Annotated in this window: 77 protein-coding genes, 2 tRNA genes and 1 riboswitch; of the genes, 42 read left to right on the forward strand and 37 right to left on the reverse strand. The window is 62.7% G+C overall.

The features are described from left to right. Positions 1–283 (forward strand): hypothetical protein (locus N1058_RS04820; RefSeq protein WP_265516375.1); only part of this gene is annotated, 283 nt, incomplete at its 5' end. Further along, positions 238–2,481, forward strand: coding sequence for a glycoside hydrolase (locus tag N1058_RS04825; protein ID WP_265516376.1), 2,244 nt, complete (start codon positions 238–240; stop codon positions 2,479–2,481). The genes N1058_RS04820 and N1058_RS04825, both read left to right, overlap by 46 nt. Here the strand turns inward: N1058_RS04825 and N1058_RS04830 are convergent. Next, a complete protein-coding gene (locus N1058_RS04830) occupies positions 2,478–2,948 on the reverse strand; it encodes an SRPBCC family protein (RefSeq protein ID WP_265516377.1) in 471 nt (156 codons plus the stop codon). The two genes, N1058_RS04825 and N1058_RS04830, sit on opposite strands and share 4 nt — an antisense overlap. Positions 2,949–3,023: 75 nt before the next feature. Then, the gene (gene pdxR, locus N1058_RS04835) at positions 3,024–4,517 is read right to left on the reverse strand and encodes a MocR-like pyridoxine biosynthesis transcription factor PdxR (RefSeq protein WP_265516378.1); all 1,494 of its coding nucleotides are present in this window, start codon (positions 4,515–4,517) and stop codon (positions 3,024–3,026) included. 170 nt (positions 4,518–4,687) lie between these two features. Between pdxR and pgi the strand changes: the two genes are divergently transcribed. Next, positions 4,688–6,322, forward strand: coding sequence for a glucose-6-phosphate isomerase (gene pgi / locus N1058_RS04840; protein WP_265516379.1), 1,635 nt, complete (start codon positions 4,688–4,690; stop codon positions 6,320–6,322). A gap of 19 nt (positions 6,323–6,341) precedes the next feature. Here the strand turns inward: pgi and N1058_RS04845 are convergent, their stop codons facing one another. From N1058_RS04845 to N1058_RS04865, 5 genes are all read right to left on the reverse strand, one after another. Next, positions 6,342–7,169 carry an ABC transporter ATP-binding protein gene (locus N1058_RS04845; RefSeq protein WP_265516380.1) on the reverse strand — a complete coding sequence of 276 codons (828 nt, stop codon included), beginning with the start codon at positions 7,167–7,169 and terminating at the stop codon, positions 6,342–6,344. After that, complete coding sequence (locus N1058_RS04850) at positions 7,166–8,020, reverse strand: ABC transporter ATP-binding protein (RefSeq protein ID WP_265516381.1); 855 nt, start codon at positions 8,018–8,020, stop codon at positions 7,166–7,168. Before N1058_RS04850 ends, N1058_RS04845 begins: the two co-directional genes overlap by 4 nt. 2 nt (positions 8,021–8,022) lie before the next feature. Continuing rightward, complete coding sequence (locus N1058_RS04855) at positions 8,023–8,958, reverse strand: ABC transporter permease subunit (RefSeq protein WP_265516382.1); 936 nt, start codon at positions 8,956–8,958, stop codon at positions 8,023–8,025. 2 nt (positions 8,959–8,960) lie between these two features. Then, entirely contained in the window at positions 8,961–9,965 is a 1,005-nt protein-coding gene (locus N1058_RS04860) for an ABC transporter permease subunit (protein WP_265516383.1), read from the reverse strand. Positions 9,966–10,026: 61 nt separating this feature from the next. Beyond that, positions 10,027–11,619 carry an ABC transporter substrate-binding protein gene (locus tag N1058_RS04865; protein ID WP_265516384.1) on the reverse strand — a complete coding sequence of 531 codons (1,593 nt, stop codon included), beginning with the start codon at positions 11,617–11,619 and terminating at the stop codon, positions 10,027–10,029. A gap of 258 nt (positions 11,620–11,877) precedes the next feature. Between N1058_RS04865 and N1058_RS04870 the strand changes: the two genes are divergently transcribed. Continuing rightward, a complete protein-coding gene (locus tag N1058_RS04870; protein ID WP_265516385.1) occupies positions 11,878–12,429 on the forward strand; it encodes a DUF924 family protein in 552 nt (183 codons plus the stop codon). Positions 12,430–12,610: 181 nt separating this feature from the next. Beyond that, positions 12,611–14,617, forward strand: coding sequence for a long-chain-fatty-acid--CoA ligase (locus tag N1058_RS04875; RefSeq protein ID WP_274709160.1), 2,007 nt, complete (start codon positions 12,611–12,613; stop codon positions 14,615–14,617). Between the two features lie 112 nt (positions 14,618–14,729). Here the strand turns inward: N1058_RS04875 and N1058_RS04880 are convergent, their stop codons facing one another. The 9 genes from N1058_RS04880 to N1058_RS04920 all read right to left on the reverse strand — a co-directional run bounded on the left by N1058_RS04880 (position 14,730) and on the right by N1058_RS04920 (position 24,847). Next, positions 14,730–15,167, reverse strand: coding sequence for a universal stress protein (locus N1058_RS04880; protein ID WP_265516386.1), 438 nt, complete (start codon positions 15,165–15,167; stop codon positions 14,730–14,732). A 12-nt stretch (positions 15,168–15,179) separates the two neighbouring features. Beyond that, the gene (locus tag N1058_RS04885; protein ID WP_265516387.1) at positions 15,180–16,463 is read right to left on the reverse strand and encodes a TRAP transporter large permease; all 1,284 of its coding nucleotides are present in this window, start codon (positions 16,461–16,463) and stop codon (positions 15,180–15,182) included. Positions 16,464–16,472: 9 nt separating this feature from the next. Continuing rightward, entirely contained in the window at positions 16,473–17,102 is a 630-nt protein-coding gene (locus N1058_RS04890; RefSeq protein ID WP_265516388.1) for a TRAP transporter small permease, read from the reverse strand. Positions 17,103–17,164: 62 nt separating this feature from the next. Next, positions 17,165–18,184, reverse strand: coding sequence for a TRAP transporter substrate-binding protein (locus N1058_RS04895; RefSeq protein WP_265516389.1), 1,020 nt, complete (start codon positions 18,182–18,184; stop codon positions 17,165–17,167). Between the two features lie 543 nt (positions 18,185–18,727). Next, positions 18,728–20,365, reverse strand: coding sequence for an ABC transporter ATP-binding protein (locus N1058_RS04900; RefSeq protein ID WP_265516390.1), 1,638 nt, complete (start codon positions 20,363–20,365; stop codon positions 18,728–18,730). 1 nt (position 20,366) lies between these two features. Continuing rightward, complete coding sequence (locus N1058_RS04905) at positions 20,367–21,506, reverse strand: ABC transporter permease (RefSeq protein ID WP_265516391.1); 1,140 nt, start codon at positions 21,504–21,506, stop codon at positions 20,367–20,369. After that, positions 21,499–22,422: an oligopeptide ABC transporter permease OppB gene (oppB, locus tag N1058_RS04910; RefSeq protein WP_265516392.1), complete on the reverse strand. Its 924-nt coding sequence runs from the start codon at positions 22,420–22,422 to the stop codon at positions 21,499–21,501. The genes N1058_RS04905 and oppB overlap by 8 nt, the downstream gene beginning before the upstream one ends. A 195-nt stretch (positions 22,423–22,617) precedes the next feature. Next, the gene (locus N1058_RS04915) at positions 22,618–24,204 is read right to left on the reverse strand and encodes a peptide ABC transporter substrate-binding protein (protein ID WP_265516446.1); all 1,587 of its coding nucleotides are present in this window, start codon (positions 24,202–24,204) and stop codon (positions 22,618–22,620) included. A gap of 567 nt (positions 24,205–24,771) precedes the next feature. Further along, positions 24,772–24,847, reverse strand: a tRNA-Thr gene (locus tag N1058_RS04920). Positions 24,848–25,069: 222 nt separating this feature from the next. On the opposite strand from N1058_RS04920, the gene N1058_RS04925 reads away from it, so the two are divergent. From N1058_RS04925 to N1058_RS04935, 3 genes are all read left to right on the forward strand, one after another. Continuing rightward, positions 25,070–25,555, forward strand: coding sequence for a (2Fe-2S)-binding protein (locus N1058_RS04925; protein ID WP_265516393.1), 486 nt, complete (start codon positions 25,070–25,072; stop codon positions 25,553–25,555). 141 nt (positions 25,556–25,696) lie between these two features. Next, entirely contained in the window at positions 25,697–28,036 is a 2,340-nt protein-coding gene (locus tag N1058_RS04930; RefSeq protein ID WP_265516394.1) for a xanthine dehydrogenase family protein molybdopterin-binding subunit, read from the forward strand. Between the two features lie 11 nt (positions 28,037–28,047). Then, the gene (locus N1058_RS04935; protein WP_265516395.1) at positions 28,048–28,848 is read left to right on the forward strand and encodes an FAD binding domain-containing protein; all 801 of its coding nucleotides are present in this window, start codon (positions 28,048–28,050) and stop codon (positions 28,846–28,848) included. 6 nt (positions 28,849–28,854) lie between these two features. Here N1058_RS04935 and dgcN read toward each other — a convergent pair whose 3' ends face one another. After that, positions 28,855–29,853 (reverse strand): N-acetyltransferase DgcN, encoded by a 999-nt coding sequence (gene dgcN, locus N1058_RS04940; RefSeq protein ID WP_265516396.1) that lies wholly within the window; start codon positions 29,851–29,853, stop codon positions 28,855–28,857. A 171-nt stretch (positions 29,854–30,024) separates the two neighbouring features. On the opposite strand from dgcN, the gene N1058_RS04945 reads away from it, so the two are divergent. Then, a complete protein-coding gene (locus N1058_RS04945) occupies positions 30,025–31,062 on the forward strand; it encodes a hypothetical protein (protein ID WP_265516397.1) in 1,038 nt (345 codons plus the stop codon). On the opposite strand, the gene N1058_RS04950 is transcribed toward N1058_RS04945, so the two are convergent. Then, on the reverse strand, positions 31,040–32,659 hold the full coding sequence (locus N1058_RS04950; protein ID WP_265516398.1) for a cisplatin damage response ATP-dependent DNA ligase: 1,620 nt from the start codon (positions 32,657–32,659) through the stop codon (positions 31,040–31,042). The genes N1058_RS04945 and N1058_RS04950 overlap by 23 nt on opposite strands. Further along, a complete protein-coding gene (locus N1058_RS04955) occupies positions 32,659–33,669 on the reverse strand; it encodes a ligase-associated DNA damage response exonuclease (RefSeq protein WP_265516447.1) in 1,011 nt (336 codons plus the stop codon). Before N1058_RS04955 ends, N1058_RS04950 begins: the two co-directional genes overlap by 1 nt. 203 nt (positions 33,670–33,872) lie before the next feature. Between N1058_RS04955 and N1058_RS04960 the strand changes: the two genes are divergently transcribed. The 3 genes from N1058_RS04960 to pdeM all read left to right on the forward strand — a co-directional run bounded on the left by N1058_RS04960 (position 33,873) and on the right by pdeM (position 38,183). Beyond that, the gene (locus N1058_RS04960) at positions 33,873–34,853 is read left to right on the forward strand and encodes a class I SAM-dependent methyltransferase (protein WP_265516399.1); all 981 of its coding nucleotides are present in this window, start codon (positions 33,873–33,875) and stop codon (positions 34,851–34,853) included. Between the two features lie 82 nt (positions 34,854–34,935). Then, positions 34,936–37,476 carry a ligase-associated DNA damage response DEXH box helicase gene (locus N1058_RS04965; protein WP_265516400.1) on the forward strand — a complete coding sequence of 847 codons (2,541 nt, stop codon included), beginning with the start codon at positions 34,936–34,938 and terminating at the stop codon, positions 37,474–37,476. Continuing rightward, positions 37,473–38,183 (forward strand): ligase-associated DNA damage response endonuclease PdeM, encoded by a 711-nt coding sequence (gene pdeM, locus N1058_RS04970; protein WP_420847945.1) that lies wholly within the window; start codon positions 37,473–37,475, stop codon positions 38,181–38,183. Before N1058_RS04965 ends, pdeM begins: the two co-directional genes overlap by 4 nt. A 27-nt stretch (positions 38,184–38,210) precedes the next feature. On the opposite strand, the gene N1058_RS04975 is transcribed toward pdeM, so the two are convergent. From N1058_RS04975 to N1058_RS04985, 3 genes are all read right to left on the reverse strand, one after another. After that, the gene (locus tag N1058_RS04975) at positions 38,211–38,996 is read right to left on the reverse strand and encodes a TIGR02186 family protein (protein WP_265516401.1); all 786 of its coding nucleotides are present in this window, start codon (positions 38,994–38,996) and stop codon (positions 38,211–38,213) included. Continuing rightward, positions 38,993–39,913, reverse strand: a complete 921-nt coding sequence (locus N1058_RS04980) for a sulfite exporter TauE/SafE family protein (protein WP_265516402.1) — start codon at positions 39,911–39,913, stop codon at positions 38,993–38,995. The genes N1058_RS04975 and N1058_RS04980 overlap by 4 nt, the downstream gene beginning before the upstream one ends. A 177-nt stretch (positions 39,914–40,090) precedes the next feature. Then, positions 40,091–43,765, reverse strand: a complete 3,675-nt coding sequence (locus N1058_RS04985; RefSeq protein ID WP_265516403.1) for a peptidoglycan-binding protein — start codon at positions 43,763–43,765, stop codon at positions 40,091–40,093. Between the two features lie 260 nt (positions 43,766–44,025). Here N1058_RS04985 and N1058_RS04990 point away from each other — a divergent pair, with 260 nt between their 5' ends. From N1058_RS04990 to N1058_RS05025, 8 genes are all read left to right on the forward strand, one after another. Beyond that, the gene (locus tag N1058_RS04990) at positions 44,026–44,667 is read left to right on the forward strand and encodes a MerR family transcriptional regulator (protein ID WP_265516404.1); all 642 of its coding nucleotides are present in this window, start codon (positions 44,026–44,028) and stop codon (positions 44,665–44,667) included. A 179-nt stretch (positions 44,668–44,846) separates the two neighbouring features. Then, a complete protein-coding gene (locus N1058_RS04995; RefSeq protein ID WP_265516405.1) occupies positions 44,847–46,640 on the forward strand; it encodes an acyl-CoA dehydrogenase C-terminal domain-containing protein in 1,794 nt (597 codons plus the stop codon). Between the two features lie 156 nt (positions 46,641–46,796). Next, the gene (locus tag N1058_RS05000; RefSeq protein ID WP_265516406.1) at positions 46,797–48,005 is read left to right on the forward strand and encodes an acetyl-CoA C-acetyltransferase; all 1,209 of its coding nucleotides are present in this window, start codon (positions 46,797–46,799) and stop codon (positions 48,003–48,005) included. Between the two features lie 21 nt (positions 48,006–48,026). Next, positions 48,027–50,252 (forward strand): 3-hydroxyacyl-CoA dehydrogenase NAD-binding domain-containing protein, encoded by a 2,226-nt coding sequence (locus N1058_RS05005; protein WP_265516407.1) that lies wholly within the window; start codon positions 48,027–48,029, stop codon positions 50,250–50,252. Positions 50,253–50,426: 174 nt separating this feature from the next. Then, positions 50,427–50,972, forward strand: coding sequence for a thioesterase family protein (locus N1058_RS05010; RefSeq protein ID WP_265516408.1), 546 nt, complete (start codon positions 50,427–50,429; stop codon positions 50,970–50,972). A gap of 182 nt (positions 50,973–51,154) precedes the next feature. Next, positions 51,155–51,772 (forward strand): 2-hydroxychromene-2-carboxylate isomerase, encoded by a 618-nt coding sequence (locus N1058_RS05015; RefSeq protein ID WP_265516409.1) that lies wholly within the window; start codon positions 51,155–51,157, stop codon positions 51,770–51,772. A gap of 96 nt (positions 51,773–51,868) precedes the next feature. Then, complete coding sequence (locus tag N1058_RS05020) at positions 51,869–52,516, forward strand: S24 family peptidase (RefSeq protein ID WP_265516410.1); 648 nt, start codon at positions 51,869–51,871, stop codon at positions 52,514–52,516. An 11-nt stretch (positions 52,517–52,527) separates the two neighbouring features. Beyond that, complete coding sequence (locus N1058_RS05025) at positions 52,528–53,103, forward strand: thermonuclease family protein (RefSeq protein WP_265516411.1); 576 nt, start codon at positions 52,528–52,530, stop codon at positions 53,101–53,103. A gap of 104 nt (positions 53,104–53,207) precedes the next feature. Here the strand turns inward: N1058_RS05025 and N1058_RS05030 are convergent, their stop codons facing one another. After that, positions 53,208–54,854 carry a lysine--tRNA ligase gene (locus N1058_RS05030; RefSeq protein ID WP_265516412.1) on the reverse strand — a complete coding sequence of 549 codons (1,647 nt, stop codon included), beginning with the start codon at positions 54,852–54,854 and terminating at the stop codon, positions 53,208–53,210. A 167-nt stretch (positions 54,855–55,021) separates the two neighbouring features. Between N1058_RS05030 and N1058_RS05035 the strand changes: the two genes are divergently transcribed. Further along, positions 55,022–55,441, forward strand: a complete 420-nt coding sequence (locus tag N1058_RS05035) for a tellurite resistance TerB family protein (RefSeq protein ID WP_265516413.1) — start codon at positions 55,022–55,024, stop codon at positions 55,439–55,441. Between the two features lie 58 nt (positions 55,442–55,499). After that, positions 55,500–56,363: a sterol desaturase family protein gene (locus N1058_RS05040; protein ID WP_265516414.1), complete on the forward strand. Its 864-nt coding sequence runs from the start codon at positions 55,500–55,502 to the stop codon at positions 56,361–56,363. Here the strand turns inward: N1058_RS05040 and N1058_RS05045 are convergent. Next, positions 56,334–57,170: a transporter substrate-binding domain-containing protein gene (locus N1058_RS05045; protein ID WP_265516449.1), complete on the reverse strand. Its 837-nt coding sequence runs from the start codon at positions 57,168–57,170 to the stop codon at positions 56,334–56,336. The genes N1058_RS05040 and N1058_RS05045 overlap by 30 nt on opposite strands. Before the next feature lie 189 nt (positions 57,171–57,359). Between N1058_RS05045 and N1058_RS05050 the strand changes: the two genes are divergently transcribed. Together N1058_RS05050 and N1058_RS05055 are read left to right on the forward strand one after the other, a co-directional pair. After that, on the forward strand, positions 57,360–58,895 hold the full coding sequence (locus N1058_RS05050; RefSeq protein ID WP_265516415.1) for a glycosyltransferase: 1,536 nt from the start codon (positions 57,360–57,362) through the stop codon (positions 58,893–58,895). 122 nt (positions 58,896–59,017) lie between these two features. Continuing rightward, positions 59,018–59,545 (forward strand): hypothetical protein, encoded by a 528-nt coding sequence (locus N1058_RS05055; protein WP_265516416.1) that lies wholly within the window; start codon positions 59,018–59,020, stop codon positions 59,543–59,545. On the opposite strand, the gene ppk2 is transcribed toward N1058_RS05055, so the two are convergent. Continuing rightward, positions 59,467–60,354, reverse strand: a complete 888-nt coding sequence (gene ppk2, locus N1058_RS05060; protein WP_265516417.1) for a polyphosphate kinase 2 — start codon at positions 60,352–60,354, stop codon at positions 59,467–59,469. The two genes, N1058_RS05055 and ppk2, sit on opposite strands and share 79 nt — an antisense overlap. A gap of 141 nt (positions 60,355–60,495) precedes the next feature. Between ppk2 and N1058_RS05065 the strand changes: the two genes are divergently transcribed. Together N1058_RS05065 and phoU are read left to right on the forward strand one after the other, a co-directional pair. Beyond that, positions 60,496–61,758 carry an ATP-binding protein gene (locus N1058_RS05065; RefSeq protein ID WP_265516418.1) on the forward strand — a complete coding sequence of 421 codons (1,263 nt, stop codon included), beginning with the start codon at positions 60,496–60,498 and terminating at the stop codon, positions 61,756–61,758. A 235-nt stretch (positions 61,759–61,993) separates the two neighbouring features. After that, positions 61,994–62,722, forward strand: a complete 729-nt coding sequence (gene phoU, locus N1058_RS05070) for a phosphate signaling complex protein PhoU (RefSeq protein ID WP_265516419.1) — start codon at positions 61,994–61,996, stop codon at positions 62,720–62,722. 58 nt (positions 62,723–62,780) lie between these two features. Here phoU and N1058_RS05075 read toward each other — a convergent pair whose 3' ends face one another. Further along, entirely contained in the window at positions 62,781–63,305 is a 525-nt protein-coding gene (locus tag N1058_RS05075) for a GcrA family cell cycle regulator (protein ID WP_265516420.1), read from the reverse strand. A gap of 384 nt (positions 63,306–63,689) precedes the next feature. On the opposite strand from N1058_RS05075, the gene N1058_RS05080 reads away from it, so the two are divergent. From N1058_RS05080 to N1058_RS05090, 3 genes are read left to right on the forward strand one after another with little or no spacing between them, the layout of a single operon-like run. After that, entirely contained in the window at positions 63,690–64,883 is a 1,194-nt protein-coding gene (locus tag N1058_RS05080; protein WP_265516421.1) for an aspartate aminotransferase family protein, read from the forward strand. 18 nt (positions 64,884–64,901) lie between these two features. Continuing rightward, the gene (argF, locus tag N1058_RS05085; protein WP_265516422.1) at positions 64,902–65,816 is read left to right on the forward strand and encodes an ornithine carbamoyltransferase; all 915 of its coding nucleotides are present in this window, start codon (positions 64,902–64,904) and stop codon (positions 65,814–65,816) included. Then, a complete protein-coding gene (locus tag N1058_RS05090) occupies positions 65,813–66,799 on the forward strand; it encodes an Hsp33 family molecular chaperone (RefSeq protein ID WP_265516423.1) in 987 nt (328 codons plus the stop codon). The genes argF and N1058_RS05090 overlap by 4 nt, the downstream gene beginning before the upstream one ends. Before the next feature lie 22 nt (positions 66,800–66,821). Here the strand turns inward: N1058_RS05090 and apaG are convergent, their stop codons facing one another. Continuing rightward, positions 66,822–67,214: a Co2+/Mg2+ efflux protein ApaG gene (gene apaG, locus N1058_RS05095; RefSeq protein ID WP_265516424.1), complete on the reverse strand. Its 393-nt coding sequence runs from the start codon at positions 67,212–67,214 to the stop codon at positions 66,822–66,824. Between the two features lie 87 nt (positions 67,215–67,301). On the opposite strand from apaG, the gene N1058_RS05100 reads away from it, so the two are divergent. After that, positions 67,302–67,907, forward strand: coding sequence for a CDP-alcohol phosphatidyltransferase family protein (locus N1058_RS05100; protein ID WP_265516425.1), 606 nt, complete (start codon positions 67,302–67,304; stop codon positions 67,905–67,907). A gap of 10 nt (positions 67,908–67,917) precedes the next feature. Here the strand turns inward: N1058_RS05100 and N1058_RS05105 are convergent, their stop codons facing one another. Continuing rightward, entirely contained in the window at positions 67,918–69,108 is a 1,191-nt protein-coding gene (locus tag N1058_RS05105) for an O-succinylhomoserine sulfhydrylase (RefSeq protein WP_265516426.1), read from the reverse strand. A gap of 64 nt (positions 69,109–69,172) precedes the next feature. Then, positions 69,173–69,250, reverse strand: a riboswitch (SAM riboswitch). A 76-nt stretch (positions 69,251–69,326) separates the two neighbouring features. Between N1058_RS05105 and N1058_RS05110 the strand changes: the two genes are divergently transcribed. Beyond that, on the forward strand, positions 69,327–70,415 hold the full coding sequence (locus N1058_RS05110; RefSeq protein WP_265516427.1) for a 2'-deoxycytidine 5'-triphosphate deaminase: 1,089 nt from the start codon (positions 69,327–69,329) through the stop codon (positions 70,413–70,415). 2 nt (positions 70,416–70,417) lie between these two features. Here the strand turns inward: N1058_RS05110 and N1058_RS05115 are convergent, their stop codons facing one another. Beyond that, positions 70,418–71,206, reverse strand: coding sequence for an ion transporter (locus N1058_RS05115; RefSeq protein WP_265516428.1), 789 nt, complete (start codon positions 71,204–71,206; stop codon positions 70,418–70,420). A 168-nt stretch (positions 71,207–71,374) separates the two neighbouring features. Here N1058_RS05115 and N1058_RS05120 point away from each other — a divergent pair. Beyond that, a tRNA-Gly gene (locus tag N1058_RS05120) sits at positions 71,375–71,449 on the forward strand. Between the two features lie 80 nt (positions 71,450–71,529). Here the strand turns inward: N1058_RS05120 and N1058_RS05125 are convergent. Together N1058_RS05125 and N1058_RS05130 are read right to left on the reverse strand one after the other, a co-directional pair. Continuing rightward, positions 71,530–73,878 (reverse strand): putative bifunctional diguanylate cyclase/phosphodiesterase, encoded by a 2,349-nt coding sequence (locus tag N1058_RS05125; protein WP_265516429.1) that lies wholly within the window; start codon positions 73,876–73,878, stop codon positions 71,530–71,532. A 48-nt stretch (positions 73,879–73,926) separates the two neighbouring features. Then, the gene (locus N1058_RS05130) at positions 73,927–74,412 is read right to left on the reverse strand and encodes a putative pterin-binding protein (protein ID WP_420847947.1); all 486 of its coding nucleotides are present in this window, start codon (positions 74,410–74,412) and stop codon (positions 73,927–73,929) included. 256 nt (positions 74,413–74,668) lie between these two features. Here N1058_RS05130 and N1058_RS05135 point away from each other — a divergent pair, with 256 nt between their 5' ends. Next, on the forward strand, positions 74,669–75,025 hold the full coding sequence (locus tag N1058_RS05135; RefSeq protein WP_265516430.1) for a 6-pyruvoyl trahydropterin synthase family protein: 357 nt from the start codon (positions 74,669–74,671) through the stop codon (positions 75,023–75,025). Between the two features lie 84 nt (positions 75,026–75,109). Continuing rightward, a complete protein-coding gene (locus N1058_RS05140; RefSeq protein ID WP_265516431.1) occupies positions 75,110–75,373 on the forward strand; it encodes a DUF6460 domain-containing protein in 264 nt (87 codons plus the stop codon). A 6-nt stretch (positions 75,374–75,379) separates the two neighbouring features. Here the strand turns inward: N1058_RS05140 and N1058_RS05145 are convergent, their stop codons facing one another. Continuing rightward, a complete protein-coding gene (locus tag N1058_RS05145) occupies positions 75,380–76,276 on the reverse strand; it encodes a histone deacetylase family protein (RefSeq protein ID WP_265516432.1) in 897 nt (298 codons plus the stop codon). A gap of 141 nt (positions 76,277–76,417) precedes the next feature. On the opposite strand from N1058_RS05145, the gene N1058_RS05150 reads away from it, so the two are divergent. Continuing rightward, positions 76,418–77,758 (forward strand): MATE family efflux transporter, encoded by a 1,341-nt coding sequence (locus tag N1058_RS05150; RefSeq protein ID WP_420847946.1) that lies wholly within the window; start codon positions 76,418–76,420, stop codon positions 77,756–77,758. A 23-nt stretch (positions 77,759–77,781) separates the two neighbouring features. Here the strand turns inward: N1058_RS05150 and N1058_RS05155 are convergent, their stop codons facing one another. Then, complete coding sequence (locus N1058_RS05155; RefSeq protein ID WP_265516433.1) at positions 77,782–78,876, reverse strand: quinone-dependent dihydroorotate dehydrogenase; 1,095 nt, start codon at positions 78,874–78,876, stop codon at positions 77,782–77,784. Next, positions 78,873–79,217, reverse strand: a complete 345-nt coding sequence (locus N1058_RS05160) for a DUF952 domain-containing protein (protein ID WP_265516434.1) — start codon at positions 79,215–79,217, stop codon at positions 78,873–78,875. The genes N1058_RS05155 and N1058_RS05160 overlap by 4 nt, the downstream gene beginning before the upstream one ends. A 123-nt stretch (positions 79,218–79,340) precedes the next feature. Between N1058_RS05160 and N1058_RS05165 the strand changes: the two genes are divergently transcribed. Next, positions 79,341–79,778 (forward strand): hypothetical protein, encoded by a 438-nt coding sequence (locus N1058_RS05165; RefSeq protein ID WP_265516435.1) that lies wholly within the window; start codon positions 79,341–79,343, stop codon positions 79,776–79,778. 53 nt (positions 79,779–79,831) lie between these two features. On the opposite strand, the gene N1058_RS05170 is transcribed toward N1058_RS05165, so the two are convergent. Further along, positions 79,832–80,209, reverse strand: coding sequence for a hypothetical protein (locus tag N1058_RS05170; RefSeq protein WP_265516436.1), 378 nt, complete (start codon positions 80,207–80,209; stop codon positions 79,832–79,834). A gap of 189 nt (positions 80,210–80,398) precedes the next feature. Here N1058_RS05170 and N1058_RS05175 point away from each other — a divergent pair, with 189 nt between their 5' ends. Further along, on the forward strand, positions 80,399–81,058 hold the full coding sequence (locus N1058_RS05175; protein ID WP_265516437.1) for a response regulator: 660 nt from the start codon (positions 80,399–80,401) through the stop codon (positions 81,056–81,058). A 5-nt stretch (positions 81,059–81,063) separates the two neighbouring features. Here N1058_RS05175 and N1058_RS05180 read toward each other — a convergent pair whose 3' ends face one another. Further along, positions 81,064–84,552, reverse strand: coding sequence for a hybrid sensor histidine kinase/response regulator (locus tag N1058_RS05180; RefSeq protein WP_265516438.1), 3,489 nt, complete (start codon positions 84,550–84,552; stop codon positions 81,064–81,066). A gap of 279 nt (positions 84,553–84,831) precedes the next feature. On the opposite strand from N1058_RS05180, the gene mscL reads away from it, so the two are divergent. Both mscL and N1058_RS05190 read left to right on the forward strand, forming a co-directional pair. Continuing rightward, positions 84,832–85,251, forward strand: coding sequence for a large conductance mechanosensitive channel protein MscL (gene mscL, locus N1058_RS05185; RefSeq protein ID WP_265516439.1), 420 nt, complete (start codon positions 84,832–84,834; stop codon positions 85,249–85,251). Positions 85,252–85,272: 21 nt separating this feature from the next. Continuing rightward, on the forward strand, positions 85,273–86,472 hold the full coding sequence (locus N1058_RS05190; RefSeq protein WP_265516440.1) for a pyridoxal phosphate-dependent aminotransferase: 1,200 nt from the start codon (positions 85,273–85,275) through the stop codon (positions 86,470–86,472). A gap of 69 nt (positions 86,473–86,541) precedes the next feature. Here N1058_RS05190 and hemA read toward each other — a convergent pair whose 3' ends face one another. Further along, a complete protein-coding gene (hemA, locus tag N1058_RS05195) occupies positions 86,542–87,819 on the reverse strand; it encodes a 5-aminolevulinate synthase (protein WP_265516441.1) in 1,278 nt (425 codons plus the stop codon). A 254-nt stretch (positions 87,820–88,073) separates the two neighbouring features. Between hemA and N1058_RS05200 the strand changes: the two genes are divergently transcribed. Genes N1058_RS05200 through N1058_RS05210 form a run of 3 tightly spaced genes read left to right on the forward strand, consistent with a single transcriptional unit; the run spans position 88,074 to position 92,840 of the window. Beyond that, complete coding sequence (locus N1058_RS05200) at positions 88,074–89,849, forward strand: N-acetylglutaminylglutamine amidotransferase (protein ID WP_265516442.1); 1,776 nt, start codon at positions 88,074–88,076, stop codon at positions 89,847–89,849. 3 nt (positions 89,850–89,852) lie between these two features. Beyond that, on the forward strand, positions 89,853–91,664 hold the full coding sequence (gene ngg / locus N1058_RS05205) for an N-acetylglutaminylglutamine synthetase (RefSeq protein WP_265516443.1): 1,812 nt from the start codon (positions 89,853–89,855) through the stop codon (positions 91,662–91,664). A gap of 3 nt (positions 91,665–91,667) precedes the next feature. Continuing rightward, entirely contained in the window at positions 91,668–92,840 is a 1,173-nt protein-coding gene (locus tag N1058_RS05210) for an osmoprotectant NAGGN system M42 family peptidase (RefSeq protein ID WP_265516444.1), read from the forward strand. The last annotated feature ends 83 nt before the right edge of the window (positions 92,841–92,923 follow it).

The raw sequence follows: 92,923 nt of genomic DNA on the forward strand, positions 1-92,923 counted from the left end.
CGACATAGGCTGCAAAACGCGATTCACTCGTTTCGATTCCATCCTGGCGATCCATAGCTCCCTCCATTTGAAGCGCGAATCGCCATTGTCGCAATCAATCGTTAACGAAACTTATGACACAGTAAGACTAGAAACCTGTCTCTTATCCGACCTTGCTGCCGGCAGGCACGACTGTTTTCGCCTGCACGGCTTCGTTTCATCCCATGCGGCCAAGGCCGCCCGGTCGGAGTTTTCCCGATGCGTACAGCACCCGCGCTTTATGCGCTTTTTGCATTTGCCTTGATGACTGTCCCTAGCCTGGCCGAAGTCAGGCTTCAAAATGAAGTGTGGTCCGTGGAGATGGAGCTTGAGACGCTGGGCATCATCGTCACGCCCGCCGGGAGCGAGCGCCTCACCGTTTCGTCCGGTGTTGAGGCCCGGGCTGTAAGCGCGGTTGAAAGCGATGGCGCACGCGCGGCGTGGTCGTGGGACGAAGGAGCCTACAGGATTGAGATGTCGCTGGATGGCCGCGACCTTTCCGTGTCCATCGCCGCGCGAGACGCCGGAACGCTCACTTTCGTCAGTCAGCCCGCCGATGCGATGGGGCAGGGCTTCATTCTGCCGCGCGCCGAGGGTTATTACGTTCCCCAGGGGGATGCCGTGTGGCGCGACTTCATTCTCGATCGTTTCAGCCCCGTCAACACCAGTCAGGACATGAGCCTGCCGCTGCTGGGCATGGATCGGGGCGCCTATACGCTGAGCTGGATATGGAAGACGCCATTCAACAATACCGTCACCTTCGTGGGTGATGGCGACGGACTCTCCGCCCAGTTCGCGCATGAATTCACCACGTTGGAACCCACCAAAACTCTGCAGATGATCCTGCATCTGGGCGACGGCGATCCCTTGGCGGGCGCGCGGCGTTACAAGCGGCTTTTGATAGAGGAAGGCCGGTACGAGAGCCTTGCCGAAAAGGTCGGACAGCCGGATATGCAGGGAAAGGTTTTGGGCGCCACCCAAATCTATCTTTGGAGCAACGGCCCCCTGGGCATGGAAGATGTCCGCGATTGGTCGCGCTTCGTCTCCATCCTGCAAAGCGGCGAAGGCATTGCCGCCGACATCACGTCACGCTTCCAGAAGGAAACGCTCGCTGAAATGAAGCGGATTGGAAACCGGCCCAACCGCTATCAGCAGCGGGTGATCCTGGGCGACTTCAATACCGCGCTGAACGAGATAGCGCGGCAGGCCTGGCAAATCGACGAGCCGGATTGGGACGCTATACCGGATATCTACAGAAATTTGCGACGCGCAGTCGCCGGAACCTTCGGCCCGGCGCTCGGCGAAGATATGGAGCGCTGGGGCGGGGCGCTCTCCAAGGCGGCATTCGAGGAATTGCGCGCCAGCGGACTGGAAAAGGCCTGGATCGGCCTTGGGGCAGGCTGGGAGGGCGGCTTGTGGAATCCGAAAGCAGTCCAGGCGGGTGTCGATGCCGGCTTTCTGATAGCGCCCTACGATTCCTATCAAACCTCTCTGCCAAGCGGGGCCAGACCCGATTGGGGCACAACAACGCTGGGCGAGTATGTCTTCCGCAACTGCGGCATCGTCAAAGCCGATGGAACAATGAAAAGCGGGTTCCAGCAGAATGGCGTCTACACCGATCCGACATGCGTGCGGCAGACGATGGAGAGCCGAATTACGTCGATCCGGGCTGCCGTCCCTTTCAATAGCTGGTTCCTCGACGGCAATGCCACCGGCATCGTGTTCGACAATTACCGCGACGGAAAAACGCTTACGCAAGAGCAATACGCCCGCGCCAATGAAGACGCCGTGCGCTGGATCACCAGGACATTCGGCATACCGGTCGGCTCCGAGGACGGGAACGCCGCTTCTTCAGGGGGAACCGTTTTCGGCCATGGCATGCAGGTTCCCGTCCTGGGCTGGGGCGACCCGGATATGCAGAAGAACAGGAAGTCGCCGTTCTACCTCGGCGCGTGGTATCCCGATCAGGAACCCGCCGTCTTTTTCAAGTCCGTTCCGCTGAAGGAGCCCTACCGGACCGTCTATTTCGATCCCCGCACGCGGCTGCCACTCTACCAGTCGGTTTTCCACGGATCGGTGGTCACGAGCAATCACTGGCTGTTCGACGCACTGAAATTCACCAATGTCCGCATTGAGATGGAGCTGACACAACTTCTCTACAACGTGCCGCCGATGTTTCATCTGAGCGAGAATACGCTGTCGGAGAGATTGCCCATCATGGCCCGGCAGGCTGCGTTCTTCCAGCCGCTGCACGAGCGCCTTGGCACGCAGGAAATGACCGCCTTCCGCTATCGTCCCAACGACCGGTTGCTCCAGGAGACCGAGTTCGAGGACGGCACACGGCTTGTCGCCAATTTCTCAAGCGAGGCAAAGGTGGTGGATGGCATCGTGCTGGATGCCTATACGATCGTCGCCATAGCCGACGGTACGGAGGTTTCCAGATACCAGGCTCGCGCGGACTAAGACGTCTCGGGCTCGGCCGTGCCGGTGATGCGGGTATTGAAATCCGAGAAGAACTGGGCGGCGAGCTTCTTTGACGTGGACTGGATGAGGCGGCTGCCGAGCTGGGCCATCTTGCCGCCGACATCGGCCTTTGCCTGGTAGGAGAGGATGGTTGCGTTTGGGCCATCCTCCTTCAGCGTCACGTCGGCCCCGCCCTTTGCAAAGCCGGCGACACCGCCCTTGCCTTCCCCCGAAATCGTATAGGAATAGGGCGGGTTGAGGTTCTGCAGTTCGACCTCGCCGTTGAATTTCGCCTTGATCGGGCCGATCTTGAGCGAGACGACCGCCGCGAATTCCGTGGCGGACTTCTTTTCGAGCTCCTGGCAGCCTGGGATGCAGTCTTTCAGCACCTCGGGGTCGTTCAACCCCTGCCAAACCGCCTGCACGGGCGCCTCGATCCGTTCCTCGCCCTCGATCAGCATAGCCATCGCCATTCCCTCCGCATTGCTTTCCAAGGGCTAAACCAGCCCGCGATCCATGTCCATAAGCCTTCGGGTCAGGACCTAAGCCGCCGCGGATCGCCTTCCCGCCACCGATGCGAGTTCGCGGATGCCCGGCTCGATGTGCTGCAGGGCGATGGACGAGATGCCCAGGCGCATGAAAGGCGACGGCCTCTCCGGCCCATCGAAGAAGCGCAGGCCGGGCTCGATCAGCACCCCGCGCTGCACCGCCGCTCGGGCAAGCTGGGTCGTGTCGGTGCCCGCAGGGCCGCGCAGCCAGAGCGAGGTGCCACCCGGTACATCGGCCGCCTGCCAATCGGGCATATAGTCCCGGATCGCTCCGACGAGGCGTTCGCGGCGTTCCTCGAACGCGGAGGAGAGCCGGCGCACGAGTGCGTCGTGATGACCGAGTGACAGGAACAGGGCGACGGCGCGCTGGTTGTTCGCCGGCGGGTGACGCAGCATGAAGCGGCGCAGCGCCCGTAACTCGGCCACGAGTTCGGCGGGGGCGACGATATAGCCGAGCCGCAGGCCCGGCGCGAGCGTCTTCGACATGGAGCCGACATAGATGACGCGGCCAGTATGATCGAGACCCTTGAGCGCTTCCTGCGGGGTCTCGTCGGCAAGCTGGCTGTCATAATCGTCTTCGATCACGATCCAGTCATTGGCTTCCGCCTTTTGCAGCAACGCATCGCGCCGAGCACGGCTGAGCGGCATCATCGTGGGGCAATGATGGCTCGGCGTGGTGAACACGAAATCGGCATTGTGCGGGATGCGGTCGAGGTCGATCCCGTCATTGTCGACCGGAACGGGCAGTGTTTCGGCGCCGGCAAGCCGGAAGATCGAGCGGGCGTCCGGATAGCCGGGATTCTCCATCGCCACGCGCGCCCCGCGCTGCATAAGCAGCGTCGACAGCATGTAGAGCGCGTGCTGTGCCCCCAGCGTGACGATGATCTCGTCGGGATTGGCGAAGATGCCGCGCCGTGGCAGGAGCCGGGCCTGAATCTGCTCGATCAAAAGCGGATCGTCCTTGTCGACCATGTCGGCCGCCCAGTTGCGGATCTCCAGGACCGCCAGCGCCATGCGGTTGCACTCGCGCCACTCGGCGGTGGGAAAGAGCGTCGGGTCGAACTGGCCGTAGACGAAGGGGTAGGACGACTGCATCCAGTTCTCGTTCTTGGGCGCATCCGGCATTTCGCTGGCGAACACCTGGCGCCGCGCTTTCCAGTCGATCTGGTTGGTGCTGCGCGCGCCCTTGCGGGGCGGGCGGGGCGGGGCCGCCAGGACCTCCGGATTGACGAAGTGGCCGCGCCTTTCCCTGGCGATCAGAAACCCCTGGTCGACCAGTTGCTGGAAGGCCAGCACGACCGTCCCGCGCGCCACGCCCAGTTTGTCGGCAAGGATGCGGCAGGACGGCAGCGGCATCGACGGAGCGATCTGCCGGTCGAGAATGGCCGATACGATCGCCTGGCGAATCTGCGCCTGGAGCGTCTGGCCCGAATCAGGGGAAATCTTGAAAAGGCCCGCCCAAAGGGCGGTATCGTTGCGTATTGGCATAGGCTTTCCTCTCGCGGCGCGGAGCCTAACGCCACGGAACTTGAACCGCAAGTCTGGCACAAGCCATTGCGCCAAACTCCTTTTCCGGCGCGCCTTTTCTTTTCACGAAGCACGCCCTAGTTTTGCGCGGCTACCGGTATTAGGTCTTTCGCCAATATGAGGTCTTTCGAATGAGCGCATTCACAACCGCGCTGGACGCATTGCGCAGGCATCGCGAGGAACACCGGGATTTCGACCTGCGGGAGGCGTTCCGGGACGAGCCCGCGCGGTTCGAGCGGTTTTCGGCACGCTTCGACGACATGCTGCTCGACTATTCCAAATGCGCGGTGACCGAAGAGACCTTCCTGCTTCTTGAGAACCTGGCCACGGCAGCAGGGCTGGAGGAGCGGCGCGATGCCATGTTCGAGGGCCGCCGGATCAATGTCACGGAAGACCGCGCGGTTCTGCACACGGCGCTGCGCTCTGCCTCCGGCGCTTCGATCCGCCTGGATGGCCATGAGATCTCGCAGGACGTGGAAGCCGTGCTGGCGGCGATGGCCCGCTTCGCCGAAGGCGTGCGCGACGGCGCCTTGAAAGGGGCGACCGGCAAGGCTTTCACCGATGTCGTCAATATTGGCATCGGCGGATCGGACCTTGGCCCGGCGATGGCGACGCTGGCGCTCGCGCCCTATCACGACGGGCCCCGGCTGCATTATGTCTCCAATATCGACGGCGCGCATATTGCCGACACGCTCAAGGGACTGGCGCCGGAGACGACGCTGTTCATCGTCGCCTCGAAGACCTTCACCACAATCGAGACCATGACCAATGCCGAGACGGCGCGGAGGTGGGTAAAGGAGGCGCTGGGCGCGGAGGCGGTCGGCACCCATTTCGCCGCCGTTTCGACGGCGCTCGACAAGGTTGCCGCCTTCGGCATCGACATCGATCGCGTCTTCGGCTTCTGGGACTGGGTGGGAGGGCGCTATTCCCTCTGGTCCGCCATCGGCCTGCCGATCATGATCGCCATAGGGTCCGAGGACTTCCGCCGTTTCCTGCAGGGGGCGGAGGCGGTCGACAACCATTTCCGGGTCGAGCCGCCGCGCCAGAACCTGCCGGTTCTGCTCGGCCTCATCGGCTATTGGCACCGCGTTGCCTGCGCCTATCCCGCCCGCGCTGTCATTCCCTACGACCAGCGGCTTGCCCGCCTGCCGGCCTATCTGCAGCAGCTTGACATGGAATCGAACGGCAAGCGGGTAACCCTCGACGGCGCGCCGGTGGAGACGGCCACCGGTCCGCTGGTATGGGGCGAGCCCGGCACCAACGGCCAGCACGCCTTCTTCCAGCTTCTGCATCAGGGCACCGACGTCATCCCGGTGGAGTTCATCCTGGCGGCCAACGGGCACGAGCCGGCGCTGAAGCACCATCACGACCTCCTTGTCGCCAACTGTCTGGCGCAATCGGAAGCCCTGATGCGGGGGCGTACGCTGGAGGAGGCGACGGCGCAGCTCATCGCCCGCGGCATGGACAAGGCGAGGGCGGCCGAACTCGCACCGCACCGCGTCTTCCCCGGCAACCGCCCGAGCGTCACCATCGTCTACGACAAGCTCGACCCCTTCACGCTCGGCCGCCTGATCGCGCTCTACGAGCACCGCGTGTTCGTGGAAGCCACGCTCTACGGCATCAACGCTTTCGACCAGTGGGGTGTCGAGCTCGGCAAGGAACTGGCGACGGAGCTATTGCCGGTGGTGCAGGGCGACAGGGACGCCTCCGGCCGCGACGCATCGACGGCGGGGTTGGTGGCGCATGTCGCGGGGCTGCGGGAGTAGACCTCGCGGCGTCTCCCGCTCAAGCCGCCTTCGCCGCCAGCCGTTTCCTGATGCTCTCGACATCGGCGCGCGGGGTCGCTGCGAACAGCGTTTTCGTATAGTCGTGCTGCGGGTTCTGGAACACCTCGTCCCGCGTGCCGTATTCCACCGCCTCGCCGAAATACATCACCATCACCTCGTCGGCGATGTAGCGAACCACCGAAAGGTCATGGCTGATGAAGACGAAGGTGAGGCCGAACTCGTCCTGCAGGTCCGCCAGAAGGTTCAGTACTTGCGCCTGTACCGACAGGTCGAGCGCTGAGACGGGCTCGTCGAGCACCAGCAGGCGCGGGTTGAGCATGAGGGCGCGGGCGATGGCGATGCGCTGGCGCTGCCCGCCGGAGAACATGTGCGGATAGCGGTTGAAGTGCTCGGGCTGCAGGCCGACCTTGGTCAGCATCGCCATGGCGCGTTCGCGCCGCTCGGCCTCCGGCACGTTCTCGTTGATGATCAGCGGCTCCATCAGCACATCGCCGATCTTCTGGCGCGGGTTGAGCGAGCCGTAGGGGTTCTGGAAGACTATCTGCACCTTGCGGCGCATCTCGCTATCGAGCCGCTTCTTCGTTATGTCGACCTTGGCACCGTCGATCAGCAGTTCGCCCGATGTCGGTGCGTCAATCATGGTGATGATGCGCGCCAGCGTGGACTTGCCGCAGCCTGATTCGCCGACGATGGCCAACGTCTTGCCCTTCTCCAGCGTCAGGTCGATGCCCTTGAGCGCATTGATAGTGCGGCCAGCGCCGAACAGGCCGCCGCCGATATGATAGTCGCGGGTGATCCCGCGGGTTTCCAGGACGATCTCGCTCATGGCCGTGCTCCCGTGTAGGGGGCGTCGTCGAGGGAGAAATCGACCATCGTGGGCAGACGGTCGCCTGTGGCATTTTCAGGCAGGGCCGCAAGCAGCGCCCTGGTGTAGGCGCTCTTGGGGTTCTCGAAGAGCGAAAGCACGTCGGCCTCCTCCATCTTCCTGCCCTTATACTGCACGACCACCCGGTCGGCGGTCTCGGCCACCACGCCCATGTCGTGGGTGATCATGATCATGCCCATGCCTTTTTCTGCCTGGATCGAGACCAGGAGGTCGAGGATCTGCCGCTGGATCGTCACGTCGAGCGCCGTGGTCGGCTCGTCGGCGATCAGGAGTTTTGGGTTGCAGGCGATGGCCATGGCTATCATCACGCGCTGGCACTGGCCGCCCGACATCTGGTGCGGGAAGGCGCCCAGCCGGTCCGACGCGTTGGGCAGACCCACCGCCTCGAACAGCTCCACGGTGCGGTCGCGGCGCTGGCGGTTGTTGAGGTCCGTGTGCATCTTCAGCGTTTCGTCGATCTGGAAGCCGACGGTGAAGCACGGATTGAGGCTGGCCACCGGCTCCTGAAAGATCATCGCCATGTCCTTGCCGACGATGCGCCTGCGCTCCGCCGGGGGCAGGTTGAGAATGTCCCTTCCCAGAAAGGTGATTGAGTCGGCCGTCACCTTGGCGGTCCATGGCAGCAGCCCCATCACCGCCAGCATGGAGACCGACTTGCCCGAGCCCGATTCGCCGACGATGGCGAGCACTTCACGCTCGGTCACCGAGAGCGATACACCGTCGACCGCCCGCAGCGTTCCGCCAGCGGTATCGAATTCCACGGTAAGGTTCTTGATGTCCAATAGGGCCATGGTCACGACCTCTTCAGCTTGGGATCGAGCGCATCGCGCAGTCCGTCGCCCATCAGATTGATGGCCAGAACGGTGATCAGGATGGCAAGACCCGGGAAGGTGACGACCCACCAGGCGCGCAGGATGAACTCGCGCGCTTCGGCCAGCATGGTGCCCCATTCCGGTGTCGGTGGCTGCGCACCCATGCCCAGAAAGCCGAGCGCCGCCGCATCGAGGATGGCGGTGGAGAAGGAGAGCGCGGCCTGAACGATGAGCGGCGCGGTGCAATTGGGCAGGATGGTCTTGAACATCAGCCGGAGATTGCTCGCGCCCGCCACACGCGCAGCAGTGACATATTCCCGGCCCTTTTCGCCCATCACGGCGGCGCGTGTGAGGCGCACATAGTGCGGTTGCTGCACCAGCGCGATGGCGATCATCGCGTTGACGAGACCCGGCCCCAGGATGGCGACGAGAACCAACGCCAGGAGCAGCGATGGAAACGCCAGGATGATGTCCATCATGCGCATGATCACCGTGTCGATGGCGCCGCGGAAATATCCCGCCACCAGGCCGACGATGATGCCGACGGAGACGGCCACCGACACGACGACGACGCCGATGAACAGCGAGAAGCGTGCGCCATAGATGAGACGCGAAAGGAGATCCCGTCCGACGGCATCCGTGCCGAGGATGAAGGACCAGCTTCCGGCGGTCTCCCATGCGGGCGGCAACAGGAAGGCCCCCCGGTTCTGCACGCTCGGACTGTGTGGCGCGATGAGCGGCGCGAGCACGGCGATGACGACGATCGCGGCAAAAATGTAAAGCCCGATGACAGCGCCGCGGTTCTGGCTGAAATAGTACCAGAACTCCGCAAGCCGGGCCCGCCTCGTGACGGCGATGACCGTGCCGCCTTCGAGACCGACGGCGGCATTCGGATCTTTGGTGTTCGTGGTGGCCATGGCTAATGCCTGATTCTTGGATTGATCAGACCGTAGAGCAGGTCCACGATCAGGTTCACGATCATTATGATGGCGGCGATCAACAACAGCCCGCCCTGCACCACCGCGTAATCGCGCTTGAAAACGCTGTCGACCATCCATTTGCCGATACCCGGCCATGAGAAGATCGTCTCGGTGAGGATCGCGCCGGCCAGGAGAACGCCGACCTGAAGGCCGATGGTCGTGACCACCGGGATCAGTGCGTTGCGCAGGGCATGGAGCCCGATAACGCGCAGCGGCGGCAGGCCCTTGGAGCGCGCGGTGCGCACATAGTCTTCACCCAGGACCTCCAGCATGGCCGAGCGCGTCTGCCGCGCAATGACGGCGAGCGGGATAGTGGCAAGCACCACCGTGGGCAGGACGAGATGCGAGACGGCTGATCTGAAGGCGCCGTCCTGGCCGGAAAGCAGGCTGTCGATGAGCATGAAGCCGGTGGTGGACGGGAAATAGTAGAGGAGCGAAATGCGGCCGGAAACCGGAGTCCACTGCAGGATGCCGGAGAACAGGATGATCAGCAGGAGGCCCCACCAGAAGATCGGCATGGAATAGCCTACCAGCGCCGTGCCCATGACGGACTGATCGAGCCACGAGCCGCGCCGGACGGCGGCGATGATGCCGACCGGGACGCCGACGATGATGGCCAGAAGGATGGCGCAGAGCGACAGTTCCAGCGTTGCCGGGAAAAGCGTCAGGAACTCCTGAAGGACAGGGCGCTTGGTCACGATCGACGTGCCGAAATCGCCCTGCAGCAGGTCAGTCAGATAGGTGAAATACTGCATGACCAGCGGCTGGTCGAAACCGTAGAGCGCCCGCAATTGCTGGTAACGCTCCTCGGTCATGCCTCGCTCGCCGGCAAGCAGCATGATGGGATCGCCCGGCAAAAGGCGGATGAACGAGAAGGCGACGATGGAGACCCCGATGAAGGTCGGGATCAGCAGCGCCAGCCGCGACAGAAAGAAACGGAACATGTAATAACGATCACCGGCGACAGCTTTCGCTGTCGCCGGTTCCTATTCTGATCGGACGCGCCTATTCGGCGATGTCGACGCCTTCGAAGGCGTGACCGCCGAGCGGGTCCATCTTGTAGCCTGTGACCTCCTTGCGCATGGGCATATGCACGATGGAGTGGGCGATGGTCGCCCACGGCGCCTCACGCTTGAACACGACCTGAGCCTCCTTGTAGAGCTCGGCCCGCTCTTCCTGCGTGGAAAGCGTCTTGGCCTTCTGGATCAGCGCATCGAACTCCTCGTTGCACCATTGCGCGCGGTTGGCGCCGCCCACGGCGTCGCAGCCGAGCAGCACGGCGAGGAAGTTGTCCGGATCGCCATTGTCGCCGGTCCAGCCCAGAAGCACCGCGCCGTCGCGGTCTTCCGCCTTGGAACGCTCGAGATACTCACCCCATTCATAGGAGACGATCTCGACGTCGACGCCGACCTTGGAGAAGTCTTCCTGAATGAGCTCGGCCATGCGGCGCGCGTTCGGGTTGTACGGACGCTGCACGGGCATCGCCCATACCTTCATGGAAAGGTCGGTGACACCGGCTTCCTCGAGCATGGCCTTGGCTGCTTCCGGATCGTACGGATCGTGCTCGATCTCGTCGTTATACGACCACATGGTCGGCGGGATCGGGTTCTTCGCCGCCTGGCCCGCGCCCTGGAACACGGCGTCGAGAATGGCTTGCTTGTTGATCGCCATGTTCAACGCCTTGCGCACCTCGGTCTGATCGAAGGGCGCCTGCTTGGTGTTGTAGGCGAGATAGCCGACATTCAGGCCTTCCTGTTCGTCCACCTTGAGCGCGTCATTCGCCTTCAGGCTCTCGATATCGGCCGGGTTCGGGTATGGCATGATGTGGCATTCGCCGGCGAGCAGCTTTTGCTGGCGAACCGAATTCTCGGTCGTGATGGCGAAAACCAGATCGTCGATCGGCTGCTTGCCAGCCCAGTAGTCCGGATGCGCCTTGTAACGGATCACGGCATCGGGCTGATAGGCCACGAACTGGAAGGGGCCGGTGCCGATCGGCTTCTGGTTGAGGTCCGACTGGTTGCCGCTCTCGGCGAGTTGATCGGCGTATTCCTTGGAGAAGATGGAAGCAAAATCCATCGCCAGATTGGCGATCATCGGCGCTTCAGGCCGGTTCAAAACGAATTTGACCGTCAGATTGTCGACCTTCTCGATCGACTTGATCAGGTCCGGCATCGACATGCCGTTGAAGTATTCCCAACTCGCGCCCTCCACATAGGCGTGATAGGGGTGATCTTCCTTGAGCTGGCGCTCGAAGGAGAACAGCACGTCATCGGCATTGAAATCGCGCGTAGGCGTGAAGAAGTCGGTCGTGTGGAACTTGACGCCTTCGCGCAGCTTGAACGTGATCTCCAGGCCGTCGTCGGAAATCTCCCAGCTTTCGGCGAGACCTGGAACCGTGTTGGTCGTGCCCGGCTCGAACTGGACGAGGCGGTTGTAGACCGGCTTGGACGAGGCATCGAAAGTGGTGCCGGCAGTATAGAGCGCCGGATCGAAACCTTCCGGGCTTCCTTCCGAGCAATAGACCAGCGTCTTTGCGCTCGCCGCGCCACTCAACATTGTGGCGGCGAGCAACGCTGCCGCGAACGTTTTGGTTTTCATCGGATTATCTCCCTGGTTCTATATCGGGCCATTCCCAAAGGCCCGTTGAGCCCTCATATAAGCAAAGTTCTCTTGGAGAGGGAACTCCCCCTGGTGGATTCGGAGCAATAAAATTTCGCTCCGGCCGAATATTGTTTCGCTCAATCAGGGGCGAAGCGCGCCCAAAGGGCGCAACTAAAGGTAGATTTTATACAAGGGCACCCCCACACTGCCGGCGATTCGGACGTGCGGAGGCACCCTCGGAGACAGGAGGAAGAGATGCACAATAGCTGGGTCGACGAGGTCCTTGCCTTCTGGTTTCGGGAACTGGAGCCGAAGGATTGGTTCCAGGGTAGCGATGCGCTGGACAAAACCATACGGACGCGCTTCGGAGCGTTGCATGAACGGCTTTCCGGACATGCGCCCGCCGAGGCGATGGAGGATCCGCGCACCGCGCTCGCCACGGTCATCGTGCTCGATCAGTTCTCCCGGAACATGTACCGGGGCAGCGCCAAGGCCTTCGCCGCCGACGACATGGCCCTTCGCATCGCCCGCAACGCCGTCGACGAACGGTTCGACGATGGCATGACGCCGGAGGAAAGGCAGTTTCTCTATATGCCGTTCCAGCATTCGGAGATCTCGGCCGATCAGGAACATTCCGTGATGCTCTTCAAAAGCCTTGGGGGCGAGGAGGGCGTGAGATATGCCGTGGAACACCGCGATATCATCGAAAAGTTCGGGCGCTTTCCTCATCGGAATCGGGTGCTGGGACGGGTCAGCACGCAGGAGGAAACCGCTTTTCTTGAGGGCCACGACGGCTTTGGCCAATAGCGCTGCATGCTTCTTGAGCCCCGGGCCGATTACCCTTGCTAGAGTGCGCACGCTGGAAATACACTGCCGTGAAAGTTGCGGGATAAAGCCCATACGCCCAGGGCCAATATGGGATGTAGCGCGGACAGGAAAATTGACGTAAACGTGAACGTTAGTCTGCCAGGCATTCAGGGAGGAAGATTTGGCGAAATCAAGCGGCACGGATGAAAAGGGCACTAAGCGCGGCTCCAAGGCAAGCGCTTCCAAGTCGAGCAGCACGCGCGGCAGCGCCGCAGCGGCCACGCCGAAGGCGGCGGCGAAATCCACGGCCAGAGCAACGGCAGGCAAGACAACGGCCAAATCTGCAGCTGCCCCGGGAAAGACCGCGGCAAGCAAGACGGCGGCCAGATCTGCCGCCGCCAGCGGCAAAGCGGCTGCTGCCGGGAAGGCTGCCTCCAAACCGGCCGGCAAGGCAGCTTCGAGCACTACGGCCAGGAAGCCGGCGGCCACCGGCAGGCGTTCGGCGGGAGGCAAGGCCGGCGCTGCCGAAAAGCGCATCTGGCTGAAGAGCTATCCCACGGTGGTTCCCGCCGAGATCGGCCCGTTCGAGCATGAGTCGCTCGGCTCGATGATGGTGGAATCCTGCCGCAAATATGGCGATCGCCCCGCCTTTACCTGCATGGGCAAGACGCTCAGTTTCTCCGAGCTGGAAAAAGGCTCGACGGATTTCAGCGCCTATCTCCAGTCGCTTGGCCTGAAGAAGGGCGCCCGGGTTGCGATCATGATGCCCAATGTTCTGCAATACCCGGTGGTCATGATGGCCATCCTGCGGGCGGGCTATGTGGTGGTCAACGTGAACCCGCTCTATACGCCGCGCGAGTTGGAGCATCAGCTCAAGGACGCCGGCGTCGAAGCCATCGTCATCCTGGAAAATTTCGCCAAGACGCTGCAGGTGGCCATCGACAAGACACCGGTCCAGCATGTCGTGGTTGCCACGATGGGCGACATGATGGGGCTCAAGGGGCACATCGTGAATTTCGTCGTCCGCAGGGTGAAGAAGCTGGTGCCCGCCTGGTCTTTGCCTGATCACGTGCCTTTCAAGTCGGCAATGAAGAAGGGCGGCGCGGCTGCCTTCAAGCCGGCCGACAACGCGCTCGATGACGTTGCCTTCCTCCAATATACGGGCGGAACGACCGGCGTTTCGAAAGGGGCAACACTGCTGCATCGCAACGTCATGGCCAATGTCATGCAGAACGAAATGTGGCTGGAGACTGCCTATATCAAAAGGCAACGTCCGGAGCGCTCCGTCTTTGTCTGCGCCCTGCCGCTCTACCACATCTATGCATTGACCGTGAACGCGCTGATGGGCGTCAAGCTCGGCGCGCAGAATGTGCTGATACCCAACCCGCGCGACATACCGGGCTTCGTGAAGGAGTTGAAGAACTACGATTTCAACGTGTTCCCCGGGTTGAACACGCTCTTCAACGCGCTACTCAACAACGAGGATTTCCAGAAGCTCGATTTCGGGAACCTGAAGCTGACCTTCGGAGGCGGCATGGCCGTGCAGCGCGCGGTTGCCGAGCGCTGGAAGAAGCTGACCGGCTGCATGATCGCCGAAGGTTACGGGCTGTCGGAGACGTCGCCGGTGGCGACGGCCAACCGTTTCGACAATGACGACTTCACCGGCACCATCGGTCTGCCGCTTCCTTCCACTGACATCGCGATCCGTGACGAAAACGGCAAGGATGTGAAGCAGGGCGAAGTCGGCGAAATTTGCATTCGCGGGCCGCAAGTCATGGCCGGCTACTGGAACCTGCCCGAGGCGACCGAGAAGGCCATCGCCCAGGACGGCTTCTTCAAATCCGGCGACATGGGCGTGATGGACGAGAACGGATATGTGAAGATCGTCGACCGCAAGAAGGACATGATCCTGGTATCCGGCTTCAATGTCTATCCGACCGAAATCGAGGACGTCGTCTCCCAGCATCCGGGCGTTCTCGAAGTGGCCGCCATCGGCGTTTCCGACGAACATTCCGGGGAAGTGCCGAAAATCTTTGTGGTGAAGAAGGACGACAAGCTAAGCGAGAAAGACATCATCGACTTCTGCCGTGACAAGCTCACCGGCTACAAGCGGCCGAAACATGTCGAGTTCCGCGACGAGCTGCCGAAATCCAATGTCGGGAAGATCCTGCGGCGCGAGCTGCGGTGAGCTATCTGTGCCTCGCGGATCAAGCCCAGGAAGTCCGAGCCACCGGGGCTTTCCGTTGACGGTATAGGGGGGTGGATCGGGCCGCTTTGGCGCCAACCTGAGGCATTTCGATTTAGACGACCATCACCGGGCAATCGGCAAGGCTCGTCACCTTGTGGGAGACGCTGCCGAGAAGGTATCCCTCCAGATCGCCGAGGCCGCGGCTGCCAAGTACGATCAGATCGACTTCCCGTTCCTTGGAGAATTTGACGATCGTGCGGGCCGGCGGGCCCGATTTCACGAAGGCGCGGGGCGATTCCGCCCCGTTCTCCACGGCGAATTTCTTGGCGTCGTCCGCGACCCCTTTGGCATGCTCCCGCAGCACGTTGTCAAGGTTCTCGGGTTCGGTCGGCCGCACCATCGACATGGAGGCCTCGAGCAGACTGTGATGACGGAAGACGGTCAGAAGCATCAGCTCCGCCTTGGTCGTCTTCTGGAGATCGATGGCCATTTTCAGCGCCTTCCGGGCGCCTTCGGAGCCATCGATCGGTACGAGTATACGGTTGAACATTTCGTATGCCTCTTATCTGAACGCCAGATCGCGTAGGAACAGTGCGATCTGCGGGAAGAAGATAAGCGCGGCCGAAACGCCCAGCAGGATGACGATGAAAGGCGGCGTGCCGCGCACCACCTCAATGTACGGCCGCTTGAACACGGCAATGGCCGTGAAGATGTCGCAGCCAAAGGGCGGTGTGGCCGAGCCGATCGCGACCTGCAGGGTGATGATAGTGCCCACAAGCACGGGATCGAGCCCCACATTTCCGACGACCGGTGCAAATATCGGCACGAGTATGAGGATCACCACGATCGGATCCACGAACATGCAGCCGATGAAGAAGGCGATCGAGATCACCACCAGGACGCCGATCTGGCCCATCTGGTCGACGCCGATGCCGGAAAGAATCTGCTGCGGAATCTGGGCGAAGGAGATGACCCAGGAAAAGGCCGCGCCAGCGGCGATGAGGATAAACACCACGGCGGTAATCAGTCCGGTGGATTTGGCGGTGTTGTAAAGGCCGCGCATGTCGAGTTCGCGAAAGACCACCATCTCGAGGAAGATGGCATAGAGCACGCACGCCGCCGCCGCTTCCGTGGGGCTGAATATGCCGCCATAGATGCCGCCGATGATAATAACCGGAAAGCCGAGCGGCCAGAGTGCCTTGCGCATAGCCGCCAGCCTCGCGCCCCACGAGACCTTTTCTTCGGTCGGCACCTTGTTGCGCACGGCATAGATCCAGGAATAGATCGAGAAGAGCAAGAGGATCAGAAGGCCCGGGCCGACGCCGGCGATGAAGAGCTCGGAGATCGAGGTATTGGACACCACGCCATAAATGATCATGCCGATGGACGGCGGGATCAGGAACGCGATGTCAGAGGAATTGACGATCAGCGCAAGAACGAAGCTGTCATTGTAGCCAGCCTTGAGCATGCGTGGGCGCAGCGGCGAGCCAACGGCGACAACCGTCGCCTGGGTCGACCCCGATACGGCCCCGAACATCGTGCATGCGGCTGCAGTGGAGATGGCGAGGCCGCCCCGCAAATGCCCGACAAAGGCCATGACCATATCGATGAGACGACCGGCCGACTGACCGCGCGTCATGATGTCGGCCGCGAATATGAACATCGGCACGGCAATCAGCGAGGCGGGGCGTATGCCCGCCATCATTTGCTGAACCATGGTCTCGAGTTGTCCAAAACCGCCGAAGAGGGTGTAGAAGCCGATAAAGGCGCCGATGATGAGCGGGATCATCATCGGGAAACCGAACAGCAGCAGCAGGATCATCGTGGAAAAAATTGCAATGGCCATGGCGCGCCCTCAGACCTCGATCTCGTCGTCGTCATATCCCTCGAGCACGTTGGTCGAGAGATAGATGTCCTTTTCCAGCATGTTCTTGATGGCGGTCAGAATGTATTGGAGGCCGGTCATGAAGAAGCCGACCGGCGCCCAGACATAGATCAGCCAGACCGGGATCTGCAGGGAGGGCAGAACGCGCCCGCGCCCGTAGAGCGTCACGATGTACTGCGCCGAATACCAGGCGAGCCCGAGCATGAAGACCGCGGTAATGAGGGTGATTCCGATCATCAGCGGCTTTCGGGCGCTGCTGGGCATAGCATCATATATGGCCGACATGCGGATATGGCGCCCGTGGCGCGCCGCGTAGCTGATGCCGGCGAAGGTGATCAGAATGACGAGAACGCGGTTGAGCTCTTCGGAGAAGAATATGCTGCTCTGGAACACGAAGCGGCCGATGACGTTGGCAATCGTGTTGAGAGCCATGAGAAGCACGCCGGTCGCCAGAAGAATGGATTCCAGCCTGCTGATGCCCATATCTATGGAGCCCAGGATGCCGGGCAGTTCCGAACGGTAAACCTCGGTCGGGATATCGTCTACGGAGGTCGTATCGGTCTGCGACTGCGGTTGAGACTCGTGATGCTGTTTCGGCAACGGCGTTATCCCGCAAATGATTGAAGTGAATGAGGCGGGCGCGATGCGCCCGCCTCATGATCTCAGTTGCTGACCTGGTTCAGGTCTTCCTTCATTTGGTCGAGAATCTTCTTTCCGCTCTCGCCGGTCATCTCGATAAAGGCTTCCTCGACGGAAGCCGCAGCATCCTTGAACGGCTGACGCTCCTCCTCGGAGAGGACGGTGACATTCATCTCCGGCTTGGCCTTCTTGATCTTCTCGATCGACTCTTCATGAAGACCCTGCTGGTATTCAAGAATATCTTCGAAAGCCGTATCGATGGCGTTCTCGATCATCAGCTGGTCCTCATCCGACAGACCGTCGAAGAAGTCCTTGTTGGCCATCACCGCCGTGGTGAAGTTGTTGTGGCCGGCGCAGGTGATGTAGTCCGTTACCTCGTACATCTTTGTCGACTCGATGAAGAACATCGGGTTTTCCTGCCCCTGGATGATGTTCGTCTGCAGGCCGCCATAGACCTCGCCCCACGGAAGCGGGGTCGGTGTCGCGCCGAAGGCTTGGTAGCTTTCCACCAGCAGCGGATTGGTCATCACGCGGAACTTCACCTCGTTGAGGTCTTCCGGAGACGTTACCGGCTCCTTGGTGGTCATGCATACTTCGCCTTCCGGGAACATCGTCAGAAGCTCGAGCCCCTGATCGGCGTAGAGTTCCGGAAACATCTCGTTGACGGCGACCGAAGTGCGGAAAAATTCAAACAGAGCCTCCTCGTCCTGCGGTAGTAGATAGGGCACGAAGAAGACCTGAGCTTCGGGGATCAGCGAGCCGGTAAAGCCGGGCGACTGGTCCACGAACTGCAGGATGCCGGATTGAGCCTGCTCCATGATATCGGCCGATTCGCCGAGCGTGCCGTAAGGGAAAAGCTGGATCGTATGATCCGAATTCGCCTCGACTTCCTCCTTGAACTTCTGGGCGAAAACACCCTGCACCTCGTTGAGCGCTTCTTCGAAGGCGTAGCGCCATGTTTCTGCAGAAGCACTCGTCATGCTCGCGGCCAAGACCGCAGCGCCGGCGATGCCTGTCAGCAAATAGGATTTGAGTGATGTCATTCTGCTCTCCTCTGTTGGTTGAACGTCGCGATCTCGCTTTTATCCGGCGACATAGGGCGAAACAGCCAAGACTTCAGCCTGGGCAAATGAATCGCAAATGCGGACGGAAGCACCGTCCGCCACACCGGCTAACTGGCTGGAAGCCAGCCCGGGACTGTCGCATAGCCCGGTGTTCGCACCGACATACGGCTGCGTTCCCGCCCCGCATTGCGGCGGCGTAAGCCATACACGGTGCGTGTTTCATCGAGGGGGACGGAACTCGTCACCACCCGCCACGCGGGTGCGACAGCCATATTGCGCGGGGTTCGCGCAATCGCTCTCCTGATACGAATTCCAGGTGCGGCCAAGCGCCCCTCCTGCTCCCTGCCGTTCGATCGTCCACGCTAAACGTGAAACACTGCTCCCCTTGTGTCAAATCGATTATGTCTTAAGGAGCGCGGTCGACGCGGCAATCGAACCGCAGGATGGTGAAAGGCCACGCAAAAAAGCCCGGAAACTCTGCCTTTCGACGTCCTCCCGGGCCTTTGAAAATATTGCGGAATATCAGGCGCGTATCGACGCCTGGCGCTCCAGAACGGTCTTGAGATCAAAGGCCGCTTCCATCAGATCCCTTGTGTAGGCGCTGCCGGGGCTGTCGAATACGACATCGGTGGGGCCTTCTTCCACCACCTGACCGGTCTTCATCACGATGGTATAATCGGCCAGCGCCTTCACCACCGCCAGATCGTGACTGATGAAAATGAAGGACAGGCCATGGCGTTCCTGTATGTCGCGCAACAGCGTGATGATCTGCTTCTGGACCGATCTGTCGAGCGCCGACGTCGGCTCGTCGAGGACGATGACGGTGGGCTTCAGGATGACCGCGCGGGCGATGGCGATGCGCTGGCGCTGTCCTCCCGAAAACTCGTGCGGGAAGCGGTTGCGCGTCGCCGGATCGAGGCCGACTTCCTCCAGCGATTTGACCGCCGCTCTCTCGCGCTCCTTCTGGCTCATCCGGGGCTCGTGGACGAGCAGCCCTTCGGTAATGATCTCGCCCACCGTCATGCGTGGGCTCAAGCTGCCGTAGGGGTCCTGGAACACCATCTGCAGATTGCGCCGATAGGGGCGCATTGCCGCCCGGTCAAAGCCATGGATCGGCGTTCCCTGATAGACGACACGGCCTTCCGAGGGCAGCAATTGCAGTATGGCGCGCCCCAGCGTCGATTTGCCGGAGCCCGACTCGCCGACGATGCCGATGGTCTGGCCCTTGCGCAGGGTCAGGCTGACTTCCCGCACGGCCTTCAGCTCGAAGCCGCTTGAGAAGAACCCACCCTTGTGCCCGAAGGTGACGGAGAGGTTAATGGCGTCGAGCAGGATCGGCGCGCTGTCCGGCACCGGCGGCTTGTGCCCCTCCGGCTCGGCCGCCAGCAGCATCTTCGTGTAGTCCTCTGCCGGCCGCTGGAAAATGTCCTCGGTGGCGCCTTCCTCGACCACCACCCCCTGCCGCATGACATAGACACGGTCCGCGAATGCCTCGACGATGGTCAGATCGTGGGTGATGAACAAGATCGCCATGCCCAGCTTCTGCTGGAGTTCGGCGAGCAGTCCCAGGATTTCGGCCTGGATCGTGACGTCGAGCGCCGTTGTCGGCTCGTCGGCGATCAGGAGATCGGGATCGTTGGCGAGCGCCATGGCGATCATCACGCGCTGCCTCTGTCCGCCTGAAAGCTCATGCGGATAGGATTTCAGCCGCCGTTCGGGATCGGGGATGTGCACCAGCTTCAGCAATTCCAGCGCCCGCTTGCGTGCCGCGCCGGCCGACATGCCGCCATGAACGCGCAAGGGCTCCGAGATCTGCCGCCCGATCGTGTAGAGGGGGTCGAGCGAAGTCATAGGCTCCTGGAAAATCATGGTGATCTTGGCGCCGCGAATGCGGTTCAGCTTCCGCCGCGGCAGTCCGATCAGTTCCTGGCCGCGATAGGTGACGGAGCCGGTTGCCCGGCCGTTGGAAGCGAGCAGCCCCATGGCCGCCATCATGACCTGGCTCTTGCCCGAGCCGGATTCGCCCACCACGGCCACCGTCTCGCCGGCGCCCACCTGCATGTCGATCCCGCGGACCGCTTCCACCGCGCCGTCGGGCGTGTCGAAGGAGACCCGGATGTCGCGGATATCGAAGATCGTTTCGGCTTTGTCGTTCTTCATCTCAGCGGTCCTTCGGATCGAGAGCGTCGCGTAGCCCATCGCCAAGGAAGTTGAGCGCGAACAGGAGGGCGGTCAGCGCCAGCGACGGGTAAAGCAGCATATAGGGGGCGCCGCGCATGTTCTTGGCGCCTTCAGAGATCAGCACGCCAAGGCTGGTCAAGGGTTCCTGCACGCCCAGCCCCAGGAAGGACAGGAAGCTCTCGAGCAGGATCACCTTGGGGATGAGCAGCGTCATGTAGACAATGACCGGCCCCAGCGTGTTGGGGATGATGTGGCGGCGCAGGATGCCTGCCGAACTGACGCCCAGCGCCTCGGCCGCCTGCACGAATTCGCGCCGGCGCAGGGAGATCGTCTGCCCCCGCACGATGCGCGCCATGTCCAGCCACTCCACCGCGCCGACGGCGATGAACATGAGAACGATGTTGCGGCCGAAGAACACCACCAGAAGGATCGCGAAGAATGTGAAGGGCAGCGAGTAGAGGATGTCGACCACCCGCATCATGAGGCTGTCGACGCGCCCGCCCAGAAAGCCGGCGGTGGCGCCGTAGAGGACGCCGATGAGGAGCGCCACGCCGGTGGCGAGCGCCCCGATCATCAGCGATATGCGGATCGAGATCAGGATGCGCGAGAAAAGGTCTCGTCCATTGGCGTCGGTGCCGAAGATGAAACGGTAGCGTTCCACATGGGCCTCGATCGAAACGGCTCTGCCGTCGGCGCGCTCGCCGACGATGCGCGCGTTCGAGAACAGATCGGAACGGTCGAGATAGCGCGTGACGCGCGGATCGATTTCTTTGTCGGACGACGCCTCGACGCGCAGCGTGGCACCGTCAAGCTGGATGGTGTCGACATCCAGCCGTGCCCGCTTCATCAGCGTCTCGGCTGCCGGCAGGATCTCGTCTGTCCGCGGATAGGCTTCCAGGCTCGCCGGCACCTTCACGAAATTGGGATAGACCTTGGAATAGTCGTGCGGCGAAAGCGCCGGACCAAAGATGCCTGCGAAGGCGAAAACGATCAAAAGGACGAGGCTCGCCATCGCCGCCTTGTTGCGACGCAGCCTGATGAGCGCGGTCACCCAGAGCGAACGGCCTGCGGATGCCTTGTCGGCGGCGGCTTCGGGCGTGTTGGTTGCAATATCAGTCATAGCGCACCCTCGGGTCCAGCACCGCGTAGAGAAGATCGACGATCAGGTTGAAGACCACCACGAACACCGCGATGATGATGACCGTGCCCATGACCAGCGTGTAGTCGCGGTTGAGCGCTCCCTGCACGAAGTAGCGGCCGATGCCGGGCAGGCCGAAGATCGTTTCCACGACGACGGAGCCCGTCAAAAGCGCCGCCGCCGCCGGCCCCAGATAAGAGACCACGGGAAGGCAGGCCGCGCGCAGCGCGTGAACGACGACGACCATGCGCGAAGGCAGGCCATAGGCGCGCGCCGTGCGCACATGGTCGGAGCGCAGCGCCTCGATCATCGAGCCGCGTATGAGGCGGGCGACGATGGCGATCTGCGGCAGCGCCAGAGTGAGCACCGGCAGGACCATGTTCGCCGGGCTGCCATTGCCCCAGCCGCCGGCGGGCAACATGGAAAGCCACACACCGAATATCAGCGACAGAAGCGGCGCCACCACGAAATTGGGAACCGTGATGCCGAAGGTGGCGACCGCTATGACGCCGTAGTCGATCCACGAATTCTGCCGCAGCGCGGCGATGCAGCCCAGCACCGAGCCGAAGAAAAGCGCGACCAGCAGCGCCGTTCCGCCAAGTTGTATGGAGATGGGCAGGCCGCTGCCCAGAAGCTCCTGAACCGAAAAATCGCGGTAGATGAAACTCGGCCCCAGATCCCCGCGCAGGAGATTGCCGAGATACCGCAGATATTGCTCCCAAAGGGGCTTGTCGAGGTGGAACACCTTGTTGATGTTTTCCAGGACCTTGGCTTCCAGCGCCCGCTCGCGGTCGAAAGGACCACCCGGCGCGACGCGCATGAGGAAGAAGGACGCGGTGACAACGAAAAACAAAGTGGGGATCGCGCCCAGGAGGCGACGCAACACATAGCCAAACATTGGCATGCTCTCATATTCGCAGGGCCCCGGAGCGGGCCTTAAAACAATTCCCGAAAAAGCGGAACCGGATTTTCCTCCGGAATTGCGCGATACACAGGATATAGGTAACCGGTGCCGGGAAGCGACTTCCGGCGTCAAGGCAACCGCTTTCCGCCTTGAATGACGGAAAGCGGTGCTCCGGGATAACCTGTTTGCCTACTCGGATATGCTCATGAAGCGGGTGGCGTGCACGTTCTGGATATTGTCTTCCCAGCCCTGCAGCTTGTCGGAGACGAGCGAGAGGGACGAATAGAAGAGCAACGGGATGAATGGCGTATCCCGCAAGAACATCCTCTCCGCCTCGGCCAGGATTTCAGCCCGCTTTTCGAGATCGGTCTCGGCCGCGGCCTTGTCCATCAGCGCATCATATTCGGGGTTCTTGTACTTGGCGTAGTTGAAGCCCGTGTTGTCGCTTTCGACGAGGAAGAGGAAGTTCTGCGGGTCGGAATAGTCCCCGATCCAGCCGGCGCGGGCGACCTGATAGTCGTCGCTGTCGCGCAGATGGGCATAGTGGGCGGAGCCGTCGCGCACGTTGAAGGTGACCTTGACGCCGAGCGGGCTCCACATATCGGCGATCGCCGTTGCCGTATTCTTGTGGTTCTCCGACGCGTTATAGGAAAGCTCCAGCTCGAGCGGCTTATCGGGGCCGTAGCCGGCCTCCGTCATCAGCTCGATCGCCCTGTCCTCGCGGTCGATCAGCGATTCCTCCGCCCACTCATATTGCGGCGGATTGTCGATATAGTTGCCGATGCCGGGCGGCACCTGCGAATAGGCGGGCAGCATCGCTCCCGACCAGATCTCCTCGCCGATGAACTCGCGGTCGATGGCCATGGACAGAGCCTGGCGCACGCGCGCATCGCTCAACGCTTCGTTCTGCGTGTTGAGGGCATAGTAGTAGGTGCCGAGATAAGGCGGCGTACGCACCTGGTCGCCGAGACGGTCCCTGATGGATTTGAGCTGCTCGGCCGGCAGATCGGAGCAGCTGTGCACTTCGCCAGCCTCGAAGCGACGCACGCAAGAGGCGCGGTCCTCGAAGGGGATCCATTCGATGCGATCGATGCTGACCGTGTCGGCCTCGCGGAAATTCTCGTTCTTCTCCATCACGATCTTGTCGTTGGGCGTGATGGACACCAGCGTATAGGCGCCGTTGGTGACGATGTTCTCCGGCTTTACGAAATCGGAGCCATGCTCCTCGACGCTCGCCTTGTTGAGCGGCAGGCCGGTCTGGTGGGTGAGAAGCTCGAGGAAATAGGGGGTGGGCTGTTCGAGCGTGATCTCCAGCGTCTTGTCATCGACGGCCTTGACGCCAAGTTCGCCGGGTTCGAGCTCGCCCTTGTTGATCTTCTCGGCATTCTTGATGGGATAAAGAATGGTCGCGTATTTCGCGCCCGTCTCCGGGTTCTGTATGCGCTGGAAGGAGAACACGAAATCTTCCGCCGTCACCGGATCGCCGTTCGACCATGTGGCGTCAGCGCGCAGCTTGAAGGTGTAGACTGTTCCGTCGTCGGAGACCTGCCAGCTTTCCGCTACGCCCGGGATGACGTTGGCTTCGGGATCGTAGATCACCAACCCCTCGTAGAGGTCGCGGAGAAGATGCGCTTCCGAAATCGTCGACGTCTTGTGCTGATCCAGCGTCTCCGGATCGCTGTCATTGCCGCGCACATAGGTCACGGCCGACGCCGCACTCGCGCTTGCCATGAAGGCTGCGCCTGCAAGCAGCCCTCGCATCATCGTCTTCATCATCATGCTCGTTACTCCCATCACCCGCTTTTGCGGCTTGTTGTTGATTGGCCCGGGAAGGCGCCTTCCCCTGCCGCGCACTTATGTCCGGCGATGCAAAAACGCGCCATGCGCGCTCGGCGTGCAACGGACTGGGTGGCTTTGGCGGGATAAGGGGCCGATCTTGCGCCGTTCGGTGCTGGAAGGGCTGGCCATCAAGCCGAAGGACGAACGAGATGCAAACGGCATTTCCCTGCCTCCCCGCCGGTGTGGAACCGGTCAGACTTCCAGCACGGCCGCCGGCTGGCGACCGTGAACAAACGCGCACCCGAGCCGGGTCGAGGCCCGATTAGGCATGGAAATGACGTAAGCGTCAAACGGATTCAGTGGGCCACGCAAAACCGCAACAAGAGGTCATGCGGCGGTCATGGAATGCAATATTATTGCACCTCGGACCTGATCATCTGCGCTATATTGCGGACGCTGGTGTATAATTGTCGCATGCACCTATAACGTGCATGGCCGCCGAGCCGTCACGGTAACCGGCACACCGCCGGCATTTGAATGCTTCTGCGAAATCCTGAGGGGAAATGGTGCCGCTTAGGTGACTCGAACACCTGACCCCATCATTACGAATGATGTGCTCTACCAACTGAGCTAAAGCGGCGCGCGCGAGGGCCGGATGGGCCAGCATCGATTGCGTGCGCGCCTGATACAGGCATCGCGCGGCAAGATCAAGGCCGAACATCCCGTGCTCCGTCCAAATCCTGCGCGGGGCAAAGTTCGGCGAAATGGCAATGGACTCTATGTCTTCCTGCGTTAATCTGTCTGCAAGCCGTCTCGCCGGGCGGGACGTATTTTGTCTAGGCACACCCTTGGAGGAGGACCCATGGCAGATGTAACGATGACGGTGAACGGCCGTAAGATATCCGGCACGGTGGAAGACAGAACCCTGTTGGTTCATTTCCTGCGTGAAAACGAGGGGCTGACCGGCACCCATGTGGGGTGCGATACTTCCCAGTGCGGTGCCTGCGTGGTGCATGTGGACGGCATGGCGGTGAAATCCTGCACCATGCTTGCCGCACAGGCATCCGGTTCCGAAGTGCTCACCATCGAGGGGCTCGCCGACGGTGCGGAACTGCATCCGGTTCAGGCGGCGTTCAAGGAGCATCACGGCCTCCAGTGCGGCTTCTGCACGCCAGGCATGATCATGGCCGCCGCCGATATGATCCGGCGCCATCCCGAAGGCCTTGACGAGAAGACAGTGCGTGCGGAGCTCGAGGGCAACATCTGCCGCTGCACGGGCTACCATAACATCGTCAAGGCCATTCTTGCCGCATCGGAAGCGATGGGCGGCAAGGCGAAGGCTGCCTGAAGAACAAGGATGAATAGTGAAATGATGAATGGTGAATAGCGGCATGCCGGGAATGCCCGCAGTCTCGTTATAGGGGCCGGCCTGCACCGGTAGCTGTTTCGACCATTCACGATCCACTGGAATTCGGGAGGAATTTCAATCATGGGTATCGAAGGCATCGGCGCGCGGGTGGCGCGCAAGGAAGACAAGCGCTTCATCACGGGTCTCGGCCGATATGTGGACGACATGACCGTGCCGGGCATGAAGCACGCTGCGTTCGTGCGCAGCCCCCACGCACATGCAAATATCCGATCCATCAATGTCGACGCCGCGAGCGACATGCCGGGCGTGATCGGCGTACTGACCGGCAGAGAGTTGCAGGCCGACGGCATAGGCAACCTCATCTGCGGCTGGATGGTCCACTCCAAGGATGGCAGCCCCATGAAGATGGGCGCCTGGTCGGCGCTGGCCACCGAGAAGGTGCGCTATGTCGGGGATGCCGTCGCCATCGTCGTGGCCGACACCAAGGGCCAGGCACGCGACGCGGCCGAAGCGGTCGAGATCGATTATGAGGAGCTTCCGGCAATTACCGATGCCGTCAAGGCGCTGGACGAAAATGCCCCGCAGCTTCACCCGGAAGCCGAAGGCAACTTGATCTACGACTGGGAGATCGGCGACAGCGCCGCCACCGACAGCGCGCTTGCCGACGCCGCCCACGTCACGCGCATGAAGATCGTCAACAACCGCCTGATACCCAACGCCATGGAGCCGCGCGCCGCCCTTGGCCATTACGACAAGGCGGAGGATCACTACACCTGCTGGACGACCAGCCAGAACCCGCATGTCGCCCGACTGGTGATGAGCGCGTTCTACAACGTGGCGCCCGAGAACAAGCTGCGGGTGATCGCGCCGGATGTCGGCGGCGGCTTCGGCTCAAAGATATTCATCTACCCCGAGGAGATCGTCTGCCTGTGGGCGTCCAAACGCACCGGCGTGCCGGTCAAATGGGTGGCCGACCGCACCGAGAGCTTCCTCACCGATGCGCATGGCCGCGACCATGTGACGGAGGTCCAGATGGCTTTCGGCGCCGACAACAGGATCACCGGCCTGAAGGTCGACACGATCGCCAATTTCGGCGCCTACATGTCGCTCTTCTCCTCGTCGGTGCCGACCTATCTCTATGCCACGCTGCTGTCGGGCCAGTACGACATTCCCGCGATCCACGCCAATGTGCGCGGGGTCTATACGAACACCGCCCCCGTCGACGCCTATCGCGGCGCCGGGCGGCCCGAGGCCACCTATGTGGTCGAGCGTACGGTGGAGACGGCGGCGCGGGAGCTTGGCATCTCGCCGGCAGAGCTGCGCCGCAAGAACTTCATTCGCGAATTCCCCCATCAGACGCCGGTGATCATGAACTATGACGCCGGCGACTACGACGCTTCGCTGGAGGCGGCCATGCGCGAGGCCGATTACGACGGCTTTGCCGCCCGCCGGGCGGAGGCCGAGAAGCGGGGCAGGAAACGCGGCATCGGCATGAGCTGCTATATCGAGGCCTGCGGCATTGCGCCGTCGGCCGCCGTGGGTTCGCTGGGCGCGGGCGTCGGCCTTTGGGAATCGGCCGAAGTACGGGTAAACGCGGCCGGCACCATCGAAGTACTTACGGGGTCGCACAGCCATGGCCAGGGCCACGAGACGACATTCTCGCAACTGGTGGCTCACCGTTTCGGCGTGCCGATCGAGCAGGTTTCCATCGTTCATGGCGACACCGACAAGGTGCAGATGGGAATGGGCACCTACGGCTCGCGCTCGGGCGCGGTTGGCATGTCGGCCATTGCCAAGGCGCTCGACAAAGTGGAGGCCAAGGCCAAGAAGATCGCCGCGCATCTCTTGGAGGCGGACGAAAGCGACATCGTGATCGAGAACGGCGAGGCCAAGGTGGCTGGCACCGACAAGACGGTTCCCTGGTTTCAGGTGGCGCTCGCCGCCTATACTGCGCACAATTTGCCGGAGGGCATGGAGCCGGGGCTGAAGGAGGGAGCGTTCTATGACCCGACCAATTTCACCTTCCCCGCCGGCTGCTACATCTGCGAGGTCGAGGTCGATCCCGAAACGGGTCACACCGACATCGTGCAATTCGTGGCGGCGGACGATTTCGGCAACATTGTCAATCCGATGATCGTCGAGGGCCAAGTGCATGGCGGACTCGCACAGGGCATCGGCCAAGCGCTGCTGGAGGGCTGCCATTACGACCCGGCCACCGGCCAGCTTATCACGGCCTCCTACATGGATTACACCATGCCGCGCGCGGCCGACCTGCCGTCCTTCCGTGTGTCGACCACCAACACGCCTTGCCCCGGAAATCCGCTCGGGATCAAGGGCTGCGGCGAGGCCGGCGCGATAGGCTCGCCTCCGGCGCTCATCAACGCCATCACCGACGCTATTGGAAACAACGACCTGACCATGCCCGCCACGCCCCAGAGGGTGTGGGCGGCGATGCAGTGAGGAGAACATAAATGTACAACACGACCTATCGCCGCGCCTCCTCCATCGATGAGGCGGTCAAGCTTCTCTCCGATGCGGAAGACGGCAAGTTCGTTGCCGGAGGGCAGACGCTCATCCCGACCATGAAGGCCCGGCTCGCCGCGCCCAGCGACCTTATCGACCTGCGCCATATCGCCGACCTGAAGGGCGTCACGGTTGCCGGTGACAGGGTGAAAATCGGCGCGGGCACGACCCATGCCGAGGTCGCATCCAATGCAGCTCTCGCCAAGGCCTGCCCGGCATTGTGCCACATGGCCAGCCATATCGGCGACCCGCATGTCCGCCACATGGGCACGCTCGGCGGCTCCGTCGCCAACAACGACCCCGCTGCGGATTATCCCGCAGCGCTTCTGGCATTGTCGGCGACCGTCCACACCAGCAAGCGCGAGATTCCGGCCGATGATTTCTTCACTGGCCTGTTCGAGACGGCACTGGCGGAAGACGAGATCGTCACCGCTGTCTCCTTTAGCCTGCCGGAGAAGGCCGGCTATGCGAAATTCCCCAATCCCGCATCCCGTTACGCACTTACCGGCGTGTTCGTGGCCAAGCGTCCGGATAGCGTCCGCGTCGCCGTTACCGGAGCGGGGGAGGAAGGCGTCTTTCGCGCCGGCGAATTGGAAACCGCGCTCGCATCGTCCTTCGACGCCGCCGCGCTGGATGGCGCAAAAGTTTCGGCCGACAAGCTGATGTCGGACATCCACGCCTCGGCGGAATATCGCGCCAACCTGGTGGTTGTCATGGCGAAAAGGGCGGTCCAGGCGGCGCTTGCGTAGCGGCGCTCAGGCGTCCAGCGCTTCCACCAGCCGCCTCGCGCCCTGGCGGAACGGATCGACGGTGGGAAGTCCCATCCGCGTTTCGATCGCTTGCAGGCACGACTGCGCTTCGTCTTCGGAGAACGCCGCTGTGTTGACGGAGACGCCGGTCACCTTCACATCCGGATTGACGATCCGGGCGGTGGTGAGCGCGAGGTCGCGCAATTCCTCGAGGCTCGGCAGGCCGTAATGCGGCAGGCCGCGCATATGGGTGCGGGTCGGCTCGTGGCATAGAACCAGCGCGTCGGGCTGCCCGCCATGGATCAGGGCCAGCGTGACGCCGGAGAAGGAGGGGTGGAACAGGCTGCCCTGGCCTTCGATCAGGTCCCAGTGGTCGGGCTCGTTTTCGGGCGACAGCCATTCGATGCTGCCGGCCATGAAATCGGCTACCACAGCGTCGAGCGGCACACCCGATCCGGTGATCAAGATGCCGGTCTGGCCGGTGGCGCGGAAACTGGCCTTCATGCCGGCCTCGTGCATCGCCTTTTCCATGGCCAGAGCGGTGTACATCTTGCCGACCGAGCAGTCGGTGCCGACAGCCAGGCAGCGCTTGCCGGCCCGGCGTTTCCCGTCGGCGATTGGATAGTCGTGCTGGGGCACACGCACATCGAAGAGCTCCGTGCCGTTGCGCTTCGCCGCCGCCACCAGGTCGGGCAGGGAGGTGAGCCTGTTGTGGAGGCCCGAGGCTATGTCCATGCCGGCTTCTGCGGCTTCGACCAGTGTCGCCAGCCATTTTTGCGAGATGACGCCGCCCCGGTTCGCCGCGCCCACCACCAATGTCTGCGCCCCCTCGGCGCGGGCCTCGGCCACGCTCAGGTCGGCCAGGCCCAGATCGGCCTTGCAGCCCTCGAGCCGAAGCTGGCCGAGGCAATGTTCGGGCCGCCAGTCCTTGATGCCCTGCGCCACTTTCGCCGCAAGCGGGTCGGGCGCATCGCCGAGGAACAGGAGGTAGGGCGTTTTCAGCATGGTCGAGCTCCGTGAAATGCATTTTATAGCTGCGGGCAGAGCGCGCTACTGTCAAGAAGGCCCCTATTGGTCCAGATGGCCGACGCAGCTTTTCGTGTGCGATCGTTCAGCATGATTGATTGAACGGGCTCATAGGGTTAACGATGATAGCGGGAAACTGGGGGAACGCGCTTGGAAGCGGTCAGGACGGCAATCAGAAAGGCCTTCGAAAAGGGCGATCCCGGCGATCGCGTCTTCCGGGAGAAGGTCTATCGGCAGGTTTTCGCTGCGTTCGAGCGGTCGCTCGCCGCACGTCCCGACATTTCCGCCGAGGATATGCGACTGCGCCGCGACCGGCTGAAATCGGTCATCACCGAGGTAGAGAGCGAGTTCGTCCCGGCACGTGAGCCGCAGGCGCCCGCTGCACCACCGCCATATGCGACCGAAGCTACCTTTCCCCCGCAGCAGGAGACACGGGGCGCGTTTCCGCGTGTCGCGCGCGATGACAGGCTCTCGGAGGCAGACGACATCGCGCCGGAACCAGCCTATGACGAGCGCACGCCCATGGCCGGACCTGTGCCGCGCCGCCGCTCTTTCGCCATGCTGTTTCTCATCGCGACGCTGGTCGCCGCCATCGGGATTGGCGCCTGGTGGACCATCGACAGCGGTATTCTGATGACCGCGAGCGAACGCGACACCTCTGTTCGCAACCCGCCGGCCAATACGGAGGAAGAATCCTTCGATCCTGGCGGCTCCGCGCCGGCGCGGCCCGCGCTTGGTGCGGCCGAGCCCACCGGCGACTGGGTCACCGTATTCACGCCCAGCGACCCGACCACGGCAGCGGCCGCGGGCGGCGCGCGGGCCGAAGTCGTCGAGGGCGATCAGCAGGCGCTGCGGGTGAGCGCGCCCGGCGCGGATACCGCAGTCCTGTTCGACGTGGGGCAAGGTACCCTGGAGCGACTGGCAGGCCGCCGCGCCGTATTTAGCCTGACCGCGTCGGCCGAGGAAGGCCAGGAAACGCAGATTTCTATCTCCTGCAATTTCGGCGATCTCGGCGATTGCGGCCGCATCCGCTATGTGGTCGGCGCGGCGCCAGGCGAATATCTGTTCGAGACCGAGTTTCCCGATCGGCCGCCGGGCGCGGGGGGCACCATCGCCATCGTGCCAGATATAGAGGGCTTGGGACGCAGTCTCGACATCTATTCGATCAGGGTTTCGCCGGCCGGTTGAGCCGCTTCTCGTCGAGCATGTCCTCCAGTGCTTCCAGCCGGTCGGCTTCGTGGGCGGGCTTGTCCCAGCGTAGCCTTGAGATGCGGGGGAACCGCATGGCAACGCCTGATTTGTGCCTCGTAGAGCGGTTCAGCCCCTCGAAGGCGACTTCCAGAACCAGCCCATGGTCTCGATCGGCGCGGACGGAGCGCACCGGCCCGAAACGCTCGATGGTATTGTCGCGCACATACTTGTCGATCTGCTTCAGCTCCTCGTCCGTGAAGCCGAAATAGGCCTTGCCGACCGGCACCAGGGATGGGTCGTCGAGCGGCCCGGTCCAGACGCCGAACGTATAGTCGGAGTAGAAGCTGGAGCGCTTGCCATGGCCGCGCTGCGCATACATCAACACGGCATCGACGGTGAATGGATCGCGTTTCCATTTGAACCACGGCCCCTTCGGCCGGCCCGGCAGATAGGCGCTGTCCTTCCGTTTCAGCATCACCCCCTCGATCACCGGATGAGGCGGATTGCGACGCTTTTCGTCCAACTCGTCCCAACTATCGAATGGAACTTCCGGCGACAGGTCGAAACGGTCGGAGGGCAGGCCGGCGACAAGCGCGGCCAGCGCGGCCCGGCGTTCGGGATAGGCAAGACCGCGCAGGTCCCGCGTGCCCAGTGTCAGGAGGTCGTAGCAGCGCAGGAAAACCGGATATTGCGACAGCATCCTGGCCGAGACCGTCTTGCGGTTGAGCCTCTGCTGCAGATCGGAAAAGGTGTCCGTGCGCTCGCGCGGGTCGCCCACCAGCAATTCCCCGTCGATCGACGCTTCAAAGCTCATGGCCTCGACCAGATCGGGAAACGCGGCGGAAATGTCGTCGCCCGTGCGCGAATAGAGCCTGCGCATATCGGCCTCGGCACTTGCCTGCACACGGATGCCGTCCCACTTCCACTCGGCCGCATAGCGGGCTGGGTCCAGCGCCCGGTCGGCCTGCGAAAAGGCATGCGCCAGCATGACCGGACGAAACGGCGCTAGGGCGGCGTTCTCCGGCTTCTGCCCACGCCCCTCCAGCCAGGCGAACAGTTCCTCGTAAGGCGGCTTCAGCCCGTGCCATAGCTCTTCGATCTCGCCTACCGCGACGCCGCCGAACTGCGCCAGGGCCTGCTTGGCAAGCCGCGCCGATACGCCGATGCGCAAGCCACCGGTGGCCAGCTTGATGGCCGCGAAACGGCCGGAGGGATCGAGACGATCCAGGAGATCCGCCATCAGCGTGGGCGCATCCGAACGGCTGGCGGTGCTGAGACGCGCCACGACTTCGTGCAAGGATGGAGCAGCATTCCCGCCGGATTTCGCCGGCCAGATCAGCGAGACGGTTTCGGCAAGGTCCCCGACATAGTCGTAGGAATAGGCGAACAGAACCTCGTCGACACGCTCGGCCACGAGCCCGCGGAGCATGGCCGGCTTGACGGCTGGAAAGTCCAGCCCGCCGGTTATTCCCGCCAGCCCATAGCCGCGATCGGGATCCGGCGTATCGGCGAAATAGTCAGTTAAAAGCCTAAGTTTTCCGTTGCGCGACGGCGTGAGCACCAGACGGTCCAGAAGTTCGGCGAAGGCCTGCATCACTCAGCCTCGTCTTCGTAGCCGGCCAGGTGCAGCGGCCGGGCGGCAATGCCGTTAAGCTCGCACCAACGCACCAGCGCCTCCTCACGGCCATGGGTCACCCAGACCTCTTCCGCCCCGGTATCGACGATGGTCCGGGTCAACTCGGTCCAGTCGGCATGGTCGGAGATGATGAGCGCGAGCTCGACGCCATGCTGTCTTGCGCGCTGGCGAATGCGCATCCAGCCCGAGGCGAACACGGCCAGCGGGTCGGCGAAGCGGCGCGACCAGCGATCGGAGATCGCCGACGGCGGTGCAATCACGATGGGGCTTGCCCGTGGCGCGGCAGCGCCGTCGCCGGTGGTCGCCGGTTCGAGGGGCCCCAGGTCGATCCCCCGCGCCTGGTAGTATTCGCAAAGCTTCTGCACGGCTCCGTGGATTGGGATGGGAGCGGAATATCCGCCCTCGCGCAGATGCGCGATCACGCGCTGCGCCTTGCCCAGCCCGTAAGCGCCGACGATATGCGTGCGTTCGGGAAACTGGTCATGCGACTTCAGGAGCCGCCCGATCTCGTCTGCCGCCGGCGGGTGAATGAAAACCGGCAGACCAAAGGTTGCCTCTGTGATGAAGACATCGCACCGGATCGGCTCGAAGGGCCGGCATGTCGGGTCGTGGCGGCGCTTGTAGTCGCCGGAGGCAACGATCCTCAGGCCGCCATGTTCCACGCATATCTGGGCTGAGCCAAGCACATGGCCTGCAGGATGGAAGGTCACTGCGACGCCGCCGAGCATTACGTGCTCGCCAAGCCGCGCTTCCTGCCGGCTGCCTGCGAAATCTGCGCCGTAGCGGATCGCCATGATATCCAGCGTTTCGCGCGTGGCCATCACCGCGCCGTGGCCGGCGCGGGCATGGTCCGCATGACCGTGGGTGACAAGGGCGCGCGCGACGGGCTGCACCGGATCGATGAAGAAATCGCCCTGCGGGCAATAGAGGCCTTCAGGCCGGGAATGGAGCAGGTCGCGCGGCTTCATGCGGGGCAAAGATAGGCATTTTCCCGGCCGAAGAAAGCAGCTTGCCTAAAACCCGCTTTGCGCGCATAAGCCGCCGTCCTTCAACACCAAGCAGGTTCCGGAAAATGCCCCGCGGTTTTTCCGGGCAAAACCTGCGACAAGCAAGGGAATCTACGCAAGCATTCCTTGGCAACTAACGAATGCTTGCTTAGCCGCCACGCCTCATGAACCCGCTCCGCTTCTCGTCCGGCAACCTGATAGCCGACCGCCGTGCCGGCTACGCCGAAATGCTTCTGGCCGCCGGCGACATCCGGGCGGCTGCCGAGCTGATGGCCGAGGCGGTCGCGCTCGTGCCGGGCTGGGTCGCGGGGCACTACCGGCTGGGTGAAATGCGGGCGGAAGCGGACGACATGGCTGGCGCCCACGATGCCTGGCGCGCGTGCCTGCGGCTGGACCCCGCCGACCGGTTGGGCGCAAGCCTCAAACTCGAACTCCACGGAGCGTTGAGCGGTTTGGACACCGCGCCGAGCGCCTTCGTGGAGACATTGTTCGACCAGTATGCCGAAACGTTCGATGAGGCACTGGTGGAGAAGCTGGCGTACCGGGTGCCGGAATTGCTCGAACAGGCCGTGCTGGCTGTGGTCACGGGCCCCATGCAATTCGCCCATGTCGTCGATCTCGGCTGCGGCACCGGACTCATGGGCGAGCGTCTGCGGCGTTCCGCGAGCTTCATTGAAGGCTTCGACCTCTCGGCCGAAATGCTGAGAAAGGCGGAAGCCAAGGGCCTCTACGACCGGCTCGGTCAGGCGGATTTGCAGACGCTGTCGTCACTCCCGCGTGAGACCGATCTCGTGACGGCGGCCGACGTCTTCATGTATCTGGGCGCGCTCGACCGTGTTATCGACATGGTTGCCGCGCATCTGTCTCCCGGCGCGCTGTTTGCCTTTTCGGTCGAAAAGCACGATGGCCCCGGCGACCTGCAGCTCCGCCCATCCCGCCGCTACGCGCACGCGCCAGCCTATATTGCACGGGTGATCGCGACAGCGGGCTTCGATCTCGTTTCTGAGGAAACCGCGGTGATTCGCATGGATCGCGGCGAACCCATCGAAGGCCTGATCGTCGTCGCGCGCAAGGCCATGGCGGCGGACGGCGCGGCGGAAGGGCTTCCACGAAGAGATGCGAAGGAAAGGCCGCCGGCGCACTGAGCGGGTTGCGCTTGTTTCGCGCGGTCCCCGTGCAGAAATCGCCTTGGCGCGGACGCTGTTCTGCTTTAGTTCTGTTTCCGTTTTGACCCGTCAAAGTCCGATCCAGAGCGGCGTTGCCGCACCATTGCTGCCAGCGCCGTTCGGCGACTGGTTTGCCGCGCGCGGCTGGACGCCGCGCCCGCACCAGATCGAGCTGCTGGCCAAAACCCGCGAGGGGAACTCGGCGCTCCTGATCGCGCCCACCGGTGCGGGCAAGACGCTGGCCGGGTTCCTGCCTGCGCTGACGGACCTGGCGGTACGGCCAAGGCAAAAGCCCGGCATGGCGCGGCGCGGCGTCCATACGCTCTACATCTCGCCGCTCAAGGCGCTTGCCGTCGATATCGAACGCAACCTTGCCAAGCCGGTCGACGAGATGGCGCTCGACATTTCCATGGAAACCCGTACCGGCGACACACCTTCCCACAAGCGGCAGCGGCAGAAGCTCGCTCCGCCCGACATTCTGCTGACCACGCCCGAGCAGCTTGCGCTTCTGATCGCCACGCCTGATGCCGAGCGCTTCTTCTCCGATCTCCGCTTCGTCGTGCTCGACGAATTGCATTCGCTCGTCACGTCGAAGCGCGGACACCTGCTGGCACTGGGCCTGGCGCGGCTGCGCGCGTTTCGGCCCAGTCTGGTCAGTATCGGGCTGTCGGCCACGGTCGCCGAACCGGAGGCGCTCCGGCGCTGGCTGGTCGGCCAGAACCCCACCGGCGGGATGGCCGAAATCGTCACCGTGGCCGGCGGCGCAAAACCTGAGATCACCATTCTGGAGACCGAAGAGCGGGTGCCGTGGGCGGGCCACTCCGCACGCTATGCCATTCCGGCCGTCTATGATGCGATAAGGCGGCACCGTACGACACTGCTCTTCGTCAACACGCGCAGCCAGGCCGAGCTTCTGTTCCGCGAGCTCTGGCATATCAACGAGCACAATCTGCCTATCGCGCTTCACCACGGCTCCCTCGATGTCGGGCAGCGGCGCAGGGTGGAGAAGGCGATGGAGACCAACAGCCTAAGGGCCATCGTCGCCACCTCGACGCTGGATCTGGGCATCGACTGGGGCGACGTCGACCTCGTTGTGCATGTCGGCGCGCCGAAGGGCGCGAGCCGGCTTGCGCAGCGTATCGGCCGTTCCAATCACCGCATGGACGAGCCGAGCCGGGCGATCCTTGTGCCGGCCAACCGCTTCGAGGTGATGGAATGCCGGGCGGCGCTGGAGGCGAACTATCTCGGCGCGCAGGACACGCCCCCGCTGGCCGAAGGCGCGCTCGACGTCTTGTCCCAGCATGTGTGGGGCAGGGCGGCCGCCGGGCCCTTCGACGAGGAGGAGTTCTTCGAGGAGGTGCGGAGCGCCGCGCCCTATGCCGGGCTCGACCGGCAGACATTCGCGCGCGTCGTCGAATTCGTGGCAACGGGCGGCTATGCGCTGAAGACCTATGAGCGCTATGCCCGCATCCGCAGGATGAAGGACGGGCGCTGGCGCATCTCCCACCCCCGCTTCGCTCAGCAATACCGGCTCAATGTGGGCACCATCGTGGAATTGCCGATGCTCAACGTGCGGCTCACCCGCCAGCGCGGCAAGGGCGGCGGCGCGCGCGGCGGTATGGTGCTCGGCAAGGTGGAGGAATATTTCCTTGAAACGCTGAGCCCCGGCGACACCTTCATGTTCTCGGGCCGTGTGCTGCGTTTCGAAGGCATCCGCGAAAACGAGTGCTACGTCACGACGGCGGCCGGACAGGACGCCATGGTGCCGTCCTATGCGGGCGGCAAGTTCCCCTTGTCCACCTATCTGGCGCAGGAGGTGCGCGCCATGCTGGCCGATCCCGACCGCTGGCGCGCATTGCCCGAACAGGTGGCCGACTGGCTGCGCATCCAGGAGGAAAAGTCGATCCTGCCGAAGAAGGGCGATCTCCTGATCGAAACCTTTCCGCGCGCCAGCCGCTTCCATCTGGTCGCCTATCCCTTCGAGGGCAGGCTGGCGCATCAGACGCTGGGAATGCTGCTGACCCGCCGGCTGGAGCGGGCCGGTGCCCGTCCGCTCGGCTTCGTCGCCACCGACTATGCCTTGGCCGTATGGAGCCTCAACGACATGGGCCACATGATTCGGACCGGCAGGCTGAGCCTCGACGCGCTGCTGGACGAGGATATGCTCGGCGACGATCTGGAGGCGTGGCTGGCCGACAGCTGGCTCCTGAAACGCACTTTCCGCAGCTGCGCGCTGATCTCCGGCCTTGTGGAAAAACGCCATCCCGGCAAGGAAAAGAACGGAAGGCAGGTCACTGTCTCAGCCGACCTTATTTATGACGTCTTGCGCAGCCATGAGCCGGATCACATCCTGCTTCAGGCAACATGGCGGGATGCGGCCACGGGATTGCTCGACATAGCGCGCCTCGGCGAGATGCTGTCGCGCACCCGTGGCCGACTGATACACAAGGACCTTGAGCGAATCTCCCCCTTGGCCGTACCCGTCATGCTGGAGATCGGCAAGGAGCCGACGCCGGGCGACGCCAATGAGGCGCTTCTGAGCGAAGCGGCTGGCAGCCTGACCGGGGATGATCTTATCGAGGAGGCGATGGGCCGCCGATGAATGCACCGGAGGGGACCGTACGTGATACGCTTGCGGTGGAGATCGCGATGGCTGGCGAGGCGGCGGTCTGCGACGCTTCGGGCGCGCTCTACCTGCCGGCCGACCGCATGCTGATCGTCTCCGACCTCCACCTGGAGAAAGGATCTTCCTACGCGCGCCGCGGCAGTTTCCTGCCGCCCTACGACACCGTGGCCACGCTTGCCGCCCTCGACATCGTCATCCGGCGCTACGAGCCGGCCATCGTTGTCAGCCTGGGCGACAGTTTCCACGACAATGGCGGCTCGGCGCGGATGCCGGAAGCCTTTCGCGGGGCGCTGGTGAAAATGATGAGTGGACGTCAGTGGTATTGGGTGTCCGGCAATCACGACCCCGAAAAGCCGGAGAATCTGCCCGGCGACTGTGTCGACGAGATGGCCTTCGGCCCGCTGACCCTGCGCCATGAGCCTCAAAAGGGCGCGCCCTCGGGCGAAATCGCGGGGCACCTGCATCCGGGCGCCCGCATCGTGCGGCGCGGGCGCTCCGTGCGCCGCGCCTGTTTTGCCAGTGACGGCGACCGGCTCGTGATGCCAGCTTTCGGCAGCCTGACCGGCACGCTGAATGTGCTCGACCGCGCCTTCGCCGGCCTGTTCCAGGCCGAAAGGCTCACCGCCTACATGCTCGGCAAGAACCGGGTCTATCCGATCGGCTGGCCGATGCTGCGGGCGTGAAATGATCCAGCCGCTGGTTCGTCGCGATCAATCTTTCTTGAAGACCATCCGCCCCAGCCAGCCCGTCAGAATGGCGAGCAGCACCGCTGCGATGCCATAGAGCAGGCTTTGCTGGTGTGCGAAATCGAAGATTCGCTGCTCGAGACCTGCCTTGCGGATGGTCAGTGCAGCTGAGGTTTCCTGGACGAATACGCCATTGCGGAACAGGAACGCGCGCGCCTTGTGGGTGCCGACGGATACGTTGGGAGCGAGCTTCAGGGTCGCGCGGAAAAGATTTTGGGAGAGGAACTGCACACCGCCCACCAGTTCCACATACAGCCCCACCGCCTCCTTGCGCGCGCGCAGCGCGGCGGTGAATTCCTGGATTGTCCGAGGCTCGCCGTCGGGATTCAGCGGCTTCAGGTGGATGTTGCCCGGCCGCAGCGCCAGGCGCTTGTAGTTCTCCGCATCCGTTATGTCTTGCGGAGCCCGTGTCATGGCCACGGAGTAGGATGCCGGCACATCCTGGAAGGCTACGGACTGCGTATTGATCCACATCCCCAGCACGCGCGATTTCTTGCGCACGACGACCACCTGCGGCGGGCCTTCCAGTACGACGATGATATCGTAGCGGCCTTGCCGGCTGATCAGCGGGTCGGCGTTGTCGAGCGCGCCGAAGATCGTCAGATTCGCTCCGGCGAAATCGGAGGTTATGGAGACCCGGTCGGTCGACAGTCCGATCTCGATACGTTCGCCCTCCCGTATCTGGGCGAAGGACTGGGCGGGCGCCAGCAGGATGAGGAGGAGAACGGCCGCCGCGCGCTGCATCGTCATGCCGCGATGTCCCCCAGCGAATAGAGGCTTTCCGGCTCGACGAAGAGGTCGAAAGCAAGGCGCAGCGCGACTGCCAGGACGAGAGCGGCCAAAAGCGCGCGCAATTGCTCGCCGCGCAATTTCTGCCCGACCCTAGCACCGTATTGTGCGCCGGCGACCCCGCCCACCATCAACAGGAAGGCCAGCACGACGTCCACGGTCTGGTTGGCGGTCGAGTGCATAACGGTGGTGAAGGCGGCGACGAAGATGATCTGGAACAAAGAGGTGCCGATGACCACATTGGTCGGCACCTTGAGCAGGTAGATGAGCGCCGGGACCATGATGAAGCCGCCGCCCACGCCCATGATGGAGGCCAGGAAGCCGATGATCGCACCGAGCGCCAGCACCGGGATCACGCTGACGAAAATCTTGGAAGCGCGGAACCGCATCTTCAGCGGCAGGCGGTGGACCCAGTTATGCTGCCCGGGCTTCTTGAGGGATATCCGGTTCCCGCCGCGCGCGCGGCGGATGGCGTTCAGGCTTTCCACCATCATCAGCCCGCCTACCGAACCCAGGAAGGCGACATAAAGAAGTGATACGATGAGGTCGAGCTGGCCGAGGCTGCGCAGATAGGCGAATACCGTGACGCCGAGCGAGGAGCCGACGATGCCGCCGGCAAGCAGTACGCAGCCGAGTTTCACGTCCAGCGTGCCGCGCTTGAAATGGGCGAGTGCGCCCGAAAAGGAGGAGGCGATCACCTGATTCGCGCCGGTCGCCACCGCGATTGCCGGCGGAACGTTGTAGAATATGAGCAAGGGTGTGATGAGGAAGCCGCCGCCGACGCCGAACATGCCGGACAGGAACCCGACCGCACCCCCCATGGCGAGCAGGATCACCATGTTGACCGACATTTCCGCGATCGGGAGATAGATGCCCACCCGCGACACCCGAAATAGCTGCGAACCGAGCACGCAACACGACGTGCCGCATGCAGACTAGAGTTTCATCGTTCTTGCGCCCTCAATGCGGCGAAGTCAAACCGCGCCCGGCGGAAAACTTTGAAATGTCGCGGAAAAAGTCATTCCGGCCACAGCCAGGAACAGCCTCCGTCGGCATTATTGGGTTGCCTCGTTGCGTTGAAGCAGCGCACGGACGAGCCGGTCGTCGATTTCGCCGGTTTCCTTCATCCCGTTGGCTTTCTGGAATGCCTTGATGGCGGTGCGCGTCTTGGCACCCATCACGCCGTCGGGCGCACCCGCGTCAAAGCCCAGCTTGCCGAGAATGAGCTGGATGTTGGTGACGGCCTTCTTCATATCGACGCTGGAAGTCGTTTCCGTTCCCGTGCGCCATTCATCGCGCACATTCACGATATTGGCCTCCGGATCGACCTTCTTGGCCTTCCACAGCTTGGCCTTGCCCTGCGCCTTCGCCAGATCGGCGGGCGCCATGGACCTGGCCAACTCGTCGCGCTTGGCGGCCGCATCCGTGTCGCCGCCTCTGGCCGCGATGTCGAACCATTTGTAGGCCTCGGTCAGATCGAGCGGCATGCCGACGCCCTTGGCAGCGAGTATGCCGAGATTGAACTGGCTGTCGGCAACGCCATGCTCGGCTGCTTCGATGAACCAGCGGGCAGCCGATTCATTGTCCGGCGTCCCGTCCGCGCCCATGGCGTAGAGAACGCCGAGATTATGCATGGCGCTGGCATTGCCCTGCTGTGCGGCGAGCTGGTACCACATCTTCGCCTTCTCGATGTCGCGCTCGACGCCTGCGCCCTTCTCATGAATATTGCCGATACGATACTGCGCAGGCGCAAGCCCCAGCTCCGCCGACATGGTGTACCATTCCGCCGCCTTTGCGGGGTCGGCGTCGACGCCATCTCCTTCTGCAAAGCGGGTGGCGATCTCGAACAGGGCTTCCGCGTCGCCTTCCGACGCTGCCTCGCGCAGCGGCAGCGGGCCGACGGCGGCGGGGATGTCGGCAAGCTTCATGAAGGTATCTTCGGTCTCGGGTGCGGCTTCGGGTCCGGTCTTGATCTTCGGTTGCTCGTCAGTATCGGTCATCAGGGCGGTCGGCGCTTCCGCTTCAACGCTTGCGGTGTTGAAAACCGCTTGCCCGGTGGGTTTTTGCGCGACGTCTTCGGCAACCTTTTCTGCCGGTTTCTCCACCGGCGGTTCCACGACGCGGGCGGCTTCCGCCTTACGTTCCGGCAACGCCGCCGCGACAGGTGTGGTATCGTCAGCCGTCTTGTCGATCGGTGCCTGAGCCTGCGCCAGGAGGGAAGGCCCGTCGTCGGAAAGCAGTGTGCGGCCGGCGTAAAGCCCGCCGGCGATCACCGCCGCCGCTCCAAGTGTGAGCAGAAGCTGCTTCTTGCGCCGGCCGAGTATTTTGCCGATCCCCAAGGGTCCCGATTTACTGCCTCCGTCGGAACGGCGATGCTTGTGTATCTCCGACTCGGCCGCCGCCGCCTGTGCGGCGCGCCGGGCCGCGGCGATGAAATCGGCCTTGGCCGTATCGGCGGTGACGTTTTCCCTCGTGCTCTTGTCCTCGCGCACGCGGCGCATGATCGCATTGAGGTCCGGTGCGCCCGATCCCGGCTCCAGCGGTTCGTTCACCCTGCCCGGATCGATGTCCACTGCGGTTTCCACTTCGCCGGCATCGCCAGCCAGCACCGGATCGGTCCGGTCGCCCTCTCCCGTCGGACGCCCGCGCTTGGCCGTCAGCGCACGGGTCAGCCCGCCGAGCATCGAACGCTTGGGTTCCGCGCTCCCGTCCGCTGGGCGGTCTTCGCCGCGCAAAGCGGCTTCGGCCGCTGCTGCGGCCGCCTGAGCGGGCGTGCGGCGTATTTCCGGAGCGCGGGAAATTTCCGGTTCGTTTTCCTCGATCCCCGCCAGGGGTGAAATGGAAGGCGCATCGCCCACGGTGATCTTGCCGGCCGGTGCGGTTTGCGCGGCTTCGCTTGACCCACCCGCGCTTTCCATCGATCCGAGCCGGTTGACGATCTTGAGGAGCGTGTCGTGGATCGCCTCGAACGTCTTGGCGTTGCGCTCCTCCGACCGCCGGGCCAGAGCTTCCAGCTCCTTCAGATCCTCCCGAAGATGGTTGTCGTCTCCTTCGCCCGGACCAAACCGCCCGATAACCTCCCGCGCTGCATCACGCGCGGCCTCCAGGATCGCGGCATGGTTTTCCGCGATGGCCTGCTCGATCGAGGCGAGGCGAGGGCTGATATCTTCCACTTCCGGCAACTCGGCGCCCGGCTGAGCCAGATGCGCTGAGAGTGCTGCGACCTGTCTTTCGAGATTGCGGATGATCTCCGGATCCATACCAGACTCGCGCGCGCCGCTGCTGTTGAGGCGGCTGGAAATCTCTTCGAGCCGTGATTCGAGCGCATGGATTGCCGCGTTCCCGGCATCGTCGCGGGACGCCCCTTCCAGCTTTGCCGCGAGTTCGGAGAACCGCGCTTCGATCATGTCCATCACGCCGGTTTCGCTGCCGACTTCGGCCCGCTGGTCGAGCCGGGCCGCAAGGTCCTCCAGGCGGCGCTCCAGGTCACTGAACAGGTTCTGGCCATGCTGGATGGCGTCTTCCTGACGACGCTCGATCATGTCCGAAAGGTTGGCAAACCGCTCTTCCAGACCGCGGAAGAGCAGTTCCGTGTCAGGCTGCGGCGTTGCCGCGTCGAGCCGCTCGGCGATATGCGCTATGTGCTTGGCCAGGCGCGCCACTGTCTGCTCGGGAACATCGATGCGGCTCGCCATCTGGTCGACGCGTTCGGAAAGAGTATTGAGGCGCTCGACCACCATATCGTCGCCGCGGTCGCTCGTCAGCTCGTCGAGCTGGTTGGCCAGCGAAGCGATCCGCGCTTCGATACGCTCCAACGCCAGGGTGTCGACCTGCGTGTCGTGCGCAGTTGCGAACGAAGCGCTGATAGCACGTGAAATCTCGTCCAGCCGTTCTTCGACCATGGCGTAAAGGTCGGGCTGGCCATGCGGGGGCTGCCGGGCGAACTGCTCCAGGGATCCGGCCAGGCCGTGTACTCGTTCTTCGAGGGAACGCAGGGACAGGGATTCGGGCAGCCCGTTGACGGCCCTGCCGATTTCCTCGAGGCGCTCGCCAAGGGCATCGATCGCCGGATCGGGATGGCGCTGGAGCCCGGAGGCGACACGGTCCTCGAAGGCGTCCCAGCGCCGGTCGAGAGACTTCACGCTTTCCTCGCGGGCCAGCGACGCGATTGCCGCCTTCACCTGTTCGAGCTCGAGGCGTAGCAGCTTGGTGCCCTTGTCGTCGCTGCGTTCCGCCAGGAGCGCAATGCTTTCCGAAAGACGCTCCAACTCGGCGTTTAGCTCCGTATCCAAAGGCGACGCCGATGCGGTGGCGGTCACGCGCGCGAGTTCGTGGCGCAACTCGTCCAGCTGCTGACGGATGCCGGTGTCCATCGCCCCGCGCATGTCCTCGCGCAACGCCTTCAATTCGGCCGCGATATCTTCGATGGAGGTAAAATGATCTTCCTGCCGACGCGCTTTTTCCAGTTCGCGGGTGAGGTACTCCAGCGAGGTACGGTCGCGGCCATGGGCCATTGCACGAGGCCGGCCCGTCGGACCCGCACGCTCCGGCATGCGCGCAGAACGCTCCGGAAGGCGGCCCTCGCCCGTCTGGATGCGCTCGGGTTCGAGCGAACGGCCGAGACGTGATTCCAGATGGTCGAGCGTGCGGCTTATCTCGTCCATCGAACTGCTCGGCCTGCGCTGACGTCCCGCATTGATGCTGTCCAGATATGACCGCTTGCCGTTCATAAAACGCCCGCCTCTCCGCAACAGGCCAGCCTGCCGCATTTGGAACATCATGCGCGGGGACGTGGGTTCGCATCTGCCCGTTCAGGCCGGTTGCGAGGTCCACATGGAATATCCCCTCGAGCGAAACCTCACGACTGGTGCGAAGCAAACCACACGCGATGTCTCGGGATCGGAATATTTCCCAAACGTGGTAAACATCCGGTTAACCATTATTACCTTTGTCAACCAAACATGACCTGTCACGCACAGGCTTTGAGCAGATGCGCCTTGCAATCGCCTTGTATGCGGCACATATCGCCGTGCACGGCTCGGGCTGTTTTGGTTCTGACCGTGTTCCTTTTCGCCACGGCGGTTTCACTCGGCTCCCCTGGAACGCGCTTTGGCACAACCCCAAAAAGGCTGAATGCCCGGCAGGGAAGGCAGTTATGGCATCCTCTATTCCATGGCCCGCAAACGCGCCGGCCGCTAATGATATTTCAGATGACGAATCCTATTATCGTATTGGCGAACTTGCCCGTGAGTTCGATGTTACCCTGCGCGCTTTGCGCTTCTATGAGGACAAGGGACTGATCCGGCCAATGCGCCGTGGCACGACCCGTCTTTATTCCAGCAATGACCGGGCGCGGCTCAGCCTGATTCTGCTCGGGCGCAAGATCGGCTTCCCGCTCATCGACGTGAAACACATTCTGGACCTCTACGACCCACGGGGCACGAATGTTCGCCAGCTCAAGGCAGTACTAGAGAAATCCGAAAGGCAGATGGAGCAGCTCGAACGGCAGTATATCGCGGTCGAAGAGGCTGTAGGCGAGCTGACCAAGCTGATCGGCGACATTCGATCACGTCTCGATCATGCGGAAGCCAGGGAGAACGGCCAGTCGAAGGGGCGCTTGGGAACCAGTTAGGCGACACATCGCGGCCGTCGTCATCAGGGCGTAACTGCTTCACGGCGCGCGCCCCGTCATTGAAAATGCCGCTACGCAGCAAAAATGACGTTTACGCAAACGTCAAAATTTGTTATTTCCGCTCCAGCACCCTCCGGCAGGGTATCCTGCCGGCGTTTCCACGCGAGTTGGAGAAATCAATGCCGACCTATCGTGCGCCCGTGCGGGATACGCTTTTCGTGATTCGCAACGTTCTGGGATATGAGCGTTACGACAATCTGGCTGGTTTCGCAGACGCTTCGCCGGATGTGCTTGAGGCGATCCTGGGCGAGGGCGCGAAGCTGGCCGAGAACGTCATGCAGCCGCTGAACCGCATCGGCGACATGCAGGGCTGTACCCGCCAGGCGGACGGCTCGGTCACCACGCCCGTGGGTTTTGCGGAAGCCTACCGGCAGTATTGCGAAGGGGGCTGGATGGGCCTTTCAGCGCCCGAGGAGTTCGGTGGCCAGGGCCTGCCTTATCTCCTCCATTCTGCGGTCGGCGAATATCTGTCCTCCGCCAATATGGCGCTGATGATGTATCCGGGCCTCACCCAAGGCGCGATTGCCGCGATCCTCGTCCACGGCACCGAAGAGCAGAAGCAGAAATGGCTGCCCAGGATGATCGAGGGTTCATGGACGGGCACCATGAACCTCACCGAGCCCCATTGCGGCACGGACCTCGGCCTTCTGCGGTCCAAGGCGGTGCCCAATGGCAATGGAAGCTACAGGATTTCCGGCCAGAAGATTTTCATCTCAGCCGGCGACCATGACATAGCCGAGAACATCGTCCATCTTGTGCTCGCCCGCATCGAGGGTGCGCCGGAAGGCACCAAGGGCATCTCGCTGTTCATCGTGCCCAAGCGCAAGGTGGATGAAGCGGGCGTGCTGGGCGACGACAACGGCGTTTCCTGCGGCTCGCTCGAAGAGAAGATGGGCATCCACGGCAATGCCACCTGCGTGATGAACTACGACGAGGCCGAGGGCTATCTGCTGGGCGCGGAGAATGGCGGCCTGAAAGCCATGTTCACCATGATGAACGAAGCCCGCCTTGGCGTCGGCCTCCAGGGCCTGGCCGTTGGCGAGGCGGCCTACCAGAACGCGGCCGACTATGCCCGCGAGCGGCTTCAGGGCCGCTCTCTCACCGGCCCCAAGGAGCCGGAGAAAAAGGCCGATCCCATCATCGTGCACCCGGATATCCGCCGCAACCTGATGACCATGCGCGCCGTCAACGAGGCGGGCCGCGCGCTGCTCTTGTGGACGGCGCTACAGTCGGACATCGCCCACCGCAGCGAAGACGAGGCCGCGCGCCAGGAGGCCGAAGACCATCTGGCGCTGATGACGCCCGTCATCAAGGGCGTGCTCACAGACAAGGGGTTCGAGCACGCCGTCATGGCGCAACAGGTGTTCGGCGGCCACGGCTATATCGAAGAGCACGGCATGAGCCAGTTCGTGCGCGATGCCCGCATCGCCATGATCTACGAAGGTGCCAACGGTATCCAGGCACTCGACCTGGTGGGCCGGAAGCTCGCGCTGAACGGTGGCCGCGCGATCCAGACCTTCTTCAAGACGGTCGGCGAGTTCTGCGAGGAAAACCGCGCCGATGAAAACATGGCGCCCTATACCAAGGGCCTCAAGAAAGGCCTCAACGACCTGCAGGCGGCGACCATGTGGCTGATGCAGAACGCCATGCGCGAGCCGGACAATGCCGGCGCGGCGTCCTATGACTACATGCACCTGTTTGGCCTCGTGGCGCTCGGCTACATGTGGGCGCGCACGGTCAAGGTCGCGCAGGCACAACTTGCCGAGGGAGCCGGCGACAAGGAAATGCTGGAGCAGAAGCTGGTCGTCGGACGCTTCTTCATGGACCGCCTGATGCCGGAAACCGGCGCTCATCTGGCCCGCATCTCGTCTGGCGCCGACTCGATGATGGCGCTGCCGGCGGAGGCGTTTTAAGGTCGGCCCCGGCCGCGCCTGGCGGGCACGGTTTGCCGCGCCTGATCCCAGAATAAAGAGGGCGGGCTTTGCCGGCCCGGCTTGAGCAGGGCCCGCGAAGGGTGCCAAGGATCGCAAGGAGGCCGGATATATCGCCGGCAAAGCAGGGAGATCGGAATGGCTGACGCTTATGTCTATGATGCCGTGCGCACGCCGCGCGGACGCGGCAAGAAAGACGGTTCGCTGCACGAAGTGCCAGCGGTGCGGCTCGGCGCCAAGGTGCTCGAGGCCGTGCGCGACCGCAACGGGCTCGACACCGCCAAGGTGGACGACATCATTTTCGGCTGTGTCGATCCGGTCGGCGAAGCAGGCTCGGTGATCCCGCGCTCGGCCGCCTTCGAGGCGCGTTACGACAATGCGGCGCCCGGCATGCAGATCTCCCGCTTTTGCGCCTCCGGTCTCGACGCCATCAACTTCGGCGCGGCCAAGATCGCCGGCGGCTCGGACGAGATCGTGATCGCCGGCGGCGTCGAATCCATGTCGCGCGTCGGCATGGGCATGTCCGGCGGCGCGTGGTTCATGGACCCTTCCGTGGGCCTGCCGGCCTATTTCATGCCGCAGGGCGTTTCCGCCGACCTGATCGCCACCAAATACGGCTTTTCCCGCGACGATGTGGACGCCTATGCGGTGGAGAGCCAGAAGCGCGCCAAGAAGGCCTGGGACAAGGGTTATTTCAAGAAGTCCGTCATCCCCATCAAGGACCAGAACGGCCTGACGATCCTGGACCATGACGAGCACATGCGCCCGACCACCGACATGCAGTCGCTGGCCTCGCTCAACCCGTCTTTCGTCATGCCCGGCGAGATGGGTGGCTTCGATGCGGTTGCGGTCCAGCGCTATCCCGAGATCGAGGGTGTGAACCACGTCCACCATGCTGGCAATTCCTCCGGCATCGTGGATGGGGCAGCCGCGGTGCTGCTGGGTTCCAGGAAAGCAGGAAAGACGCTCGACATGAAGCCGCGTGCGAAAATCCGCGCCTTCACCAACATCGGCTCTGAACCGGCGATCATGCTCACCGGCCCCGTCGACGTGACGGAGAAGCTTTTGAAGAAGGCGAACATGAAGCTGTCGGATATCAACCTGTTCGAGCTCAACGAGGCCTTCGCCAGCGTTGTGCTGCGCTACATGCAGGCGTTCGACATCGATCACGACAAGCTCAACGTCAACGGCGGCGCCATCGCCATGGGCCATCCGCTGGGCGCCACCGGCGCGATGATCTTCGGCACGGTGCTCGATGAATTGGAGCGGCGCGACCTGAACACCGCGCTGGTGACCCTGTGCATCGGCGCCGGCATGGGCACGGCGACCATTATCGAGCGCGTGTAAAGACTGGCGGAGGAAGATATTATGGCTGACTACAAGAACTTCACCGTCGAAACCGACGCCGACGGCATCGCACTCGTCACCTGGAACATGCCCGACCGCTCCATGAACGTCTTCACCGAAGAGGTGATGGACGAGCTGGAGAAGATAGTCGACAAGGTGGCGGGCGATGAGGCGATCAAGGGCGCGGTGATCACCTCGGGCAAGGAGACCTTTTCCGGCGGTGCCGACCTCACCATGCTGCAGAAGATGCTCGGTCTGTTCGAGACCGAAAAGAAGAAGGATCACGACAAGGCGATCAGGCTTCTGTTCGATGGCGCAGGCCGCATGAGCTGGTTGTGGCGCAAGCTCGAGACCTCCGGCAAACCGTGGGTTTCGGCCATCAACGGCACCTGCATGGGCGGCGCGTTCGAGCTGTCGCTTGCCTGTCATGGCCGCGTGGCCGCCGATAGCGACAAGGTCAAGATGGCGCTGCCCGAGGTCAAGGTAGGCATCTTTCCCGGCGCGGGCGGCACCCAGCGCGTGCCGCGGCTCGCCAATACGCAGGAAGCCCTGCAGATGCTGACGACCGGCCAGAGCCTTTCGCCCAAGAAGGCGAAGTCCATGGGGCTGATCCACGAGGTCGTGCCGCCGAAGAAGCTGGTGGAAGCGGCGAAGAAGATGATCAAGGACGGGCTCAAGCCGGTCCAGCCCTGGGACGAGAAGGGCTTCAAGCTGCCGGGCGGCCCCGTCTATTCCGCCGCGGGCGCCAATCTGTGGCCGCCGGCGATCGCTATCCTGCGCCGCGAGACCTACGGCAACTACCCCGCCGCGACCGCGATCCTGAAATGCGTCTATGAGGGGCTTCTGGTGCCTTTCGACACCGCGCTCACCATCGAGCAACGCTATTTCACCGAGATCATGCAGACGACCGAAGCGAAGATGATGATCCGCTCGCTGTTCGTCTCCCTGCAGGAGCTCAACAAGGGTGCACGCCGGCCCGTGGACGTGCCGGCCAGGAAGCTGAAGAAGGTCGGCGTCCTCGGCGCCGGCTTCATGGGGGCGGGCATCGCCTTCGTCACCGCCAAGGCGGGTATCCCCGTGGTTCTCATCGACCGCGACCAGGAAGCCGCCGACAAGGGCAAGGCCCACTCGGCGAAGCTGATGGACGCGCTCATCAAGAAGGGCCGGGCGAGCGAGGCCGACAAGGAGAAGCTGCTGTCGCTGATTACGGCCACGCCCGACTATCAGGAGTTGGACGGCGCCGGCCTCGTCATCGAGGCGGTGTTCGAGGATTCGGCCATCAAGAAGGAAGCGACGGAGAAGGCCGAGGCCGTGCTGAAATCCTCGGCGATCTTCGCTTCCAACACCTCGACCATTCCCATCACCAGCCTGGCGAAGAACACTAAGCGACCGAAGAACTTCATCGGCATCCACTTCTTCTCACCCGTCGACAAGATGATGCTGGTCGAGATCATCATGGGCAAGCGCACCGGCGACAAGGCTTTGGCGGTGGCGATGGACTATGTCCGCGCGATCAGGAAGACGCCCATCGTCGTCAACGACACACGCGGCTTCTACGTCAATCGTTGTGTGCTGCGCTACATGCAGGAAGCTTTCTCGATGCTCATCGAGGGCGTTCCTGCCCCCATGATCGAGAATGGCGCGAAGATGGCCGGCATGCCCGTCGGGCCGCTGGCGCTCACGGACGAGACGGCCATCGATCTCGCCCAGAAGATCATGAAGCAGACCATCCGCGATCTCGGCGAAAAGGCCGTGGACCCGCGGCACATGGAATTGATCGACACCATGGTCGACAAGCACGGCCGCCATGGCCGCAAGAACGGCAAGGGCTTCTACGACTATCCAGAAAAGCCTGCCAAGAAGCATCTGTGGCCGGGGCTGAAGGAGCTTTATCGGCAGAAGCGGGCCGAGGCCGTGGACATCGAGGAGGTCAAGCAGCGCCTGCTCGTTACCATTGCACTGGAGGCTGCCCGCGTGATGGAGGAGGGCATCGTCACCGACCCGCGCGAAGCCGATGTCGGCTCCATCCTCGCCTTCGGCTTTGCGCCCTACACGGGCGGGGCGCTGTCCTATATCGACGGCATGGGCGCGGCCCGTTTCGTCGCGCTCGCCAAGCGCCTGCAGAAGAAATACGGCAAGGGCTTCAAGCCGCCGAAGCTGCTGGTCGAGATGGCCGAGAGCGGCGAGACCTTCTACCAGCGCTTCGCGCCGGAGAGTGCGGGTGAGGTGAGAAAGAAGGCTGCTTAGCGGCGGGTCTGACGCTCCCTCGCCGCAGAAGGTGCAGGCGGGCGAGGTCCGGGCTGTGCTCTACGCTGTTCTGCCAATGGGTCCCGGATAACCCTTCGGGTTTCCGGGATGACGATGGCGGTGCGCTGCTTCTCGCCTTTGTCATGCAACACCTGTTACCGAGGGAAGACGACCATGTATGTCTGGATGCGCCTCCTGCGGGTTGCGGCGACGCGCGGCCGCCGTGGACCGTATCGGATGGGGGACGAGGGGCGGCTGTCCTTTCGCTGCCTTCCCACCGACATCGACACGAACGTTCATCTCAACAATGCCCGCTACATGATGCTGGCCGACATGGGCCGCATCGACATCTTCCTGCGCAGCGGGCTGGTGGGCGCGGCGCGCAAGCATGGCTGGGCTCCGCTTCTGGGCGGCCTTCAGGTGGCCTATGTGCGCGAGATCGGTCTTTGGAAACGCTTCGATGTCATTTCAACCATCGAGACATGGGAAGGCACGCAGGTGCTCGGCCAGCATCGTTTCGTGCTGGAGGACGGCCGCACCGCGGCCATCGTCATGACCACGGGTGGCATCTACGATTTCGCAAACCGGCGTTTCATGCCGGTCGACGAAGTGGTGCGGACCATCGGCCATGACGCACCGCCGCGCCCGCCAAATGCCGAGGAGAGGGGCTTCATGGCATCTCACGAAGGACTGCGGGCGCGGGCAAAATTGCCCGCCTGAAAATTATCCGGCCTTTCCGCGGCGGCGTGCGGCCGCTACCTTTGGCTGATCGTCTAGAGCGCCATGCGTCCTTTCGGAGGCACAAAGGACGCTCTATCTTAATCTTGTTGTTTTTTCGCATTCATGCGGACGCCAGATGATTCCATCTGGCTGCAAAATGCTTGAAACCGGGAGCCGCTTCCATGTCTGCAGCCGTCGACTACTACGTTACATCCGTATCGCCCTTCACCTATCTGGGTCATCAGTCGTTGCGGGCGGTGGCGCAGAAGCATGGCGTCACGCTCAACGTGAAGCCGGTGAACCTGGTGCGCGTCTGGGAGGTCTCGGGCGCGGTTCCGCCGGTAAAGCGCCCGCCCGTGCGCCAGCGCCTGCGGCTTGTGGAACTGCAGCGCATTGCCGATTACCGCGGAATGCCGATCAATCCGCGGCCGAAGCACTGGCCGGTCGATGCGGCCCTTGCCGACCACACGATCATAGCTCTGGTGGAGGCCGGCCACGACCCGTTGAGCTATATGGAGCGCGTCTTTGCCGCTGTCTGGGCCAACGAGGAAGACGTCACGGACGAGGAAGTGCTGTCGAAATACCTGGAGGCCGAGGGTTTCGACGCGAAAAGGATCCTGGCGGCCGCCCATGAACCGAAGGCGGCGGAAATCCGCGAGCGCAATGCACAGGAAGCCATCGAAGCCGATGTCGTCGGCGTTCCCGCTTTCGTCTTGAATGGAGAGGCGTTCTGGGGGCAGGATCGTGTCGAATATCTCGATCATGCGCTGGCGACAGGAAGGCCGCCGATCACCGTCTGACATGTCAGTTCGATGGACAAGGAGATGCTAAGGCGCTAGAACTATCTCAAAGGCATTTTTTCCTGTGCCGGTTCTATACGTCTGGGGGAGACGCACGTGCTATCGCACGAAAAGGTCTGGGCCGCCATCGATGCGCTCGCGGCGCGTCATTCGCTGTCCGTTTCGGGCCTCGCGCGCAAGGCGGGGCTCGATTCGACCGCCTTCAACAAATCCAAGCGCTGCTCCGTCGATGGCCGCCCCCGCTGGCCTTCGACCGAATCCCTTGCCAAGGTAATCGATGCGACCGGCGCGACACTGGACGATTTTCTGCGGCTGGTGAAAGGCAGCGAAGCCACGCCCGACCAATACGGTCTGCCGCCCGCCACCGTCCCGCTGCTCGGCTTCGCGCAGGCCGGCGCTGGCGGCTTCTTCGACGATGCGGGGTTTCCGGCGGGTGAGGGCTGGGAACATGTGGAACTCCCCGGTTCCCACCGGGAGGGGTCTTATGCGCTCCAGGTGCAGGGCGATTCCATGTTACCGCTCTACCGCGACGGCGACACGTTGATTGTCGAGCCCGGGGCTGCCGTCCGGCGCGGCGACCGGGTCGTGGTCAAGTCCGCTTCCGGCGAAGTCATGGCCAAGGTGCTTCTGCGCAGGACCCAGACACAGATCGAACTCCTGTCGCTGAATGTCGACCACCCCAATCGTGTTTTCGCCCCGAACGAGGTGGAATGGATGGCGCGCATCGTATGGGCAAGCCAGTAGGCCGATCCGTTATGCGCTGTCTCGCGGGCGCCCTGGCGGTGGCCGCTGCCGGCGCGGCCGAGGCGCAGGATAGTGGCGTCCGGATCATTGCGCCCGAGATTGTCGCCCCGCCTTTGATCGCACCGCAAGCGCTTGAGCGAACTGAACCGAGGGAGCCGCTGAACCCGCTGGCGGACGGTTCGGACAGGCTGGGAGAAAATCCCGATCGCCTGTTTCACCCGGTAGTGCTTGCTGCGGGCCATGTTTCGGCCAACGGCCGCGACATCGTGCTTGATTCCATCAAGGTCGTCGATGCGGACCAGGTTTGCGATGCTCGGCATGGGGGAACCTGGCCTTGTGGCAGGCACGCGCGGACCGCGTTCCGCCTGTGGCTGCGCGGCCGGGCGCTGGCCTGCGATCCGGCCGACGAGAACGCTGGCGACGGCAAAGCCGAGAAGCACGTTGCGCACTGCGTGGTGGGCCAAGAGGATCCGGCCGCCTGGCTGGTAACGCAGGGCTGGGCGCTCGCCTCTCCCGGTGGACCCTATGAAAAGCTGGAAGAAGAAGCACGCGAGGCTCGCCGCGGCATATTCGGTGGCAGGCCGTGAAATCTGGATCGTTCCACCGTTTCAGGGAAATGGTGGAATGATCCGACTGTGTGATTTTACGCGATCGCGGACGGGAAAACGGTTGCCATTTTTCCCGGAATTGCTCAGGCGCCGAGTTCACCTTTCAGCGCCTTATCGATGAGCGCGCGGGTTTCGGCAATGCCGTAGAGTGCGACGAAGGAGCCGAAGCGCGGTCCGCGCTCCTGGCCTAGCAGCACTTGGTAGATCATCTGGAAGAACGCAACCGAGACGCCGGGGCCGCCGCTGGGGCTCTTCTTGTTGTGGTCCTGATAGCGCTCGATCCCGCGCGCCACGTCGAGCGCCGCGTTCTGGATGGTCTCGCCGTCGGCATCCGCGGGCAGTTCGCCGAGCTTGGCCGAAAGCGCTTCGAGCGCCTGGCGTTCCACCGCATCCGGAGCCCGGTAGTCCTTCTTCACGAAGTCGCGGAAATACTGGATCGCATAACCGATGAGCTTGTCGAGATGGGGGTGCGTCTCCGGTGTCGTGCCCGGCGCGTAGTTGGAGATGAAACCCCACATGACCGTCGGATTCTCCGGGTTCGAGGCTGTTGCCAGATTGAGCAGCAGCGAGAACGGCACAGGCAGGTCGAGCTGAGGCGGGTTGCCGTCATGGATATGCCAGACCGGGTTGGTGAGCTGCGCCGCCGCATCCTGCTTCGGATAGGCGGCCAGAAACGCGTAATATTCATCGACGGCCCGCGGAATGACGTCGAAATAGAGCTTCTTCGCCGTCCTGGGCTTTTGGTACATGTAAAGAGCGAGGCTCTCCGTCGGTGCATAGGTCAGCCACTCGTCGATAGTGAGCCCGTTGCCCTTGGACTTGGAGATCTTCTGCCCGTTCTCGTCGAGGAAGAGCTCATAGATGAAGTGCTCCGGCGCCCGCCCCCCGAGGATCTCGCAGATGCGGTCATAGAGCGCGGCGTTGGGCCCGTGATCCTTGCCGAACATCTCGAAGTCGACGCCGAGCGCCGCCCAGCGCATGCCAAAATCCGGCTTCCACTGCATTTTCACCCGGCCGCCCGTCACCGGCACCGTCGTCTCGGTGCCATCCTCGTCATCAAAGGTGATGGTCCCGTCTTTGGCGTTCACATGCTTCATCGGCACATAGAGCACGCGGCCGGTCTTGGGCGAGATCGGCAGAAACGGGCTGTAGGTCGCCTGTCGCTCCTCGCCGAGTGTGGGCAGCATAGCCGCCATGATCTCGTCATAGCGCTCGACGGCACGCAACAGCACCTCGTCGAAGCGTCCCGACTTGTAGTAGTCGGTGGCGCTCGCGAACTCGTACTCGAAGCCGAACGTGTCGAGGAAGCGGCGCAGTATGGCGTTGTTGTGGTCGCCAAAGCTCTTGTAGTCGCTGCGGAACGGATTGGGCACTGCCGTCAGCGGCTGATGCATGTAGGGCGCAAGTTCTGCCGGATCCGGCACGTTGTCCGGAATCTTGCGCATTCCGTCCATGTCGTCCGAAAAGCAGAGAAGCCGTGTCTCGACCTTGTCCCCGGTTAGCACCCGGAAGGCATGACGCACCATGGAGGTGCGCGCCACCTCGCCGAACGTGCCGATATGCGGCAGACCAGAAGGGCCATAGCCTGTCTCGAACAGCACGGTTTTCGGGAAGCCGGTCGCCTCGTAGCGTTTGACGATCTTGCGCGCCTCTTCGAACGGCCAGGCTTTGCTCACGGCGGTCGCCGTAAGCAGTTCGGACGTAAGATCAAGCGCGGTCGTCGTCGTCATTTCCGCTTTCCATGGGTTGGAGGGATGTTTTAAGGGCCAAGCTGTTAAGGCTGACGCGACCACGCGTCAATCTTAACCGCGTTTTTCATTGCAGCCAGCCGCACGGCTTCTTACCTTCAACGCGCCCGCCGCGCCGCGCCGGGACCATTCCGAAGAGAGGGAATCCCATGACCGCCGATCCATCCCCCCATGAGGCACTCATCTATCTGATGGTTGTCATGTCGGCGGCCGACCGCGACATGACCGACGCCGAACTTGGCCGCATCGGGAATATGATCCGCACGCTCCCTGTCTTTCGGGAGTTCGACCAGAACCGCATCATCGAGGTCGCTACCCAGTGCCAGCAGATACTGCAGAAGGATGACGGAATGGAGAGAATCCTGACCCTTGTGCGCGAGACCGTCCCAAGATCGCTTCACGACACCGCCTATGCGGTGGCCGTCGAGGTTGCCGCGGCGGATCTGCATGTCGAACCCGAGGAAAGGCGCATGCTTCAGATCGTGCGTAACCGCCTCCATCTGGAACCGCTGGTGGCCGCTGCCATCGAGCGCGCCGCCGAGGCCCGCCACCGCCGTCTGGTGTCGTGATACGCCGTTCAAAAGGTTGTGACTGGCAAAGCAGGCCTTTGCGCACGATATAGCCGGCATGAACGAAGTCATGTTCTCCGAGGCGGCAATCAGGCTGGGCGCATTCGCGGCAATCTTTATCGCGATGGCCGTCTACGAATTGTGGTCGCCCCGGCTGGAGCGGGACGAAATGGCCGGCGCCTGGAAAGCGCGGCGCTGGTTCACCAATCTCTCGCTCGTGCTCATCTCTTCGGCGGCATTGCGCGTCGTATTTCCGGCTGCGGCCGTCGGTACGGCGCTCTGGGCTGAGGCGCGCGGATGGGGATTGTTCCCGGCACTGGGCGTGTCGCCGCTGGTGGCCGGCATCGTGTCCTTCGTGATCCTGGATTTCGCGGTCTGGCTGGAGCATGTGGCCAGCCACAAGATACCGCTCCTGTGGCGCATCCATCGAATGCATCATGCCGACAACGGCTTCGACGTCACCACCGGGTTGCGGTTTCACCCGCTGGAGATCTTGATCTCGATGATGTGGAAAGCCGCCGTCGTGGTCGCGCTCGGGGCGCCCGTCCTAGCGGTGCTCGCCTTCGAGATCGTGCTCAACGGCACGTCTATGTTCACCCATTCGAATATAGGATTGCCCAGTCGCCTGGACCGCATCATCCGGCGTGTTGTGGTGACGCCAGACATGCACCGCGTCCACCATTCCTCCATCAACACCGAGACCGATTCCAATTACGGTTTCAATCTGTCTGTATGGGACCGGCTGTTCCGCACCTATGTCGCCCAGCCGAGGCTGGGTCATGAAGGTATGAAGATCGGGCTGGATGATTATAGGGGATGGTCGACAGCCACCCTTTTATGGGCATTGGCGCTGCCGTTCCGTGCACTGCAGCCACGCCGTCCGCAGGACGAGTCAGTAGAAGCCACCCGGAAAATAACGTAGGTAAAGCTCGTCGAAGGTTCCCGACAGCTCGATTTCCTGAAGGGCATAATCGAGCGCATCGGCCAGATGGGGGTGCTCGGGGTCGACGGCGATGGCCAGCCCCTGGCCAAGATATTCGGGCGCCAGATAGGGCCCGCCTAAGAACTTGCAGCATCCCTCCGCCTCTTCTCCGGCCAGCCAGAAGCCCAGACGCATGCCGTCTCCGAAGACTGCATCGATCCTCTCCGCTTTCAGGTCGGACATGAGCCATGAGGCCCGCGAATAGGTAACTGGGCGGGCGGAAGGGAACAGGTCGCGCAGCATTTCCTCATGGGCCGACGCGTCCAGTACGCCTACCCGCTGGCCATCGACGGCACGATGAACTGGCTCCTCCATCGAACTCTCGCGCGCGGCAAGGAAGCGGGCGGGAAACTGCAGATACGGGCGTGTGAAGGCGTAGGCCATCCGTCTGTCGCTCGTAATCGCCAGCCCGGCGATGATGGCTTCCCCTTGACGGCTGGCAAGCGCCGGTTCCAGCTCGTTCCAGGGCAATGCCTGGATCTGGCAGCGCTCCGCTATCGCAAGAACGTCGCAGATCGCCCGCGACAGGTCGACATGAAAGCCAGACAGACGACCTTCCTCGTCGAGAAAGTTGAACGGGAAGAAATCAGTGGTGGTCAGAAATCGCAGGCGCGGCAGGCTGCTCAGATCCGGCTTCGCCAGCCGCTTCTTGGTTTCCCATACATGGGGTATTGCGACATCGGCGGAGACTTTGGCCGGGAGAGCCAAGACGAACAGCGCCAGCAATATCATCGCAAGTCTTCGCATCATACCGTCCTTTGCCGCTGCACCGGTCTATACGGCTTTTGCGTCCTGTTGTGAACGACAACCCGTCTGCGATGAATATCGCCGGTTGCATTATCTGTATTGACGTCCGTCTAGATTGTGCACAATATCTCTACCGGAAGGCCCCCTTGGGGATACGGTGCGGATCTTCCACTTGAAGCGGGGGCATTCATGGACAACGGACCGTCTCACGGTCCGCAACGGTTGGCAGCCGTTGCGGTCGAGACCGCTGGCGTGCGCGCAGTTTCAGCCGGCGCGCTTGGGGACGAAGCCAAGGAAAGTGGCCGGTATGGGCCAGCTTCGGTCCATGTTCGGTGTAGTTATCTTTCTATGGCCGCCGAGCGCGCCGCTGCCCCTGTTGGCAGGGTCGCGGTCGATGCCGATCAGATTTTCAATGGCGACACCCCTGTTTATCGCCATGGAACCGATGCGGAAATACGCAAGGCAACCAATCGCAGCGGGGACCGTATAGAACCGTCCGGGCTAGACGATTGGCTACCGGTGCTGGCTCTTCTGCGAATACTTCCGGTTGAGGTGCAGCCCATCGCCGAACGGGCTGAGCTTGCCGGGGTCTCCTTCCAGACCGAGTTCATGAATTCGGGTATCGCCAGCGAAGGGATACTTTTCCACGCATTGGCGCGCAGCCTGGGTATTGGCTATCAGGCCCGGCTGCGCCCTCGTGACTTGCTGATGCGGCAAAAGCACTGCCTTCAGGCGCTGAAGCGCCGTGGCGGGGTTCGCATCGCGGCGGCGCTTGGCGAAAATGGCGAGACGTTTGTGCTGATTGCGCCTGACAGGCTGAATATTCCTGCGATGAGGCGCTTCATCCGGCAGCGTCCGCATATCGCCCGGCGGCTGCGCCTCATTTCGCCCAGGGCGTTGCGTGATGCGGTCAAGGTGCGTGCGCAGGAGGTGCTGCTTGACCGTGCTGTCAACGGCCTCTTCGAGGCCGCCCCCGCCTTGTCGGCTAGGATCGTCGTCACCGGCTGGCAGGGCGCTGTGTTGGGTGCCCTCGCGGTGGCGTTGCCGGTGACCTTGGCGATCTGGCCGGAACCCGCCGTTCTGGGCCTTCACGTGATCCTGTCACTGTTCTTCCTGGCTTGTGTGGGACTGCGTCTTGCCGCCGGCCTGGCGGTTCGCGGCTCTACGCCGACGGCTGCGCTGCGCGCTGTGCAGCCGTCGGAGATGCCGGTCTATACGGTTCTCGTGGCGCTTTATCGGGAGGCCGAGATCGTTCCCGATCTTCTGCTCGGTCTAGGGCGGCTCGTCTGGCCGCGCAGCAAGCTTGAGATCAAGCTGGTTTGCGAAAGCGACGATAAGGAAACGCTGGCCGCGATCAGGGCGCAACAACTGCGCCCCTATATCGAGGTGATCGAGGTACCTCCCGGCGGCCCGCGCACCAAGCCCAAGGCCCTGTCCTATGCCCTGCCGATGACGAATGGCGATTTTGTCGTTCTCTACGACGCCGAGGACAAACCGCACCCGTTTCAGCTCATCGAGGCGTGGCAGCGGTTCCGTGAAAGCGATGAGGGATTGGCATGCCTGCAGGCTCCGCTATCCATCTCCAATCGGAGCGGTAGCTGGATTTCCGCCATGTTCGGCTTCGAATACTCGGCGCTGTTCCGGGGTCTTCTGCCCTGGCTGGCGAGCATGCGGTTGGTGCTGCCGCTGGGAGGCACGTCCAATCACTTCCGCGGCCTTATGTAGCAAAAGCACCAACAAACCCGCTACCTTAAACCCCTGAAATCCCCGACAATCACGTTATCTGCGCTGCTGTGGAACACGGCGGTTCGGAGGCGTGTTCGGTTCCATCGAAAGGAACGCATGCCATGCTGCATTACAATCCTGCCGAGGATCGACAACTAGATGCGAAGATCGCCCCTTACGTGGAAGTCCTGCGCAGTGCGGGTATCGAGACTTTCGAGTCCTGCGAAGGCGGCGACGGCCATGCCTACCCCGAGCCGACCATTCGGTTCTATGGCGACCGGAGCGAAGGCTACAGAGCGCTTGCGGTGGCGATGCAAAATGGCCTGCCGGTTGCCGAGCATGTGGCCCTATTTGTAATCGATTGTATGAACATCGTGATCGGCCATACCGCGTTTCTGGCTCTCGGCTGGTGGACTCTGCCGCCTACAGAGCGCCGAGGCTTCTTCCGCATTGTCTGTCTGACACCGGCCTATTGGCTCATTATGTCGGCCGCCGCCTGGCGAGCCATATGGCAACTCTACAGGAATCCGCACCATTGGGAAAAGACGCCGCACCCGCCGCGCCAAGCCTTTCAGCCGGGAAAATCCGCCCCCGACGCAACGATTTTCCCGTCTTCCTCGCCAATTGCCTCAAGGTCGCGCGCCGCATAGGGCAGCGACAGAAGAATGCGCCGGATGACGGCAAGACGCGCCCTGCGCTTGTCATTGGCCCGTACGACCGTCCATGGCGCATGGGGTGAGTGGGTGCGGTCCAGCATGATGTCGCGCATCCTGGTGTAATCGTCCCACTTTTCCATGCCTGCGACATCCATCGGCGAGAACTTCCAATGTTTCCGTAGGCTGTGCCGCCGGTCGTGGAAGCGTTTGAGCTGCGTCTCCTGTCCGATATTGAGCCAAATCTTGAACAGATGAATGCCGTCATTGACGATGGCCCGCTCGAAATTCGGAACCTCTTCCAGGAATTGCTCGTGCTGGCGGGGTGTGCAAAACCCCATGACCGGTTCAACGCCAGCGCGATTGTACCAGGAGCGGTCGAATGTCACGAACTCCCCGTCAGTCGGAAAATGCGCGATATAGCGCTGAAAATACCATTGGCCGCGCTCGGTTTCCGTCGGCTTCGTCAGCGCCACATTGCGGGCGGTGCGCGGGTTCATGTACTTGCGGATCCTGGATATGGTTCCGCCCTTGCCGGCCGCGTCCCGCCCTTCGAAAAGGATCATCACGCGTTCGTCCGTCTCCTGCAGCCAAGCCTGCAACTTCACCAGCTCGATCTGCAGCGCCTTGAGCTGCCGGTCATATTCCTTGCGCTTCATCCTTTGGTCATAAGGATAGCCGCCGGCAGTCAGCATATTGTCCGTGACCCAGATGGGCAATTCCGGCTCGTTGATGTCGAAAAGGCGCTCCTTGCCGTCGATCTTCAGCTTGATCTCGCGCGCGGACTTGTCCAGCGGTTTGTTCATAAAAGCGTTTCCTCGTGGCGGTATCTGCGTCGGGATTGGGTAGGCGCAATGAAATCAGCGGCATGCTATTGACGGCTTCAAGCAAGGTCCAGCCGATATTGGTCGAAGCAGGCTGTCGGCGGGCAAGGATGGAAAGCGGGTATGGCTGAACGGGATGCATCGCTGCAAAGCTGGCTGCGGACGGGCGCAAGGCGGCTGTCCAGGCACTGGCCCGTGGTCGTCGCCGCGCTCATCCTGTTTCTCTTCATCGACCTATCACGAAACGGCAATGGGCTTTTTGCCTTCGGCGCCTCGCTCGTGGTCGTCATCGTCGCGCTCGCCGCCCGCGGAACGATGGCGGCCGAGCAGTCGGGCGGAGAGAGAATGGCTGCGGCCAGCCGCGTCGACACGCTCTCCGCCGTTCATCTGGCAGCCGCCGTTCCGGACCCGCTTTACATCATCGACGACCAGGGAGCCTTCGTCTATGCGAACGAAGCGGCCGAAAAAGCCTTCGGGCCGATCGCTGCTGGATCCTCGGTGCAGCTCAAGTTTCGTCAACCCGAGATGCATGCCTTCATCGATCGTGTGCTTCAGGGGAGCGCGGACGCTGTGGCGGCCGATTATGTCGAGCGGGTGCCGGTCGAGCGTGCCTATCGCATCTCGGCCACCGCCATCGGCGAAGGCAGCGGTCTCCATGTGCTTCTGTTCAAGGATCAGAGCGAAGCCCGCCGCATCGATCGCATGCGCGCCGACTTCATAGCCAATGCCAGCCACGAACTCAGGACGCCTCTGGCCTCGGTCTCCGGTTTCATCGAAACTCTGCGCGGCCCGGCTCGTGACGACGCGCGGGCGCGGGAGAATTTCCTGCAGATCATGCAGGACCAGACCGGCCGGATGGCACGCCTGATCGACGATCTGCTCTCGCTCTCCCGGCTGGAGATAAAGCCCTATGCCAAGCCGGAAAACCGGGTCGACCTGCGTGTGCTGCTCGAAAGCGTTGCCGACAGCCTGACCCACCTTGCCACGGAATCGGGCGTCGAGATCGTGCTGGACCTGCCGGGTTCACCGCTTGAAGTGCCGGCTCACCGCGACGAGCTGGTCCAGGTATTCCAGAACCTGATGGAGAACGCCTGCAAATACGGCAGCGACGGCGGCAAGGTTGTTATCACGGCTGAAGCGGAGACCTCGAACGGCGAGACAACCGTCACCGTGACGGATTTCGGCCCGGGCATTCCCGAGGAGCACATCCCTCGCATCACCGAGCGGTTTTACCGGGTCGACGTGGAAACCAGCCGCGCCCAGAAAGGCACGGGTCTCGGCCTGTCCATCGTCAAGCATATCCTGACGCGGCACGGCGCACGCCTGTCGGTCAGGTCGAAGGTGGGAGAAGGGTCCTCTTTCACCGTCCATTTTCCACCTGCCTGACCGGTGCCGCCGCGGCGGCTGCTCGAAATAGCCGACAAATAAAATCTGCATGGGGTGCGACGGTTTCTTTTTCCCGTCATGTAGCTAGCGTAGGCCTTCGGGATATATTGATTCAGCGACTGCCGAGAGCCACCAGGGTTCTTGAAAGGCGCGATGCGCAGGCTCAATGGACCATCACCTCCTTCATGCGCTTGGAAGGAAACGTGACGCGGTAGAGATCGGGAATTGAAAAGGCATGAATAACCAGCACATCATGCGCACCTTCGACGAGGAACTGCGCTTTCTGACGAACCAGATCGGTTCGATGGGCGGCCATGCGGAGCGCATGGTAGAGCAGGCGGTTGCCGCACTCGTCGGCGCCGATCTCGGTCTTGCCCGTAAAGTGGTCGAGGATGACGTTTTTCTCGATGAGAAGGAGCGTGAGATCGGAGAAAAGGCCGTGATCATCATCGCCAGGCGCCAGCCCATGGCGGCGGACCTGCGCGAGATCGTCGGCGCGATCCGCATTTCGGGCGATCTGGAGCGCATCGGCGATCTGGGCAAGAACATAGCCAAGCGCGCGGTCGCGATCACCGAGGCGCGTCAACCCACGCGCCTGTTCCGTGGCCTGTCGGCGCTGTCGGACCTGGCGCTGACACAGCTCAAGGAGGTGCTCGACGCCTATGCCTCGCGCTCGGCCGAAAAGATCGGGTTCGTGCGCGACAGGGATGAAGAGATCGACGCCATGTACACCTCGCTCTTCCGGGAGCTTCTGGCGTACATGATGGAGGATCCGCGCAACATCACCGCCTGCACGCATCTCATCTTCTGCGCCAAGAACATCGAGCGCATCGGCGATCACGCGACCAACATTGCCGAAACCGTGCACCACATCATCACGGGCACGCAACTGCCGTCGGAACGGCCGAAAGAAGACAGCAGCCATCGCGTGGTGGCGCCAAGCGGAGACGATCCCGAAAGCTGACCGCTTCTTCGACAAAAAAGGGGCGGCCGAAGCCGCCCCAGGTTCCAGGGAGGAGAACTTACCGGCTGCGCCGGCGTTCGCTTGCCGGCTGGTAGGCCAGCTTGGAGTGGTAGTTGCAATAGGGGCCGGAATCTCCCGATTCATTGCCGCAGAATGAAAAATCCTCCGACAATGGGTCGCCGTTCGGCCATTTGCATGTGTGTTCGTTGAGTTCCACCAGCTTCAGATTACGCGACATGGGCACGACGACATTCTGCACCGGCCGCACCTGCTGGTAGGCAACGACGTCTTCTTCGAACTGGACCTGCAGCGCATTGGCGCCGACCGTCGCAGTCATCGTGCGCGACGTGCTGCGCTGCCGCCGCGAAGCCGCGCCGCCGGTTCCGGCGTTGGCCGTCGCCGTCTTCTTCTGGCGCGCGGGCGCGCCGGAAGCCCGCCCCCGGCCCGATAGCTTGAGGCGATGAACCTTGCCGATCACGGCATTGCGGCTGACGCCGCCGAGTTGCGCGGCGATCTGGCTTGCGCTCAGGCCTTCGGCCCATAGCTTCTTCAAGAGTTCGACGCGTTCGTCTGTCCAGTTCATCGGGACACGCTCCTGTCCAAGCGTGCGGAATCCCTATCGTCCCTCCGTCGGCAAAGCCGAGGAGACACCATATATGCATGGGTGTGATGGTCCGCCGCACGAAATATAGTCGTTACAATCGCAAGTTACCTTATTGGTTGACTCCGTGACAAGAGTCTGGCTGGCGGTGCGAATCTCTTTTTTCGGTTTTCCCCAACTTGCGCGAAATACTGTCACCCAAAGACAGCGAGGTTCCATGTCCCGATTGGCCGTCCGCGTTGACTTCCATCGGGAAAACACTGATATAGAGCTCGCATGCCGCCCCTCGGGCGGCTTTTTGATTTCATCGGCCGCCCCGCCTTTCGAAAAGCTGCGGCAAGTGCCGGCATTCGGAGTAACGTGTCCATGAGCAATGCAGCGCTCTACGATACCTTTGCGCGCCTTCCCCTGGCTTTCGAAAAAGGCGAGGGCACCTGGCTGATCGCCCAGGACGGAACGCGCTATCTCGATTTCGCGGCCGGCATCGCCGTGAATTCGCTTGGCCATGCACATCCCCATCTCGTCGCTGCACTGGTCGGCCAGGCCGGCAAGCTCTGGCACACCTCCAATCTCTATGAGATTCCAGGGCAGCAGCGGCTGGGTGAGCGGCTTGTCGAGATCACTTTCGCCGACAAGGTTTTCTTCACCAATTCAGGCGCCGAGGCGCTGGAGGCGGCCATCAAGACGGCGCGCCGCTATCACTTCGTCAACGGCGAGGAAAGTCGCTACCGCATCGTCACCTTCGAAGGCGCCTTCCACGGCCGTACGCTGGCGACCATCGCCGCTGGCGGCCAGGAGAAATACCTGGAAGGTTTCGGTCCCAAGGTCGAGGGTTTCGACCAGGTGCCATTCGGCGACCTGAAGGCGGTCAAGGAAGCCCTTACGGAGGAGACCGCGGCAATCCTGGTCGAGCCGATCCAGGGTGAGGGCGGTATCCGCGTCCTGCCAGGAGAAACGCTGCGCGGCCTGCGCCAGCTTTGCGACGAGCACGGCCTGCTGCTTATCCTGGACGAGGTGCAGAGCGGGGTGGGACGCACGGGCCGGCTGTTCGCCCATGAGTGGTCGGGCATCACACCCGACATCATGGCCGTCGCCAAAGGCATCGGCGGCGGGTTTCCGATGGGCGCATGCCTGGCGACGGAGGACGCTGCCAAGGGCATGACCGCCGGTGTCCACGGTACGACCTTTGGCGGCAATCAGCTCGCCATGGCCACCGGTAATGCGGTGCTGGATATTCTGCTCGACGAGGGCTTTCTAGAAGGTGTTGCCCGCAAGGGTCTGCTCCTGAAACAGGGACTTGCCGCCATCGCCGATACCTTCCCCGATATCGTCGAGGAGATCCGCGGCGAAGGGTTGATGCTGGGGATCAGGTGCAAAAAGCCGAACGCGCTCGTTCAGCATGCGCTGCGCGACAGGAAAATGCTGGCCGCGCCGGCCGGCGAGAACGTCGTTCGGTTGCTGCCGCCGCTTACCGTGTCGGACGAGGAGATTCAGGATGCTCTGGAGCGCGTGCACGCGGCACTTGAGGGCATCGCGGCTGCTACGGGCGACGGCGGCTAAAGGAAGGGGACGACCGGCATGACCACGCCACGGCACTTTATCGACATCGCCGGCATTGCCGAAGATCAATTGCGCGCCATGCTGGACGATGCGCGCGCGCGCAAGATGAGGCTCAAGGCCGGCGAGCGCGAGCAGCCGCTGGCCGGCAAGGCCTTGGCGATGATCTTCGACAAGCCTTCGACACGGACGCGCGTTTCCTTCGATGTCGGCATGCGCCAGCTCGGCGGTGAGACGATCATGCTGACGGGAACGGAAATGCAGCTTGGCCGCAGCGAGACGATAGCCGATACGGCAAAGGTGCTGTCGCGCTATGTCGACGCCATCATGATCCGCACGACGTCGCACGATCGGCTGCTCGAGCTGGCGGAAAATGCCACAGTGCCGGTGATCAACGGTCTCACCGATGACACGCACCCCTGTCAGATCATGGCCGATGTACTTACATATGAGGAGCATCGCGGCCCGGTGAAGGATCGGCTGTTCGCCTGGACCGGCGACGGCAACAATGTCCTTCACTCGCTGATCGAGGCATCCGCCCGGTTCGACTTCCGCCTCAACATCGCGGTGCCGGCCGGCAGTGAGCCCTCGGCGCACATTGTCGAATGGGCGCGGGCCAATGGCGGACGCGTTGAATTGACAGGTTCGGCAGAGGAAGCCGTGAGGGGCGCCGATTGCGTGGTGACCGACACATGGGTCTCCATGGGCCAGGAACACCGCGCCCGCGGCCACAATGTGTTCCAGCCCTATCAGGTCAATGAAAAGCTGATGGGGCTCGCAGCCGCCGACGCGCTCTTCATGCACTGCCTCCCTGCCCATCGCGGCGAGGAGGTGACGGACGAGGTCATCGATGGGCCGCACTCGGTCGTGTTCGACGAGGCGGAAAACCGCCTCCATGCGCAAAAAGCGGTACTTGCCTGGTGTTTCAAACAGTGAGCGAACAGAATTTCAGACTTGGTGAATTCGGCTTTGCCGGCGATGACCATGTGGTGCCCTTCGACGTGGACACGCTCGATGTGCGCGGCCGCGCGGTGCAGGTCGGCCCGATGCTCGACCAGATACTGAGCCGCCACGGCTATCCCGAGCCGGTATCCCACCTTCTGGCCGAAACCATCGTGCTCACCGTTCTCCTCGGCAGTTCGCTCAAGTTCGAGGGAAAGTTCATCGTCCAGACCCGATCCGACGGGCCCGTCGACATGCTGGTCGCCGACCTGACGACGCCGGGTTCGGTGCGCGCCTATGCGCGCTATGACGAGGATCGGCTGCGCGAGGCGATCGAGCGCGGCGAGATTTCACCCGAGCAGCTTCTGGGCGCAGGTGTCCTGGCGCTGACCATCGACCAGGGCGCCCATATGCAGCGCTACCAAGGCATCGTTCAACTCGACGGCTCGACGCTCGAGGACGTCGCGCGAACTTATTTCCGCCAGTCGGAGCAAATCCCGACGGAAGTGCGGCTCGGCGTGGCCCGCATCATCGTGCCGGGTGAGAGCGGCGGTGCGGAGCGCTGGCGCGCTGGCGGCCTGCTTATGCAGTTTCTGCCTTCTGTGCCCGAGCGCGGCCGTATGGCCGACCTGCCGGGCGGCGACGGCGATGAGGACGACGGCGGCAACGGCCATCCTGAGGACAATGCCTGGCAGGAGGCCCTCGCGCTTCTGTCGACGGTGGAAACGGACGAACTCCTCGACCCGTCGGTGGGCACCGAACGGCTGCTTTACCGCCTGTTCCACGAGCAGGGTGCGCGTGTGTATGAAGGCGTCGACGTCGTCGACGACTGCTCATGTTCGCGCGACAAGATCCGCGCGATACTGGAAGGCTTCACGGCGGAGGAAATCGAGGAAAGCACAGAGGACGGAGAGATTCGCGTCACCTGCGAATTCTGCGCCAAGGAATATGCGTTCGATGCCGAGGAACTGGGATAGAGCCAGACTGTTCGCGGCGCGTTCAGTTCACAGTCGCATCGGCTCCCGGCAGATCGAGCGAGAATGCCGGAATGTCGATCTCGAACAGCACGCCGCCTGCCGACCGCATCGTATAGCGCCCGACCATGATGCCGGATGTGGTCGGAAGCGGGCAGCCCGACGTGTAACGGTAGCTCTCATCGGGGCCGAGCTCGGGCTGTTCGCCGACGACACCGGCGCCACGCACCTCCTGCGTCCGCCCCAGCCCATCTGTGATATGCCAGTAGCGTGACAGGAGCTGCACCTTTTCGTTGGAATGGTTGACGATGGTGACCTGATAGGCCCATACGAACCTTCCCTCGTCCGGGTCCGATTGATCCGGCAGGAAAAAGGGTTCCACCTGAACCTCGATGTCATTCGTCACTGCGCGATACATGGGCCTTCCGCTGACGATATTGTGACAAGAGATATGTGTCGCCGCGCGATATAGATCAACGCGTGACAATCGTGGGAAGGATCGCCATTGCTTGATGGATGGGGCCGGCGGAAGCTCGATCCGCTGTTGAACCGCATAGCAGCCGGTGCGGCGCGTGGCGGCATCGGCGCCGACGCCATCACGCTGGCAGGCTGCGCCATGGGCCTTGCCGCTGCGGCGCTGGTAGCTGTCGGGTGGTTCGGAACGGCTTTCGTCCTCATCCTTCTCAGCCGGCTGGCCGACGGTGTCGATGGCGCGGTGGCGCGCATCAACGGACCGACGGATCTCGGCGGCTTCCTCGATATCGTGCTAGACTTCGTCTTTTACGGCGCCGTGCCGCTGGCCTTCGTATTGTTCGATCCTGCTGCCAACGGCGTTGCCGGCGCCGTGCTGCTGTTTGCTTTCTATGTCAACGGCGCGAGCTTCCTCACCTTTGCGGTGATGGCGGAAAAACGCCGGCTGGTCAGCACCGCCCGCGGCAGCAAGTCCCTGTTCTTCACCACCGGGATAGCCGAGGCGGGCGAGACGCTGGCCGTCTTCCTGCTCGCCTGCCTCTTTCCCGCATGGTTCCCGGTGCTAGCCTACGCTTTCGCGTCGATAACGCTTTACACAGCGCTGTCGCGCATCGTGCTGGCCCGACGGGAACTGAGGTAGCGGCCTCCCGCTACGCCGCCTCCAGCGCCTGCTCGATGTCCCTGATCAGGTCGCCTGCGTCCTCCAGCCCGAGCGACAGGCGCAACGTGCCCGCGCCAATTCCTGCCTCAGCGCGCGCCTCGTCGGTGAGGTTCTTGTGCGTGGTGGTGGTGGGGTGCGTAACCAGGCTCTTGGCATCGCCCAGATTGTTGGAGATGCCGATGATCGAAAGCGCGTTCTCGAAGGCGAAGGCAGATGATTTTCCGCCCTTGAGGTCGAAACAGACCAGCGTGGAGCCGCCCGTCATCTGCTGCGCCACGATGTCTGCCTGGGGATGGTCCTTGCGCCCGGGATAGATGACGCGACCCACCTTGGGGTGTTCGGCCAGATAATCGGCGACACGAGCGGCGCTCTCGCTCTGCTGGCGCACCCGAAGCGGCAGGGTTTCAAGACCCTTCAGAAGCGTCCAGGCATTGAAGGGCGAAAGGCTGGGCCCGGTATGGCGGAAATAATCGTGCAGGTTCTCATCGATCCAGTCTTTGTCGGACAGCACGACGCCGCCCAGACATCGGCCCTGACCGTCGATATGCTTGGTCGCGGAATAGACCACCACATGGGCACCCAGCTCCAGCGGCTTTTGCAGGAGCGGCGTGGCGAACACATTGTCGACCACGAGACGCGCGCCGGCGCTGTCGGCCAATCGGGCGATCGCCGCGATGTCGCAGACTTCCAGCGTTGGATTGGTGGGGCTTTCCAGGAAAAACAGCTTGGTGGTGGGCCGAATGGCCTCTTCCCATGCGACAACCGATTTGCCGTCGACGAGCGTTGCTTCGATGCCGTAGCGCGGCATCAGCGTCTCCACCACCCAGCGGCAGGAGCCGAAGAGAGCGCGCGCAGCCACTACATGATCGCCGGCCTTGAGCGAACAGAGCAGCGCCGCCGAAACCGCCGCCATGCCCGACGCCGTGGCGCGGGCATCCTCTGCCCCTTCCAGCGCGCACATGCGCTTTTCGAACATGTCGACGGTGGGATTGGCGTAGCGCGAATAGATGAAGCCCGGCTCCTCGCCCTTGAAACGGGCTTCGGCGGCTTCCGCGCTGTCGTAGAGGAAACCCTGCGTCAGATAGAGGGCTTCGGAGGTCTCGCCGAACTGCGAGCGCAGCGTGCCCGCATGGACAAGGGCGGTTTGCGGTTTCCAGTCTTTGCCAAAATTGCTTGTCATCGTCTTCGCTCAAAAAATAAAACCGGCCGCGGGAAGCCGCTTGCCGGTTCGAGCGCCCTGGTGACAGGTCGTTGCCGCGGCCTTTTAGCGACTTGTTTTACGTGGCTGCAAGCCGACCGGCCAAATCACCACGGGATAAATTCTCTTTAGACGGCGACGCGCCTTGCGTCAATTGCGGCCGGCGTTAAAGCTCGCTCACCAGCTTTCGGAGGCATGACGTGGACCCAGCAGGCATATTGCCAGATTCTGAGATCGCAGCGCTTTTCGACAGCGGCGCGCTGACCGCGCTGGGCCCGCTCGACCCGGATCAAGTGCAGCCGGCCAGCCTCGATCTGCGCCTCGGGGACGTCGCCTATCGCGTGCGCGCCAGCTTCCTGCCCGGGCCGCAGAGCCGGGTTTCCGAGAAGCTCGACCGCCTCAGGCTTCACCAGATCCCGTTGGGCGAGGGCGCGGTGCTGGAGACCGGTTGCGTCTATATCGTGCCGCTGATGGAAGGGCTTTCCCTGCCGGCCGATATTTCCGCGTCAGCCAACCCCAAAAGCTCGACCGGCCGTCTCGACATATTCACCCGCGTGATGACCGATTTCGGTCCCGAGTTTGACAAGATCGTGCCGGGATACAAGGGGCCGCTCTATCTGGAAGTGAGCCCCCGCACCTTTCCGATCATCCTGCGTGCCGGATCGCGGCTTTCGCAGATACGTTTCCGGCGGGGCAATGCCTTGCTTACGGAGGCCGAGCTTGCGGCACTGCATGAGACGGAAACGCTGGTGGCAGCGCAGACGCCCAATATCTCCGGCGGCGGGATTGCGCTTTCCATTGACTTGACCGGCGGTCAGGACCGCCTCGTCGGCTACCGCGCCAAGCACCACACCGGCCTGGTCGACGTCGACAGGAAGGCGGCCCATTCGGTGACCGACTTCTGGGAGCCGCTCTATAATCACGGCAAGGCGGAACTGGTTCTGGATCCGGACGAGTTCTACATCCTCGTTTCCCGCGAAGCGGTTCACGTGCCGCCCGCCTACGCGGCCGAGATGACGCCGTTCGACCCTCTGGTGGGCGAATTCCGCGTCCATTATGCCGGCTTCTTCGATCCTGGTTTCGGTCATTCGGGCGCGGGCGGAACGGGCAGCCGCGCCGTGCTGGAAGTGCGTAGCCACGAAGTGCCTTTCATCCTGGAGCACGGCCAGATAGTCGGACGGCTGGTCTATGAGCGCATGAGCACGCGGCCCAAGGCGCTATACGGCACGGGCCTGAAGTCGAACTACCAGGGCCAGGCGCTGAAATTGTCCAAGCATTTCATCGCCTGACATCACTCCACATTCTGGCGCTTCAAAGCCCGCACCTCGTCGCGCAGCGCCCGGATTTCGACCAAGATGACCTCCTGCTCCTGTTGCATGGCACTGCGCTCGGCGGTGGCTGCCGCGTCGTGCTCGGCCTGCATCGCCGAGACGATGATACCGATGAACAGGTTCAGCACCGTGAAAGTGGTCGACACGATGAACGGGATGAAGAACAGCCACGCCCAGGGGAAGACTTCCATGACCGGTCGCACGATGCCCATGGACCAGCTTTCCAGCGTCATGATCTGGAATAGGGAATAGGCCGAACGGCCGATGGTGCCGAACCAGTCGGGAAAGTCGGTGCCGAAGAGTTTCGTCGCCATTACCGAGAAGACATAGAACACCAGCGCCAGCAACAGCATGATAGAACCCATGCCCGGCAGCGCCGCTATAAGCCCGCCCACCACGCGCTTGAGCGAAGGCACCATCGATACCAGCCTGAGCACCCGCAGGATGCGCAGTGCCCGCAGCACCGAGAAATTGGCCGTTGCGGGGGCGAGGGCTATACCGACTACGAGAAGATCGAAAACACGCCAGGGATCACGAAAGAAGCGTCCGCGGTAGACGGCCAGCTTGGTGCCCAGCTCCAGCACGAACACGCCCAGGATCAGCTTGTCGAACGCCATCAGCAGCGGGCCGGCCGCCGCCATAGCGCGCTCCGATGTCTCAAGGCCAAGAGTGATTGCGTTGAGAACGATCAACACGGTGATCGTCATCTCGAAGCGGCGGGATTCCAGGAACTGTTTCAGGGCTTGCACGATGGGAACAACCGGTTGCTGATGGCCGGCGAACAGGTGGTATGTAAAACGGGTCGCGTCAAGGCGCATGGGTAAGCGGACGCACAATCCGCCTTGACAGGAAGGGCCTTCATCGCGATCTAATGGCGCGCCCGAAAGCAGTCGTCACTGTCGGCCGGGTGCCAGAGGGCGGGCGTAGTTCAGTGGTAGAACGTCAGCTTCCCAAGCTGAATGTCGTCGGTTCGATCCCGATCGCCCGCTCCAGCCTCCCGGCGCCGTAGGTTTTTGGGTCCACGCACAGTGCTTTCCGAAAATCGGACCCGGTTCCCCGGCAGATGCTGTAGTCAGTGCTGCATAATGCGCGCCAGAACGCCGTCCTTCACGCCGGCCAGGTAGTCGATGAGGGCCGGACCGGGCAGTGGTTTGCTGAGCAGGTATCCCTGCACCTCGTCGCAGCCCGCGCCGCGCAGGATCTGCAATTGCTCGGTCGTTTCCACGCCTTCGGCCACAGTCGTCATGCCGAGGCTGGAGGCCATGGTGATGATGGAGGCGACGATGGCATTGTGGTCCCGGTTGATGCCGATTTCCTCGATGAAGACCTTGTCGATCTTGATTTGGTCGACCGTGAACTTCTTCAGGTAGCTGAGCGAGGAATAGCCCGTCCCGAAATCATCCAGCGAAATTCTCACGCCCATCCTGCGCAGTATCTGCAGGTCTGTGCGCACCTCGGCATTGTCGTCGAGCAGAAGCGATTCAGTGATCTCGAGATGAAGCCTGTTCGAGGACAGCCCCGATCGATGCAGGGCATCCTGCACCGTTTCGACGATGTTGCTGCGCTCGAACTGGACCGGTGAGAGATTGACGGCAATGCAGATATCGTCGTCGAGGCCCGCAGCGAAGATGCAGGCCTCGTTGAGTACCCATTCGCCCAAGCTGAGAATGATTCCTGTTTCTTCCGCAACCTTGACGATCTCTTGCGGCGTCGCCGAACAGGCGGCCGTATCTTTCCAGCGCAGCAGCGCTTCTACACGCGCTACATTGCCCGTGTTGAGATTGGTGATCGGCTGATAAGCCAGCTCGAACTGGTCGTCGAATGGGCCGGCGAGAAGCAGGCTCTCGATCTCGGATTTGCGCTCCATCCTTGCCGACATGGCTTCGTTGTAGAAGGCATAGGAGCCGCCGCCTGCGTGCTTTGCCTCATATAAGGCCAAATCGGCATTGCGCAGCAGCACATCCACTTCGTAGAGGTCGCCGCCACCGATCGCTATGCCGACGCTGCCGCCGGCAAGCACTTCCCGCCCATCAATGTTGTAGACCTCCAAAAGCGCCCCGACGAGACGTCCGGCCAACGCCGCCGCCTGGTCGGGATGGGCGAGATTGCCGTGGACCACGATGAACTCGTCGCCGCCGACGCGGGAGACCGTATCGCCCCCGCGGCAGGCCGTCTGCAACCGTCGGGCCGCCTCGCACAGGAGCTTGTCGCCGAACGGGTGCCCATAGGCATCGTTGATCTTTTTGAAGTTGTCGAGATCGATGCACATGATGGAGGTGAATCTGCCGCGCCTGCTATCGGCCGCCAAAGCTTCGGCAAGGCGTTCGCGCAGGAGCACACGATTGGGCAGGTCGGTCAGCGCGTCATGCCGCGCCATATGGGAGACCTTCATCTGCGCCGAATAGCTCTCGGTGATGTCCTCGAAAGTGGAAATCCAGCCGCCGCTGTCCATGGGCTTGTGCGAAACCATCACGATGCGCCCGCCGGCGATCGTTGCTATGAGCGGATTCTGCTCCTGCCGGCTGAAAAGCAATCGTGCGTCGTGGGCTGAGCAGGTCCCGGCTTCCTTCATCCGTTGTGCAAGGGTTTCCAGGCTTGTGCCGCGTTCGGCTTCGTCGAAGGATAGCCCGAACAGATCTGCCATCCGGCGATTGGAGACGATGAGATGGCCCGATGGATCGAACATCGCGAGCCCATGGGTCATGTTGTCGAGGGCCGTCTCGAACAGCCTGTTCTGCTCAGCGAGCCGGATATTGGAGGTCACGAGTTGCGCGCCGGTGCGCTGAAGGTCCTCGTTCGAAGCGGCAAGCGACCTGCGGGTGGCTTCAAGCAACCGCGTCTGCCAGCTATTGAGCGCGAAGAGCCCGAAACCGCACAGCACAAGCAGTATCGTGATGGCGGTGAATTGCCAGTGCAGGACATAGAGTTGCCGCTGATCGCGGGCGACGGCCTGCCCGCCATAGCTGTTCGCCTCGGAAACCAAACCGGTGAGGTCCGCCTCCAGCGTTTCCGTCAGCGCGATAGCCCTGCTGATGTCGCCGTCTTCGGCGATGAGGGGTTCCACTTCCTTCATCGTCTCGGAGGCCCGCTCGATCACCCGTTGGCGGTGGGGTTCCTCGAGCACGAATGTGTGGAAGTCGCCGGATGTGAAAAGGCTCAGCCGATTGAGGAAAATCTCGTATCGCAGACGCGCCTTCTGAACGGACGCGGCGGACTTTTCAGCCAGAAGGGCCTCAAAAAGTTCCTTCCTGAACCGAAGAAACTCGTTCACGCCCTGGCTGGCGCTGAAGGCCACGTTGTACTGCGACACCTCCTCGAACAGCGCCTGGCGCTTGTGAACGAGAAACGAGATGTAGACCGCCGCCAGCAGCAGGACCACCATGCTCGAGGCGAGCATGTAGCGGATCAGGCGAATGGCCATCTCCTGCCTCGACGCGGCTTTGGTTCCTGGAGTGCCGGCGTGCAAGGCTTACCTCACATTCATGCGTGCAATTTGCCAGACAGACCTGGAATAATACTTCTGGGCATGGAGGTCGGCGTTGCTGTCATAGGGGTAGATGATAAAAAGCGGCCCCTTGTCGCGCACAGGCATCTCGACTCCGTCACGTTTCATGGCAAGGATCGTGCCGAACTCGGCAAAATCGGAAATGGGTATGGTCGTGCGGTAGTCGTTGAGTGCGACGGCCTCGATTTCGGTTCCCTTGGCGCCTACATATTCCATGAGTTTGGTAAGCGGTACGCCCTCGAATGTGGCGGCGCTTGTATACCAGGGCGTGGTGGTAACGATTTCCACCATGCCGAGCCCTTCGAGCATCTGGCGGTCGAAATGGGCCTCGTCACCCGCATTCGTGTTCTCGATATTCCCATCGATGACGAGAATGGTCTCACCGGCAGGCGTCGGGAGCGTCTCGGCCTGCGCGGTCGAATGCAACCCGAACGCGATCAGAATCCCCATGCAGATCATCACTGGCAGGCATGTGAAGCGGATATTAAGTTCGGTGTTCATGATTTTCCCCTCTACCTGAGCTTGCAAGGCGACCGCAATATTTCACAAAGCATGGCGCATATAGGCTAAGAGCATGTTAATATTGGATTTCTGGAAAGACCACCACCGAAACGGACGCGTCGAAATATTGGCGCAGAAAAACAAAAAGCTGATACAAGCGACCTTGTTCGCTTAAACTTCACTAACTAGGCATGGATACCGACCCGTGACAAATCCAGTCGAGACCTACAAAGAGTTCACCTTCGAGGCCGCACACGAACTGCCGCCCTATTCGGGGCTGCATGGCCATTCCTTCAAAGTGCGCATCGCCCTTACAGGAGAGCCTGATCCGAAATTCGGTTGGTCTGCTAACCTTTATGAGGTCGAGCGCAAGATAGAGGAGATCCACAAGACGCTGGATCATGGCTATCTTAACCAGGTAGAGGGCTTGTCGGTCCCGTCCCTGGAAAACATCGCGGCGTGGATCTGGCAGAAGCTGCGCGGAGACCTGCCTGCCCTGAGCGAGGTCGTGGTTTCGCGCGGCCCGGACGGCCAGGCTGAGGGCTGCGTCTATCGCGGCTGAACAGCACCGCGATTTCGCCAACCCTGTTGATGCCGCCACATTCCATGGCTATGTGCAGGAAAGCCATTTTAAACGGGGTACACCGTGTCCGCATTGACCAGATTCCTGGGCGACAGCCCGTTGCGCGTGTTGATCAAGCTCTTGATCGTCTCCTTCATAGTAGGCTTCATCATGAACGTGTTCAACTGGTCGCCGCTCGACGTCTATTATTCGCTGCGCGACACGGTTCTGGGCATCTGGAACATGGGCTTTGACGCGCTGGGAAGGCTGGGTGGCTACATCCTGCTTGGCGCGTTCATCGTCGTGCCCGGTTTCATCATCCTGCGGCTGTTGAGCTTTCGGCGATAATAGGGTTCAGGCGAAATCCGATGCGGTTTCAAACAGGATTGCATGTCGCTTGCCAAGACTGGCGATGTCGCGTGAATATCCGCCGCCGATGACGCCGCAAACGGGAATGCTTCTCGCGCGGAAAAATTCGATCACCATTCGGTCGCGGCGCCGGAGACCGTCGTCGGAAAGGGTCATACGGCCGAGCCTGTCCTCGCCGTGCGGGTCGATCCCGGCATTGTAGAAGACGATCTCGGGCAGTCCGGCATCGAGCAGCCGCGGCAGGGCTTCCGCCAGCGCCGCGAGATACCCGGCGTCGCCTGTCCCGTCAGGCAGGCCGATGTCAAGATCCGAGGCGATCTTTCGCGCCGGATAATTGTTTGCGCCGTGCATGGAGAAGGTGAAAACGCGGGGCTCTCGCGCGAAGATGTCGGCGGTGCCGTCGCCTTGATGTACGTCGAGATCCACCACGAGAATGCGGCCCATCCCCTCGCCGAGCAATGCGCTTGCCGCTACGCCGACGTCGTTGAAGGTGCAGAAGCCCGTTCCGTGGGCGCGCCGCGCGTGGTGGCTGCCGCCGGCCGTGTTGCAGGCAATGCCGCATTTCAGCGCCAGGCGTGCCGCCAACAGGGTGCCCGCCGTCGCGAGACTTGCGCGGCGGGAAACCCTTTCGTCCACGGCAAAACCGATTTCCCGTTCGATTTCGGGTGGAACGCAGTTGTTGATCACCTGGTCGACGTAATGCGCGTGATGGGCCAGGGCCAGTGTGTCCAGCGGCGCCGGCGCCGGCTCGTGCAGCGAACCTTCGCTGGTAAGCTCGCGGTCACGAAGAGCCTTCATCAGAGCGGTATATTTGCCCATCGGAAAGCGATGGCTGGCAGGAAATCGGGCATCGTAATCAGGATGGTGAACGATCTGCAGCATGAGTTTTCCGGCGCCACGATTTCAAGAACATATGCTGTACGAACCCTCTGGCTTATCGAGAACTCCAGGTGGTCCCCTTGCCTTCGCATTGGTGAGCGGGGCATTGAGGGTGTTCATTCAATATACGAATTGATCCGGCCCGTGGACCACGCCGCAGAGGAAAATGCACAGCCGCCGTTCGAGGTGACTAACAGGCGTGTTCTGGCCATCGCCGTGCCGATGACGCTTGCGTTTCTCACCACACCTCTTTTGGGCCTGGTCGATACGGCGGTGGTCGGGCAATTGGGCAACCCGGCCTTGCTTGGCGGCCTGGCGGCGGGCGCGATCGTCTTCGATGTCGTCTTCAACACGTTCAATTCGCTGCGTTCCGGCACAACGGGATTGGTGGCACAGGCCTTCGGGGGCGGCGAGACGCGGGAAGAGCAGGCGGTTCTGCTGCGTTCGTTGACACTGGCCGTGGGGCTGGGCATTGCGATCATCTTCATGGGACCGCTGATCTCGGCCGCCGGCGTGTGGTTTATCGATCCGGAGGCACGTGTCGCTGAGGCCATGCGGACCTATATCGCGATACGCATTCTGGCAGCGCCGCTGACGCTGATGAACTACGCCATACTTGGCTACGTGCTGGGACGGGGAGAAGGCGCGACAGGCCTTCTCCTGCAGATACTGCTCAACGGCGCGAACATCCTTCTGTCCTTCTATCTGGGGCTGACGCTGGGCTGGGGCCTCGAAGGGGTGGCATGGGGCACCGTCGGAGGCGAACTGCTGGCCGTGCTCGGCGGTGGCGTTATCCTGCTCCGCCGCTTCGCTGGCCAACCGCACCCAAGGCGCGAGCACGTGTTCGACATTGCCGCGATGCTGCGCATGATCGCGCTCAATGGCGACATCATGACCCGTTCCTTCACGCTTTTGGCCGCCTACGCGCTGTTCACGCGGCAGGGCGCGCAACTCGGCACGATTACGCTCGCGGCCAACGCCGTTCTGATGAACTTCTTCTTCATCGCCGGTTATTTTCTCGACGGCTTCGCGACCGCGGCCGAGCAATTGGCGGGACGGGCCGTGGGTGCCCGGCAATGGACAGCGTTTCGCAGGGCCGTATTCCTGAGCGGTTTGTGGGGCCTGGTGCTGGCGCTGGGCGCCACCGCGGCCTTCTACTTGTTCGGCGAGACGCTGATCGCGCTTGTCACCACGGCGCCCGCTGTACGCGCCCTGGCGCTGGAATATCTCCCTTGGGCGGCGCTGATCGCCGTCAGCGGCTTTCTGGCCTTCGAAATGGATGGCGTGTTTATCGGTGCGACCTGGTCCCGCGACATGCGCAATATGATGCTGCTGTCGCTTGTCGCCTACGTTGCCTCACTTCTCCCATTGGGCATGGCCTATGGCAATCACGGGCTGTGGGCTTCGATGCATATATGGCTGATCGTGCGCGGCCTGAGCCTGCTGGCTATCCTGCCCTACCGGGCCCGCCAGACCTTCGGCTGAAGCGGCTGGAGGAAAAATCCGCGCTAAACCGCCAGCGGACGCTCCGCCCAGCGGGCAACATGGGTGTCGCGCAGTTCGCGGATGGAACCCAGGCCGGCCGAATGCACGAAAGCATCCATGTCGGCGACGATGCGGGCGGGCAGGCCGGGCCCCGCGTATATCATGCCGGTGTAAAGCTGCACGAGGTCGGCGCCTGCCCGGATCTTCTCGATGGCGGTTGCCGCCGAATCGATGCCGCCCACGCCCATGATCGGCAGCGCCGGCCCGACAAGCTTGCGCATCTTGGCGAGCGCGATGGTGGATCGGGGAAACAGGGGCCTGCCCGAAAGACCGCCGGCCTCGTCGCGCGCCGGGCTCTTGAGGCCATCGCGCGAAAGGGTGGTGTTCGAGACGACAAGGCCGTCCACCTCGTGCACCGCCACCTCCTCGGCAATGTCGGTGAAGCCTTCGTCGGTAAGATCCGGTGCGATCTTCAGGAACACAGGTACGCGGCGGCCGAGCCGTTCGGCCTCGCTGTCGCGCGCCGCCATGACTCGGGACAGAAGATCTGCCAGGCTTTCGCGGTGCTGCAGGTCGCGCAGCCCCTTGGTATTGGGCGAGGAGATATTGACCGTCAGGTAAGAAGCCAGTCCGGCAAAGGCGCGGACGCCTTCCTCATAGGCGGCGATCCGGTCGTCGCTGTCGCGGTTGGTGCCGATATTGATGCCGACGACGCCAGGCTTCTTCCCACGCTCGCGAAGCCGCGCGACGACACGCTGCAGCCCTTCATTGTTGAAGCCCAGCCGGTTGATGACGGCCTCCTCGGCGGGCAGCCGGAAGATGCGCGGTTTCTCGTTGCCCGCCTGCGGGCGCGGCGTAACTGTGCCGCACTCGGCGAAGCCGAAGCCCAGACGCAGAAGCGCGTCCGGCACCTCGGCGTTCTTGTCGAACCCGGCGGCCATGCCGACCGGATTTGGAAAATCCAGACCGGCCACGCTGACCGCGAGCCTCGGCGTGGGCTTGACGGGCGGGCAGGGCAGGAAGCCTGATTTCAGTGCGGTGATCGAAAGCGTGTGTGCCCGCTCGGGGTCGAGCGAAAAGAGAATCGACCGGCTGGCCAGATCGAGCAGCTTCTTCATGGCGCGAGATCTGGAAATTCATGCCCGTCGGGACCGAGCGGCAGCGGCCTGACCCACAGAACCGCATCCAGACGGAGAGGCGCATAGAGGTGGGGAAACAGAGCGCCGCTCCGCGACGGCTCGTAGCGAAGCGGCTCGCCGAGCTTCCCCGGATCGACCGCGACGAGGACCAGATCATCCTGGCCCCCGAAATGTTTTTTGGCCGTTTCAGCGACCTGTTCGGCGGTGGAAAAATGGATGAAACCGTCGGCAATGTCGACCGGCGCACCGGTGAACACGCCGTCGAGTTCCGCCTGGAGCCACAGAGCGCTCGGGCATATCTTGAAAATTGTGCTTTCCATGGGGGCGCTATAATCGGGAAGAGCGCTGGAGGAAAGTGCCGTCTGTGCCTCCCTTGGTATTATGCTATCCAATTTGCGGCGCATTTTTCGCTTAACGGAAGAGACCTTTAGGGAGCAACATCGATGCGAAACCTGTTTGTCGTCACCGTCGCGCTTGGGGCGCTCGTTTCCGCCGGCGAACTCCACGCCCAGACCGGGCAGCGTTTTCAGCTCGAGAGGGCGGAGGACGGTTATGTGCGCATGGATACGCAGACGGGCGCGATCTCCATCTGCAAGGACCGTTCCGGCCAGATCGTCTGCACGCTGGCCGCCGACGAACGTGCGGCCTATGAGAATGATCTGGATGCCCTGCGCGGTCGCGTGGCCAGTCTCGAGGCTCGCGTCGAAGCGCTCGAAAGAGGAAGCGCCGGCCGGGAAAGCTCCGACCTGCCCAGCGAGGAGGAGTTCGAGCAGACGCTGAGCCTGATGGAGCGCTTCTTCCGTCGCTTCATGGACATCGTGAAGGGGCTGGAGGAAGAAAACCAGACGGGCGACCGGCCCCCTGAGCCGGGCAAGACCTGAAACCGGCTCTGCGCGATCGCGCCAAACCTGCAATGATTTTTCGCGATGATGCTCTAAACGCCGGAGACGCCCGCGAGCCGCAGAACCGTCGAGGCCGCGAAGAAGGAGCATGCGATGGTGTAGCTGTTACGGGCAAAAAAACCGTAGACGTCGCGCAGAACCACCCTGAAAACGGCCTGGCCCGGGGTGCCCACTGGCCTGGATGACGGGTCCAGACACGTCCACACCTCTGTTCGCCGGGGATTTTGCCAGCGCAGGATGATCGCTTTGATGATGAGGATTTCGGACATCGCCATGGTCAGTATGGCGCCGGCATAAAGGGCCAGAACCAGATCGAACGAGAAGGATATCATTATCAGCCCGATGGCCAGCGCGCCGAACATGACGGCGCGTCCGATACAGACAAAGGCTACTCCGCGAATCTTCTCCATCTCCTGTCTCGATGGCTGGCGCCTCGCAGAAACCTGATAGGCGCTTCAGGTTCCCGCAGGCGCAATAGCTCCTTTCGACACGAAAGGTGCAATCAGCTTGAAATGTTCCCCGTTCCCCGCATAATCGTCAACCGGCAGGCTGCGTCATAAAAAGCGAAAAAGTCGCGCGGCCGGACCGGGGGAGGTTTATTGCCGATGGGCTATCGATTCGTGATCGCCGACGATCATCCGCTCTTTCGTGGTGCGCTCCAGCAGGCGCTTGCGGGTTTCCGCACGGACTGCGAGATACTCGAGGCTGGCGATTTCGACGGCGTCAAGAAACTGGTGGCCGAGGATCCCGACATCGACCTGGTGCTGCTCGACCTTGCCATGCCGGGGGCAAGCGGGCTCTCAGGCCTTGTCGCGCTGCGCGGCCTCAACCCGGCCATGCCGATCGTCGTCGTCTCGGCGTATGACAATCCTCAGACCATCCGCCGCGCGCTGGAACTCGGCGCGTCCGGTTTCATTTCCAAGTCCGCGAAGCTGGACGAAATTCGCAAGGCGGTGCAATCCGTGCTGGAGGGCGCCATATCCACACCGGAGGAAATCGACCTTGGCGAAGAGGGCGACCCGGAGGTCTCGGACCTGATCGCCCGCATACAGACGCTGACGCCGCAGCAGACGCGCGTTCTCGCAATGATTGCCGAAGGCTTGCTCAACAAGCAGATCGCCTATGAGCTCAACGTATCGGAAGCAACCGTGAAGGCGCACGTCTCGGCAGTGCTGCAAAAGCTCGACGTCGACAGCCGCACCCAGGCCGTCATCCGGCTTGCGCGGATGGGCACGGACCCTCTGTCAGAGGGCGTTTGAAGGCTTCATTCGGCCGCCGTCTGCATCTGGCGATGCCGCATCAGCAGGGCGCGCAGCGCAGCCGGCTTCAACGGTTTGTGCAGTATTGGCACCTCCATGGCCAGCGCCTCTGCCCGCACTTCGCTGGTGCGGTCGGCGGTTATGAGAATGGCGGGTATATCGGCCTGCCAAGCATCACGCAGCCGTCTCACCGCTTCCAGGCCCGTTTCGCGATCGAGATGGTAGTCGGCCAGAATGAGGTCGGGCCTCGCGCCACGCGGCCGCCCCGCCGCCAGCGATGCGGTGCCCGCAAGGGTGCGAACCCGGCACCCCCAGCCCTGCAGCAGCATGCGCATGCCCTCGAGTATCCGCTGATCATTGTCGATGCACAGGACATCGAGTCCGGTCAGGAGGATGTTGGCGCGAGGCTGCATCGCCGGCTGCTCGGCGCCGGCGTCCACTTCCGCCCCCGACACCGGCAGGATGACGGAGAAGCGCGTTCCCTTTGCCCTTTCGGAGTGGATCTGGATTTCCAACCGTAGCACCCGCGCGATGCGGTCGACGATGGAAAGCCCGAGGCCCAGCCCCTGGGCTTCGCGCATGCCTTCGTCGAGCCGGGTGAACTCGCGAAAAACCGTGTTGAGCTCGTCGCCGGCGATGCCGATGCCGGTGTCGAGGACCTGTATCTCCACCAGTTCGCCGCGTCGGCGCACGCCGACGAGAACCTTGCCGCTGCGGGTATATTTCACGGCGTTGGAAACGAGATTCTGGACCAGCCTGCGAAACAGGTTTCGGTCCGTCCTGACCGTAATGGAGGAGGGGACCACCCGCAGCTCCAATCCCTTTTCGGACGCCAGAGGCTGGAAATCCGTCTCGACCTGCCGCAGCAACCCACCCAGCCTGAACACGCTCTCGGCAGGTTTCAAGGCGCCCGTGTCGAGCCGGGAGATATCGAGAACGGCCCCAAGGATTGTTTCCACCGAATCCAATGAGGATTCGATATTGTCGACGAGGTTGCGGAGATCGTCCCGGTCGGCCTTCTCGCGCAGCGGTGCGCAGTAAAGCCGCGCGGCGTTGAGCGGCTGGAGGATGTCGTGGCCGGCCCCGGCAAGGAAGCGCGTCTTGCCGAGATTTGCTTCTTCAGCCAGCATCTGCGCCTGGGCCAGTTCCTCGTTCACGCGGACGAGCTCGGCCGTGCGGCTGGCCACCCGCTGTTCCAGCGTTTCATTGGCGCGTTTCAAGGCCATGTCTGCCTCCACGCGCGCGGTGATGTCGGTGTAGGTGGCCACAATGCCGCCATCGGGCATGGCGTTGGACCGTATCTCCATGATGCGGTCGCTGCGCCGCAGGCGGATTTCCCAGGGCAGTCCATGGGTGGTGAGCTGGTCGAGAAGCATGGTCTCGCCATCGCGGTCGAGCTCTCCCCGCTCGATCAGGAAGCCGACGATCTGCGCCAGCGAGACGCCGACCTGGCCCATCGAATCCGGCAGGCCGAACAGCGTGCGGAATTGCCGGTTCCAGCAGGTCAGCCGGAAATCCATGTCGAAGACGGTGATACCCTCCTCCATCTGGTCAAGCGCGGTCTGCAGCAGGTCGCGATTATGCTGCAGTGCGATGGAGGCGTCGTCGAGTAGCCGCATGGCGTCGCGGGGCGAGCTGTCGTTCCGCTGGAAGAGCAGCGAAAGGATGAGCCGTGCCGACGAAGAGCCGACCGCGCTTGCCAGCAACTGCTCGGAGAAGCGGATGATGGGCATGCTCGCCTGCTCGTTACCCTTGAGCTTGATGCCCTGCTGGTCCTCGAAAGTCAGGAACGAGCGCTCCGTCCGTTCCACGCCCAGATAACGCGAGATCGTGTCCTTGAGGTCGTTGACCGTGACGGCGGTGCGAAAACGCCGGAAACTCGGCATCGGACCGGTATCGCGGGGCACGAAAATCGCTGCCTGAATGCGCTCCAACGGGCTGGCCACCCGCGATAGGGAGCCGAGCACGAAGAAAAGGGAGTTGATCGCCAGGCTCCACAAAACGCCATGGTTCAGCGGTTCCGCGACGGTCCCGAACAGGCTCTGGGGCCTGAGTGCGGCGATACCGAAGGGACCGTTGGTTATGATCTCCGTGCCGGCCGGCGCAAACGACGGGAAAAGCAGCGTATAGCCCCAGACCGCGAAACCGGCGCTCATGCCCAGAAGCGCGCCGCGGCTATTGGCGCCGCGCCAGATCAGCCCGCCGAAGAACGAAGGTGCGAACTGAGCGATGGCCGCGAACGAGATCAGGCCGATAGCGGCAAGCCGCGTGTTGTGGGTGGTCTCCCGGTAATAGAGAAACGCCACGAACAGAATGATGAAAATCGAGGCGCGGCGGATATTGAGGATCAACGACGCCCAGTCCTCGTTCTCGCTGTTGCGTAGCAGCCGGCGCACGAAAAGCGGAATGACGAGGTCGTTGGAGATCATGATCGACAGCGCAACGCTTGCCACGATCACCATCGCCGTTGCCGCCGACAGGCCGCCGATAAAGGCGACGAGCCCCAGCAGATCGTGCCCTGCGAGAAGCGGCAGCGACAGGACGTACAGGTCCGCGTTGGTCTGGTCGCCGACGAGGCTGAGCCCGGCGAAAGCGATAGGAATGACGAACAGGTTGATCAGCACCAGGTAAAGCGGAAACAGCCAGCTCGCCGTGCGCAGTTCGCCCTCGCTCTTGTTCTCGACGATGGTCACGTAAAACTGGCGCGGGAGCATCACGATGGCGCAGGCGCTGAGCGTGGTCATCACCATCCATGTCGCCAATGATGTAGGCGCGGCGAAAGCCTGCGCAACTTGCGGCGAGGCCATGGTTTTCTGCGCGAGATCGACCGGACCGTCGAAGATAATGAACGTCGCCGTCACGCCGATGGCCAGGAACGCGCCCAGCTTCACGACGGATTCGACGGCCACTGCCAGCACGAGCCCATCCTGATGCTCAGTGGCGTCGGCATGCCGGGTGCCGAAGAGGACGGCGAACAGCGCCAGAAGCATCGCTATCAGCAGCGATATGTCGCCGATGAAAAGGTCAACCACCGGCGGCGCGCCGTCATAATGAACCACCATCAGATTGACGGAGTCCGAGATGGCCTTCAGTTGCAGCGCGATATAGGGGATCGTCCCGAAGGTGGCGATCAGCGTGGCGACCGAGGCCACGGCGAAGCTCTTGCCGTAGCGGGCGGCCAGGAAATCGGCGATGGAGGTGATCTTCTCGCTCTTGGCCAGGCGGACGATTCGGACCAGGAGACGGCCGCCGAAGAGGAACACCAGTACCGGCCCGATATAGATGGCCAGGAACTCGAAAGCTCGCTCCGAAGCGAGCCCGACGGAGCCGAAGAAGGTCCAGGACGTGCAGTAGATGGCCAGGCTGAGCGCATAGATGAAAGGCCGCGCAACGGCACCTTCCGACGCGGCCGCGCGCCGGTCTCCGACACTGGCGATCACGAACAGAAGCGTGACGTAGCCAATGGCGATTATCGCAATGACCCACCCCTGCACGGCGGCCCTCCCTTGTCCGAAAAGCCAAGCACAGGGCTTGACGGCGCGCAATGCTTCTTTCGCCCGATGTCAGACCGCGCAACTGTGCATTGCGACAAGGATTTTCTTACCTATTGGCGGGCTTTTGCTATTCTCGTTCCCGCAGATGCGGGCGCCGCGGCGCCCTCGTGGTTAGCGACTAGGGCATGATCCGAAAAGTGGGGTCGTTTTTTCGGGAAAGATCATGTTCCAACGAGGAGATGGATCAAAACCTCTTGATCCATGAAAGCGGAGCGGGAAATGCTGAACGAATTCCGGGAATTCATTGCGCGCGGCAATGTCATGGACCTGGCCGTGGGCGTCATCATTGGCGGTGCTTTCGGGCTGATTGTGAAATCGCTGACCGACGACGTCATCATGCCGATCATCGGTGCGGTTACCGGTGGCGGCTTCGACTTTTCGGACTATTTCATTCCGCTGTCGGCGTCGGTGACGGCGCCCACGCTGGCGGCGGCGCGGGAGCAGGGAGCGGTGCTGGCCTATGGAAACTTCCTCACCGTCGCCGTGAATTTCCTGATCCTGGCATGGATCATTTTCCTGATGATCAAGGGCGTCAACAATCTGCGCCGCAAGGAAGCCGAGACGCCGGCCGCGCCGGAAGCTCCGCCCCAGGACATTCAACTGCTTACAGAAATCCGCGATCTGCTCGCCAAACGATAGATCTCAACGGTAGCCCCTCGTATGAACCTGGTTGAAATGCTGCGCGACGAAGCGCGCGAGGCACCGCGTAGCGGTATCGTATCGGTGGTGGACCACGCGCGCGGCCGGCCCGATCTCATCCCGCTCTGGGTGGGCGAGGGCGACCTGCCGACGCCGGATTTCATACGCGCGGCCGCCGCCGACAGCCTGGCGGCGGGCGACACGTTCTACACATGGCAGGGCGGCATTCCCGATCTGAGGCAGGCGCTGGCCGCCTATCACGCCCGAACTTTCGCCAAGGCCTACGCGGCGGAGGAATTCATCGTAACCGGCGGAGGCATGCAGGCGATCCAGCTTGCGCTCCAGGCGGTGGCGGGCGCCGGCGATGAGGTCGTCTACTTCTCGCCCGCCTGGCCCAATTTCCCGGCCGCGCTCGGGATTGCCGGCGGCAGGCCCGTCCCGGTGCTGTTGGATTTCTCGGAGAACGGCTGGAGCCTCGACATTGCGCGTGTGGAGGCGGCAATCACCGGCAGAAGCCGCGCGCTCTTCGTCAACACGCCCGCCAATCCGACGGGCTGGACCGCCGACAGGCAGACACTTAAGGCGCTGCTCGACCTGGCGCGCAGGCATGGCCTGTGGATCATCGCGGACGAGATCTATACCAAGTTCTTCTATGGCGGCGACCGCGCCCCGTCCTTCCATGACATCGCCGAGGCGGACGACCGCATCCTTTACGTCAACTCCTTCTCCAAGAACTGGGCGATGACCGGGTGGCGCGTGGGGTGGGTGAAGGCCAATCCCGCGCTCAAGCAGGTTTTCGAAAACCTCGTGCAGTATTCGACTTCGGGCGTGGCCGAATTCATGCAGCGTGGGGCGCAGGCCGCGCTGGAAGAGGGCGACGGGTTCATCAGAGAACAGGTCGAGCGCGCTCATATCGCGCGCGGCCGAGTATCCGATATTCTGCAGGCGACCGGCCGTGTAAGGCTCGCGCGGCCGGAAGGCGCGTTCTACCTGTTCTTCGCTATCGACGGCATCGAGGATGCGCGGGCGGCGGCTATCGAGATTGTCGATGCCACCGGCGTGGGCCTTGCGCCCGGCACCGCCTTCGGCGCGGGCGGGGAAGGCTTCTTCCGGCTGTGTTTCAACCGCCGCACGGACCAGTTGGAGGAGGCAGCAACGCGTCTGGCGCGCTGGATCGGGGAACGCCGATCAGGTCATTCTACCATTTCATCGAAACGGTAAATGATATAACTATTTGATTTTACACAATTCCGGACGGAAAAACCGGTTCCTGCCGGTCCTTGAACTGTTTTACCCGCCTGACTTCGAAACCACCAGCGGCACCACGCGCTCGGTCTGCGTGACGCGGCCAGGCTGCGTCTCGGTGAAGGGGATGCCCAATGCCTCCCAGGTCTCCATCAGCGCTTCCTTGAGGGCGTCGATCAGCGCGTCGTCATGATAGGGCGTCGGCGTGATGCGCAGCCGCTCCGTGCCGCGCGGCACGGTCGGATAGTTGATCGGCTGGATGTAGATGCCGTGCTTGTCCAGGAGCCGGTCGCTTGCCTGCTTGCAAAGCTCCGGGTCGCCGACATGCAGCGGTACGATATGGGTCTCCGACGGCATAACCGGCATACCCGCTGCCGCCAGCACCTCTTTCGTGCGTTGTGCCTGCCGCTGGTGCCGTTCGCGCTCTGCGTTCGAGGTTTTCAGATGGCGGATGGATGCCGCCGCGGCGCTGGCGATTGAAGGCGGCAGGGCGGTCGTGAAGATGAAACCCGGCGCATAGGAGCGGACCGCGTCGATTACCGAGGCGGAACCGGCGATATAGCCGCCGATCACGCCGAACGCCTTGGCAAGCGTGCCTTCGATGACATCGATGCGGTGGGCAAGGCCCCGCGCCTCGGTGATGCCGCCGCCGCGCGGGCCGTACATGCCCACGGCGTGCACTTCGTCGATATAGGTCATCGCATTGTATTTGTCGGCGAGGTCGGCAATCTCCTCGATTGGCGCGATATCGCCATCCATGGAGTACACGGATTCGAATACGATAAGCTTAGCCTGCTCGCCCCCGGCCGCCTGAAGCAGGCTTTCCAGATGGGCGAGATCGTTGTGGCGAAAGATCTTCTTCTCCGCGCCAGAGCGGCGCACGCCCTCGATCATCGAGGCATGATTCAACTCATCGGAAAGAACCAGGCAGTTCGGCAGAAGTCGGGCGATGGTCGAGATGGAGGCTTCGTTGGAAACGAAACCGGACGTGAAGACCAGCCCGGCCTCCTTGCCATGGAGGTCGGCAAGCTCGGCTTCGAGCTCCACCAGCGGATGGTTCGTACCGGAAATATTGCGCGTGCCGCCCGCGCCGGAGCCCATCCGCCCGGCCGCGTCGCGCATGGCCGAGATCACGCTCTCGTGCTGGCCCATGCCGAGATAATCGTTCGAGCACCAGACGGTGATTTCGCGTGCCTGCCCGCCTGAACGCCATACGGCACGCGGGAATTGGCCGGCAATACGCTCAAGATCGGCGAAGACACGATAGCGCCGCTCGGCGTGCAACTGTTCGATCGCCTCGGAAAAGAACCGCTGGTAATTCATAATGTCTTTCCTGGGTTTGGCGCCATGATCATAATGCGCGCTCCCAACCGCGTCCATGCTTTAGCACAGGGCAAAATGCCACGGTGAGCGCTTGCGACATTCAAGGCCGTCTGCGCGGAACCGTTCCGCCGCTGGCGCATTCCCTTCTTGGGCGCGGTGGCGTCAATTTGACATGGAATCATTGGAACTATAACCAAACGGGCATTCGATCCTGATCAAGACGACGCGTTCACAGGAGGCACCGGCCGCTTCATATGTGCGGAATTTGCGGAGAATTGAAGTTTGACGGTTCCCAACCGTCACCCATAGCCCTCTCTAAAATGATGGATCGCCTGGCGCCCCGCGGACCTGATGGAGCAGGTATCGTCATTCACGGCGCTGCGGCCTTCGGCCACCGCCGGCTCAAGATCATCGACCTTTCCGAAAAGGCACGTCAGCCGATGGAGGATCCGGATCTCGGCCTGACCATCGCCTTCAATGGCTGCATCTACAACTACCCCGAACTGCGTGCCGAGTTGGAGGACAAGGGCTACGAGTTCTTCTCCACTGGCGACACCGAAGTGATCCTGAAGGCCTGGCACGCCTGGGGCGAGGAATGCGTGGAGCGCTTTCACGGCATGTTCGCCTTTGTCCTGCGAGAACGGGACACGGGGCGCATCGCCATGGCGCGCGACCGTTTCGGCATCAAGCCGCTCTACCTCGCCGAAACGCCCGGCCGCATCGCCTTTGCCTCCAGCCTGCCGGCGCTGGTAGCGCGGGGCGATGTCGACACTTCGATAGACCGCATAGCGCTTCACCATTACATGACATTCCACGCCGTCGTGCCGCCGCCGCACACGATCCTGAACGGCGTGCGCAAGCTGCCGCCGGCCACCATCCGGGTGATCGAGGCCGACGGCCGCAGCCGTCAGCGGGTCTATTGGGACCCGCCCTTTGCACGCGATCCGTCCATGACGTCGCTTTCGGCGGACGAGTGGCGCGACCGTGTTCTGGACGCGCTGCGGCTCGCCGTGAAACGCCGCATGGTGGCGGATGTGCCGGTCGGCGTCCTCCTGTCGGGCGGGGTCGATTCGAGCCTGATCGTCGGGCTGCTGGCCGAGGCGGGGCAGACGGGGCTTATGACCTTCTCGGTCGGCTTCGAGGAAGCCAATGGCGAGAAGGGTGATGAATTTGTCTATTCCGACCTCATTGCCGAACGGTTCGGCACCGACCATCACAAGATTTTCGTGCCTTCCGACGAACTGATGGGCGCGCTGCCGAGTACCTTCGCCGCCATGTCGGAGCCGATGGTCTCCTACGACAATGTCGGTTTCTACCTTTTGTCCAAAGAGGTCTCCAGGCATATAAAGGTCGTGCAGTCGGGGCAGGGAGCCGATGAGATTTTCGGCGGCTATCACTGGTATCCGCCGCTGATGAGTTCCAACGACGTGGTCGACGATTATGCCAAGGTCTTCTTCGACCGGTCGCATGGGAGGCTGGCGGAGCAGCTTGCACCCGAATGGATGGAGGAGGCCGATGTCAGCCGGGCGCTGGTCGCCGGCCATTTGACACGCGCCGGCGCCGACACTCCCGTCGATGCAGCGTTGCGCCTGGATTCGACGGTCATGCTGGTGGACGATCCGGTCAAGCGCGTGGACAACATGACTATGGCCTGGGGGCTGGAGGCGCGCGTGCCTTTCCTCGATCACGAACTGGTCGAACTCGCCGCCCGCATCCCGCCGGAGGAAAAGCTGAAACATGGCGGAAAGGGGATTCTCAAGGATGTTGCGCGGCAGGTCGTGCCGTCCGAGGTGATCGACCGCAAGAAGGGCTACTTCCCCGTTCCGCAGCTCAAATATGTCGACGGACCCTATCTCGATATGGTGCGCGATGCGCTAAGCTCGCAAAGCGCACGGGACCGAGGGCTGTTCAGGCAAGATTATCTGGACCGTCTTTACGCTTCGCCGGCCGATCATATCACGCCGCTGCGCGGGTCCGAACTGTGGCAGGTCGGCCTGTTGGAACTGTGGCTGCAGACCCATGGAATTTGAGCGATGGCCAAGAACGACGAGCATGCCGCGCGCGCGGCAAGAGGCCGTACCGACAAGGCTCTGGGTCACCGGCTGAAGCGGCTGCGCGACGAGTCCATGAAGCCCGCCATCGGCGGCGAAAGCGGAGACGCTGCAGCGGACCGAGATGCGGTGCTTGACCTCGGCTGGGGACGGCTGATCTTTGCACAGACCTTCAAGACTAACGACGGTATCGCCGAGGCCCTGCACGGCGAGGGGCCGGCCCGGCGCGACATTGCCTTCTATATCCGCGATCCGCATGTGCTGCTCGCCATTGCCCCGCAGGAACTGTTTCTCGACCCCTCCCACACCTACCGGCTGGACTTGTCGACATATCGCACCGGCCGCCGGCAAACGCGCGGCTATTTCATCCGGAGGCTGACATCCGAGGCAGATGCCGAGGCGGTCAACGCCATCTATCAGAGCCGCGGCATGGTGACGGTGCGTCCTGATTTCTTCTGGACCAAGCGCGACAGCCGCGCCGTCACCTATTTCGTCGCGGAGGACGAGCAGACCGGCGATATAGTCGGGACAGTGACCGGCATTGATCATCATCGCGTGTTCAACGATCCCCAGCGCGGCGCTTCGCTCTGGTGTCTTGCAGTCGATCCGCAGACCAGACATCCGGGCGTCGGCGAAATGCTGGTGCGCAGGCTGGCCGAGCACTTCGCTGCGCGCGGTGCGAGCTTCCTCGACCTGTCGGTCATGCACGACAACGAGCAGGCCATCGCGCTCTACGAAAAGCTCGGTTTCCACCGCGTGCCGGTGTTCGCGGTGAAGCGCAAGAACCCGATCAACGAGAAGCTGTTCACCCACCCGCCGGCCGAATTCGATCTCCTCAATCCTTATGCCCGCATCATCGTCGACGAAGCGCACAGGCGCGGCGTGGCCGTCGACGTGACGGATGCCGAGGGCGGCTTCTTCCGCCTTTCCTTCGGGGGGCGGTCCATCCATTGCCGGGAGAGCCTGTCGGAACTGACTTCCGCGGTCGCCATGTCGATCTGCGACGATAAGGCCGTCACCCGCCGCATCGTCGAGCGGGCCAATATCAAGGTGCCCGAGCAACTCGACGCCGACAGCCCGCGCAAGGATATTGAAGCGTTCCTCAAGCGTCATGGCCGGTTGGTGGTCAAACCGGCGCGCGGTGAGCAGGGCAAGGGCGTCGCAGTCGGCCTGGAAACGATCGAGGACGTGACCGTGGCCGTCGAAGGCGCCCGCAAGATCTGCGAGCGCGTGCTGCTGGAATCGTGCTTCGACGGCGAGGATTTGCGCCTTGTCGTCATCGACTATCGCTTGGTGGCCGCAGCCGTGAGACGGGCGCCATGCGTGATCGGCGACGGACGAAGGACTATTGAAACCTTGATCCGCCATCAGTCGCGCCGGCGCGAGGCAGCCACCGGTGGCGAGAGCCGCATACCTGTCGACAGCGAGACCGAGCGCTGTCTGGCAGGCGCCGGATACAGTCTGGAATCGGTTCCCGCCGAGGGCGTGGAGGTCGTTGTGCGAAAGACGGCCAACCTGCACACCGGCGGCTCCATCCACGATGTCACCGCGGAGGTCCACTCCACGCTGGTCGACGCGGCCTGCCGTGCGGCGCGCGAAATCGACATTCCCGTCGTGGGGATAGATTTGATGGTGCAGTCGCCAAGCCGTCCCGAATATGTTTTCATCGAAGCGAACGAAAGGCCGGGTCTGGCCAATCATGAACCACAGCCCACCGCCGAACGCTTCGTTGATCTTCTGTTTCCCCGTTCGGGGCCCAAGGCGGCGAAGCAGGCGCTGGCTCCCAAGGAGTAGCACTTGACGCGCCTGAAAATCGACGTTGACTATCTGGTTGGTCAGCTCAAGGCCCTTTTGTCGATAAACAGTCCCACCGGCTATACCGATACCATCGTGCGATATGTCACGGAGGAACTGGAGAAGCTGGGCCTGGAGCCGGAGCTGACGCGCCGCGGCGCGATCCGCACTGTCGTGCGCGGCGGCCGCAGGCTGGGCGCCCGCGCCATCATCACCCATCTCGATACGCTTGGCGCGCAGGTCAAGTTCGTGCAGGAGAACGGCCGCCTGGAACTGGTGCCGATCGGCAATTGGTCGGCGCGGTTTGCCGAGGGCGCCCGCGTCACGCTTTATTCGGAGAAAGGCAGCTATCGCGGCACCATCCTGCCGCTGAAATCGTCCGGCCACACGTTCGACGACGAGGTTGATACCGCCCCGGTCGGCTGGCAGCATGTCGAACTGCGCATCGATGCCATGACATGGAGCCGCGCCGACACGCTTGGCCTCGGCATCGATGTCGGCGATTTCGTCGCCATCGACCCGCAGCCCGAATTCCTGGACAATGGTTTCATCGCCTCGCGCCATCTCGACGACAAGGCCGGTGTTGCCATCGCGCTGGCGGCGCTCGAGGCGCTGATGCGCGGCGATGCGGTTCTGCCGGTCGACACCCATTGGCTGTTCACCATCGCCGAGGAAGTAGGCGTCGGCGCGGCGTCGATTGTCACGCCCGAGATCGCCTCGATGGTCACGATTGACAATGGGACCACGGCGCCGCGGCAGAACTCGTCGGAATTCGGCGTCACCATAGCCATGGCCGACCAGGCGGGTCCCTTCGACTATCATCTGACCAAGAAGCTGGTCGATTTGTGCCGCGAGGAGGATATCCGCTACCAGAAGGATATCTTCCGCTACTACCGCTCGGATTCGGCCTCCGCCATTGAGGCGGGGCACGATGTGCGCACGGCGCTGATCGCCTTCGGCGTCGATTCGTCCCATGGTTACGAGCGCATCCATGTCCACGCGTTGCGCTCGGTGGCAGAACTCACCACCGCCTATGTGGTCAGCCCGGTAGAGATCGAACGCGACGTGGAGGAGGTATCCGATCTGGAGGGCTTCACCGAGCAGCCGACAGAGCCGGCCGATCAGCCCCGCAAGAAGCGCAAGCTGCCTGAACCGCTATCGATTCCGCAGAAATGAAAGAGCGGATGGAGCGGTGGGGGGGGGGGGGGGGGGGGCCCCGCCGCCCCGCCCGCGGGTGGGGGGAGTGGGGGGGGGGCGGG

This window comes from Nitratireductor luteus, from assembly GCF_026162365.1.
Taxonomy (GTDB): domain Bacteria; phylum Pseudomonadota; class Alphaproteobacteria; order Rhizobiales; family Rhizobiaceae; genus Chelativorans; species Chelativorans luteus.

Excerpts from the sequence above, each read along its gene's own strand:
- N1058_RS04825 (WP_265516376.1), top strand. The coding sequence starts at position 238 with ATGCGTACAGCACCCGCGCTTTATGCGCTTTTTGCATTTGCCTTGATG.
- N1058_RS04830 (WP_265516377.1), bottom strand. The coding sequence starts at position 2,948 with ATGGCTATGCTGATCGAGGGCGAGGAACGGATCGAGGCGCCCGTGCAG.
- pdxR (WP_265516378.1), bottom strand. The coding sequence starts at position 4,517 with ATGCCAATACGCAACGATACCGCCCTTTGGGCGGGCCTTTTCAAGATT.
- pgi (WP_265516379.1), top strand. The coding sequence starts at position 4,688 with ATGAGCGCATTCACAACCGCGCTGGACGCATTGCGCAGGCATCGCGAG.
- N1058_RS04845 (WP_265516380.1), bottom strand. The coding sequence starts at position 7,169 with ATGAGCGAGATCGTCCTGGAAACCCGCGGGATCACCCGCGACTATCAT.
- N1058_RS04850 (WP_265516381.1), bottom strand. The coding sequence starts at position 8,020 with ATGGCCCTATTGGACATCAAGAACCTTACCGTGGAATTCGATACCGCT.
- N1058_RS04855 (WP_265516382.1), bottom strand. The coding sequence starts at position 8,958 with ATGGCCACCACGAACACCAAAGATCCGAATGCCGCCGTCGGTCTCGAA.
- N1058_RS04860 (WP_265516383.1), bottom strand. The coding sequence starts at position 9,965 with ATGTTCCGTTTCTTTCTGTCGCGGCTGGCGCTGCTGATCCCGACCTTC.
- N1058_RS04865 (WP_265516384.1), bottom strand. The coding sequence starts at position 11,619 with ATGAAAACCAAAACGTTCGCGGCAGCGTTGCTCGCCGCCACAATGTTG.
- N1058_RS04870 (WP_265516385.1), top strand. The coding sequence starts at position 11,878 with ATGCACAATAGCTGGGTCGACGAGGTCCTTGCCTTCTGGTTTCGGGAA.
- N1058_RS04880 (WP_265516386.1), bottom strand. The coding sequence starts at position 15,167 with ATGTTCAACCGTATACTCGTACCGATCGATGGCTCCGAAGGCGCCCGG.
- N1058_RS04885 (WP_265516387.1), bottom strand. The coding sequence starts at position 16,463 with ATGGCCATTGCAATTTTTTCCACGATGATCCTGCTGCTGCTGTTCGGT.
- N1058_RS04895 (WP_265516389.1), bottom strand. The coding sequence starts at position 18,184 with ATGACATCACTCAAATCCTATTTGCTGACAGGCATCGCCGGCGCTGCG.
- N1058_RS04900 (WP_265516390.1), bottom strand. The coding sequence starts at position 20,365 with ATGAAGAACGACAAAGCCGAAACGATCTTCGATATCCGCGACATCCGG.
- N1058_RS04905 (WP_265516391.1), bottom strand. The coding sequence starts at position 21,506 with ATGACTGATATTGCAACCAACACGCCCGAAGCCGCCGCCGACAAGGCA.
- oppB (WP_265516392.1), bottom strand. The coding sequence starts at position 22,422 with ATGTTTGGCTATGTGTTGCGTCGCCTCCTGGGCGCGATCCCCACTTTG.
- N1058_RS04915 (WP_265516446.1), bottom strand. The coding sequence starts at position 24,204 with ATGATGAAGACGATGATGCGAGGGCTGCTTGCAGGCGCAGCCTTCATG.
- N1058_RS04925 (WP_265516393.1), top strand. The coding sequence starts at position 25,070 with ATGGCAGATGTAACGATGACGGTGAACGGCCGTAAGATATCCGGCACG.
- N1058_RS04930 (WP_265516394.1), top strand. The coding sequence starts at position 25,697 with ATGGGTATCGAAGGCATCGGCGCGCGGGTGGCGCGCAAGGAAGACAAG.
- N1058_RS04935 (WP_265516395.1), top strand. The coding sequence starts at position 28,048 with ATGTACAACACGACCTATCGCCGCGCCTCCTCCATCGATGAGGCGGTC.
- dgcN (WP_265516396.1), bottom strand. The coding sequence starts at position 29,853 with ATGCTGAAAACGCCCTACCTCCTGTTCCTCGGCGATGCGCCCGACCCG.
- N1058_RS04950 (WP_265516398.1), bottom strand. The coding sequence starts at position 32,659 with ATGCAGGCCTTCGCCGAACTTCTGGACCGTCTGGTGCTCACGCCGTCG.
- N1058_RS04955 (WP_265516447.1), bottom strand. The coding sequence starts at position 33,669 with ATGAAGCCGCGCGACCTGCTCCATTCCCGGCCTGAAGGCCTCTATTGC.
- N1058_RS04960 (WP_265516399.1), top strand. The coding sequence starts at position 33,873 with ATGAACCCGCTCCGCTTCTCGTCCGGCAACCTGATAGCCGACCGCCGT.
- pdeM (WP_420847945.1), top strand. The coding sequence starts at position 37,473 with ATGAATGCACCGGAGGGGACCGTACGTGATACGCTTGCGGTGGAGATC.
- N1058_RS04975 (WP_265516401.1), bottom strand. The coding sequence starts at position 38,996 with ATGACGATGCAGCGCGCGGCGGCCGTTCTCCTCCTCATCCTGCTGGCG.
- N1058_RS04985 (WP_265516403.1), bottom strand. The coding sequence starts at position 43,765 with ATGAACGGCAAGCGGTCATATCTGGACAGCATCAATGCGGGACGTCAG.
- N1058_RS04990 (WP_265516404.1), top strand. The coding sequence starts at position 44,026 with ATGCGCCTTGCAATCGCCTTGTATGCGGCACATATCGCCGTGCACGGC.
- N1058_RS04995 (WP_265516405.1), top strand. The coding sequence starts at position 44,847 with ATGCCGACCTATCGTGCGCCCGTGCGGGATACGCTTTTCGTGATTCGC.
- N1058_RS05000 (WP_265516406.1), top strand. The coding sequence starts at position 46,797 with ATGGCTGACGCTTATGTCTATGATGCCGTGCGCACGCCGCGCGGACGC.
- N1058_RS05005 (WP_265516407.1), top strand. The coding sequence starts at position 48,027 with ATGGCTGACTACAAGAACTTCACCGTCGAAACCGACGCCGACGGCATC.
- N1058_RS05010 (WP_265516408.1), top strand. The coding sequence starts at position 50,427 with ATGTATGTCTGGATGCGCCTCCTGCGGGTTGCGGCGACGCGCGGCCGC.
- N1058_RS05015 (WP_265516409.1), top strand. The coding sequence starts at position 51,155 with ATGTCTGCAGCCGTCGACTACTACGTTACATCCGTATCGCCCTTCACC.
- N1058_RS05025 (WP_265516411.1), top strand. The coding sequence starts at position 52,528 with ATGCGCTGTCTCGCGGGCGCCCTGGCGGTGGCCGCTGCCGGCGCGGCC.
- N1058_RS05030 (WP_265516412.1), bottom strand. The coding sequence starts at position 54,854 with ATGACGACGACGACCGCGCTTGATCTTACGTCCGAACTGCTTACGGCG.
- N1058_RS05035 (WP_265516413.1), top strand. The coding sequence starts at position 55,022 with ATGACCGCCGATCCATCCCCCCATGAGGCACTCATCTATCTGATGGTT.
- N1058_RS05040 (WP_265516414.1), top strand. The coding sequence starts at position 55,500 with ATGAACGAAGTCATGTTCTCCGAGGCGGCAATCAGGCTGGGCGCATTC.
- N1058_RS05045 (WP_265516449.1), bottom strand. The coding sequence starts at position 57,170 with ATGCGAAGACTTGCGATGATATTGCTGGCGCTGTTCGTCTTGGCTCTC.
- N1058_RS05050 (WP_265516415.1), top strand. The coding sequence starts at position 57,360 with ATGGACAACGGACCGTCTCACGGTCCGCAACGGTTGGCAGCCGTTGCG.
- N1058_RS05055 (WP_265516416.1), top strand. The coding sequence starts at position 59,018 with ATGCTGCATTACAATCCTGCCGAGGATCGACAACTAGATGCGAAGATC.
- ppk2 (WP_265516417.1), bottom strand. The coding sequence starts at position 60,354 with ATGAACAAACCGCTGGACAAGTCCGCGCGCGAGATCAAGCTGAAGATC.
- N1058_RS05065 (WP_265516418.1), top strand. The coding sequence starts at position 60,496 with ATGGCTGAACGGGATGCATCGCTGCAAAGCTGGCTGCGGACGGGCGCA.
- phoU (WP_265516419.1), top strand. The coding sequence starts at position 61,994 with ATGAATAACCAGCACATCATGCGCACCTTCGACGAGGAACTGCGCTTT.
- N1058_RS05075 (WP_265516420.1), bottom strand. The coding sequence starts at position 63,305 with ATGAACTGGACAGACGAACGCGTCGAACTCTTGAAGAAGCTATGGGCC.
- N1058_RS05080 (WP_265516421.1), top strand. The coding sequence starts at position 63,690 with ATGAGCAATGCAGCGCTCTACGATACCTTTGCGCGCCTTCCCCTGGCT.
- argF (WP_265516422.1), top strand. The coding sequence starts at position 64,902 with ATGACCACGCCACGGCACTTTATCGACATCGCCGGCATTGCCGAAGAT.
- apaG (WP_265516424.1), bottom strand. The coding sequence starts at position 67,214 with ATGTATCGCGCAGTGACGAATGACATCGAGGTTCAGGTGGAACCCTTT.
- N1058_RS05105 (WP_265516426.1), bottom strand. The coding sequence starts at position 69,108 with ATGACAAGCAATTTTGGCAAAGACTGGAAACCGCAAACCGCCCTTGTC.
- N1058_RS05125 (WP_265516429.1), bottom strand. The coding sequence starts at position 73,878 with ATGGCCATTCGCCTGATCCGCTACATGCTCGCCTCGAGCATGGTGGTC.
- N1058_RS05130 (WP_420847947.1), bottom strand. The coding sequence starts at position 74,412 with ATGGGGATTCTGATCGCGTTCGGGTTGCATTCGACCGCGCAGGCCGAG.
- N1058_RS05145 (WP_265516432.1), bottom strand. The coding sequence starts at position 76,276 with ATGCTGCAGATCGTTCACCATCCTGATTACGATGCCCGATTTCCTGCC.
- N1058_RS05155 (WP_265516433.1), bottom strand. The coding sequence starts at position 78,876 with ATGAAGAAGCTGCTCGATCTGGCCAGCCGGTCGATTCTCTTTTCGCTC.
- N1058_RS05160 (WP_265516434.1), bottom strand. The coding sequence starts at position 79,217 with ATGGAAAGCACAATTTTCAAGATATGCCCGAGCGCTCTGTGGCTCCAG.
- N1058_RS05165 (WP_265516435.1), top strand. The coding sequence starts at position 79,341 with ATGCGAAACCTGTTTGTCGTCACCGTCGCGCTTGGGGCGCTCGTTTCC.
- N1058_RS05170 (WP_265516436.1), bottom strand. The coding sequence starts at position 80,209 with ATGGAGAAGATTCGCGGAGTAGCCTTTGTCTGTATCGGACGCGCCGTC.
- mscL (WP_265516439.1), top strand. The coding sequence starts at position 84,832 with ATGCTGAACGAATTCCGGGAATTCATTGCGCGCGGCAATGTCATGGAC.
- N1058_RS05190 (WP_265516440.1), top strand. The coding sequence starts at position 85,273 with ATGAACCTGGTTGAAATGCTGCGCGACGAAGCGCGCGAGGCACCGCGT.
- hemA (WP_265516441.1), bottom strand. The coding sequence starts at position 87,819 with ATGAATTACCAGCGGTTCTTTTCCGAGGCGATCGAACAGTTGCACGCC.
- N1058_RS05200 (WP_265516442.1), top strand. The coding sequence starts at position 88,074 with ATGTGCGGAATTTGCGGAGAATTGAAGTTTGACGGTTCCCAACCGTCA.
- ngg (WP_265516443.1), top strand. The coding sequence starts at position 89,853 with ATGGCCAAGAACGACGAGCATGCCGCGCGCGCGGCAAGAGGCCGTACC.